Genomic DNA, 113587 nt, shown 5'->3' with positions numbered 1-113587 from the left:
GACATGCTCAGCGAGCTGGAGAGCGTGCAGGGTGGCTATACGTCGCTGGTAGCGTTCTTCCACGTCATGCTGCAGGCGCCCACGCGCGTGTACGAGGTGCTGCCGATTGCCGTGCTGATCAGCGCCATCTACGTGTTCTCGCAGCTGGCCAGCCAGTCCGAATTCACGATCTTCCGCGTGGCCGGCCTGAACACGCGCCAGGCGCTGTTCTCGCTGTTCAAGCTTGCCGTGCCGCTGGCGTTGGTCACCTTTATTTTTGGTGAATTCATCGGCCCGGCGGCCGAGCAGTACGCGCAGAAGATCAAGCTTGAAGCGATCGGCGCCACGGTATCGGCGGGCTTCCGCTCCGGCGTCTGGGTCAAGGACCGCGACCGCGACGCGACCGACGGTGGCGAGATCACGCGTTTCGTCAATGTCCAGGGCCTGAAGCCCGACCAGAGCATCAATGGCATCACGATCTACGAATTCGACCAGAACTACCGCCTGCGCCTGATTCGCGTGGCCAAGGAAGGTCGCTATCAGGGCAGCCAGCAGTGGCAGCTCAACGACGTCAACGAAACGCGCTTCGTCGAGCTACGCCCGGCCGAAGCAGCCGCCGCCGGCCAGCCGGCCCCGGCTCAGGCTCAGGCCCCGACCTCCAAGCGCGACGCGCTGGCCCCGGACTTCCGCGCCGAGCAGGTGCTGTTCCCGAACATGGTGATGCACTCGGAGCTGACGCCGCAGATCCTCTCGGTGCTGCTGGTCACGCCCGAGCGGATGTCGACGCTGGATCTGTTCCGCTATATCCGCCACCTGCGCGACAACAAGCAGGACACGCAGCGCTATGAAATCGCGTTCTGGAAGAAGGTGGTCTATCCGCTGACGCTGTTCGTGATGGTGGCGCTAGCCCTGCCGTTCGCCTACCTGCATGCGCGGGCCGGCGCGGTGGGTGTGAAGGTCTTCGGCGGCATCATGCTGGGCCTGTCGTTCCACCTGGCCAACACGCTGTTCTCGCACGTGGGCCTGCTGCATACGTGGCCGCCGATCGTCTCGGCGCTGGTGCCCGGCACGCTATACCTGACCGTCGCGCTCACATCGCTGCGATGGGTGGACCGGCACTGATGACGGCCACCCGCCAGGCCATCGTCCTGTTCGGCCACGGCGCGCGCGACGCGCGCTGGCGCGAGCCGTTCGACCGGCTCCATGCGCGGTTGGCGGCACTGCGGCCCGATTGCGCGGTGCGGCTGGCCTTCCTGGAACTGATGGCGCCATCGCTGGCAGAGTCCATCGACGGGCTGGCTGGCGAGGGTGTGGCGTCGATTACCGTCGTGCCGGTGTTTTTTGGCCAGGGTGGGCATCTGCGGCGGGATTTTCCGGCGCTGATTGAGGCGTGTCGGGCCAAGTATCCGGCTGTGGAGATTCAGGCGGCTACGGCGGTTGGCGAAGTCGACAGTGTGCTGGATGCGATTGCGGCGTATTGCACGCTGGCCCTCACCCCCAACCCCTCTCCCGTTGCCGGGAGAGGCGAGCAAACCGGAGGCGGTTGAACCGCCCCCGCCCAGAAGCAAAAAAGGCCAGAGTCAACCTCTGGCCTTTTTTATTCGACACCCGACAGCTTCAAGCCGCGCGTTCCGACTCCACAATCTCGGTCGCCCGCGTGCCCAGTGCCTCGCCGATCATCAGCAGGCTCGGCTGCACCGGGTCCATCCAGCGCGATGCCTCGCCGGCCGCCATCTGGCCCAGCGTGAACTGGTGGCTGCGTTGATGAGGTGAGGTGGCCGCTTCCACCACCCAGGCGGGTGTGGATGCCGGCTTGCCGCGCGCGATCAGTTGCGCGGCGATGTTGGCCGCCTGATCGCGTCCCATGTAGTAGACGATGGTATCGGCCTTGACGTCGGCTTCGACGTCGATGGCATCGGCCGCCTTGGCCTGCGTGGCAAACGCCACGCTGCGCGATACCCCGCGCTTGGTCAACGGCCTGGCGATGGCACTGGCGGCCGCCAGTGCTGCGGTGATGCCGGGCACCACCTCGTATTCGATGCCAGCCGCTTCCAGCGCCTGCAATTCCTCGTCCGCACGGCCGAACAGCATCGGATCACCGCCCTTCAGGCGCACCACGCGTTCATGCTTGGTGGCCATGTCGACGATCTGGCGGTTGATGAACAGCTGGGCGGTAGACCGCTGGCCGCAACGCTTGCCCACCTCGATCAACTGGGCCTGGGGACACCAGGCCAGCATCTCGGGCGATACCAGCGCATCGTGCAGCACGACCTGGGCCTCGCCCAACAGCCGTGCACCACGCACCGTAATGAGGTCTGCCGCACCGGGGCCTGCACCAATCAGGTACACCTTGCCGGCCGACTTGCCCTGCTGCCTGTTCATCTCGATCACCGTTGCCTTTGCTGTCCGTTCCGAACGATATCAGGCATACGCACGGATCATGCCCGCCGCCACCGTATGGTTGGTGGCTTCGTCGATCAGCACGAACGCGCCCGTGGCGGGGTTGTCGCCATAGGTGTCGCAGACGATCGGCTTCTGCAGCGAAATCTGCACCGAACCGATATCGTTCAGGTTGATCTCGTGGCGGCCGGTCTCGTGCGACAGTGTGTGCACGTCCAGCACACGATCCACCGTCGACACGCGTGCGAACACGCTGGCCGTAGTGTGCTTGAGCACGTACTTGCGCGACGGGTTCAGCGATTCATCGTCGAACCAGCACAGGTCAGCGGTCAGCTTCTTCGCCGACGCGGCGGTTGCCTCGAAGGCCACGAACATGTCACCACGCGATACATCGACGTCCTCGGCCAGGCGCACGGTCACCGTGTCACCGGCATGGGCGGCATCGGCCGAACCGTTCGGGGTCAGCACTTCGGCCACCACGGCCTCGCGGTTGACCGGCAGCACGCGCAGCTTCTGGCCCACGCGCACGGTGCCCGCTTCCACACGACCGGCATAGCCGCGGAAGTCGTCGGCGGCAGCGCCGTCCTGGCGCACCACCAGTTGCACCGGGAAGCGCAGCGCGGCGTCGCCTTCGGGGGCCGGGTCTTCCACCGGCAGCGCTTCCAGCAGCGGCAGCAGCGGCTCGCCCTGGTACCACGGCATGGCATCGCTCTCGTGCACGATGTTGTCGCCACGCAGCGCCGAGACCGGCACGTAGACCACATCCTTCAGGCCAAGCTGCGCGGCCAGTTCGGTGTAGGCGGTGCGGATCTCGTTGAAGCGCTGCTCGCTGTATTCAACCAGGTCCATCTTGTTCACGGCGACGATCACGTGCTGGATTTCCAGCAGCTTCAGGATCGCCGAATGGCGCTTGGTCTGGGCCAGCAGTTCGGCACGGCCGTTGGTGACGGTGACGCGCGTAGCGTCAACCAGCACGATGGCCGCATGGGCGGTGGACGCACCGGTAACCATGTTGCGCGTGTACTGCTCGTGGCCCGGCGTGTCGGCGATGATGAACTTGCGGCGCGCCGTGGAGAAATAGCGGTACGCCACATCGATCGTGATGCCCTGCTCGCGCTCGGCTTCCAGACCATCGGTCAGTAGCGAGAAGTCGATCTGCTCGCCGGCGGTGCGCTTGTTCTTGGCGTTGGCCAGCGCGGTCAGCTGGTCGGACAGCACGGCCTTGCTGTCGAACAGCAGGCGGCCGATCAGCGTGCTCTTGCCGTCATCGACGGAGCCGGCGGTGATGAAACGCAGCAGGCCCTGGTGTTGAGATTGATGAGACATGTTCGGTTTCCTTGGCTGCGGCGGCTTAGAAGTAGCCTTCTTTCTTGCGACGTTCCATCGAGGCTTCGCTGGTCTGGTCATCCATGCGGGTGGCGCCGCGCTCGGTGATCTCGGTCACCGCGGTTTCCGCGATGATTTCCACCGGCGATGCGGCCACGCTGGCCACGGGGCACGTGCAGCTGATGTCGCCCACGGTACGGAAGCGGACCGACAGTACTTCGCTCACGTCACCGTCCTGCTTGGGCGTGATCGGCGTGACCGGCACCAGCAGGCCGTTCTTACGCACCACTTCGCGCTGGTGCGCGTAGTAGATCGGCGGCAGCGCCAGGTTCTCGCGGGCGATGTACTGCCACACGTCGAGTTCGGTCCAGTTCGAGATCGGAAACACGCGCATCTGCTCGCCCTGCGCCATGCGGGCGTTGTACAGGCTCCACAGTTCCGGACGCTGGGCCTTCGGGTCCCATTGGCCGAACTCGTCGCGGAACGAGAAGATGCGTTCCTTGGCACGCGCCTTCTCTTCGTCGCGGCGGGCGCCGCCCATCAGCGCGTCGTACTTGTGCGCCTCGATGGTTTCCAGCAGCGTCACGGCCTGCGCGGCGTTGCGCGAGTCGGTTTCCTTGCGCAGGCGCACCGTGCCACGCTTGATCGAGTCCTCGACGTGGCCCACCACCAGGCGTGCGCCCAGTTCGGCCACGCGCTGGTCACGGAACGTGATCACTTCCGGATAGTTGTGACCGGTGTCGATGTGCACCAGCGGGAACGGCAGATCGACCTTGCGTTCGCCCAGGCGGAAGGCCTTCAGCGCCAGGTGCAGCATGACGATCGAGTCCTTGCCGCCCGAGAACAGCAGCGCCGGGTTGCGGCACTCGGCCACCACCTCGCGAATGATGTAGATCGACTCGGCTTCGAGCCGGTCGAGGTGGTCGTTCTGGACCTGCAGCAGGTGTTCCACGTTGGCGGTGACGCCTGCTTCTGCGATGTCGTTCATGATGCCCATGTCGTTCTGGCCTCGAATAATTCTGTGTTCAGTGCTTGATGTTCTGCTCGTGGAGACCGCACTCTTTCGAGTCCTTGCTCTCCCACCACCAGCGTCCGGCGCGCACATCCTCGCCCGCCTTCACCGCCCGGGTACACGGCTCGCAGCCGATGCTCGGGTAGCCCTTGGCGTGCAGCGCGTTCACCGGCACGTTGTGGCGCGTCAGGTAGGCCCAGACCTCGGCCTCGCTCCAGTCCGCCAGCGGATTGAACTTGGGGATGCCGCGGGCTTCGTCCAGTTCCTCGAACGGCAGCTCGGCGCGCGTCACGGCCTGCTCGCGGCGCTGGCCCGTCATCCATGCATCGGCGTGCGACAGCGCGCGGTTCAGCGGCTCTACCTTGCGGATGCCGCAGCAGCTCTTGCGCAGGTCCACGCTGTCGTAGAACGCGTTCAGGCCATGGTTGCGCAGGTAGTTGTCCACCGCTTCCTGGTCGGGCGTGAACTGCTCAACCGTGTAGCCGTAGTGCGCCTGCACGTCGTCCAGCACGGCCAGCGTCTCGGCGTGCAGGCGGCCCGTGTTCAGCGTGAACACGCGGATGCCCGTACGCACGGCGTCGCCGCCGCGCAGGATCGCGTCGGTCAGCACCATGTCCTCGGCGGCCAGGCTGGTGGCAAAGCGCGCGCGGAAGAACCGTGCGACGATGCCCGACAGACGCTCGGCCAGCGCGCGCTCCTTGATTTCGAGTGCCTCCAGCGATCCCGTGTACACCGGCTTCGTCCACAGCGCGGGGGGGCGCAGCGACGACACCGATCCGTCGACGACGGGGATCTCGGAAATCACGGTGCTCATGCCGCGCCTTGCGTCGTCACGTCGGCACGTGCGCGGCGGAACAGCGGCAGCGGCTCGTCGACCGATGCCTGGTAAGCCACGGTGAATTCGGTGAAGCCCTTGATCGCGTCGTCGATGTTCTTGTCCGCGCGCACGGCGAACGCATCGAAGCCGCAGCGCTTCATGAAGTTGAGCTGGTCGCGCAGCACATCGCCAATCGCGCGCAGCTGGCCAGCCCAGTTGTAGCGCGTGCGCAGCAGGTAGGCCGACGAGAAGCCGCGGCCATCGCGGAACACCGGGAAGTCCACGGCTACCAGCGACACGCGGTCGAATAGCGCCTCGGCGTCGCCCGGCTCGTCTTCCGGTGCCAGCCACACGCCGGTGATGGCCTTGTCGCGGCCAGCCAGCAGCGCTTCGTTGGCCTTCCACACCGACAGCGGGAACAGCACGGCGTCGCCGCCCTGGGCCACGGTGGCCACATACGCCTCGTCCAGCGGCTGGGCCTCGGTGGCGCGCAGCACGGTCCAGTTGTCGTCGACGATCGCGGGACGGAATTGGCCGGCGTCGTCACGTTGCAGTTGAATGATCTTTGCCATGTTCAATCTCTTTCGTTCGTCAGGCTTCGGCGCGCTCTTCGCGTTGCTTGTCGGCGTAGACGCGTTCCTTGAACGGCGCGATGCCGATGCGGGCAAACGTTTCGATAAAGCGCTCGTCGCCGGCACGGTTGGCCACGAACGTGTCGATGATGCGGGTCACTACCTCGGGCATTTCTTCAGCGCTGAACGACGGGCCGATTACCTTGCCGATGGCCGAGTCATTACCCTGGGCGCCGCCCAGCGTGACCTGGTACCACTCGGAACCGTCCTTGTCGACGCCGAGCACGCCGATGTTGCCAACGTGGTGGTGGCCGCAAGCGTTGATGCAACCGGAGATGTTCAGCGACACCTCGCCCAGGTCAAACACATAGTCCAGGTCTTCAAAGCGTTCCTGGATGGCCAGGGCGATCGGAATCGACTTGGCATTGGCCAGCGAGCAGAAGTCGCCGCCCGGGCAGGCGATGATGTCGGTCAGCAGGCCGATGTTGGCCGTGGCCAGACCCGCCTTGCGGGCGTCTTCCCACAGCGCGAACAGGTCCTTCTTGCGCACGTCGGGCAGCACCAGGTTCTGCTCGTGCGCCACGCGCAGTTCGCCAAAGCCGTAGCGGTCGGCAAAGTCGGCCACGGCTTCCATCTGCTCGGCCGTGGCATCGCCCGGAGGCGACACGGGGCCCGGCTTGGTCGACAGCGTCACCGATGCATAGCCCGGCACCTTGTGTGCGCGGACATTGCGGTTCACCCAGCGTGCGAACGCCTTGTTTTCCAGCAGGTGCTTTTCGAACGACGCGTCGGTGTCGGCCAGCTTTTCATAGGCGGGCGGCGCGAAGTATTGCGCCACGCGGTCGAACTCGGCCTGCGTCAGCGTGCCGGGGCCGTCCTTGCTGTGCTGCCACTCTTCTTCCACTTCGGCGGCGAACTTCTCGGCGCCGATGGCCTTCACCAGGATCTTGATGCGGGCCTTGTACTTGTTGTCGCGACGACCGTAGCGGTTGTACACGCGGATGGCCGACTCCACGTAGGTCAGCATGTGCTGCCACGGCAGGTCGTCCTTGATGATCGTGCCCAGGATCGGCGTACGGCCCAGGCCGCCACCGGCCAGGATGCGCATGCGCGTCTCGCCTTGTGCGTTCTGGTACGCGTAGATGCCGATGTCGTGCATCTGCACCACGGCGCGGTCGTCCTTGGTGGCCGAGATGGCAATCTTGAACTTGCGCGGCAGGAACGCGAATTCCGGCTGGAACGTGCTCCACTGGCGCAGCAGTTCGGCCAGCACGCGCGGGTCCACCGATTCGTCGGGCGTCACGCCCGCGAACTGGTCGGTCGTGATGTTGCGCACGCAGTTGCCCGACGTCTGGATGCCGTGCATTTCCACGCTGGCCAGGTCCGCCAGCACATCGGGTACGCGTTCCAGGTCCATCCAGTTGTACTGGATGTTCTGGCGCGTGGAGAAGTGGCCGTAGCCGCGGTCATACTCGCGGGCGATATGGCCCAGCATGCGCAGCTGCTTCGACGCCAGCAGGCCGTACGGAATGGCCACGCGCAGCATGTACGCATGGCGCTGCATGTACAGGCCGTTCTGCAGGCGCAGCGGCAGGAATTCTTCCTCGGTCAGTTCGTCCGACAGGCGGCGGCGCACCTGGTCGCGGAATTGCGCGACACGTTCGTGGACGATGCGCTGGTCGTATTGATCGTACTGATACATGGTGTGGGTCCGTTCAGTATTCGTTGAATGCTCAGGAAACTAATTTGATGGCGACGAGGGTAAGCGTCGTCGCCAGTGCGGCGCGCACCAGCCGTTCGGGCAGTGCCCGCGACAGTTGCGCACCCAGCCAGATGCCGGGGATCGAGCCCACCAGCAGTGCCAGCAGCAAGTTCCAGTCGACGGTACCGAGCCACACGTGGCCCAGACCAGCCACGGCCGTGAGGGGCACGGCGTAGGCGATATCGGTGCCAGCCACTTCGGCCGGCTTCATATGGGGATAGAGCAGCAGGATCAGCGTGGCACCGACGGCGCCCGCGCCAATCGACGACACGGTGACCAGCACGCCGATCACGGCGCCAACCACCACCGTGGCCACCACCTGCGCGCGGCCTTCGAGCTGGAAGCGCGGGTTGCGTTCCAGCCACGCCAGCATCTGCTTGCGGAACAGCAGCGACAGCACGGTCAGCAGCACGGACACGCCAATCGTCAGGCGGATGGCATGCAGCCACTGGGCATTGAGTTCGCCAGCGCTCTTGAGCACCAGGATGGCGGCCAGCGCGGCGGGCAGGCTGCCAATGCACAGGCGGCGCACAACCTGCCACTGCACGTGGCCATGTGCACGATGCGCGATCGTGCCGAAACCCTTGGTAATGGCTGCGAAGGCCAGGTCGGTACCGACCGCCGTGGCCGGCGAGAAGCCGAACAGCAGCGTCAGCAGCGGTGTCATGAGCGAGCCGCCGCCTACCCCGGTCAAACCAACCAGGATACCTACCAGCAGACCGGAAACGGTGAAGGCTAGGGACATCGGGGACGCTTCTCGACTGCCGCCTTGCCTTCGGTGGTGCCGGCTCCACCTTTTCAGGCTGGGCGCGGACGCAATTCGGGCAGGCGAACGTTTAACAAAGTTCGAGAATCGTAATAAACTCGTCTCATATCTCAAACTAATAAGAAGTTGTTTGTTTATACGAGCGAAGTTATATGAATCTTCACCAGTTTCGCTTCGTGCGCGAGGCCGTACGGCAGAATTTCAACCTGACCGAGGCCGCTAAAGCGCTCTATACATCACAACCAGGCGTTTCCAAGGCGATTATCGAGCTGGAAGAAGAGCTGGGTGTCGATATCTTCACCCGGCATGGCAAGCGTATCCGCAGCCTGACCGAGCCCGGCCGCCGCATCCTGGTGTCGGTGGAAAAGATCCTGCAGGAAGTGGAAAGCCTGAAGCGGGTGGGCAAGGACTACGCCGCCCAGGACCAGGGCAACTTCACCATTGCCACCACCCACACCCAGGCGCGCTATGCGCTGCCGCGCGTGATCGCCGAGTTCACCAAGCGCTACCCCAAGGTGCGGCTGTCGATCCAGCAGGGCACGCCCGCGCAGATCGCGGACATGATCCTGCATGACCAGGCCGACATCGGCATCGCCACCGAGGGCATCTCCAGCGACAAGGCGCTGGTGTCGCTACCCGGCCACCAGTGGCAACATATGTTGATTACGCCACCTGACCACCCGCTGCTGGAAAAGAAGCACCTGACGCTGGAAGACCTGGCCACCTTCCCGCTGATCACGTACGACGTGAACTTCGCGGGACGGCCCAAGATCGACAAGGCGTTTGCGCTGCGCCACCTCGAGGCGGACATCGTGCTCGAAGCCATCGACGCCGACGTGATCAAGACCTACGTGGAAGTGGGCCTGGGCGTCGGCATCGTGGCGGGGCTGGCCTTCGACCCCGAGCGCGACCGCAACCTGCGCGGCATTCCGGCCGGCCACCTGTTCGGCACCAATGTCACCCATCTGGCGGTCAAGCAGGGTGCGTACCTGCGCAGCTTTGTCTATACCTTCATCGAACTGTTCTCGCCCACGCTGAACCGCAAGCTCGTGGAACAGGCCATGTCCGGCGATCACGAAGCCTACGAGCTCTGATCCCGGCAGCAAGCACTCTCTCTATATATATGTCAGTCAACGAATCCATCCCGACCATCCACTGGACCGAGGACGGCGCCGAGCGCAGCGCGCTGTGGCGTTCCGAAGCCGGCCTGCCGCCGCCCCGGCGCGTGGTCATTGCCGACGACCAGACCCCGGCCGATACCGCGTACCGCCTGGCCAGCGAAGGCACCGCCCTGCTCTGGCGCGGAGACTTCCAGAACGCCCGCCAATTGCTGCAGGCCATGGCACGCCGTGTGGACCGCAAGCCGCAGCGCAAAGTGCGCGGCGCGGCCAAGGCCCCACCCAGCCTGACGGAGTCGTTCCACAAGCACCGGCTGGCGCAGTCGCAACGCGCGCGTACGCTGGGCATGCTGCTGCTGCCGTTCGACGCCGGCCACGTGGTGCCGCTGCGCCGCGCGCCGGACGTGCACGAGGCGTGCGAGCAGGTCTACGGCCAGGCCGATGCACCCTATGTGGCGTCGATGCGCGAGCTGCTGGGCCTGATCGGCGCCTACGAATGGCGCCGGAAAGGCGTGGAGATTCCCGTGCTGGGCGAGCGCATCCACCCGTGGTACGGCGTGTTCTCGCCGGTGCGCGGCGAATACATCGAACTGGTGGCCAAGGAAGCCCTGCCCTCCACCGCGCTGGCGTTCGACGTGGGTACCGGTACCGGCGTACTGGCCGCGCTGCTGGCCGAACGCGGCGTCAAGCGCGTGGTCGGCACTGACCAGGACCCGCGCGCGCTGGGCTGCGCACGCGAGAACATGGCCCGGCTGGGCCTGGACAAGCAGGTCGAGATCATTGACGCCGACCTGTTCCCCGAAGGCCGCGCGCCGCTGGTGGTCTGCAATCCGCCCTGGGTGCCGGCACGTCCCAGCTCGCCCATCGAACATGCGGTGTTCGACCCAGACAGCCGCATGCTGCGCGGCTTCCTGAACGGCCTGGCGGCGCATCTGGCGCCAGGCGGCCAGGGCTGGCTGATCCTGTCGGACTTTGCCGAACACCTGGGCCTGCGCTCGCGCGACGAACTGCTGGGCTGGATCGACGCGGCCGGCCTGAAGGTGCTGGGCCGCTCCGACATCCGTCCCCGGCATCCCAAGGCCGCCGATGCCGAGGATCCGCTGTTCGCGGCACGCAAGGCCGAAATCACGTCGCTGTGGCGGCTGGCGGCCAAGTAAGCCACCGCCACTCCATCCGCTGTCCCGTCCGCCGGGAATCCGACCATGCACCTGCGCAAGCTGCTGCTGCCAGTACTGTCGATGTGCCTGACCGGCGTGGCCCACGCCGACATCCGCGTCGGCGTCGACCTGTCGACCACCGGCCCGGCGGCCGCCATCGGCATCCCGTCGCAGAACACGGTGCAGCTATGGCCGCAGACGCTGGGCGGTCAGCGTGCGCAGTACATCGTGCTGGATGACGCCAGCGACCCGTCTGCCGCCGTGCGCAACGTGCGCAAGTTCATCAGCGAGGACAAGGTCGACGTGATCGTCGGCCCGAACATCACGCCCAATGCCATCGCGGCCCTGGACGCCGTGGCCGAGAGCGGCACGCCAATGGTGGCGCTGGCCGCGTCGGCGAGCATCGTCGAGCCGCAGGACGACGGGCGGCGCCGCTGGGCCTTCAAGATGCCGCAGAACGACGCGCTGATGGCGTCGCTGCTCGCGGAGCACATGGCCAGCAACGGCGTGAAGACCGTCGGCTTTATCGGTTTCAACGACGCCTACGGCGAAAGCTGGTGGCGCGAATTTTCTAAGATGGCCGAACTGCGCCACCTGCGCGTGGTGGCGCAGGAGCGCTTCGGCCGCATGGACACGACGGTCACGGGCCAGGTGCTCAAGCTGATGTCGGCCAACCCCGACGCCATCCTGATTGCCGGTTCCGGCACGCCGCCGGCACTGCCGCAGAAGTCGCTCAACGAGCGCGGCTACAAGGGCCAGATCTACCAGACGCACGGCATCGCCACGTGGGAATTCCTGCGCATCGGCGGCAAGGATGTGGAACGCACGCTGTTCCCCACCGGCCCGGTCGTAGTGGCCCGCGAACTGCCAGACAGCCATCCGGCCAAGAAAGTGGCGCTCGATTTCGTGAAGCGCTATGAAACGAAGCACGGCCCGGACACCGTCACGCAATTCGCCGGCGATGCCTGGGGCGCGTGGCAACTGCTCGACGACGCCAGCCGGCGCGCGCTGAAGTCCGGCGCGCAGCCTGGCACGCCGGCGTTCCGCCGCGCCTTGCGCGACGCCATCGAATCGACAAAAAATCTCACCGTGCCCAACGGTGTGCTGAACCTGAGCGCCCAGGACCACCAGGGTTTCGATCAGCGCGCCCGCGTGATGGGCACGATCCGCAATGGCAAGTTCGCCTACGCAGGCGACAAGTAACGCTTTAAGCAAGGAAGCTTTTATGACTACCGTGGCATTTATCGGCCTGGGCGCGATGGGCGCGCCGATGGTCGCTCACCTGATTCGCGCGGGCCACTCTGTGCGCGCGTTCGTGCGTCGGCCTGAAGCGGCTGACGCCGCGCGCGAACTGGGCGCCGAGCCCTGCTTCACGCCCGCCGAGGCGGCACGCGGCGCGGCCGTGGTGTTCACCAACGTCACGTCGTCGAACGACGTGCGCGAAGTGCTGCTGGGAAAAGACGGCGTGATCGAAGGCGCCGCGCCGGGCACGATCTGCGTGGACCACAGCACCATCTCGCCGATCGTCACGCGAGAGATCGCACAGGCGCTGGCCGCCAAGGGCATCGACGCGCTGGACTGCCCGGTATCGGGCGGTACGATCGGCGCGCAGGCCGCCACGCTGACCATCATGGTAGGCGGCAAGGCCAACATCCTGGAGGCCGTCCGGCCGCTTCTGGAATGCCTGGGCAAGACCATCACGCACATTGGCGACAGTGGCGCCGGCCAGGTGGCCAAGCTCTGCAACCAGATCGCACAGGTCGTCAATATCGAAGGCATTGCCGAGGCGATGCGCTTTGCCGGCGCGCAGGGTGTGGATACCGGCAAGGTGTTCCAGGCGCTGTCCACCGGCTATGCCGGCAGTCGCATGCTGGACATGATGGGACCGAAGATGGTGGCGCGCGATTTCGACGCCGGCATCGAATCGCGCCTGCATGCCAAGGATTTCGGGCTGGCCGCCGATATCGCCGAGGAAATCGGGCTGGACCTGCCCGCGATGCGGGCCACCGCCATGCAGCTTGGCGAACTGATGCAGCAGGGCTGGGGCAAGGACGACACGTCGTCGCTGCTGAAGGTACTGGAACTGAAGGGCTGAGGCCGAGGGGCTGAGCGGGCGGGCTACACGCCCGCGATCATCCCCAGCAGCGCGCGCGACAACTGGCTGTCGTCGCGCATCAGGTCGTCCATGGCGTTGAAATGATGGCGACCCGGCAGTGCTACGTCGTCACGCGCGTTACCCGGCCATGCGGCACGGATCAACGCGTGCTGACGGTGGTACTCGCTCGATTCGAACTCGCCGACAGCGGTAATCAACGGCGCATCGGTGGCGGGCACCATGAACGCGGGCGACAGGCGGGCCACGTCGGTCTCGCTCAGTTGCAGGTCCGTCTGCAGAAAATCGGCGCGGCGCAGCGGCTCCAAGTCGTACAGGCCGCTGATCGACAGGCCGCCCTTGATCAGGTCCGCCGGCAAGTCCTTGCCGAACGTCGGCCACAACGCCGCCATCAGCATCGTCACCAGATGCCCACCCACGGAATGTCCGGCCAGGAAGATGCGGTTGCGGTCGTGACCCAGCCGCTCGGCCTCGCGATACAGCCAGGCCACCGACTGCATCACCTGCCAGACGATGGTTTCCACGGTCACGGCCGGGCACAGCGCGTAGTTGACCACCGCCACCGACACGCCACGGCGCGTGGGCACGTTGGCCACGAAGCTGTGGTCGCGCTTGTCCAGCGCGCGGAAGTAGCCGCCATGCAGGAACACCAGCAGCGGCGGAGCATCGTCATCGCGCAGCGACGCCGGGAAGTAGTCCAGCGTCTCGGTCTCGGCGAGTGGCGAATCCGCATCGCCATAGGCCAGGTTCTCGAAATACGTGACCATGCCGGCACGTGCCAATGCCGAATCCGCCGCCCAGCGCGCCATGTGCACGGCATTGTCCGGCACATTGGCACGGTTGTTGTATGCCTGGGCGTAATAGGCGGGGTCCTGCGAGGGCAAGGCAGCCAGCGAGGCTAGGCTGGCGGCGGGCGTGGCATCGAGGGTCGGCTGGGCGGACATGGCTCTCGGCTCCGGTGAGATCGCTGCGCCACGGCAATAAAACCGTGCGCGAGGTTGCGCGCTATCCTACCGCAACTGCCAGGACACCCCCTTTTCAGAGGATTTCGCATGGTCGTCAAACGCCGGCTGCGCGCCGGCCAGGATTCCCAACTCGGTCCGCCCGACACCGACTCACTGCCCGCGCAGGCAAGCTGCCCGCTATGCGGCCGCCCACTGCTCGAAGACGCCAGCACCGACCTGCATCACCCTGTACCCCGCAGCCAGGGCGGGCGCGCGGTCATCGCCATGCATCGCGTCTGCCACCAGAAGATCCACTCGGTCTTCACCGAAACCGAACTAGCCACGATCTACCACGACTGGAACGCGCTACGCGCCCACCCCACCATGGCCGACTTCATCCGCTGGATCGCCCGCAAACCCCCAGGCTTCTACGACCGCAGCCGCACCACCAACGCCCGGCGCGGCCGCTAGGCCGCCGAGTTGTTCCGGGTAAAGAAATGCGGCATAATCCGCGATTCATCATCGCGCGACAGGCATTCGAGCCCATCGCCAGACCCATGCCCGGGTGGTGAAACAGGTAGACGCAGGGGACTCAAAATCCCCCGCCGCAAGGCGTGTCGGTTCGAGTCCGACCCCGGGCACCAGCAATTTCCTTCCCGCATCACTAGCAAAAACTTCTGGATCGCTGATCCCGAATCGTTCCTGCGCATTCTCGGTGCACCCCGTCAAACAACTAGCTGAACCGGAATGAATGCACGTCTTTCCGATGATTTTCCACGTTGCGACAAATTCTGATGCCGCGAGGCACAACGACCATGTCCAACGACGAAATCGCGGCGGTCGGCGTTCTTGCGCCTTGAAATTCCGCTACCTTGCCTCCGGGCAGGTCTCGCCTCAGGACCGCACCAACATTGCGCTTCCACACATACCCGCCAGTCATCCCAACCTTGACCCAAGGCAGTCAGCGGGCCGTGTCAGACACTATCCACTGGCGGCCCGGTCATCGCTTGCCTATCCTGTTTCGTTGCGCCTCCAGAACAACAGATCTACAGGGAACCGAAGATGAATCGCTTTATTGCTACGGCTGCGGCCATGGGTTGCGCGGCGGTGCTCGCGGGTTGCGCGGGTGCGAACATGGACAGCCTGACGCAGGCAGGGGGAAGCCTGTTCTCGGCGGCGTCGCTGACCGATGCCAACGTCAAGCAGTTGTCCGACCAGTCGTGCGCCGAGATGGACAAGAAAAACACCATCGCGGCAGCCGACAGCACCTACGCCAAGCGCCTGGTGAATATCATGGGCGGCCTCCAGAACACGGGGCTGCCGCTCGACGCCAAGGTGTACATGACCAAGGACGTCAACGCCTGGGCCATGGCCAATGGCTGCGTGCGCGTCTACAGCGGCCTTATGGACATGATGACGGACGATGAAGTGCGCGGCGTGCTGGGCCACGAGATTGGCCACGTGGCGCTGGGACACACCAAGCGTGCGATGCAGGTGGCCTACACCACGGCCGCGGCGCGCGGGCTGCTCGGGTCCACCGGCAACGCCACGCTGACGGCGCTGTCGTCGTCGCAGATCGGCGAGCTGGGCGAGACGTTCATCAACGCGCAATTCTCGCAGCGCCAGGAAAGCGAGGCCGACGATTACTCGTTCGACCTGCTGACGAAGAACGGGGCCAACCGGCAGGCGCTGGTGACCGCGTTCCAGAAGCTTGCCAAGCTCGACGGCGGCAAGTCCAGCATCATGAGTTCGCACCCGGGCTCCGAGGCACGGGCTAAGCACATCCAGGATCGCATCAACAGCGGCAAGTAATCCCGCCGCCACTCGCGGCAACCCGGCCTCCTGGCTGACATCCCCGCTGCTTCGTGCAGCCGGCACCCTCCCCCTGTATTCTCTGTGACCGGCATCAGACGTAGCCGTTTGCTTGATTACGTTTAATACGCCGTCAAAAGCTTTCAGTACGCGTCGACGGCGTCTGTGCGGATAATGCCTCACGCCTGCGGGTTCGCCGCAAGCCCTGCCATGTCATGAGTCCAAGGGAGGCGCCGCCGCGTCATGGAAGCCGTTTCCGCCCTGCTTGCCGGACAACCCGAGATTGCGCTTTTCCTGGCGCTGGCCGTGGGCCACGCGGTGGGCGCGATCCGTTTCGGACCGTTCCAGCTTGGCGGCATCTGCGGCACGCTGATCGTCTCCCTGATCATTGGCCAGACCGGTGTCCGGCTCGATGACGACGTCAAGAACGTGGCCTTCGCCGTGTTCATCTTCGCGCTCGGCTTCACGGGCGGCCCCCAGTTCTTTGCCAACGTTGCGCGGGAATGGCGCATCGGCCTGCTGTCTCTGGTGGAGGTCTTCGTCCTGCTGGCCCTGCTGGCAATTGCCGTGCCCCTGCTGCACCTGGACCCCGGCACCGCGTCGGGCCTGCTGGCCGGCGCCGCCACCGAATCGGCGGTGATCGGCACGGCGTCGGAGGCCATCGCGCGGCTCGAACTGTCCGCCGACGCCATCCGCATTTTGCAGACCAACATCGTCACCGCCTACAGCGTGACGTACCTGTTTGGCCTGATATCCATCGTGCTGTTCACCAGCCAGCTCGCCCCCTGGCTGCTGCGCCAGGACCTGCGCGAATCGGCCGCACGCCTGTGGCAAAAGCTCGGCGGACAGAACGACATGGCCGACAACCAGATGACCGCGCTGCCGTTGATCGTGGCGCGCGTGTTGCGCGTCGACCATATGGCCGGCAAGACCGTGATCGAAGCCGAGCAGAACGTGGCGCTGGGCGTCACGATCCGGCGAATTCGCCGCGATGGCGATACCTTCCGCCCCAAGCCCGAGGAAGTGCTGCGCGCCGGCGACGTGCTGCTGGCGGTGGGCCGGCGCGACGCGATGGTGCCGTTCGCCGCCGCCATCGGCCCCGAGATGCCTGAAGAGCCCGGCATGGATGCCGTGGCGCAGGCCGAGCAGTCGGTGCTGCTCACGCGCCGCGAAATCGTCGGCCTGTCGCTGGCGCGGCTGCGCCAGACCGTGGACGTGGGCATGGGGCGCGGCGTGTACGTCTCGCGCATCACGCGCATGCAGCATGCGGTGCCGATCCTGCCCGAAACGGTGCTGCAGCGCGCCGACGTCATCACGCTGTCCGGCCCCGACGAGGCGTTGCGCCGCGTGGTGCCCGAACTGGGCTATCCGGTGGTGCCCACCATTCGTACCGACTTCGTTTTCCTTGGCGCCGGCGTACTGCTCGGCATGGTGATCGGATCGTGGAGCGTCAAGATGGGCCAGGCCGACCTGACGCTCGGCGTGGGCGGCGGCTGCCTGGTGTCCGGGCTGGCGTTCGGCTGGCTGCGCGCGCGGCTGCCCGTGATGGGATCGCTGCCGGCGCCGGCCGCCGCGATCCTCCAAGACTTTGGCCTGGCCACCTTCATCGCCGCCGTGGGCCTCTCCGCCGGCCCCGACGCGCTGCGGCTGATCGAGAAATTCGGCCTGATCCTGCCCATTGCCGGCGTGCTGATATCGATCATTCCGGCCGCCATCTCGCTGTTCATTGGCCATCGCTGGCTCAAGCTCGACATGCCGATCCTGCTGGGTGCCGTGGCTGGCCAGCATTGCAGCACGCCGACGATCATGGCCCTGACCAATGCCGCCGGCAACGGCACACCCGTGATCGGCTACACGATTACCTACGCCATCTCCAATGTCCTGCTGCCATTGCTCGGCCCGATTGCCGTGGTGATGGCCGGCGCGCTTGCCTCGGCGCCAAAGTAGCTGTGCCCGGTATGCCGGGCGCCACGAGTGCCCGCGCATGCGCCCCTGTCACCCGTGTCACGCTTCACAGGAGGTTCCATGGATTGGTTGCACACCATCTTCCAGAAGTCGCCCGAGTCGGCGCTGTTCCTGTCACTGGCGGTCGGCTACGCCATCGGCAAGATCACGTTCGGCAAGTTCCAGCTTGGCGGCGTTGCCGGCTCGCTGCTGGCCGCCGTGGTCATCAGCCAGGTGGGCGTGGAGATCGACAACGGCGTGAAGGCCGTGATGTTCGCGGTCTTCATCTACGCGGTGGGCTATGAAAGCGGCCCGCAGTTCTTCAACTCGCTGAATCGCAGCTCGCTGCGCGAAATCGCCATGGCCGTGTTCATGGCCGTGGCCGGGCTGATCACGGTCGTGGTCCTGGCCAAGATCTTCCACCTGGACAAGGGCATCGCGGCGGGCCTGGCCGCCGGCGGCATGACGCAGTCGGCCATCATCGGTACGGCCGGTGACGCCATCACCAAGCTCGGGCTGCCGCCCGACCAGGTGAAGACGCTGCAGGCCAACGTGGCCATCGGCTACGCGGTGACCTACGTGTTCGGGTCGCTGGGCGCGATCATCGTCTGCGTGAACATCCTGCCGCGCTTCATGGGGTCGGATCTCAAGACCGATTCCAAGAAAGTGGAAGCCGCCATGCAGGGCGGGCTGCCGCAGTTTGGCCCGGGCCAGGCCGGCGCGCTGCCCCGGCTGGTGGGCCGGCTATTCCGTGTGACTGCGGCCGCTGGCAAGAGCGTCAAGGACCTGGAGGTTGGCGGCGAGGACCTGATCACCGTGGAAAAAGTCCAGCGGGGCGGCAAGCCGCTGGAATTCACGCAGGAAACGCTGCTGGAGGCCGGCGACCTGGTGCTGCTGGTGGGCCGGCGCGACGCCATGGTGCCCACCGCGATGGTGATCGGCGAGGAAGTGGCCGACGCCGAAGGCATGGGCATGGTGATGCAGACCCGCCGCGCGGTGTTCACGCTCAAGGGCATGAACAACAAGACGCTGGCCGAGATCGTGGCCAACGTGGGGCGCGAGATGCGCCACGGCGTCTATGTCGAGCGCATCGAGCGTTACGACCACCCGCTGCCGCTGCTGCCGGACCTGAAGCTCCAGCACGGCGACATCGTCACGTTCTACGGCACGCCGGCCGACACCAAGCGCGCCGCGCAGCGCGCGGGCTACGAGCTGGTGCCGAGCGAGAAGACGGACTTCGTCTACTTCGGCGCCGGCGTGCTGGTGGGTCTGCTGATCGGCCTGCTGGTGGTGCGCATCGGCTCCATCCCGCTGACGCTGGGCTCCGGCGGCGGCGCGCTGCTGTCCGGGCTGGTGTTCGGCTGGGCGCGGTCCAAGCACCGCATGATTGGCGCGATGCCCACGGCCGCCTGCCAGCTTCTGAAGGACTTCGGCCTGGCGGCATTCGTGGCCATCGTCGGCATCAACTCCGGCCTGCAGGCCGTGGACACGCTGCGCCAGAGCGGCCTGACCATCTTCCTGCTCGGTGCCGTGGTCACGTTGCTGCCGCTGTTCCTAACGATGCTGTTCGGCCGCTACGTGCTGCGCTACGACAACGCGGCACTGCTGGCCGGCGCGCTGTCCGGCTCGCGCAGCGCCAACCCCGCGTTCGGCGGGATTCTGGACAAGGCGGAAAGCCCGGTGCCCACCGTGCCGTTCGCCATCACCTATGCCCTGGCCAACGTGTTGCTGACACTGCTTGGCCCTCTCGTCGTCGGCTTTGTCTGACGGTTTTTGATGACTGCCCACCGATCGCATTCCTGAAAGGAGCAACGCCATGAGCAAACCGGATCTGTCCACGCTGTCCAGCCTCTCGCCGTTCGAACTCAAGGACGAACTGATCAAGCTGGCCAGCAGCGACGCCAACCGCCTGATGCTGAACGCGGGCCGCGGCAATCCCAACTTCCTGGCCACCGTGCCGCGCCACGGCTTCTGGCAACTCGGCCTCTTCGCGATGCGCGAATCGGAGCGCTCGTTCCAGTACATGCCCGAAGGCGTGGGCGGGTTTCCGCGCCGCGACGGCATCGAGGAACGCTTCGACCTGTTCGCGCGTGAAAACCACCACGTGCCCGGCGTGCAGTTCCTGGCCGGCGCCGTGTCCTACGTGCGCGACCAGCTTGGCCTGAATGCGGGCGACTTCCTCTACGAGATGTGCGAGGGCATCTTGGCCTGCAACTATCCCGTGCCGGACCGCATGCTCAAGTTGAGCGAGGTCATCGTGGGCCAGTTCATCCGCAAGGAGATGATCGGCAGCCATCCGTTCATTGGTGACTTCGACCTGTTTGCCGTCGAAGGCGGCACGGCCGCCATGACGTACCTGTTCAACTCGATGCGCGAGAACCACCTGCTCAAGGCCGGTGACAAGATCGCGCTGGGCATGCCGATCTTCACACCCTATATCGAGATTCCGGAGCTGAACGACTACCAGCTCGTGGAGCTGTCGATCGATGCCGATCCGCAGGCGCGCTGGCAGTATTCGAACCAGGAACTCGACAAGCTGCGCGACCCCGCCGTCAAGGCGTTCTTCCTGGTCAACCCGAGCAATCCGCCGTCGGTGCGCATGAGCGACGAAAGCCTGGAATACCTGGCGTCGATCATCGAGGAACGGCCGGACCTGATCATCCTGACCGACGACGTGTACGGCACCTTCGCCGACAACTTCGTGTCGCTGTTCGCGCTGTGCCCGCGCAACACCATCCTGGTCTACTCGTTCTCGAAGTACTTCGGCGCCACGGGCTGGCGGCTGGGCGTCATCGCCACGCACCACGACAATATCTTCGACGAGAAGCTGGCCAAGCTGCCCGAGGACCAGCGCCAGCAGCTTCACAAGCGCTACAACTCGATCACGACCACGCCCGACGAGCTGAAGTTCATCGACCGCATCGTGGCCGACAGCCGCACGGTGGCGCTGAACCACACGGCTGGGCTGTCAACGCCGCAGCAGGTGCAGATGGTGCTGTTCTCGCTGTTCTCGCTGATGGACACGCCAGACGCGTACAAGCAGGCGATGAAGCGATTGATCCGCAGCCGCAAGGCCGCGCTGTTCCGTGAAATCGGCATCGCGCCCGACGACGCCCACGATCCGAACGTCGTGGACTACTACACGCTGCTCGATATCGAACAGCTGGGCGGCAAGGCCATCGGGCCCGAGTTCGTGAAGTGGGTGTTGTCGTCGGCGGAGCCTACGGAACTGCTGTTCCGGCTGGCCGAGGAAGCCGGCGTGGTGCTGCTGCCCGGCCGCGGCTTCGGCACGCGCCACCCGTCGGGCCGCGTGTCACTGGCCAACCTCAACGAATCGGACTACGCCAAGATCGGCAAGTCGATCCGCAAGCTGTTCGAGGATTACGTGGACCAGTACAACAAGGCTACAGGGAGCAAGGCGAACAAGAATGTGACGAAGAAGTAAGGCGGGTAGGAAGGCCCCTCTCCTGCGCTTGTTTGCTCCCCTCTCCCGCTTTCGGGAGAGGGGTTGGGGTGAGGGTCAGCGGTTCAAATTGCGATCAGTCTCGATTTGAGCTGCAATGCCCTCACCTCCAACCCCTCTCCCACTACGTGGGAGAGGGGAGCTCAGACATGCTGAGAGCAAACGACAAGCTCAACGCGCCTCCACAAACCCCAGCACCGTCTCCAGCATCTTCCGGATTGCCGGCTGGATATTCGCCGCCTTGGCTGCGTCGTAGGCGAACGGATACACCTCTTCCATATACGACGACTGCGTCTGCTCAAGCTGGACGGCGTGGATGCCATCTGCCGGATTGCCATATTGGCGCGTGATATAGCCGCCCTTGAACCGGCCATTCAGCGCCGCCGTATGATTCGGCACGGCCTGCGCGATCTCCAGCAGGTCGCTCGCCAGGCCAGCGTCGCAGCTCTTGCCGTCGGCCGAGCCCAGGTTGAAGTCGGTCAGCTTGCCTTCGAAGAAGCGCGGCAGCACCGAGCGGATCGAATGCGCGTCCCACAGCGCGATGGTGCCGTGCCGCTGGCGCAGGCGCTTCAGTTCCTCCTGCAGCGCGTTGTGATACGGATGCCAGACCGCGTCGCGGCGCTGGGCAATTTCCGCATCGTCAGGGCCGCTGGCGCCGTCGGCGTACACCGGCGTCTTGTCGAACGTGTCCACCGGGCACAGGCCCGTGGTGTCCTGGCCCGGGTACAGGTTCGCGTTGTCGGGCGGGCGGTTCAGGTCGATCACGTAGCGCGAGTGCGTGGCCATCAGGATCGACGCGCCCAGTTCGCGCGCGAACTCATACAGGCGATCCATGTGCCAGTCGGTATCGGGCACGGTGCGTGCCTCGGGCGTCAGGCGCGCGGACATGCCGGCCGGTACGTGGGTGCCAACGTGCGGCATCGATACCAGCAGCGGACGCGTGCCGCGATGCAGCGTGAAGGCGGGAATATCGGTGGTGAAGGAGGAGGACATCTTGTCTCGGGGGCTACTCGTGTCTAGTTGGCGGGTTCGGGACCCTTCAGTCGGCCAGCAGGCAGGCGCGGACTTCGGCGAAGAGCCGGCCCGCATCCGCCTGTTGCGGATGCACGCCGTGCCCTACGCGGCACGTGCCGCCCGTGCGGACTTCCGCTAGTGTCTCATGGCCGTGGCTGGCGAACACATGCGTGGCCAGCGCGTGCGGCCCGTCCAGCCCCGCCAGCGTCGGATGGGCGCCGTCCAGCACCACGAAGTCGGCGCGCTGCCCGGCTGCCAGTCCCGCCACCGGGCGGGCCGCCGCGCGGGCGCCGCCCGCCACTGCTTCCAGCCAGAGACGGTCGGCCACCTGGTGATGCCGGGCCGATGCCAGCACGTTGCGCCGCTGCAGGCCCAGCCGCTGGCCGTACTCGAACGTGCGCAGTTCCTCGGCCACGCTCACGCTGGCGTGGCTGTCCGAGCCGATGCCCCACCAGCCGTGTTGCGCCATGTAGGGCGCGGCCTCGAACACGCCATCGCCAAGATTGGCTTCGGTGGTCGGGCAGATGCCGGCCACGGCGCCGCTATGCGCCAGCCGACGGCGTTCGTCCCAATCCATATGCGTGGCGTGCACCAGGCACCAGCGCTGGTCCACGGCTGCGTGGTCGAGCAGCCATTGCACGGGCCGCACGCCGTTCGTCGCCAGGCAGTCGTCCACTTCCTTCTGCTGCTCGGCGATATGGATGTGCACGGGCGCGGTGGCGTCCATCGCGTGCAGCGCGCCCACCGCGTGAGCCAGGCTCTGCGGCGGCACCGCGCGCAGCGAATGCGGCGCCAGGCCCAGCCGTGCGCCATACGCGGCGCAATGCGGCGCCAGCTTTTCCAGCAGCGCCAGCATCGCGTCGGTGTCGTTCAGAAAGCGGCGCTGATCGTGCTGCGCGGGTTTTTCCCCAAAGCCGGCGGTCTGGTACAGCACGGGCAGCAGCGTCATGCCGATGCCGGCGGCTTGTGCCGCACGCAGCAGCCGCAGCGACATCTCGGCGCGGTCCGCGTAAGGCTTGCCGTCCGGATCGTGATGGACGTAGTGGAATTCGCACACGCTGGTGTAGCCCGCGCGCAGCATCTCGATGTAGAGCTGCGTGGCAATCGCCTCCAGCGCATCGGGCGTCAGGCGCAGCGCAAAGCGGTACATCAGCGTGCGCCAGCTCCAGAACGAATCGCCGCCTGCGGGGTCATCGTCATCGGACACGCTGCGGTATTCGGTCAGCCCCGCAAACCCCCGCTGGAACGCGTGCGAATGCAGGTTCGGCATGCCGGGCAGCACCGGTCCCGCCGCCTGTGGCAGCGCGGCATCCGGTGCAGCGTCCGGCGTGATGGCGGTGAACGTGCCATGGGCATCCCAGGCCAGCAGCACATTGCGCGCCCAGCCGTCCGGCAGCAGCGCGTGGGGTGCGAACAGTTGGCCTGCGCTCATCGGAACACCTTGCCCTGACGCACCACGCCGGCACACGGATTGCGGCCGAACCAGTAGGCCAGTTCGGCCGGCGACGCCACGCGCCAGAGCGCGAAGTCTGCAGCACGGCCCACGGCCAGTTGCCCGTGGCGGTCGGCGGCGCCGAGTGCGCGCGCCGCGTGCGTGGTCACGCCGGCCAGCACCTCGGGCACCGTCATGCGGAACAGCGTGCAGGCCATGTTCATCATCAGCAGCAGCGACGTGGTGGGCGACGTGCCCGGATTGTGGTCGGTGGAAATGGCGATCGGCACGCGATGCTGACGCAGCAGCGCCAGCGGCGGCAGATGCGTGTCACGCAGGAAATAGTAGGCGCCCGGCAGCAATACCGCCACCGTGCCGGCGCGGGCCATGGCCATCACGCCGGCCTCGTCCAGGTGTTCGAGATGATCGGCCGACAGTGCCCCGTGGCGCGCCGCCAGCGCGGCGCCGCCCAGGTTGCTCAGTTGCTCCGCATGGAGCTTGACCGACAGCCCGTGCCGGGCGGCGGCTTCGAACACGCGCTGCGTCTGCGCGGGCGAGAAGCCGATGCCCTCGCAGAACGCATCCACTGCATCGACCAGCTTTTCCTCGGCCAGCGTCGGCAGCATCGTGTCGCAGACCAGGTCGATGTAGTCGTCGGCGCGGCCCGCGTACTCGGGCGGCAACGCGTGCGCGCCCAGGAACGTGGTGTGCACGTTCACGCCGTATGCCTGCCCGAGCTGGCGTGCCACGCGCAACTGCTTGCGTTCGGAGTCGAGTGACAGGCCGTAGCCCGACTTGATTTCGATGGTCGTGACACCTTCGGCCAGCAAGGCTTCCAGCCGCACGGCGGCCTGCGCGAACAGCGTGGCCTCGTCGGCCTCGCGCGTGGCGCGCACCGTCGACACGATGCCGCCGCCCGCGCGGGCAATCTCCTCGTAGCTTGCGCCGGCCAGGCGCATGGCGAATTCGTCGGCGCGCTGGCCGCCGTAGACCAGGTGCGTGTGGCAGTCCACCAGGCCCGGCGTGATCCAGGCTCCGCCGGCATTGTGCCGGTCGAGATGGCGATAGCTGTCCGGCAGTTCGGAGAACGGCCCCAGCCACGCGATGCGGCCATGCTCGACGACCAGCGCGGCATCGCGCACGGCACGATCGGGATTCGCGTCGGGTAGCAGGTGGCAGTGGTGCCAGACGCCGTCGGCGGAAGGCGCGTCGTGGATGTTCATCGATCCCGCTCCATGTGCAGGGTCACGCGCAGACACAGCGCGGACAGTTCGGTATGAAACAGCGTGACAGCGGGCGATCCGGCTGGCAACAGCAAACCTTCGCCGGCATGCAGATGCACGCCGTCGCCGGTGTCCCAGCTCCCGCGCAGCGCCAGCACCAGCACGGTGGCGACGGCCGGCACCGCCGTGAACGGCTGGCGCATCAGCGCGATCTCGGCGCGGCACGTGCCACGGCGCGTCATCACGTTGAAGTCGCGCGTCGGGCCGTCCACCAGCGTGGCATGCACGGCGGTGTCACCGGAAAACGCAAACGGCTCGCCCACGCGCACCAGCCGGTGGCAGAACGTGTCGTCGTGGGCCTGCAGGTGCACGCCCGCGCCATCGATCAGCACTATCTGCCGGTCGATGCCCGGGAACGCCGAGAACGGCCCATCAGCGGCGATGTCCGCCACGCTGATACGCCACGCGAACGTATCCATGCTGGCGCCCGGCGGCCACACGGCGATCTCGCGCGTGGTGCCGCCGCCGTTCTTCCACGGCGTGGGAGAGATCGCGTCGAGCGCGAACTTCGTACCTGTCATCAGCGGCCCACCATCGGCAGGTTCAGGCCCTTTTCCTTGGCGCAGTCGATGGCGATGTCGTAGCCCGCGTCGGCATGACGCATCACGCCCGTGGCCGGATCGTTCCAGAGCACGCGCTCGACGCGCTTGGCCGCCGCGTCGGTGCCATCGCAGACGATGACCACGCCCGCGTGCTGCGAGAAGCCCATGCCCACGCCGCCGCCATGATGCAGGCTCACCCACGTGGCACCGCCGGCCGTGTTCAGCAGCGCGTTGAGCAGCGGCCAGTCGGATACGGCATCCGAGCCATCGCGCATCGCTTCGGTTTCGCGGTTGGGCGACGCCACCGAGCCGCAGTCCAGGTGATCGCGCCCGATTACCACCGGCGCCTTGAGTTCACCGTTCTTCACCATCTCGTTGAAGGCCAGGCCGGCGCGATGGCGTTCATCGAGACCCACCCAGCAGATGCGCGACGGCAGGCCCTGGAACGCGATGCGGTCGCGCGCCATGTCCAGCCAGCGGTGCAGCGGCTTGTCGTCCGGGAACAGTTCCTTCATCTTGGCATCGGTCTTGTAGATATCTTCCGGATCGCCCGACAGCGCCACCCAGCGGAACGGCCCCTTGCCACGGCAGAACAGCGGGCGGATATAGGCCGGCACGAAGCCCGGGAAGTCGAACGCGTTCTTGACGCCTTCCTCGAACGCCACCTGGCGGATGTTGTTGCCGTAGTCCACCGTCGGCACGCCCATCTGCTGGAAGGCCAGCATGGCCTGCACGTGCTTGACGATCGACTGGCGCGCGGCCGCTTCCACGGCCTTCGGATCGCGCACGCGCAGGTCTTCCCACTGCTCGACCGTCCAGCCCTCGGGCAGGTAGCCGTTGATCACGTCGTGCGCCGACGTCTGGTCGGTGACGATGTCCGGACGGATGCTGCCCGCCTGCGCACGGCGCGCGAGTTCGGGCACGATCTCGGCCGCGTTGCCCAGCAGGCCCACCGAGATGGCTTCGCCCTTGCGCGTGGCGTCCTCGATCATCGCCAGCGCCTCGTCGAGCGTGGTGGCCTTCTTGTCGAGATAGCGCGTGCGGATACGGAAGTCGATGCGCGATTCCTGGCATTCGATGGCCAGCACGCAGGCACCGGCCAGCACGCCGGCCAGCGGTTGCGCGCCGCCCATGCCGCCCAGGCCGGCGGTCAGGATCCACTTGCCGGTCAGGTCGCCGTTGTAGTGCTGGTTGCCCGCCTCGACGAACGTTTCGAACGTGCCCTGCACGATGCCCTGCGTGCCGATGTAGATCCACGAGCCCGCCGTCATCTGGCCGAACATCATCAGGCCAGCACGGTCGAGTTCGTTGAACTTATCCCACGTGGCCCAGTGCGGCACCAGGTTCGAGTTGGCGATCAGCACGCGCGGCGCATCGGCGTGGGTGCGGAACACCCCCACCGGCTTGCCCGACTGCACCAGCAGCGATTCGTCTTCACCCAGCCGGCGCAGGCTGTCCAGGATAGCGTCGAAGCACTCCCAGTTACGCGCCGCCTTGCCAATGCCGCCATAGACCACCAGGTCCTGCGGGCGCTCGGCCACGTCGGGATCGAGGTTGTTCTGGATCATGCGGTAAGCGGCTTCGATCAGCCAGTTCTTGCAGTGCAGTTGGCTGCCGCGCGGGGCACGGATTTCGCGCTGGCCGCGCTGGGGGGTGAATTGGTGTTCGTTGGCGTTCATGGTCGGGTCTCTTGGCTGTTGGGTGGCTGCTTGGTGGCTGCTTGCGGTGTTGGCACTTGGGGCGCTCTACCCTCTCCCCCGGCCCCTCTCCCGCTTGCGGGAGAGGGGAGAAGACCGGGCGGGAGGGGGAGCGGCCTCCGTGGATCAAATACTGGCGTTTGTGGGCAGGATTTCCTTGACGGCGGCGGGCCAGCCTGCGCCGGCGTCGCCTTGCACTACCCACTGCTTCATGGCTTCGATATCGGGGGCCAGGTAGCGGTCGGATTCGACGAATGCCACGCGGCTGCGGATGCGGGCCAGTTCCTGCTCCACCAGCGGCGACGACTTCAGCGGACGATGGAACTCGATGCCCTGCGCGGCGGCCATGGCCTCGATGCCGACGATGACGGCGGTGTTGGCCGCCATCTCGCCCAGCCGGCGCGCGCCGTAGGTGGCCATCGACACATGGTCTTCCTGGTTGGCCGACGTGGGCAGGCTGTCGACGCTGGACGGATGCGCGAGCGCCTTGTTTTCGGAGGCCAGCGCGGCGGCGGTGACCTGCGCGATCATGAAGCCCGAGTTCAGGCCGCCATCGCGCACCAGGAACGGCGGCAGGCCCGACAGGCCGGTATCGAGCAGCAGCGCCAGGCGGCGCTCGGAGATCGCGCCGATCTCGGCGATGGCCAGCGCGATGATGTCGGCCGCGAACGCCACCGGTTCGGCGTGGAAATTGCCGCCCGACACCACATCGCCCTGTTCGGAAAACACGAGCGGGTTGTCCGACGCCGCGTTGGCCTCGATACGCAGGATGCGCGCCGCGTGGCTCAGGTTGTCCAGGCATGCGCCCATCACCTGCGGCTGGCAGCGGATCGAATACGGGTCTTGCACACGGCCGCAGGTCTTGTGCGAATCGACGATCTCGCTGCCGTCGAGCATCGCGCGCACGGCGCCGGCCACGGCAATCTGGCCGACCTGGCCGCGTGCGTCGTGGATGCGGGCATCGAATGGCTTGACCGATCCCTTGATGGCCTCCAGCGACAGCGCGCCAGCCACCAGGCCGGCGGCGAATGCGTCCTCGGCGGCGAACAGCCCGGCCAGCGCCAACGCGGTGGACACCTGCGTGCCGTTGAGCAGCGCCAGCCCTTCCTTCGGGCCCAGCGTGAAGGCGTCGAGCCCAGCATGCGCCAGCCCCTGGGCGGCCGGCACGCGCTTGCCATCGATCATCACGTCGCCTACGCCGATCAGCGTGCACGACATATGCGCCAGCGGCGCCAGGTCGCCCGAGGCGCCCACCGAGCCCTTGGCGGGAATGCACGGCGTGACACCGTGGTTGGCCAGCGCCAGCAGCGCCTCGATCAGTTCGGGCCGCACGCCTGAATGGCCGCGCGCCAGACTCACAGCCTTGATGGCCAGCACCAGCCGCACGGTGTCGGGCGCCAGGTCGGCGCCGGTGCCCACGCTGTGCGACAGCACCAGGTTGCGTTGCAGTTCGGCCAGCTTGTCATGCGGGATGCGCGACTGGGCCAGCTTGCCGAAGCCGGTATTGATGCCGTAGACCACGGCGTCGGCGTCGATGATGTCCTGCACCGTGGCTTGCGCCGCGCGCACCGGGCCCCAGGCCGAATCGGCCATCGCCAGCCGCGCTTCGCCGCGATAGATGCGGCGCAGGTCGTCCAGCGACACGTGGCCAGGGTTCAGGGTCAGGAGGGAGCGGGAATCGTTGGTCATCGTCGGTACGTCTTTGTTGTATGGGCCTGTCTATACAGGTTAGTCGAAAAATAAACCCGATGACCAGCTTTTGACTGGCCGCGGGCGAAAGTTCTAGCCGAAGGCGGGATTGCCGTCGGCGCGAAAGCGGCTGCCCAGCCGGTACCGGTTACCCGGGTGCAGGCAGCGTACAAAGGTCACCGGCACGCCGCTGGTCCAGGTGCGGCGGGTCAACAGCAGGCACGGTTGCGTGGCCGGCATCTCAAGCTGCACGGCCTGCTCGGCCGTGGCGGCGATGGCATCGACCACGTGTTCCACCTGGTCATACGGCACATTGCGCAGCAGGTACTCGCCCGGCTGGGTGTCGGCAAAGTCCTGCGTGATGAAATCGGGCGCCACGCGCGGGTTCACGTAGCGGTCTTCCAGTTGCACGGGCACGCCGTCCTCGCGATGGATGCAGATCGAGTGGTACACCGATTCGCCGGTGCGCAGCTCCAGCGCGGCCGCCACCTCGATCGACGCCGATACGCGCTCCACCAGGATCACATCGCACGCGTAGTCGTGGCCGCGCATGCGGATCTCGTCCTGCAGGTTCACCACCGACAGCAGCGTGGACTGCGGCTTGTGCTCCGCCACGAATGTGCCCACGCCGGCCACTCGCACCACCCTGCCCTGCTCCGACAGCTCGCGCAGCGCGCGGTTGACCGTCATGCGCGACACCGAGAACCGGGTCACCAGTTCCTGTTCGGACGGCACGCGGTCGCCGGGCTGCCACGCGCCGCTCTGGATCTGGCGCGCGATGTATTCCTTGACCTGCTGGTACAGCGCGGCCGGAGCGTTGGACGGGGAAGATGCCGGGTTGGCGGACGAATTCATGGCTTGTTGCGCATCGCCCGTTCAGTGCTCGGCCGAAGCCATGGCCTCGGCGCGAATCTCCTCGGTGAGCCGCGCCTTGAGCGCGGAGAACTCGGGCGATGTCTTGATCGTGTAATGGCGCGGATGGGCAAAGTCCACCGCGATCTCGCTCTTGATCCGACCGGGCCGCGCGGAAAACACCGCCACGCGGTTGGCCATGAAGATGGCCTCGTCGATATCGTGCGTGACGAATAATACCGTCTTGCGGTGCGACTCCCAGATCCCGAGCAGCAGTTCCTGCATCAGCACGCGCGTCTGGTTGTCGAGCGCGCCGAACGGTTCGTCCAGCAACAGGATCTTCGGATCGTTGGCCAGCGCCCGCGCAATGGCCGTGCGCTGCTGCATGCCGCCCGACAACTGCTTCGGGTAATGCTGCTCGAAACCGCGCAACCCTACACGGGCGATGAAGAAGTCGCCGCGCTCCTTCTGCTCGGCCGCGCTCATGCCGCGCTCGCGCAGGCCAAAGCGCACGTTCTGCTCGATCGTGAGCCACGGGAACAGCGTGTACGACTGGAACACCATGCCACGATCGGCGCCCGGGCCGGCCACGGGCTGGCCATCGAGCAGTACGCGCCCGCCGCTAGGCGTATCGAGCCCGGCCACGATGCGCAGCAGCGTGGACTTGCCGCAGCCCGACGGGCCCAGGATGGTCACGAAATCGTTGTCGCGCACCTCGAAGTCCACCGGCAACAGCGCCTGGGTGCTACCGCCACGCGGGTTTTCGAAGGTACGGGAGACCTGCTGGATCGACAGCGCGCTCATTTGATCGAACTCCACGGAAACAGGCGCTGGTTGGCCAGCTTGAAGACCAGGTCGGACACCAGCCCGATGCAGCCGATCACGATGATGCCGAAGATGATCTGCCCGGTGTTCAGCAGCGCCTGGCTGTCGGTGATCATGTGGCCAATGCCCGAGGACGATCCGATCAGTTCGGCCACGATCACATACGTCCAGGCCCAGCCCAGCACCAGCCGCAGCGTCTCGGCGATGTCCGGCGCGGCGCCCGGTATCAGCACCCGGCGCACGATGCCGCGCGGCGTGGCGCCCAGCGTGTAGGCCGCTTCCACCAGGTCCTTGCGCGCCCCGCCCACCGTGACCGCCACCATCAGCACGATCTGGAAGAATGAGCCGATGAAGATCACCAGCAGCTTCTGCGTCTCGCCGATGCCGGCCCACAGGATCAGCAGCGGGATAAACGCCGACGCGGGCAGGTAGCGGCAGAACGATACGAACGGCTCGAAGAACGCCTCGGCCGCCTTGTACGCGCCCATGAAGATGCCCAGCGGCACCGCCAGCACGGCGGCCAGCACGAAGCCGCCCACCACGCGCCACACGGTCATGCCGATATCGCCGATGAAGCCGTACTGCGTGAACAGCAGCCAGCCCTCGTGCGCCATCGTCAGCGGATCGGCCAGGAACGTGCGCGGCACGAATCCGCCGAACGTGGCGATGGCCCACACGGCCACGAACGCCACGAAGAACGACAGCCCCAGCACCCAGCGGGCGTGCGACGACACGGGCACCAGCGGCGACGCCCACGGATGGCGCGCACGCGGCGGGCGGCTGTTGGAACTGGTGACGATGGGCGCGGGGGCGCGCGACGTCACTGGTGCGGGCGACACGGACGACATGGCGGCCTCCGGCTTACTTGAGGTATCGGGCGTCATAGATCGCCGTCACGTCGGGCACCTGGCGGATCACGCCGATGTCCTTGAGCACGTCGGCTGCTTCCTTGCTGAAGCTGGCCAGCTCGCCCGCGAAGAATTTCTGGTTGGCCGCCTTGTCCTGCCAGCGCAGGTAGGCCGACGACTTGGCGAACTGCTCGCCGGTCTGCTTGACCGCCGCGCCCATGATCTCGTTCGACTTGGCCGGATCCTTGGCGATCATCTCCAGCGCCTCGAAGTAGCTGTCGACCAGCGCCTGCGCAGCCTTGGGATTGTCCTTGAGCCATTTCGGCGCGCAGCCCAGCGTGTCGGTCACCATCGGATAGTCGAGCGTGGTGGCCAGGATCTTGCCCTTGTCCGGATTGGCGCGCACCGTCGACAGGTACGGCTCGTAGGTCATCGCGCCATCGTTCTGTCCGGCCACGAACGCCTGCGCGGCGGCCTGCGGCGACAGCGTGGTCAGCTTGACGTCCTTGAGCGTCATGCCGTTCTTCTTCAGCATCCAGGCCAGGCCGAAGTACGGCGCGGTGCCCGGTGCATCGACGCCGATCGTCTTGCCCTTGAGGTCGGCAAATCCCTTCACATCGCCGCGCACGGCCAGGCCATCGGCGCCGTAGGACTTGTCGAGCTGCACGATCTGCGTGATCGGCACGCCATTGGCATTCCACGCCACATGGGTCTCGACCGTGGTCGCCGCGCACTGGATCGCGCCCGACGCCAGCGCCAGGTGCCGATCCTTCTGCGGAATCATCTTGATCTCGACGTCGAGCCCGTTCTTCTTGAAGATGCCCGCCTTGTCGGCCAGCGACAGCGGCGCGAAGCCGGTCCAGCCGCTCATGCCAAGCGCCACCGGCGTGTTCTGGGCATGCGCTGGCGTGGCCAGCACGGTGGCGGCAAGGGTGGACGCTACTGCGGCAATACGGAACGGCAGGGGCAGCTTCATGCTGTCGGCTCCATCAGTCGTGGTGTGGGGGCAATCTAGCAATCCTGTATATACAAGTCAAATCGGGGGTTTACCTGAGTCATCAGGCAAGTGCGGCATGCACGACGCCAGTTATGGCGCGCCCTTGCGGTGCATATGGGTGTTGCAATGCACCTAAGGGAATCACCGGACAGCGGGCGGATGCACCGTCTTGTCTATACAGGGGTGGTAGGCGGACTGGGATGCAAGGGGTGTGCCTGGGGCGGGGCTTGCTGGGGAGGGTGCGCCCCCGTCGCGCGTGCTTTTTTGCTCCCCTCTCCCGCGCAGTGGGAGAGGGGAGCTAGCCCAGGGGGAATTTAAGCAGTCCTACCGATCAAAAAACGCCGCCACCGTCGGATACCTGAGCCTCAGCCGCAACTCCCGCTTGAGCCTCCGGTTGTCCAACCGGCGCGATTCGCTCATGAAGCTGAGCAGATTGGCGTCGATGGTTTCGCGTGCCTGCTGGCGGCTGATGCGCGGCGGGCGCGGCAGGCCCTTGCGGTCGGCCACGAGGTCGAAGTAATCGGCCATGCGCAATTCGGTGTCGTCGCTGGCATGCACCACGCGCTGGGGGCGGCCGCGCCAGAGCGCCGCGATCATCGCCCGCGCGAGGTCGTCGGCGTGGATGTGGCTCGTATAGACGTCGTCCTGGGGCGCCAGCGCCGGCGTGCCCTTGTGCAGGCGCGCCACGGGCAGGCGGTCTTCCGCGTAGATGCCGGGAATGCGGACAATGCTGGCGCGCCAGCCGGCGTCGCGGCCAAAGGCGCGTACGTCCGACTCCGCCGCCACACGACGCCGGGCCCGTGCCGTCTGGGGACGCACCGCGTGGAATTCCTGCACGCGGGCGCCGCCACGGTCGCCGTACACGCCCGTGGTGCTGGCGTAGACGAACGTCCCGGCGGACCTCGGCCGCGACCCCGCGTCAAACGCGCGATGCCAGCCCTGCTCGGGTAGAATGGCGGCCTCGCTGGCGCCCAGGCGCCGCGCGCGCGTCTGGCGCCAGTTCGCGCGCCGCAACGCCCCGAGCAACGCCCGTGTGCGCGGATCGCCATCGCCCTGTCCGGGCGGCGGCGCCAGGTCAATGACCCGGTCCGCCAGCCGCGACAGCCGCGCCAGCGTGGCGGGCCGATCCAGATCGGCCACCAGCGGCACCGCGCCGGCGGCGCGCAACTCGGCTTGCCGGGCGGGTTGCGAGGTCACGGCGAACACGCGCATGCGCGTGGCCAGCACGCGCAGGACGCGGGTGCCGACATCGCCGCAACCAACGATCAGCAGGCGCGGACGGCCCAGCCGCCGATGCCGTATGCCCTGTGGGGAAGACAACGCCGCTTGCGGCGACAGAATTTGGTTCATAGACCCGATTATGGCTTATCAAGTTACCGTCATGCCGAGTGGCCACAAGTTCGAAGTGGCCGCCGACGAAACCATCCTGGGCGCCGCGCTGCGCCATAGCATCGGCCTGCCGTACGGCTGCAAGAACGGCGCCTGCGGGTCATGCAAGGGCCGCGTCGTCGAAGGCACGATCCAGCAGGGCGACCATGCCGCGTCGGCCCTGACCGCCCAGGAAAAGACCGAGGGCCGCGCGCTGTTCTGCTGCGCCAACGCCACGTCAGACATCACCATCGAGTGCCGTGAAGTGCACGGCGCCGGCGATATCCCGATCAAGAAGATCCCCTGCCGCGTTGCCACCATGGAACGCCTGGCCGACGACGTGATCGCCATCAAGCTGCAACTGCCCGCCACCGAGCGCATGCAGTTCCTGGCCGGCCAGTACGTGGAATTCCTGCTGCGCGACGGCAAGCGCCGCAGCTATTCGATCGCCACGCCGCCGCACGAGGAAGGCCCGATCGAACTGCACATCCGCCACATGCCCGGCGGCGCGTTCACCGACTACGTGTTCGGCGCCAAGGAAGGCATGCCGGCCATGAAGGACCGCGACATCCTGCGCTTCGAAGGCCCGCTGGGCAGCTTCTTCCTGCGCGAGGAATCGGATGCACCGATCGTGCTGCTGGCTTCGGGCACCGGTTTCGCCCCGATCAAGGCCATCGTCGAACACGCCGCCTACACCGGTATCACGCGCCCGATGACGCTGTACTGGGGTGGCCGCCGTCCGGCCGACCTGTACATGCACGCGCTGTGCGAGCAGTGGGCGCGCGACCTGCCGAACTTCAAGTACGTGCCCGTGGTGTCCAACGCGACGGCCGACGACAACTGGACGGGCCGCACCGGCTTTGTCCACCAGGCCGTGATGGCCGACCACCCGGACCTGTCCGCGCACGAGGTGTATGCCTGCGGCGCGCCGGTGATGGTCAACGCCGCCCGCACCGATTTCACGGCACAGTGCAAGCTGCACGAGGACGCGTTCTTCGCCGATTCGTTCACGTCCGAGGCCGATCTGCACCCCGCCGGGGCTGCCTGATCGCTCGGCCGGCCGTTCCGTCGACACAACAATGCCACCCGGGTCTGCCAAATTTCGCTTTGACACCCGGACGCATGCGTTTTATATTGGCCGCCATGAACACCGCCATGATCCGACGCCGCGCACGTACGTTGCTCCCCACCGGGGTGCCGCGCGGCTGACCGTAGACAGCGTCTGTTCAGGTCAACAAGCCACGGGCAACCCCCGTGGCTTTTTGTTTTTGTCCGTCCATCGTTTCATGCCGACCCCAGGAGTCCGCCATGGCATTTGCTGAGTTTCCCGTCCAATCGCTGATGTACATCACCAACCGCCCCGAACTGGTCTTCACCGAAGGCAAGGGCTCGTGGCTGACGGACCATAACGGCAAGCGCTATCTGGATTTCGTGCAGGGCTGGGCAGTCAACGCACTGGGCCACTCGAACGAGGGCATGATCGAGGCGCTGGAAAAGCAGGCGCGCAAGCTGCTGAACCCGAGCCCGGCGTTCTACAACGAGCCGATGCTGAAGCTGGCCGGCCAGCTGACCGACAACAGCTGCTTCGACAAGGTGTTCTTCGCCAACAGCGGCGCCGAAGCCAACGAAGGCGCGATCAAGCTGGCGCGCAAATGGGGCCGCAAGCACAAGAACGGCGCCTTCGAGATCATCACGATGGACCACAGCTTCCATGGCCGCACGCTGGCGACCATGAGCGCGTCGGGCAAGGCCGGCTGGGACACGATCTTCGCGCCGCAGGTGCCGGGCTTCCCGAAGGCCGAGCTCAACGACCTGGCATCGGTGGAAAAGCTGATCACCGACAAGACGGTCGGCATCATGCTGGAGCCGGTGCAGGGCGAAGGCGGCGTGATCCCCGCCAGCCGCGAATTCATGCAGGGGCTGCGCGCGCTGGCCGACAAGCACAAGCTGCTGCTGATCGTCGATGAAGTGCAGACCGGCTGCGGCCGCTGCGGCACGTTGTTCGCGTACGAACTGTCGGGCGTTGAGCCGGACATCATGACGCTGGGCAAGGGCATCGGCGGTGGCGTGCCCCTCTCCGCGCTGCTGTGCAAGGCCGATGTGGCCAGCTTCGAGGCCGGCGACCAGGGCGGTACCTACAACGGCAACCCGCTGATGACGGCGGTGGGCAGCTCGGTGATCTCGCAACTGACCGCGCCGGGCTTCCTGGATGACGTGAAGGCCAAGGGCCAGTACCTGCGCGAGCAACTGCTGGCGCTGTCCGCCGAGTTCGGCCTGGGTGGCGAACGCGGTGAAGGCCTGCTGCGCGCACTGGTGCTGGGCAAGGACATCGGCCCGCAGATCGTGGAAGAAGCCCGCGAGATGAATCCGACTGGCCTGCTGCTGAACGCACCGCGCCCGAACCTGCTGCGCTTCATGCCGGCCCTGAACGTGACGCGCGAAGAGATCGACCAGATGATCGGCATGCTGCGCGATCTGCTGAAGAAGCTGGCGTAAGTAAGCTGGTGCAAAGAAAAAAGCCTCGCGGTTGCGAGGCTTTTTTTCGGTTGCTGCTTGCTGTTTTTGCTCCCCTTTCCCACTTCGCGGGAGAGGGGAGCACGCCTGACGGTGGGTTACTCCCCCAGATACGCCGCCCGCACCTTCGGGTCGTCCAGCATCTGCTTGGCGTCGCCGCTCATGGTGATCAGGCCGGACTCCATCACGTAGCCGCGGTGCGCGGCCTGCAGCGCCAGGCGGGCGTTCTGCTCCACCAGCAGCACGGTCACGCCCTGTGACGACACGGTACGCACCACCTCGAAGATCTTCTCGACCATGATCGGCGAGAGACCCATCGACGGTTCGTCCAGCAGCAGCAGCTTGGGCTGGCTCATCAGCGCACGCGCCATGGCCAGCATCTGCTGCTCGCCGCCCGACATCGTGCCGGCCAGCTGGTTGGCACGCTCCTTCAGGCGCGGGAACGTCTCGAACATGCGGTCGATGTCGGACTTGATACCGGCCTCGTCGTCACGCGTGTACGCCCCCATCTGCAGGTTCTCGGTGATGGTCATGCGCGCGAACACGCCGCGGCCTTCCGGCACCATCGCCAGGCCCTGCTTGAGCAGCTTGTAGCTGGGCACGCCCTTGATGGACTTGCCCATGTACTCCACATCGCCGCCGGCCCAGCCCTGCAGCCCGGTGATGGCCTTCATGGTCGTGGTCTTGCCGGCACCGTTGGCGCCGATCAGCGTCACCAGTTCACCGTCCTGGATCTCCAGGTCCACGCCCTTGACGGCCTGAATGCCGCCGTAGGACACCTTCAGGCCGGAAATCTTCAGAATCGTCTGTGTCATGTTGCTTGCCTCCCGCCTTAGTGCGCCGACGCGCCGAGGTAGGCCTCGATCACGGCAGGATTGTTCTGGACATCATGCGGCAGGCCCTGCGCGATGACCTTGCCGTAGTCCAGCACGGTCAGGCGGTTGCACAGGCCCATCACCAGCTTCACGTCGTGCTCGATCAGCAGGATGGTCTTGCCATCGTTCTTGATCTTTTCCAGCAGCCCGCGCAGCTCCACCTTCTCGGTGGCGTTCATGCCGGCGGCCGGTTCGTCCAGCGCCAGCAGCTTGGGTTCCGTGGCCAGCGCACGGGCGATCTCCAGGCGGCGCTGGTGGCCGTACGACAGGTTCTTCGACGTGAAATTGGCGTACTTGCCAATGCCGACGTAGTCCAGCAGGTCGTGGGCCATGTCCTCGATGCCCTCTTCCTCGCGGCGCACCGCGGGCGGACGGAACACGGCGCCAAAGATACCGGCCTTGGTGCGCACGTGGCGGCCCACCATCACGTTTTCCAGTGCGGTCATGTCGCCAAACAGGCGGATGTTCTGGAACGTGCGGGCGATGCCGGTCTTGGCCACTTCATGCACGGCCGTCGGCTGATACGGCTTGCCGCCCAGCACGAAGTCGCCGGAGTCCGGCGTGTACAGGCCCGTGATCACGTTGAAGAACGTGGTCTTGCCGGCGCCGTTCGGGCCGATCAGGCCATAGATCTCACCGGGCTTGATCTGCAGGCCCACATCGGACAGTGCCTGCAGGCCGCCGAAACGCTTGTTGACCCCCTGTACGGACAGGAGGAATTCGGAATTGCTCATAGTGTCCTCCTGCTCAGAAACGGCCAACGCTGCCCGCGCGGCGCACCACCGGACGGTCTTCCTTGCGCGGCGACGGCCAGATGCCTGCCGGGCGATACAGCATCACCCCCACCAGGGCCAGGCCGAACAGCAACTGGCGCAGCACTTCGGCATCGACGATCACGTGGCCGAACAGGCCGGTCTGCATCGGTTCCGCCACCACGCGCAGCAGTTCCTGGAAACCCACCAGCAGGATGCCGCCCAGGATCACGCCCGGGATATGGCCCATGCCGCCCAGCACCACGATGGCCAGGACGTAGATCGATTCCCACAGCGTGAACGATTCCGGCGACACAAAACCCTGGAACGCGCCGAACACCGCGCCCGAGGCGCCGCCGAACGATGCGCCCATGGCAAACGCCAGCAGCTTCATGTTGCGGGTGTTGATACCCATCGCCTTGGCCGCGATCTCGTCTTCACGGATGGCCACCCAGGCGCGTCCGATACGGGAGTTCTGCAGGCGCAGGCAGATGAACACGATCACGATGACCAGGAACACCAGCAGGTAGTAGTACATGAACACCGGCGTGAACTTCATGCCGAAGATCTCGTGCGACTTCGAGAAATCGAAGCCGAAGATATGTACCGGGTCTACCGCCGTGATGCCCTTGGGGCCGTTGGTGATGTTCACCGGACGGTCCAGGTTGTTCATGAAGATCCGGATGATCTCGCCGAAGCCCAGCGTCACGATGGCCAGGTAGTCGCCGCGCAGCTTCAGCGTCGGCGCCCCCAGCAGCACACCAAAGGTGGCCGCGATGAGCAACGCGCATGGCAGCACCAGCCACATCGTCAGGTGAATACCGTTCGGGAAAAGCTGGTGGATCCACTCGAACTGGTTGGACAGGTGCGGCGACCCGAGCAGCGCCATGCTGTAGGCGCCCACCGCGTAGAACGCGATATAGCCCAGGTCGAGCAGGCCGGCAAAGCCGACCACGATGTTCAGGCCCAGCGCCAGCATGATGTACAGCAGCGCGAAGTCGAGCACGCGCACCCAGTAGTTGCCGCCAAAGGTCTGGACGAAGAACGGGGCGCACAGCGCCACCGCCAGGAAGACCAGCAGCGCGGCCAGGGTCTTGGCCGGCACGCGCGACGGCGCGGCCACGGCCGTGGATGGAATCGGAGTATTCATGGATTCTCTCTCCTCAGGCGCGATCGGCCACGCGTTCGCCCATGATGCCGGACGGACGGAACACGAGTACGGTAATCAGCACGATGAACGCAAACACGTCCTGGTAGTTCGAGCCGAACACCCCGTTGGTCAGGTCGCCGATGTAGCCGGCGCCCAGTGCCTCGATCAGGCCCAGCAGCATGCCGCCCACCATGGCGCCCGCCAGGTTGCCGATGCCGCCCAGCACGGCTGCCGTGAACGCCTTCAGGCCGGGAATGAAGCCCATGTAGAAGTGCGCGTTGCCGTAGTTGGTGGCCATCATCACGCCCGCCAGCGCCGCCAGCGTGGCGCCGATCATGAACGTGGCCGAAATCACGAAGTTGGGGTTCACGCCCATCAGGCCCGCCACCTTCTGGTTCTCGGCGGTGGCGCGCATGGCGCGGCCGAGCTTGGTGCGGTTCACCAGGGCCAGCAGGCCAGCCATGACCATCACGGCCAGGCCAATGATGACCATTTCCTTGCCGGTGATGGTGGCGCCGGTGGATCCGATGTCGATCGGTTCCGAAGGAAGCAGCTGCGGGAACGTCAGCGGGTTGCGCGACCAGATCAGCATCCCCATGGTCTGGAGGATGATCGAGACACCGATCGCGGTAATCAGCGGGGCCAGGCGCGGCGCATTGCGCAACGGCCGGTAAGCCACGCGTTCAATCGTATAGGCAAGCACTGCACAGACGGGCATGGCGATCAGCGTGGCGATCACCAGCGTCAGCCATTCGGGCAGGCCGGGCGCGAATTTCTGCAGCCCCAAGATTGCCGACAAAGCGGTCAGCGCGCCAATCATCAGTACGTCGCCGTGAGCGAAGTTGATGATGCCCAGAATGCCGTAGACCATGGTGTAGCCCAGTGCGATCAGCGCATAGATGCTGCCGAGCACCAGACCGTTCACGATCTGCTGGATAAAGATATCCATGAAAACTCCTGCTTCAGCCCCGCTCCGGCCGGCATGGTGTGGATGCCTCGGAAGGGACGGTAATGTTGGATAGGTCGGGTAGGTTGGTATTCAGTTTGCTGGTGTGCCGCCCGCCCTGTTCCACCCATGGTAAGGATGCTGATAACACGTTGGCGAGACTAAAAAGAACGGCACCGCAAAGTACTTACGGTGCCGTTCGATGGGGCCGGTAAGCCCGGATTACATCTTCACGACGTCGAGGACGGACTTCTTCTTGTCCTTGTACTCGTACAGCGTGATGGTGCCTTCCTTCATGTCGCCCTTTTCGTCAAAGGCGATGTTGCCGATCACGCCCTTGTAGTTCGTCTTGGGCATTTCGGCCAGGATGGCAGCCGGTTCGGCCGAGTTGGCGCGCTTCATCGCATCCACGACCACCATCACGGCGTCATAGGTGAACGGTGCGTAGATCTGCACCGGCGAGTTGAAACGTGCCTGGTAGCGCTTCTCGAAATCGGCGCCCGTTTCCATCTTCGAGAGGGCCAGGCCAGCTTCCGAGCAGATCAGGTTCGACACTGCGTCGCCAGCCAGTTCGGCCACCTTGTCGGTACAGACGCCGTCACCGCCGACGATCTTCGACGAGATGCCCAGTTCCTTGGCTTGCTTGGCGAACGGACCGCCGGTGGCATCCATGCCGCCGTACATGATCACGTCCGGCTTCTTGCCCTTGATCTTGGTCAGAATGGCCTTGAAGTCCGTGGCCTTGTCGTTGGTGGCTTCACGTGCCACCACGTTCACGCCTGCGGCCTTGGCGGTCTTCTCGAACTCGTCGGCCAGGCCCTTGCCGTAGGCGGTGGCGTCGTCAACGATCGCCACGCTCTTGGCGTGCAGGCTCTTGGCTGCGTAGTTGGCCAGTGCCGGGCCCTGCTGGGCGTCGGTAGCCACCACGCGGTACGTGGTCTTGAAGCCTTGCTTCGTGTAGTCGGGGTTGGTCGACGACGGCGAGATCTGGACGATGCCAGCATCGCTGTAGATCTTCGAAGCCGGGATCGACACGCCCGAGTTCAGGTGACCGACCACGGCCACGACCTTGGCGTCCACCAGCTTCTGGGCCACGGCGGTGCCGGTCTTCGGATCGGCGGCGTCGTCTTCGCCCACCAGTTCCAGCTTGATCTTCTTGCCGCCGATCTCCAGACCGGTCTTGTTGACTTCCTCGACGGCCAGGCGGGCGCCGTTTTCGTTGTCCTTGCCAAGGTGGGCAATGCCGCCGGTCAGCGGAGCGGCGTGGCCAATCTTGACCACGGTTTCACCACCACCTGCTGCAGCAGGCGCGGCGGCGGCTGCCGGTGCAGATGCTGCCGCATCAGCCGGCTTTTCTTCCTTCTTGCCACATGCAGCGACCAGCGCCACAGCGGCCGCGATCGGCAGAATCTTGGCAAACGTGAATTGCATGAGTGATCTCCTAGGATTCACAAAAACAGGGAAATAACTACGCCTCCCGGACGTATTCCCTGGACCGCCTTTGTTTAGTTTCAATTTGAAACGCGCGCATTGTATCCCCTTTCTTTGCGGATGCAATACGCGACGCAACAACCTGAACCATTTACCCGTCAAATGAGCTAGGGAATTTCCCCAATGCACAGATTGGGGCAATCTCCGCCCACTTGGCAGGCCCGTCTCCTTCCCTTTCAAGAATCATGCCTGCAGCGCCTGGAGAGACGCACAGGCCACGATTTAAGCCATGTTGGCGCCACCTATAATGCCACTTTATTAATTAGGCATTTCATTCCATTAAACCGGCACCTGCTCTAATGTGCAGAATGTCACGCCGCACCATAATAGGGAAAACCCCATTCTCCGGGATTACCCTGATATTGTCTGCGTGTCCGTACAGCCATGAATCGGATAATCGGCCTAATGCGGCATTACGTGGGGTGGCGCACCGATTAAATGTATGGGGAGAGGTACTACCGGGCGCACCGGGGCGGTGCAACTGAGTGGATGCAGTGGGACGGGAGTGGGATGGGTGCTTCAAACGCGAACGCCGCGGGCGGCAGGCCAGCGGCGTTCGGGGGGACTAGCGGGGAGGCCGGGCGCAACCGCCCGGGTGCATCAGGACTGCACCGACACGCTGGCCAGGCCGCGCGGCAGCGGGAACGACATGTTCTCTTCCACGCCTTCCAGCGCGCGCACGCTCTTGACGCCAAACGAGCGCAGGCGCTCGACGATGGCCTGCGCCAGCGCCTCGGGCGCCGAGGCGCCGGCGGTCAGGCCGATGCGGCGCTTGCCGGCTACCCATTCGGGCTTGAGCTGCTCGGGATCGTCGACCATGTAGGCCGGCACGCCCAGGCGGTCGGCCAGTTCGCGCAGACGATTCGAGTTCGAGCTGTTCGGGCTGCCCACCACGATCACCACTTCCACCTGCGGCACCATGAACTTCACGGCGTCCTGGCGATTCTGCGTGGCGTAGCAGATGTCCTGCTTCTTGGGCTCGCGGATGCTCGGGAAACGCGCCTTCAGCGCAGTCACGATCTCGGCGGTCTCGTCCACGGACAGCGTGGTCTGCGTGACGTAGGCAAGCTGGGTCGGGTCGCTGACCACCAGCCGGTTCACGTCGTCGACCGATTCCACCAGCAGCATGCCCTGTTCGGACTGGCCCATCGTGCCTTCCACCTCGGGGTGCCCCTTGTGGCCGATCATGATGATCTCGCAGCCTTCGGCGCGCATCTTGCCAACTTCCACGTGAACCTTGGTCACCAGCGGGCAGGTGGCGTCGAACACGGTCAGGCCGCGCTGCGTGGCGTCGGCGCGCACTTCCTTCGAAACGCCGTGCGCACTGAAGATGACCGTCGAGCCGGCCGGCACTTCCTCGAGCTCGTCGATGAAGACCGCACCCTTCTTGCGCAGGTCGGCCACCACGTAGGCGTTGTGCACGATTTCGTGCCGCACGTAGATCGGCGCACCAAACAGCGACAGCGCGCGTTCGACGATTTCGATCGCACGGTCCACGCCGGCGCAGAAGCCGCGCGGCTGCGCCATCAGGATTTCGGCGTCGGCCGAGGTAGTCAGTTCGGTCATGCTGCGTTCCATCGCCACGGCAGACATCAGAGAATTCCGATCAGCTGGACGTCGAACAGGATCACCTGTCCGGCCAGCGGGTGGTTGAAGTCGAAGAGTGCCGCGGTGTCGCCGTATTCCTTCAGCACCCCGGCGTACTTGCCGCCGCCAGGCGCATTGAATTCGACGAGATCGCCGGGGGTGTATTCCTCTTCGAACGAGCTGTTCTCGCGCAGCGTGGCCAACGAGACCCACTGCAGCAATTCAGGGTTGCGCGGACCGAACGCGTGTTCCGCGTCCAGGCGGTACGTCATGCGCTGGCCTTCGGGCATGCCCAGCAAGGCTTGCTCCAGCGTCGGAGCCATCTGGCCCTGGCCCAGCAGCAGCGTGGCCGGCTTTTCCTCGAACGTGCTCACCACTTCGGTGCCGTTTTCGAGGGCGATACTGTAATGGAGCGTCAGGAAGGAATCGGCCTGGACGGTCTTGGACGCCGTGGCGGCGCCGTGGCCCGCCTCTGGCGAAGTCGTTTGCAAAGTCATGGGAATCAACCGGTCAACAGCCGCCATTGTATTCGACTGGACGGTTCACCGCCCGGGCGCCTGCGGCATTGTGTGGGAATGCGCCTGCGGCGGCGCCCCGGCGCGCCGCGCTGGACAACGCCAACCCGTCCTATTAGAGTGTGGCCCGCATCGCGTCTCGCGCGATGCCCTGAACATGACCGGGCGTCCCTGACGTGGCTTTTTCACGTGACGCAGGCGGCACGGCGCAACAGCCCGCTTCCGAATCTGTCGGAAGGCATTGATTCGTCGCTCGTTTCCGGTCTATAATGTTCGTTTCGCTGAAGTACCAACCAATCCGCTGCAGTCCGGGCCGCGCGCCTTTTGTTGATCTGTTGCGAACATTGTCCACGAATAAGATTTAGGAGTGCTTCATGGCACGCGTCTGTCAAGTGACCGGGAAAGCGCCGATGGTCGGCAACAACGTTTCCCACGCAAACAACAAGACCAAGCGCCGTTTTCTGCCCAACCTGCAGAACCGCCGCTTCTTCGTTGAATCGGAAAACCGCTGGGTGAGCCTGCGCGTCTCGAACGCCGGTCTGCGCCTGATCGACAAGAAAGGCATCGACGCCGTGCTCGCAGACCTGCGCGCACGCGGCGAAGTCTAATAGGAGTACACCATGGCCAGCAAAGGCGGACGCGACAAGATCAAGCTGGAATCGACCGCAGGTACGGGTCATTTCTACACGACCACCAAGAACAAGCGCACCATGCCGGAAAAGATGGAGATCTCGAAGTTCGATCCCATCGCCCGCAAGCACGTGCCTTACAAGGAAACCAAGATCAAGTAATTGATCGTTGGTCTTCAGCCGAAAGCCCCGCCCTCGCGGGGCTTTTTGCTTTGGGGCGCCGACCCTTGTCCGACAAGGGAATGATGTCAGTATTGTGGCAAGCCGGTGTAGACTTCCCAGCTTTCCCCCATCACGCTTTCGCCCCAAAAGCGATCCCCCTGCACCATGAACTACGATGTCGCGATAGTCGGCAGCGGTTTGGCCGGCCTTACCGTCGCGCTGCAGCTGGCCGATACACACCGGGTTGTCATCCTCAGCAAACGCGCCATGACAACGGGAGCCAGCGACTGGGCACAGGGCGGCATCGCAGCGGTGCTCGACTCCGGTGACAGCCACGACGAGCACACGCAGGACACGCTCGTTGCCGGTGCGGGACTCTGCGACGAGGAAGCGACGCGCTTCATCGTGGAGCATGGGCGCGAAGCCATCCAGTGGCTGATCGACCGCGGCGTGCCGTTCACGCGCGACGAGCAGGCAGAACTGGGCTTCCACCTGACACGCGAAGGCGGCCACAGCCGTCGCCGCATCATCCACGCGGCCGACGCCACGGGTCACGCCGTGGTCTCCACGCTGGTGGAACAGGCGCGCAAGCATCCGAACATCACCATCCTGGAAGACCAGTTCGCGATCGACCTGATCACATCGGACAAGCTGGGGCTGCCGGGCAACCGCTGCTACGGGCTTTACGTGCTCGATGTGGCCACCGACGAAGTCCGCACCATCACGGCAACGCACACCGTGCTGGCGGCCGGCGGCGCCGGCAAGGTCTACCTGTACACGACCAACCCCGACACGGCGACCGGCGACGGCATCGCCATGGCCTGGCGGGCAGGCTGCCGTGTGTCGAACATGGAATTCATCCAGTTCCACCCGACCTGCCTCTACCACCCGTACGCGAAGTCGTTCCTGATCTCGGAAGCGGTGCGCGGCGAAGGTGGCCTGCTGAAGCTGCCGGACGGCACGCGATTCATGCCCGAGCACGACGAGCGCGCCGAACTGGCGCCGCGCGACGTGGTGGCCCGCGCCATCGACTTCGAAATGAAGAAGCGCGGCCTGGACTGCGTCTATCTCGATATCACGCACCAGCCCGAATCGTTCCTGAAGGAACACTTCCCGACGATCTACGCACGCTGCCTGGAACTGGGTATCGACATCACGCGCCAACCGATCCCCGTGGTGCCCGCCGCGCACTACACGTGTGGCGGCGTTGTCACGGACACCGCTGGCCGCACCGACATCAACAACCTCTACGCCGTGGGCGAAACCGGCTCGACGGGCCTGCACGGCGCCAACCGCCTTGCGTCGAATTCACTGCTCGAATGCATGGTGATCGGCCAGGCCGCGGCCACCGACATTGCCTCGCAGGGCAAATCCGGAGCGCCCGATATCGCGCTGCCGGCCTGGGATGAGAGCCAGGTGTCGGATGCCGATGAGGAAGTGGTGGTATCGCACAACTGGGACGAGTTGCGCCGCATGATGTGGAACTACGTGGGCATTGTCCGCACGGACAAGCGACTGGAGCGCGCGCAGCATCGCATTGGCCTGCTGCGCGAGGAGATCGCCGAGTACTACGCGAACTTCCGCGTCACGCGCGACCTGCTGGAACTGCGCAACCTCGTGGAAGTGGCGTCGCTGATCGTCGACAGCGCGTACTCGCGTCACGAGAGCCGTGGCTTGCATTACAGCCGCGACTATCCGGAGACGCTGCCCAAGGCATTGCCGACGGTGCTGCAGCCGCTGACGAGCCGAGCGACCCGCCATCGGCAGCACCGTCGTTGAACGTCAGCCAATGATGCGCAGCGAGTAGTCGGTCGCGCGCACATCCTTGGTCAGCGCGCCAACCGAGATACGGTCGACACCGGTCTCGGCGAACCTGCGGATCGTTTCGTAGTTCACGCCGCCGGAGACTTCCAGCAGTGCACGGTCGTGGTTCAGTGCCACGGCCTCGCGCATCATTTCCAGCGTGAAGTTATCGATCAGCACCGATTTGGCGCCTGCCGCCAGTGCCTCTTCGAGTTCGGCGATCGACTCCACCTCGATCTGGATCGAGGCATCGGTGCCCAACGCCAGCGCGGCCTGCATGGCCGCCGTGATGCTGCCGGCCGCGGCGATGTGGTTTTCCTTGATCAGGATGCCGTCGTACAGCGCCAGGCGCTGGTTCTCACCCCCGCCCACCTTCACCGCGTACTTCTGCGCGAGCCGCAGCCCCGGCAGCGTCTTGCGTGTATCGAGCACGCGGGCGCGGGTGTCCGCGATCAGGTCGGCATAGCGGCGCGTGGCCGTGGCCACGCCAGAGAGCAGTTGCAGGAAATTCAGCGACGGACGCTCGGCCGTCAGCAACGCGCGCGCAGGGCCCGTGATCTCGCAGACCACGTCGTCGGGCGCCATCCGCGCGCCCTCTTCCTTGAGCCACGTGACCTGCAGCCGTTCGTCGACAGCCTTCATGCAGGCCTCGAACCACGGGCGGCCACACAGCACCGCCGCCTCGCGCACGATGACGCGTGCCTGCACGGGCTTGTCGGCCGGCACCAGCAGGCCGGTCAGGTCACCAGTGCCCACATCCTCGGCGATGGCGGCCTGCACGTTGGCGTTCAGCGCGGCAACCAGCGCCGGGCCGTAGCGATCGAAAACCGGATTGACGCTCATGCCGGACCTACTCCCTGGAACAACGCGGCCTCTTTGGCAAGGTCGGCGGCGGGTCGCACATTGGCCTTCTGCTGCGCGGCGAAATCGAGCATGCGGTCGATGCACGTCACGGCACGGCGGCCGATGGCGGCGTCGACGTGGATCTCGTTGCGGCCAGTCTCCAGCACTTCGGCCAGGTTGGTCAGCGCATTCATGGCCATCCACGGGCAGTGCGCGCAGCTCTTGCAGGTGGCGCTGTTGCCGGCCGTGGGTGCCTCGATGAACATCTTGCCCGGCGCGGCCATGCGCATCTTGTGCAGGATGCCGTTATCGGTGGCCACGATGAATTCGTTGGCATCGAGCTGCTGGGCAGCTGCGATGAGCTGGCTCGTTGAGCCCACCACATCGGCCTGCTCCACCACGTTGGCCGGCGACTCCGGGTGCACCAGGATCTTGGCCTTCGGATGCTCGCGGCGCAGCAGGTCGAGCTCGATGCCCTTGAACTCGTCATGCACCAGGCAGGAGCCCTGCCACAACAGCATGTCGGCGCCGGTCTGCTTCTGGATATAGCCGCCCAGGTGCTTGTCCGGTGCCCAGAGAATCTTCTCGCCGCGCGCGTGCAGGTGTTCCACGATCTTCAGGCCGATGCTGGACGTCACCATCCAGTCGGCGCGTGCCTTCACGGCCGCGCTGGTGTTGGCGTAGACCACGACCGTGCGGTCGGGATGCGCATCGCAGAATGCGGTGAATTCGTCGGCCGGGCAGCCCAGGTCCAGCGAGCACGTGGCATCGAGGTCCGGCATCAGGATGGTCTTTTCCGGGCTCAGGATCTTGGCCGTCTCGCCCATGAAGCGCACACCGGCCACGACCAGCGTCTGTGCAGCGTGGTCACGGCCAAAGCGTGCCATTTCGAGCGAATCGGACACGCAGCCGCCGGTTTCCTCGGCCAGGTCCTGCAGGTCGGCGTCAACGTAGTAGTGCGCCACCAGCACCGCGTTGCGCTCCTTGAGCAGCTTGCGGATACGGTCTTTCAGCGCGCCGCGCTCATCGGGCGTCAGCGCCGGGGGCACCTTGGCCCACGCGTGGGCCACGCAACTGCCGCCGGCAGCATTTTCGGCATCCGCGAGGTTCGGTTTTTCGAACTCGACGGTCTTGATCGATTGTGGGGTCATCTGTGCAGTACTCCTCGGGGCACCCGTGGCCGCCGCGCTCGAGCGCGCGATCTATGCCGGAAACATGGGGGAGTGTAGCCAAAAGAAAAGCCCCGCCTTGGGGCGGGGCTTTTAGCCATGACGGGCGCGTCGGCGATTGTATCAGGCGTATCGGCGCAGGCGCAGCGAAAACTCCTGCAGTGCCTGAATGCCGCTAGCCTCGGCGCGATGGCACCACGCTTGCAGTTGGCTCAGCAGTTGCTCGCGCGTCATGTTCGAGCGGCCCCAGATCACGGCCAGCTCGCGGCGCATTTCCACATAGGTGTGGAGCATCTTGTTCTGCTCGGTAATGCTGGCCAGTTGCAGACGTTGTGGCGCGGCCAGTTTCATTTCCTCGCGGTGAATCCACTTGCGGGCCGGCTTGTAGCTCTTGTACTCGGGCGAATTGCCTTCCTTGTGCTTGCGCAGTTCGGCCTTGTACGCGCTCTTCAGCGCCTTGGCATAGCGGGCCATCACGTCGTAACGGTTGGCGATGATCGCTTCCAGCGTGTTGTGGTCCACCGGACGCGCTTCCACCAGGCGTGCCTTGGGCGGGGTCTTCTTGACCTTGGCCAGGCCCACCGACTGCATCGCGCGGATGTACCACCAGCCCACGTCGATCTCGTACCACTTGATCGAGAACTTGGCCGACGTCGGATACGTGTGGTGGTTGTTGTGCAGCTCTTCGCCACCAATGATGAAGCCCCACGGCGACACGTTGGTCGATGCGTCCTCGCAATCGTAGTTGCGATAGCCCCACCAGTGGCCCAGGCCATTGATGATGCCGGCGGCATGGATCGGGATCCACAGCATCTGCACGGCCCACACGGTCATGCCGATCACGCCGAACAGCGCCAGGTCGATGATCAGCATCAGGCCAACGCCCTGCCAGCCGAAGCGCGAGTACACGTTGCGCTCGACCCAGTCATTGGGCGTGCCATGGCCGAACTTGGCGATGGTTTCCTTGTTCTTGGACTCGGCGCGATACAGCTCCGCGCCTTCCAGCAGCACCTTGCGGATGCCACGGGTCTGCGGGCTGTGCGGATCGTCCTCGGTCTCGCACTTGGCGTGGTGCTTGCGGTGGATGGCGGTCCATTCCTTGGTCACCATGCCCGTGGTCATCCAGAGCCAGAAGCGGAAGAAGTGCTGGGCGATCGGATGGAGGTCCAGCGACCGGTGCGCCATGCAGCGGTGCAGGAAGATGGTCACGCCGGCGATGGTGATGTGAGTCACCACGAGCGTGTAGATCACGATCTCCCACCAGGACCAGTTGGCAAGGCCGTTGGCGGCCCAGTCAAGAATAGTGTCGAACAAACTATGTTCTCCGTCGTAATACGAGTGTTTGCAGCGCGGCACCACCGTGCGGCGCACCTGTCGCGCAGAAAAAAGACTGCAAATTCAACGATTGCGATAGCTTTCTGGCGTGGGCGTTACCCTGAGGGCGCCGGCCGAGGCACGAACCGCTGCAATCTGGCGGTTGTCTGGAGTGGGGCTGCGGATATCCGTATACCCGCGACAACCCAGCATTCTACCGGATCGCGGCGAGGGGGACATCCGCTATTTCCCCGACTTTGATACACGCTGGTGACATTCGTTCCGCAGGTGACGCAGGAACGACTCAATCCTGGCTGGCAGCGGCGAATGGAGCGGCACCCGGTGCCGGATTGAGCACCCGCAGTTCTCGCTGCGGATAGGGAATCGATACACCGTGTTCCTGGAACGTGCGCCAAATGGCACGATTCATCGCGGATTGCACCCCGAGCTTGCCGTTCTGCGGATCGGCGATGTTGACGGCAATTTCGTACTCGATGCCGCTATCGGAAAAGGCCACGAGGAAGGCGCTCGGCACCGGCTCGGGCAGCACACGTGGAATATTGCGCACACAGTCCTGCAGCAGCGTGATCACCGTTTCGGGGTCGGTCTGGTAATCGGCCTGGACTCTCACCGCCACGCGTACGTTGGTGCCCGAGAACGAATGGTTCTGCACCGACTGCGCCACGAGCTGTTCATTCGGCACCAGCGTCTCGCCGTCGCCGTTGCGTACGACGGTGTAACGCGTGCGGATCTGCGACACGATGCCCGTGTACTTGTCCACGGTGATCTGGTCGCCCAGCTTGACCGAGCGGTCCAGCAGGATGATGAAGCCCGAGATGTAGTTGCTGGCGATCTTCTGCAGGCCCAGCCCCAGGCCAACGCCCAACGCGCCGCCAAAGACCGACAGCACCGTCAGGTCGATGCCCACCAGGGACAGGCTCAGCAGCAGCGACACCAGCAGCAGCAGCGCCTTGGCGATGCGCGACAGCACCACCTTCAGGTTCGCGTCCAGCGTATGGGCGCGCATCAGCCGCTCTTCGAGCCAGGATCCGAACCACATCGCCGCCAGCACGGTCAGCAGGATCCAGACGACCCCCATCAGCGCATCGGCAATACTGATCGGATGCTTGCCGCCCACCGGGAACCGCACGGCCTCCATCCACTGCACCACGTCGGGCAGCAGCCCCACCACGTACAGCGCCATGCCGACCCAGACCAGCGTCGTCAGCACCTTCTCCACCAGCACCAGCATGCCGTGCAGCTGGCCATTGGCCGACATCACCCGGCGCAGGATGTAGAACGTGAAATACAGCGACGTGATGCCGAACAGCGGCACCAGCGCCAGCCGCAGCACGCTGACGGACGCAAACGGCGCCAACGCATACCGGGACACCAGGACCAGCAGCCAGGCGATCAGCGGAAACATCGCGCGCTCGAGGCTGACGGCCGCAAGGCGCAGCGCGAAGCTTGACGATGCGTACCGCGCCTCGAGCCGCTTGACCACGTATCGGGCCAACGGCCACGCCACCAGCAGGCAGCCGGCCAGGATGCCGATCTGCCAGAAGAACCCCTGCCCGCCCGCGTCGTTGATCAGATCGTCAAGGATCTTGCCCATCACCGAGTGCGAGCGTGTCAGGGCCGCGAGTGTGTCGGAGTTCATCAGCCTGCTCGTTCCCTGCCCGCTTTAGCGCGTACGTTCCAGCACGGCGGCAAAGAAGCCATCCGTCTGGTGCACCTGCGGATAAAGCGCCAACATGCCGCTTTCTGCCGGCAAGTCCGGAACCGTGATCTTCTGTTCGGCAAACACCTCGGCAACCGGCACCAGGCGGAAATTGTCGTTTTTCGCGAGGAAATCGCGGACGATCGCTTCGTTTTCGGCTTCCAGCACGCTGCAAGTGGCGTACACGACGCGTCCGCCACCCTTCACCAGCTTGGCGGCGGCTTCCAGGATGGCCGCCTGCTTGGCCGTCAGTTCCACCACCGATTCCGGCGTCTGGCGCCACTTCAGGTCGGGGTTGCGACGCAGGGTGCCAAGACCACTGCAAGGCGCGTCGACGAGCACGCGATCGATCTTGCCGGCCAGGCGCTTGACCTTGGTATCGCGCTCCGAGTCGATCAGCACCGGATGCACATTGGACAGCCCGCTGCGCGCCAGGCGCGGCTTCAGGTTGGCCAGGCGCTTCTCCGAGACATCGAACGCATAGAGGCGGCCGGTGGAACGCATCGCTACGCCCAGCGCCAGCGTCTTGCCGCCCGCGCCCGCGCAGAAGTCCACCACCATTTCGCCACGACGCGGTGCCAGCAAGTGGCACAGCAACTGGCTGCCCTCGTCCTGCACTTCCACGCCACCGTTGATGAACAGCGGCAGCTGGTTCAGCGCGGGCTTGCCCTTGAGGCGGATGCCGTCCGGCGCCATCGGCGCGGGTTCGGCCGCGATACCGGCGGTCTCCAGTTCGGCCAGTGCCTCTTCACGCGACACCTTGGCGGTATTGACGCGCAGGTCCAGCGGCGCCGGGCGCAGCCAGGCGTCGCCCATGGCCGCCGTGAACGCTTCGCCGTGATGCGCGACCAGGTCGTCATACAGCCACTCGGGCAGATTGGCGCGCACACGCGGCGCCAGGCTCGACCGCTCGATCGTCGTCAGGCGATCCAGCCATTCGGCTTCATCGGGATACAGGAACGGCGTCAGGGTGTCGCGGCCCAGCGTCGCGGCCAGACCCAGCAAACCCAGGCGGCGCGTGGCGGCGCCGGTACCGCTTTCCGCAAATTGACCAAATTCGACGCGTCGACGCAACACTGCGAAAACTGCTTCAGCGATGATTCCGCGGTCACGATGGCCAAGTTTGCTATTTTCACGGAAGTAGTGACTCACCACGGCGTCAGCCGGACGCGCGAACAGCAGCACCTTGCCGATCAGGCGATCGATGTGTTGCAGGTGGAATGCCTGCAGTGCACCCGGCGTGCGCGGTGCGTTGCCCTGCGCGCTCTGCGGACGGCGGATCGGGCTGGTCTTGCCCTTGGCGGCACGCGGACGCTGGCGGTTATCGCGGGAAGGTGCGGATTCTTGTTGACGACTCATGGCTGTTTTCCTGCCGCTTCGGGCGAGATGGCCATGAACCATTGGGGTTCGGCCGGTTGAACTTGAACAACACCGTCCTGCACATGCAGACGGTCTTCGACATACCAGCGCACCGCGCGTGGATAAATGACATGTTCGCTATCGAGCAAACGATCGGCCAGCGACTCAGGACTGTCGCCTGGCAGAACATCGAGCGCAGCTTGTACCACAATCGGGCCGTGATCGAGCTCGGGCGTGACAAAGTGCACGGTCGCGCCATGCAGCTTGACGCCGGCTTCCAGCGCCTGCCGATGGGTATGCATGCCCGGAAAACTCGGCAGCAGCGACGGGTGGATATTGAGCATGCGGCCCGCGTAATGCCCGACGAACTCGTCGGTCAGAATGCGCATGAAGCCGGCCAGCACGACGAGATCGGGCTGGTACGCGTCGATCGCATCGCGCATCGCCGCGTCGAAACTGGAACGATCGGGAAACTGCTTGTGGTCCACCACACCGGTGGCAATGCCGTGCTCGGCGGCGAACTGCAGGCCCGTGGCATCGGGCCGGTTCGACAACACCGCGGCCACGCGCGCCGGCCATCGCTCGGCCGCGCAGGCCCGGACGATCGCTTCCATATTGGAGCCACGTCCAGAAATCAATATGACAATATTTTTCATCGCCGCGATTCTACCAAGCTGTGGTCCAAACGCTTGCAATCCGTGCTCAATAGGTACTTAATTACCGCCAAACGCGCCTCCCACAACGCTTTCCGGCCGGACCACAAAACGAAATACCCCAAAGTGACGGATTGTGACGCGCACCCCGCTCTGTTAGAGTGGGTCCTACGTCCACGCGCCGGATCCACGGATAACGGTGACAACAAGGACGAAACGGGAAATTAGACGGGAATACGCATGTCGAACGCTGCACCGACTTTGTTGGTGGTCGATGATCATCCTATGGCTCTTTCCGGCACCACCGCCTTTCTGGCGGAGGTGATGCCCGACGTCGCCGTCCATGCTGCCGGAAGCGCCAAAGAAGCTCTCCACTCGCTGAACCAGGGCCTGCGTCCGGATATCGTGCTGCTCGATATCTGGCTGAACGATGGTACCGGCTTCGATGCCATGCAGGCATTCAAGACCGTGATTCCTGGCGCACGCTTTATTTTCATGTCTGCCGAAGCCACGCCCGAGATCGTGGGGCGTGCGCGTGCGCTCTCCGCATGCGGTTTCGTCGGCAAGCATCTCGATGCCAACGCTTTCACCGCTGCCGTACGCAAGGTGCTGGCGGGCGATACCAGCTTTCCGTCGGACGAAGCCTTGTCGGGCCGCTCGCAGTCGTTCGGGCCCGCGCACGGCATTCCGGTCACACCGGCCGAACTGGGCCTGACGCCGCGCCAAGGTTCGGTGCTGGCACTAGTGCTGGAAGGACTGCCGAACAAGGTCATCGCGCGCAAGCTGGGACTGACGGAGAACACCGTGAAGGAACACGTCTCCGCGATTCTGCAGCGCCTGGGCGTGCGCACGCGCATGCAGGTGATGTCGCGCATGGAGCGGTTCCGCCTGCGCCAGTAAGCGCGCCCCTATCAGGATCAGAAAAACGCCGCCTTGTTGCCAGGGCGGCGTTTTTGTTTTGGGCTTCGGATCGTCTGTGCTCAGCCGATCAGGCGATCAGCCGGTAGGAAGCCAGCGCCTCAGCAACATGCGCAGATTGGCGGGGTCAACTGGCTTGGGCAGCACGAAGTAACCGGCATCCTCGGCCGCCAGCAACGCCGCCGACTTGAGGTCACCAGTCAGCAAGGCGCTGCGCGCCTGCGGCTGCGTGGTCTGCCACCGCTCCAGCAGGTCCAGGCCGTTCTCGTTGCCCGGCAGGCGCAGGTCACAGAAGATGATGTCCGGCTTCAGGCCGCGGGCGAACAGCGCGTCCGCTTCTTGCCCATGGGCGGCGCAGGCCACGCGGATGCCCCACGCTTCCATCAGCGCAATCCACGCCTTGCGGATCTGGCTGTCGTCGTCCACCACCAGCACGGTGCCGCGCAGGCGGTCCTGCCGCGCTTCCTCTGCCTGGGCGTTGGCGCGCATCGCGCGGACATTTTCGACGGTTTCCGCCGGCACGGGCGCCAGCGCGAACCAGAACACGGAGCCCTTGCCGGGCACCGAGCGCACGCCGTACGTCCCGCGCATCAGCCGCACGCATTCCTTGAAGATCGCGAGCCCCAGCCCCAGCCCCTGCGACGGATCGCGCTGCGGGTTGTGCACCTGGTAGTACGGCGAAAAGATCTCGGGCAGGTGTTCGGGCGTGATACCGGCGCCGGTGTCCCAGACTTCCACGCGCACATGCTTGCGGCGCTGACGCGCGGTGACCAGGATGCCGCCTCGCTTCGTGTAGCGCAGCGCGTTCTGCACAAGGTTGAACAGCGCCCGACGCAGCAGCACGGGCTCGGCCATCGCATACAGTTCGTCGGGCACGCGCGGCGTCAGCGTCAGGCCGCTTTCGCGCGCATCGGCGGCGAACTGGCTCATGACGTCGTGGATCAGCGTATGGAGCTCGCTCGGCTCCAGCGTCGGCAGCACCTTGCGGCCCTCGAGCTTGGACAGGTCCAGCAACGAGCGGAACAACAGGTCGATGGTCTGCGTGCCGGCGGCCACCTGCTCCACCAGCGGATGCAGCGCGGTCGACTGGTTGCGCGCGCGCAACGCCTCCACCAGCATCACCAGCGCATGCACCGGCTGGCGCAGGTCGTGGCTGGCGGCGGCCAGGAAGCGCGATTTTTCCTCGCTGGCGTGTAGCGCCCGTTCCTTCTCTTCCTGGAACTGCTTGGCCAGCCGCCGGCTTTCCGATTCCAGCTGGATGGCACGCGCCAGTGTCTGCTGCAGGTTCAGGGAATGGCGCGCCAGCATCAGCGCATAGACCGCCAGCAGGATCTGCACGTAGCCGCCGTGCCCCGGAAAGGCCAGTTCGGCCAGCATGATGTTGGGCACCAGGATCGGCACGCCCGCGAACACCAGGTTCGACGGGATCGGCGATTGCGACGTCGCGCCGCCAGCCAGCACCCCGAGCGTGAGCAGGTACAGCACGCTGGAGAACACCACCGACGTCGTATAGAGGTGCAGCAGCGCAGAGCTTCCCCAGGTCAGCCCGGTCAGGAAGGCGATGGCGCGCATGTTGTTCCACCACCGGCGCGTGTGCGCTGAACGGCTCATCTTGCCGCTGTCGCGCTGGTAGCCGAAGTAGAACCAGCTACCGCCCGCCGCGAGCAGCAGCATGATCGCGCACCAGACCATCAGCGCGACGTGGTTTGCCTCGTTCCAGAAGGCCCAGGTCGTGAGCCACGGCAACAGGATGGACGATGCAATCGCCGTGGGCGACACCCGATGGACCGTGGCCAGCAGCTTGGCCCGCGTCTCGGTATCCAGTTGCGGCCCCGGGGGCGGCAATATCTTGTTAAGCAGCGCGTTCAAGTGTGGCCTGGCATGTGAGGCGACGACATTCCGCTGCAACGGCCGCAATGGCGACTGTTGCAGAAATCGCGCGGTTCTTGTTCTGAATGGCGCATATCATGCCGCCTTTTGCGGCACCGCGCCATCGAACGGTGGGCCTGGCGCGCACAAATTCGCCATTTGTGGGCAGCATGCATACATAGCACCAGCCCGGTGCCGCCAAAACAGGCAATCGGGCGGCACAAGGGGCCATTCGCCTTATAATGCTCCCTTTCCCTGAAAAGCTCGTCCGCCGTCCTCGTGAAAGTCTTCCGCGGCCTGCCCAACGCCGAAAGCCGGGCGCCCTGCGCGCTCACCATCGGCAATTTCGACGGTGTGCATCGCGGCCACCAGTCGCTGCTCGCGCGCGCCCGTGCCGCTGCCGACGCACGCGGCCTGCCGCTCTGCGTCATGACGTTCGAGCCCCATCCGCGTGAATTCTTCGCGCCCGAGCACGCTCCCACCCGCATCGCGCTGCTGCGCGACAAGCTCGACGCACTGCGCCGGAACGGCGTGGACCGCGTGGTCGTGGAACACTTCAACGCCCATTTTGCCGCCCAGTCGCCGCAGCAGTTCGTCGAAAACGTGCTCTGGCATGGCCTGCACGCGCGCTGGGTGCTGGTGGGCGACGACTTCCGCTTCGGCGCCAAGCGCGCCGGCGACTATGCCTACCTGCAGGAAGCCGGCCGCAAGTTCGGTTTCGATGTGGAGCAGATGGGCTCCGTTTCCGAAGGCGGCATCCGCATTTCCAGTTCAGCGGTGCGGCAGGCTCTGGCCGGCGGCGACCTGGAACACGCGCGCCGCCTGCTGGGCCACGGCTACGCGATCAGCGGGCACGTGATCCACGGCCGCAAGCTGGGCCGCAACCTCGGCTTTCCCACGCTGAACCTGCGGATCACGCACAAGCGTCCGGCCGTGAACGGCATTTTCGTGGTGCAGGTGCATGGCATTGCCGACCACCCGCTGCCGGGCGTGGCCAGCATCGGCGTGCGCCCGACCGTGGAAGACGCCGGCCGCGTGCTGCTGGAAGTGCATCTGTTCGACGTCAACGCGAACCTGTACGGCAAGCTGGTGCGTGTGGAATTCATGAAGAAGCTGCGCGACGAGGAGCGCTTCCACAACCTCAATGCGCTGACCGCGGCCATTGCCAAGGATGCCGAGGACGCCCGCGCGTTCTTCGGACTGGGCCCGGCCGGCAGCGACACCGTCGGGGCGGGCGACCGCCGCGACTTCGCCACCTCCGCCACCGATCGAATTAGCTAGCGGCCGGCAGCGCGCCCATGAGAGGCGCGCCGCCGGGACCCGCCCTGCCTTGCCCCGATATGACCCGCGCGCGGCGGTCATCCACCGGTCCGCGCCCAAACGAATTGCCCCGAGAATCAACCATGTCCGACGACAAACGCGCCAAGCCCGAAAAAAGCAAGTATCCGGTCAACCTGCTGGACACCCCGTTCCCGATGCGTGGCGACCTACCCAAGCGCGAGCCGCAATGGGTGAAGCAGTGGCAGGACAAGCAGCTCTACAAGAAGATCCGCGCCGCGCGCAAGGGCGCGAAGAAGTTCGTGCTGCATGACGGCCCCCCGTATGCCAACGGCGACATCCACATCGGCCACGCGGTGAACAAGGTCCTGAAGGACATGATCATCAAGGCGCGCGGCCTGACCGGGCTTGACGCCGTCTACGTGCCGGGCTGGGACTGCCATGGCATGCCGATCGAGATCCAGATCGAAAAGCAGTTTGGCAAGGGCCTGCCCGTGCAGGAAGTCCAGGCCAAGGCACGCGCCTACGCCACCGAGCAGATCGCCCGCCAGAAGAAGGATTTCGAGCGCCTGGGCGTGCTGGGCGACTGGGACAATCCGTACCTGACCATGAACTTCAGCAACGAAGCCGATGAGCTGCGCGCGCTGGGCAAGATCATGGAGCGCGGCTACGTGTTCCGGGGCCTGAAGCCGGTGAACTGGTGCTTCGACTGCGGCTCGGCACTGGCCGAGGCGGAAGTCGAGTACAAGGACAAGGTTGACCTGTCGATCGACGTCGGTTTCCCGTTTGCCGAGACGGACAAGATTGCCCACGCGTTCCACGTGCCCGTGGCGCAACTGGAAGGCAAGCCGGGCTGGATCGTGATCTGGACCACCACGCCGTGGACCATCCCGTCGAACCAGGCGCTGAACATGCACCCGGAAGTGGAATACGCGCTGGTCGACACGCCGCGCGGCTTCCTGATCCTGGCGCGCGACCGCGTCGAGGAACAATTGAAGACCTACGCGCTGGAAGGCCAGATCGTGGCCACCGCGCGCGGCGATGCGCTGACCGAGGTGCGCTTCCACCATCCGCTGGCCAAGATGGACGCGGGCTATGCGCGTACGTCGCCGGTGTACCTGGGCGACTACGTCACCACCGACACCGGCACCGGCATCGTCCACTCGGCGCCGGCCTATGGCGTGGAAGACTTCCAGTCGTGCAAGGCGCACGGCATGCCCGACGCCGACATCATCAGCCCCGTGATGGGCGATGGCGTCTACGCCAGCACGCTGCCGCTGTTCGGTGGCCTGTCGATCTGGGATGCCAACCCCAAGATCGTGGAAGTGCTGCGCGAATCGGGCAACCTGTTCAACTCGCACAAGTACGAGCACAGCTACATGCACTGCTGGCGTCACAAGACGCCGATCATCTACCGCGCCACCTCGCAGTGGTTCGCAGGCATGGATGTGGACCCGGTCGACAACGGCCCGACGCTGCGCGAAACCGCGCTGGCCGGCATCGAGGCGACCGAGTTTTACCCGGCCTGGGGCAAGCAGCGCCTGCACAACATGATCGCCAACCGTCCTGACTGGACGCTGTCGCGCCAGCGCCAGTGGGGCGTGCCGATGGCCTTCTTCGTGCACAAGGAAACCGGCGCGCTGCATCCGCGCACGCCGGAACTACTGGAGGAAGTGGCACGCCGCGTGGAAAAGCAGGGCATCGAGGCCTGGCAGTCGCTGGACCCGGTCGAGCTGCTGGGCGACGAAGCCGCGCTGTACGAGAAGAACCGCGACACGCTCGACGTGTGGTTCGATTCCGGCACCACGCACTGGACCGTCATCCGCAGCTCGCATCGTGACGAACTGTACGACGCATCCGCCGACACGCCCGAAGGCCGCCTGGCGGACCTGTACCTGGAAGGCTCCGACCAGCATCGCGGCTGGTTCCACTCGTCGCTGTTGACGGCGTCGATGCTGTACGGCAAGCCGCCTTACAAGGCGCTGCTGACGCACGGCTTCACGGTGGACGGCGAAGGCCGCAAGATGTCGAAGTCGGTGGGCAACACGGTGGCGCCGCAGGACATCTCGAACAAGATGGGCGCGGAAATCATCCGCCTGTGGGTGGCGTCGACCGACTACTCGGGCGAACTGTCGATCTCCGAAGAGATCCTCAAGCGCGTGGTGGAAGGCTATCGCCGCATCCGCAACACGCTGCGCTTCCTGCTGGCCAACCTGACCGACTACGACCACGCCAAGCACGCGCTGCCGGCATCGGAATGGCTGGAGATCGACCGCTACGCCGTGGCACTGACCGACCGCCTGCAGAAGGAAGTGCTGTCGCACTACCAGGCGTACGAGTTCCACCCGGTGGTGGCCAAGCTGCAGACGTTCTGCTCGGAAGACCTGGGCGGCTTCTACCTGGACGTGCTGAAGGACCGCCTGTACACCACCGCTGCCGACTCGAAGGCACGCCGCGGTGCGCAGAACGCGCTGTATCACATCACCCAGGCGATGCTGCACTGGATGGCGCCGTTCCTGTCGTTCACGGCCGAGGAAGCGTGGCAGATCTTTGCCCATGGCACCGACCACACGGACACGATCTTCACGAGCACGTACTACGATGTACCGGCCGTGGACGATGCCGACGACCTGCTGCAGAAGTGGCACGAGATCCGCGCCGTGCGCGCCGAAGTCACGCGCCAGCTTGAAGCCGTGCGCGTGGAAGGCGATATCGGTTCGTCGCTGCAGGCCGAGGTCACGATCGCGGCCGGCGGCCCGGTTCTGGCGGCGCTGCAAAGCCTGCATGACGACCTGCGCTTCGTGCTGCTGACATCGGCGGCCAAGGTCACGCCGGCTCCCGAGGGCGGCGACCTGCTGGTGACGGTCACGCCGTCGCAGCATGCCAAGTGCGAGCGCTGCTGGCACTACCGCGCCGACGTGGGCCACAACCCGGCCCATCCGACCATTTGCGGCCGCTGCGACAGCAACCTGTTCGGCGCCGGTGAGCACAGGAGCCACGCCTGATGGCATCGTCCTCGACCCGTTCCTCGCGCCCGGCGGCGCGCGGCAAGAGCAAGGCCAGCGCCAACGTCACGCCGTGGCTGTGGATGGCCTTTGCGCTGCTGGTGGTCATGATCGACCAGTTCTTCAAGATCGTGATCTCGCGTGCGTTCACGTATGGGGAATCGCGCCCGGTCACCAGCTTCTTCAACCTGGTGCTGGTGTACAACAAGGGCGCGGCGTTCAGCTTCCTGGCTGATGCGGGCGGCTGGCAGCGCTGGTTCTTCACGCTGCTGGGCGTGGTGGTGGGCGGCTTCATCGTCTGGCTGCTGTATCGCCATACCGGCCAGAAGCTGTTCTGCCTGGCCGTGTCGCTGATCCTGGGCGGCGCCGTGGGCAACGTGGTGGACCGCGTCCTCTACGGCCACGTGATCGACTTCCTGGACTTTCACTGGCGCAACACGCACTTCCCGGCCTTTAACGTGGCGGACTGCGCCATCACGGTTGGCGCGGTGCTGCTGATCGTGGATGAGCTGAGGCGCGTGCGGCGTCACTGAGGCATTGCCGTTGCATTCTCCCCTCTCCCGCGTGCGGGAGAGGGGAGCACCCACCAACCAGTCAGCGCATCCTGCCTCCCGGCGGTATCATGCGGAACTCCAGTTCATTCCCAAGAGCTTCCCCATGGATTTGCGCGGCAAGCACATCGTCCTTGGCCTGACCGGCGGCATTGCCTGCTACAAGTCGGCCGAGCTGGTCCGGCTGCTGACCAAGGCCGGCGCCACCGTCCAGGTGGCCATGACCGAGGCAGCCACCCACTTCATCACACCGGTCACGATGCAGGCGCTGTCCGGGCGCCCCGTGTTCCTGTCGCAGTGGGATGCCCGCGTCGACAACAACATGGCCCATATCGACCTCTCGCGCGAGGCCGATGCCATCCTGATCGCTCCCGCTTCCACAGATTTCCTGGCCAAGGTGGCCAACGGCCTCTGTGACGACCTGCTGACCACGCTGTGCATCGCGCGCGAATGCCCGCTGCTGGTGGCACCGGCCATGAATCGCCAGATGTGGGCCGCCGCGCCCACGCAACGCAATGCCGCGCAGCTTCGCGCCGACGGCGTGACGATCCTGGGTCCGGGCACCGGTGACCAGGCGTGCGGCGAGATCGGCGATGGCCGGATGCTGGAGCCCGAGGAGCTGGTGGAAGACCTGATCGCTTTCTTCCAGCCCAAGCCGCTGCAGGGCAAGCGCCTGCTGATCACCGCCGGGCCGACCTTCGAGGCCATCGACCCGGTGCGCGGCATCACCAACCTGTCGTCAGGCAAGATGGGCTTTTCGATTGCCCGTGCCGCCCGCGAGGCCGGCGCCGACGTGCTGCTGGTGGCCGGTCCCACCGCGCTGCCCACGCCGCGCGGCGTGGCGCGTACCGACGTGCGCAGTGCGCAGCAGATGCACGATGCGGTGATGGCGCAGCTACGCGATGTCGACGTCTTCATCGCCGTGGCCGCCGTGGCCGACTGGCGCCCCGCCGAAGTCGCCCAGCAGAAGCTCAAGAAGGCCAACGATACCGATACGCCGACGCTGCAGTTCGTGCAGAACCCAGACATCCTGGCGGCCGTGGCGGCGCGCGCCGATGCCCCCTACTGCGTCGGCTTCGCGGCGGAAAGCGAGAACCTGGAGCAATACGGCGAGCAGAAGCGCCAGCGCAAGGGTGTGCCGCTGCTGGTGGGCAATATCGGCCACCATACCTTCGGCCTCGACGACAACGAGATCGTGCTGTTCGATGCCAATGGCATGACGCGCCTGCCCCGCGCCGACAAGCTGTCGCTGGCGCGCGAGCTGGTTGGCGCCATCGGCCAGCGCCTGCCGCGCAAATCCGTGTAACGCCTTTCGCCCCGAATCATGAACACCCCTCGCCCCAAGCTGCGCCTGTCGGTACTGGACCAGAGCCCGGTCATCCACGGCCACACGGCCCGCGACGCCCTGGCTGCCACGGTGGACCTGGCCCAGATGGCCGATGCCCTCGGCTACACCCGCTACTGGTGCGCCGAGCACCACGGCCTGCACGGCGTGTGCAATCCCGCGCCCGAAGTCATGCTGGCGCGGCTGGGCAGCGTGACGAGCCGTATCCGCCTGGGTTCGGGCGGCGTGATGCTGCCCTACTACAGCCCGTTCAAGGTGGCCGAGCAGTTCCGGATGCTTGAGGCACTGTTCCCGAACCGGATCGACCTGGGCGTCGGGCGTGCCCCGGGCGGCGACATGCGTACCGCGCAGGCCGTGGCCATGGGCCAGTACAACCGTGGCGACCAGTTCCCGCAGCAGGTACAGGACCTGTCGTTCCTGCTGCGCGGCGAAGTACCGCCCGACCACCTCGCCGAAGGCGTGCTGCTGCAGCCCGCCATCGATACCCTGCCCGAGCTTTGGGTGCTGGGATCGAGCGATTTTGGCGGCGCCCTGGCAGCGCGGCTGGGCCTGCGATTCGCATTCGCCCACTTCATCAGCGCGCACGGCGGCGACCGGGTCGCGCAGCAGTATCGCGAGGATTTCGAAGCCGGGTATGGCGACAAGCCGTACAGCGCGGCGGCCGTGTTCGTGATTTGCGCCGATACCGAGGCCGAGGCGGCGACGCTGGAGAGCGCGGTCGATATCCGCCGGCTGCAGATGGCCTATGGCGTCAACGCGCCGATCCCGTCGCTGGCGCAGGCGGCCGATTTCACGCCGACCGAGCGCGACCGCCTGATCATCGAGCGGGAACGTCCCCGCACGATCTGCGGCACGCCCGCGCAGGTGGCCGAGCGCATGCTGGCCCTGAAGGATCGCTTCGCGGCCGATGAGCTGGTGGTGCTGAGCGTGACGGCCTCGTACCGGGCGCGCATGCGCACCTACGAGCTGCTGGCCGAGGTGTTCGACCTGCAGGGTTGAAGCGGCCCGCGGTTGCATGGAAGTGGAGGATCGGCACGGGCGGCGCGGTATCATGCCGCCTTTGTCATTCTAGGAATCCGGATCCATGACCGTAGCCGCCAACCCGACCGTCGAGATCAAGGTGCTCGACGCCCGCCTGAACGACTGGGGCCTGCCCGCCTACCAGAGCGACATGGCCGCCGCCATCGACCTGCACGCCTGCGTGGACGGTCCGGTGAGCATTGCCCCCGGTACGCCGGCGCAACTGGTGCCGGCCGGCATCGCGGTGCATATGGGCAACCCGTACATGTGCGCGACGATCGTGCCGCGCTCGGGCCTGGGTCACAAGAAGGGCCTGGTGCTGGGCAATTCCATCGGCGTGATCGATGCCGACTACCAGGGCCAGATCATGGTCAGCGTCTGGAACCGCAACGCGCCCGGCACCGAGCCGATCGTGATCCAGCCCGGCGAGCGCATCGCCCAGATGATGTTCGTGCCGGTGCTGCGCCCGGTGTTCACGACCGTGGACGAGTTCTCGGAAGATTCGGCACGCGGCGCGGGGGGTTTTGGGTCGACCGGTGTGGCCCACGTGAAGGCGGGCTGAGGGGGGGTGTTTTCTCCCCTCTCCCGCCTTGCGGGAGAGGGGAGAAAATCAAAAGCAAAAGCAAAAACCCTAGCGCTGCTCGAACACCAGCGCCACGCCATTGGCCTGTTCGGCCGGAATCAGCGACACCAGCGGCGACAGATCCACCGCCTGCACGCCATGCGCGCGCCAGTGAGCGCGTGCGCCTTCCAGATCATCGGTGGCGATGCGAATCGCGGCATAGCCGGTCGATGCGTGCCGGAGCTGCGGCACATCGGCGGCATCCGCCAATGCCTGCGGCGCCGTCACGACGAACGACGCGCCAGCCACATCCAGAACAGCCATCTCACCGGTCGCCTGCGTGATCGGGGCATCGGTCAGCGTGGCATAGGCTTCGGCCGTCGCCGCCACCTCGGCGGCATCCACCACCAGGTACGTCGCGGCAATCGCCTGGGCGCCATTTGCATGCGCCAGCCATTCCGGCCGCCAGAGCAGGTCCGGGGTACGGTGCTCGCACACGAAGTAGCGGGCGCCGGGCGCGTGGTCGAGCGCGGTCACGCGGAACGTGGCCGGATGCTCGCTGCCATCGTCGAGCCGCACCGGGCGCGAGAACTCGATCGGATCAGAGGGCTGGAAACCAGCCGCACGCAGACGGTCGGCCGTGGCAAACGCGTCGCGGCTCTTGCACGACATGGCGGCAAACCCGCCGCCGCGCTGCTGGGCGTCCCAGTAATACTGGCGGCTCGGGCTGGGCGCCGTCACGTGCAGCAATTCCAGGTAGTCGTGCGCCAGCATGATGCAATGGTTCTGCGACCCCAGCGTGTGATAGCCGCGCGGTGTCAGCGTGAAGCCGAGTGCGCGCCACTGGTTGGCGGCAGCGTCCAGGTCACCGCAGACGATGACCGCATGATCAAAGGGTTCAGGCTGCATCGGCTCAGTCGAACTGGATATTGGCCTTGCGGGCCACGGCCTGCCACTTGTCGTGCTCGTGACGCACCAGGTTGCCGAGGTCGGCCGGCGTTCCCACCGCGATCTCGAAACCCTGTGCCGTCAATGCTTCCACCACCTTGGGTTGCTTGATCGCTACCGCCAGTGCGTCATGCAGGCGCATCACTGCGTCGGGCTGCATATGCGCGGGACCGAAAACGCCAATCCACGAATACGCCTCGAAACCCTTGAACCCCTGTTCCGCCACGGTCGGCACCTGGGGCATCTGCTTGATGCGATTGGTGCCGGTCACGCCCAGCACCTTGATCGTCTTGGCCGCGACGTGCGCCTGGACGGCTGCGTAGCTGCTGAAGAACAGGTCGACCTCGCCCGCCAGTACGGCCTGCACGGCCGGGCCGCCGCCCTTGTATGGCACGTGCAGGAAATGCACGCCCGCTTCAGTGGCCAGCGATTCGGCGGCCAGCTGGTTCAGGCTGCCGATCCCCGACGATGCAAAGCGCACCGCATTGGGATTCGACTTGGCCAGCTCGATCAATTCCCGCACGTTTGATGCTGATAGCGCCGGGTTGGCGGCAATAACCAGCGGGAAGCGCACCAGCTGCGTGATTGGCGTGAAGTCCTTGAACGTGTCGTAGGGCAGGTTCTTGTAGGCGAACGGGTTGATGGCGTGTGTATCGAAGGCCATCAACAACGTATTGCCATCGGGCTTGGCGCGCGCCACGGTGCTGCTGGCAATCAGGCCACCGGCGCCGGGCTTGTTGTCCACCACCACGGTCTGGCCGAGGCTCGTCTTCAATCCCGGCTGCAGTTGCCTGGCCACGATATCGACGCTCCCGCCCGGCGGAAACGGCAACACCATCGAAATCGGCCGGCTGCTCGATGCAGGCTCGGCGGCGTGGGCAATCTGGGCAAGACCGGCCAGCGATGCCACGGGCATGGCACTCATCGGCAGGGATTTGAGCAGCAGGCGGCGTAGCCGCATGCGGTCGGGAGAGGACATCAGAGACTCGGGCTGGGCGGCCATGCGGCCGCGGAATCAGGAAAAGGCGGCATGCCGCCGGTGCGTATTTTGCCCGATGATCGCCCAACTTGCAGGGGTTGACCTCCGCTGATCGCCCATAAGTGGAACAATCGCGGCCCAATTGCCCAAAAAAACGGCCGGGACAGGCCCGGCCATTCTTGTCGCGAAGCGCGAACGACGCTCAGACTTCGGCGCGCTGTTCGCTCTCCGGCGCCTCTGGCGGCTCCGGATCGGCTTCCGAGAACGTCAGCTTGATCTGGTTCTCGTCGTCCAGGTCCACCGCCACCTTGCCGCCCGTCACGAGCTTGCCGAACAGCAGCTCGTCGGCCAGCGCCTTGCGGATCATGTCCTGGATCAGGCGCTGCATCGGGCGTGCGCCCATCAGCGGATCGAAGCCCTTGTGCGCCAGGTACTTGCGCAGCTTTTCCGAGAAGCTGGCTTCCACCTTCTTCTCGTGCAACTGCTCTTCCAGCTGCATCAGGAACTTGTCCACCACGCGCAGGATGATTTCCTCGTCCAGCGCACGGAAGCTGATGGTGGCGTCCAGCCGGTTACGGAACTCCGGCGTGAACATCCGCTTGATGTCGGCCATCTCGTCGCCCTGCTCGCGCGCCGTGGTAAAGCCGATGGTGTTACGGTTCATCGTCTCGGCGCCCGCATTGGTGGTCATGATGATGATCACGTTGCGGAAGTCGGCACGGCGACCGTTGTTATCGGTCAGCGAACCGTGGTCCATCACCTGCAGCAGGATATTGAAGATATCCGGATGCGCCTTTTCGATCTCATCGAGCAGCAGCACGCAGTGCGGCTTCTTGGTCACGGCCTCGGTCAGCAGGCCGCCCTGGTCAAACCCGACGTATCCCGGCGGCGCGCCGATCAGGCGGCTCACCGCATGGCGCTCCATGTATTCGGACATGTCGAAGCGCAGCAACTCGATGCCCATGATGAAGGCGAGCTGCTTGGCCACTTCGGTCTTGCCCACACCCGTGGGACCCGAGAACAGGAACGAGCCGATCGGCTTGTCGGTCTTGCCCAGGCCGGCACGCGACATCTTGATGGCCGATGCCAGCGCGTCGATGGCCGGGTCCTGGCCGAACACCACGGACTTCAGGTCGCGCTCCAGGGTCTGCAGCTTGCTGCGGTCGTCCTGGTTCACGCTCTGCGGCGGGATGCGGGCAATGCGCGAGACGATGTCCTCGATCTCGCCCTTGCCGATCGTCTTCTTCTGCTTCGACTTCGGCAGGATACGTTGTGCCGCACCAGCCTCATCGATCACATCGATGGCCTTGTCCGGCAGGTGCCGGTCCGTGATGAAGCGGGCCGACAGCTCGGCTGCCGCCGTCAACGCGGACGCCGCGTACTTCACGCCATGGTGCTCCTCGAAGCGCGACTTCAATCCGCGCAGGATCTGCACGGTCTGGTCCACGGTCGGCTCGACCACGTCGATTTTCTGGAAACGACGCGAAAGCGCGGCATCCTTTTCGAAAATGCCCCGATATTCGGTGAACGTGGTGGCACCCACGCACTTGAGCTGGCCCGACGACAGTGCCGGCTTGAGCAGGTTGCTGGCGTCCAGCGTGCCGCCCGAAGCGGCGCCCGCGCCGATCAGCGTGTGGATTTCGTCGATGAACAGAATGGCGTGCGGATTGTCCTTGAGGGACTTCAGCACACCCTTCAGGCGTTGCTCGAAGTCACCGCGATACTTGGTACCGGCCAGCAGCGCGCCCATGTCGAGCGAGTACACAGTGGCCTTTTCCAGGATATCGGGCACTTCGTTCTTGGTGATGCGCCAGGCCAGGCCTTCCGCAATCGCGGTCTTGCCCACGCCCGCCTCGCCCACCAGCAACGGGTTGTTCTTGCGCCGACGGCACAGCACCTGCACCACGCGCTCGACTTCGCTGTCGCGCCCGATCAGCGGATCGATCTTGCCGGCCTTGGCCAGCGCGTTCAGGTTCTGCGTGTACTGTTCGAGCGGGCTTTCCTTGCCGTCACCGCCCTCGCCCTCGGGGTTGCCTTCGCCGTGCTTGGCCGGCTCGGCCTGGTCCTTGCGGATGCCGTGGCTGATGAAATTGACCACGTCCAGGCGCGTCACGCCCTGCTGTTGCAGGTAGTACACCGCGTGGGAATCCTTCTCGCCGAAGATGGCGACCAGCACGTTCGCGCCGGTGACCTCCTTCTTGCCATTCGACGTCGACTGCACGTGCATGATGGCGCGCTGGATCACACGCTGGAAGCCCAGGGTGGGCTGCGTGTCCACTTCGTCGGTACCAGGCACCACGGGCGTGTTGTCTGCGATGAAATTCTTCAGACTCGTGCGCAAGTCCTCGATATTTGCCGCGCAGGCGCGCAGCACTTCAGCTGCCGTGGGGTTGTCCAGTAGCGCTTGCAACAGGTGTTCCACGGTTATGAACTCGTGGCGTGCCTGGCGAGCCTCGACAAAGGCCATGTGCAGACTTACTTCCAATTCTTGCGCAATCATGCTTCCTCCATCACGCACTGCAGGGGGTGGCCCGCCTGCCGCGCATGGGTTGATACAAGCTCGACCTTGGTCGCCGCAATATCCCGCGTATAGATACCACAAACGCCTTTACCTTCCCGGTGGACGGTGAGCATGATCTGCGTCGCCGTTTCCCGGTCCCTGCTGAAATACTGCTGCAGGATCATCACGACAAACTCCATCGGAGTGTAGTCGTCATTGAGCAGGAGCACCTTGTACATCGCCGGCGGCTTGAGCTGCTGCTCTTTCCGCTCGATGACTGTGCCTGCTTCGCGTTGGGGGGTGTTCGCCAGCCGTGTAGCCATGGCTTTTATTCTAACCCTTACTCACAAGTCTGCAATTTGGGGAAGTGGCCAGGTATTCAAGGCCCGCTCCCAGGAAAATTCCCAGCGTTGGCTACCGCACCGAAGGGCGCTCCGCGCACGTTAAAGGTGCATGGTACGCGCCCGAAGGCTCCCGCCGGGGTGCCGCCGCCCTCATCGGGGGGCGTTTCGAAAATCCGGTGCACCACGGTGATAAAGGTACCATCCGCAGCCGTTTCAATCCTGCCACACCCCACGCCGAGTGGGGAATCTGCCAGCTTGACAGCATGTGGGTTTGACAGAAAAATCGTTTGCACATCGCGGCCTGGTCAGCGAGCCAAGCATAAGGTCCAGTCGAGATGTTTCCGTGAGCAGGGAGGCCCACGACCAGCGTTGGCCGGCCTATTGTGGCCCGTTTTCCGAACGGGCGCAGGCGGCTGGCCGCGCGAATTTCATTTGTGCCATGCCTTGGTATCCGATCCGTCAGGACCGGCATGCCCGGGCGCGCCCAAGGTGGTTTTCAGCTGGCCATTGGTTTCCCCGCTTGATATCTGTTTTTTCGTTGGGGGAGTTTATGGCAAGCGGTATCGTCAAATGGTTCAATGACGCCAAGGGTTTCGGCTTTATCAAGCCGGACGATGGCGAGGAAGAACTGTTTGCGCACTTTTCGGCAATCCAGATGGCAGGCTTCAAGACCCTGAAGGAAGGCCAGCGCGTTTCGTTCGAGGTCGTGCAAGGCCCGAAGGGCAAGCAAGCCACGAACATTCAGGACGCCGCCCAGTAAAGTGCGCCGCGGCCGAACGCGCCACAGAGCGTGTCGGCCAATGCGGATGTGAAGGGGATCGACTCCCCTTCGGAACGGGATCCTGTGCCACGGCTGGCAATGCCTGCCCGGGGCACGCGCCTAGCGCGTACGCCAAGCATCCGGCAAGACGCCCGGCCCATGTGAACCATGTGCCGGGCGTTTCTGTTTTTGATTTCCGATCCGGCTTCCGATTGCGGGCCAACCGCGGGGCGCCGGAGTTGTCGCCCACGTCAAGAAATCAGTCCAGGCGCCCCCGAATTCGTGGGACCACGATTTCTGTCCCGATATGTGTTCCGTAGACTCGCGCACGCCTTCGCCGTTACCTGCGGCGCAATCGTGTCGACCCATCGGAACCTTCCCATGAAGCATCCCCTATCGGTGGCAACAATCGCTGGCATGCTGGCCCTTGCATCGGCCGGTCCCATTCACGCCGCCACGCCGGCACCTGACGAGTCGCCATGGTCCTATGAAGGGGCCACGGACCCGTCGCACTGGGGCGAGCTCTCGCCCGAATTCACTCCTTGCGCCACGGGCGCGATGCAATCGCCGATCGACGTCCAGGGCGCCACGCCGGGCAACCTGCCGGCGCTGGCCTTCCACTACCGCCCTGCCCGCGCCAAGATCGTGAATACCGGGCACACCATCGAGCTACGGCCGCTTGGCGACCACACCCTGACCACGCCAACCGGCACCTATCGCCTGGCGCAGATCCATTTCCATACCCCAAGCGAGACCCGGTTCGCGGGCAAGGCCTATCCGCTGGCAGCGCATTTCGTCCACGAGGACCACCGGGGGCGCGTGGCCGCCGTCGTCGCGGTGATGTACCGGCTGGGCAAACCCAACCCGCAGCTGGCCACCCTGTTCCGCACCATGCCCCGCGACGGCGGCCAGCCGGTACCGATGCCGGGAAAGGTCAATATCGGGGGATTGCTGCCGAAGTCGCTGGAGTGCTACACGTTCTCGGGCAGCCTGACGACGCCGCCGTGCACGGAGGGTGTGCAGTGGTACGTCATGAAACGGCCGCTGACGGTGTCGGGACAGCAGTTGGCGGCGTTCCGCACCCGCTATCCGATGAACGCCCGCCCAGTGCAGCCAATGGACGGGCGCGAGGTACGCTCAGGGGATTGAGCCCAAGGCCCCGGACCGGGCCTTGCCTCACATGTTGTCGATCATCACCTGGCCGAAGCCCGAGCACGACACCTGCGTGGCGCCTTCCAGCAGGCGGGCGAAGTCATAGGTGACCTTCTTCGACAGGATCGACTTTTCCATCGATTCGATGATCAGGTCGGCGGCCTCGGTCCAGCCCATGTGCCGCAGCATCATTTCGGCGGACAGGATTTCCGAGCCCGGATTCACGTAGTCCTTGCCGGCGTACTTGGGCGCGGTGCCGTGCGTGGCTTCGAACATGGCAACCGAGTCCGACATGTTCGCACCAGGGGCAATGCCAATGCCGCCGACCTGCGCAGCCAACGCATCGGAGATGTAGTCGCCGTTCAGGTTCAACGTGGCGATGACCGAGTACTCGGCCGGCCGCAGCAGCACCTGCTGCAGGAACGCATCGGCAATGACATCCTTGACGACGATGTCGCGGCCGGTCTTCGGGTTCTTGAGCTTGCACCACGGGCCACCGTCGACCAGTTGCGCGCCGAATTCCTCCAGCGCCAGCTCGTAGCCCCAGTCACGGAAGCCACCCTCGGTGAACTTCATGATGTTGCCCTTGTGCACCAGCGTCACCGACGGCTTGTCGTTGTCGATCGCATACTGGATCGCCTTGCGCACCAGGCGTTGCGTGCCCTGTTTCGACACCGGCTTCACACCGACCGCCGACGTATCCGGGAAACGGATCTTCTTCACGCCCATCTCGTCCTGCAGGAACGCGATCAGCTTGCGGGCACCTTCGCTGCCGGCTTCCCACTCGATACCGGCGTAGATGTCTTCCGAGTTCTCGCGGAAGATCACCATGTTGGTCTTCTCGGGCTCGCGCACCGGGGACGGCACGCCCTTGAAATAGCGCACCGGGCGCAGGCACACGTAGAGATCGAGCTGCTGGCGCAGCGCCACGTTCAGCGAACGGATGCCGCCGCCCACGGGCGTGGTCAGCGGGCCCTTGATCGACACCACGTAATCCTTGACCACCTCGAGCGTCTCTTCGGGCAGCCAGACGTCCGGGCCGTAGATGCGCGTCGACTTCTCGCCTGCGAACACTTCCATCCAGGCAATCTTGCGACGGCCGTCGTAGGCCTTGGCCACGGCGGCATCCACCACCTTCAGCATCACCGGCGTGATATCGACACCCGTGCCGTCGCCTTCGATATACGGAATGATGGGGTGGTCCGGCACGTTCAGCGAGAAATCGGCATTGACCGTGATCTTCTCGCCTGCCGGCACCTTGATGTGCTGATACATGTTCGTCTCCAACTACGGATGGGGGTGATGCCTTGGCCAGGCCTGGGGGCCTGGCGGCGCGATTGTGTTGTGCGAGGCATTGTAACGGGCGCCGCGACACTGGTGGATAATGCGCGGCCATGACCCTGATCGCCCTCAACAAGCCCTTCCAGATGATGAGCCAGTTCTCCGCGCACCCGTCGCGGGCGACGCTGGCCGATTGCGTCGACGTGCCCGGCGTGTACCCGGCCGGCCGACTCGACGCCGACAGCGAGGGCCTGCTGCTGCTGACCGACGACGGCGCCTTGCAGACACGCATCGCCGATCCGAAGCACAAGCTCGCCAAGACCTATCTGGCGCAAGTGGAAGGCGTGCCCGACGAAGCGGCCCTGGGACAGTTGCGTGCAGGCGTCGATCTGGGCGATTTCAAGACGCTGCCGGCCGCTGTCCGGCTGGTCGGGGAACCCGCCTGGCTGTGGCACCGCGACCCGCCGATCCGGTATCGCGCAGCCATTCCCACCACATGGGTCGAGTTGCAGATTCGCGAAGGCAAGAACCGTCAGGTGCGACGCATGACAGCGGCCGTCGGGTATCCGACGCTACGCCTGATCCGGGTGGCCATCGGTGGGATATCGCTGCCGGAACTGGGGCTGCTGCCGGGCCAATGGGGCGAGGTGGATGTCCGGATGCTCGGACTTTCACAGAAGACTTCAGATGTCCGAAGCGCAATACATGTGCGCAATCGGCAGTAAAACGTGGTTACAAATACTGCGAAGGGGTACGTCAACGCCAGAAGATGGCGTGCCGTTTTTGCGAGTGACACGTCTGACACGCGTCGAATCTCTCAAATACCGGATACTTTCTGAGGTACTCGCAATGAAAAAACTGATCGCTGCCCTGGTTGTTGGCCTGTTCGCTACCGGCGCTTTCGCGCAGGCTTCGGCTCCCGCCATGGACGCCGCACCGGCCGCCAAGGAAGCCGCGAAGCCCGCGAAGACCAGCTCCAAGAAACACTCGAAGAAGCACACCAAGAAGGCTGCTGTTTCGGCACCGGCTGCCTAATAGGGCAGTGCATGCGCGGACCCCAACGTCCGCGCGTGTGTTTGAGAGGCAGGCACCCCCGGGTGTCCTGCCTTTTTTCATGTTCGGCGCGTCCTCGCAGCCGGCATGGCCGCCATGGCTGCGCTATGCTCTCGCCTGCAGTTGACCTCCAACGACAAGAATCGCCATGCACCCCGTGTTCAAGTATCTGATTGCAGTGGGCGCCACCGCGCTGACGACCCTGGCCCAGGCGCAATCGGCGCTGCCCGTGGTCCCGTTGACCGCCGGCATGTATGCCATCCAGGCCGAGGTGGCCGCGTCGCCCGAGGCGCGCGAGCGTGGCCTGATGTTCCGCAAGTCGATGCCCGCCAACGCCGGCATGCTGTTCGTGTTCGACGAAAAGGCCGGGCACTGCTTCTGGATGCGCAATACCGACCTGCCGCTGTCGATTGCCTTCCTGGCCGACGACGGCAGCATCGTGAACATCGAGGACATGAAGCCCCAGACCGAGGACAACCACTGCCCGCGCGCGGCCGTGCGCTATGCGCTGGAGATGAACAAGGGATGGTTTGCGCAGAAGGGCATCAAGCCCGGCGCGAAGATTGGCGGCCTGCCGCAGCCGCGGCAGGCGCAGTAACTTCCTGGGAAAGTCGGATTTCCCTTAGTCGCGGAAGTTGTTGAAGTCCAGGGGCGCCTCGTCGACGTCCTTGCGCAGCAGCGCGATCACCGACTGCAGGTCGTCGCGCTTGGTGCCCGAAACGCGCACGGCATCGCCCTGGATGCTGGCCTGCACCTTGATCTTGCTGTCCTTGATCATACGCACGATCTTCTTGGACAGGTCGCCGGTCACGCCCTTCTTGATCGTGATGACCTGCTTGACCTTGTCGCCGCCGATCTTGTCGACCTTGCCATGGTCCAGGAAGCGCGTGTCCACGTTGCGCTTGGCCATCTTGTTGATCAGTACGTCCTTGACCTGGTCGAGCTTGAAGTTGTCATCGGCAAACAGGGTCAGTTCGCCTTCCTTCTGCTCGACGCGCGAGTCGGACCCCTTGAAGTCGAAGCGCGTGGAGATTTCCTTGTTGGCCTGCTCCACGGCGTTCTTCACTTCCACCATATTGGCTTCACACACTACGTCAAACGACGGCATATCGATTCTCCTGGTCTTGCGCGGCGCGCCGCTGGCGGCGGCCGGTGCTTGCGGTTACGTATAATCCTTGGCTGCCCCGGTCCGGGGTGCTTTCCCCGTCCTTCATGGCAGATTTCCACGAATTTTATCCCCTGCGCACCCACAATACATTCGGGTTCGATGCACGCGCGCGTCTGGCTATGCATATTCGCAGCGAATCGGACCTGGTTTCAGCCCTGTCCGACCCGCGCACGGCGGACTTGCCGGTCGTGGTACTCGGGGGTGGCAGCAACGTCGTGCTGACGGGCGATCTCGACGCCTGCGTGCTGCTGATGGAGATTCCGGGCCATGACATTGCCGAGGACGATGAAAACTGGCTCGTCACCGCCGGCGCCGGTGAAAACTGGCATGGCGTGGTCAGCCGTACCGTGGCCGAGGGCATGCCCGGCCTGGAAAACCTGGCGCTGATCCCGGGTACCGCGGGCGCCGCGCCGATCCAGAACATCGGCGCATACGGCGTGGAACTGCGCGAACGCTTTGCGCGGCTGCGTGCCTACGACCGCCAGGCGCGCGAATTCGTCACGCTGGATCTCGACGCCTGCGCATTCGGCTACCGCGACAGCCTGTTCAAGCACGCAGGCCACGATCGCTACATCATCACGGCCGTGACCCTGCGCTTGCCCAAGACCTGGCAGCCGGTGCTGAACTATGGCGAGCTGGCGCGAGAGCTGGACGGTGTGGCGTCGCCCACGGCCGCGCAGGTCCGCGAGGCGGTGATTGCCATCCGCTCGCGCAAGCTGCCCGACCCGGCCCAGATCGGCAATGCGGGGTCGTTCTTCAAGAATCCGGTGGTCGAAGCCGCGCAACGCGACGCGCTACTGGCGCAGAATCCGGCGCTGGTCAGCTATCCGCAGCCCGATGGCCGCTACAAACTGGCCGCCGGCTGGCTGATCGACCAGTGCGGCTTCAAGGGCATGGATGACGGCGCGGTGGGGGTGTACGGCAAGCAGGCGCTGGTGCTGGTGCACCACGGCGGCGGCACTGGCGCCGCGCTGCTGAAGCTGGCTGACCGCATAGCGGATACGGTGGAATCACGCTTCGGGGTCAGGATCGAGCCGGAGCCGGTGATTCTATAGGAGAGGTTTTCTCCCCTCCTGCAAGTCTTGCTCCCCTCTCCCGCATGCGGGAGAGGGGAAAAACAATCACTGCGGCAAGCTCAACCGAAGTGGCAAACGTAATCGAGCGTTTCGGTCACTTCGATATCGAAGCTGCTGTTGCCCGGCACGTCGAACTGCTGGCCCGCACCGTAGGTCTTCCACTCTTCCGAGCCAGCCAGGCGCACGCGGCAGCTACCTGCGTTGACTTCCATGATTTCCGGGGCGCCGGTGTTGAACGTCAGCGCAGCCGGGAAGATCACGCCCAGCGTCTTGCGCGTGCCGTCGGCAAACACCACCGTGTGGCTCACGCACTTGCCATCGAAATACAGGTTGGCCTTCTTGACGACGGATACGTTGTCGAACTGGCTCATCTCACTCTCCTCGGATCTTTCGGTTTCTCAAAGACGTAAAAAAGGGAGCCCTCGCGGCCCCCTTTTGTTGACTCCGACGGCTGCCTAGTAGCGGCCGCAGAGCAGGTATTCCATCAGCGCTTTCTGCACGTGCAGGCGGTTCTCGGCTTCTTCCCAGACCACGCTGCGCGGACCGTCGATCACGGCGGCCTCCACTTCCTCGCCACGGTGCGCGGGCAGGCAGTGCATGAACAACGCATCGTCGGCGGCACGGTCCATCATGGCCGTGGTCACCATCCAGTCCTTGAACGCACGCTTGCGCGCTTCGTTCTCGGCCTCGAAGCCCATGCTGGTCCAGACGTCAGTGGTGACCAGGTGCGCGCCCTGGCAGGCGTCCAGCGGATTCTCGAAGACCTTTACGCGCGAGACCGCCGAGGCCGGCACCATGGCCGGATCGAGCTGGTAGCCCGGGGGCGCCGAGAACGTGAACGTGAAGTCGAGGCGCTCGGCGGCCTGGATCCAGGTGTACGCCATGTTGTTGGCATCGCCAATCCACGCCACGGTCTTGCCGGCGATGCTGCCGCGCTGCTCGATGTACGTGAAGATGTCGGCCAGCACCTGGCAGGGATGGTATTCGTTGGTCAGCCCGTTGATCACCGGCACGCGCGAATGGGCGGCGAATCGCTCGATGATCTCCTGCCCGTAGGTGCGGATCATGATGATGTCCACCATGCGCGAGATCACCTGCGCGGCGTCCTCGATCGGCTCACCGCGGCCGAGCTGCGAATCGCGCGTGTTCAGGAACACGGCGTGGCCGCCCAACTGATGCACACCAGCCTCGAACGACAGGCGCGTACGCGTGGAATTCTTTTCGAAGATCATGGCCAGCGTGCGGTCGTGCAGCGGGTGCCATGTCTCGTAGTTCTTGAACTTCGCCTTCAGGATCCTCGCGCGGTCCAGCAGGTACGCATATTCGTCGGCACCTAGGTCGCTGAACTGGAGGTAATGCTTGATCGGGGTTGGGCTCATAAAACAAAGAAGGCGACTCGCTTTGGACACGCGACCCGATTGCGCGGGATGGCAATCCGTCAGGGTCGGAGCGTGTCGCGGAGCCGCCTTTCGCGTCGCTTACGCAATGTAATTGCAAAGATCATAAGGGATTATTCCAGCTTTGGCGAGCCCGCGCCGTTAACCTCCTGATGGCGGTCAGACGCCGTACAGGGCCGCCGTTGACAGGTTCCCGACAGGATTTCGTCTTATGCGCAAGTCTTATATAAGATATAATACTCGCTGATTCACGCGGGGCCCGGCATACCCATGCCACTGCCCGCCGCCGGCATCAAAAGTGCCCCCGTCGACACCACCGCCCCGCTGGCCCCATCCCGGATATGTGCGAACCAATCGCCTGCCGGATGCGTCAAACGGGCGCCCCGTTGAAACGGGTTTACCGTCGAGTCACAAAGCAGATCCCCGCAGTCCCATGACCACCCCCCAAGTTCGCGAATATTTCATCCAAGGCGTTACGAAGGAAGGCAAGACCTTCCGCCCCAGCGACTGGGCCGAACGGCTGTGTGGCGTGATGGCGCAATTTCGCCCCGAGGGCGATACCGGGGATCCTCGCCTGACCTACTCGCCGTACGTGCGGCCGGTGATCGTGGCGGGTGTGAAGAACGTGGTGGTGGACACGCGGCTGCGCGACATCGAACCGAAGGCGCTGGATTTCGTGCTGAACTTCGCGCGCGACAACAACCTCCAGGTCGTCGAGGCCTGCTCGTTCGACCGCTGAAGCCACCTGCGCACCCAAGACAAACCCGGCCTGAGCCGGGTTTTTTGTTGCCCGGATTGCCAGCCAGGCTAACCGGGACGCAGAAAACAAAAAAGCCCGTCCGGAGACGAGCTTCTTGTCCTGCTGGCCACCGAGGTGGCCGGGCAGTTATCAGACAGCCATCGACTTGATGGCAGCCGACAGGCGCGACTTGTGACGTGCAGCCTTGTTCTTGTGCACGATCTTCTTGTCAGCGATGCTGTCGATGATCGTTTGCGACTGCTTGAAAATCTCGGCAGCGGCGGCCTTGTCACCAGCGTCGATGGCCTTGCGAACTGCCTTGACGGCGGTGCGCAGACGCGAGCGCAGGCTGGAGTTGTGGGCGTTCGCGGCGACGGCTTGGCGCGCGCGCTTGCGAGCTTGTGCGGAATTTGCCATGTATCTCTTCCTGAATTCAGAATGCGCGCCCGGGGCGACGCAATAAATTGGGACGCAACAATTAAGTCACATCTTGCGACCCGGGATGTTTCGACAAACGAATCCTGGACGCGACTGTCCTTGCGAATCGGCGATTATACACACATGCCGGCGGCGCAGGCAAGGGCGTTTCGTATACCCCTGACAACGGTCGCCCTGCGACGGCCGATCCGTATAATAAGCGCCACATCCGGCGCCGCCTAGCCGAACCATCGTGGCGCCGCGGCAACTTTTGGGGCCAAACGGACGTCTGAACGCCGTATCCGCCCTGGCTGCACAGCCAGCCGGCCCAAAGCTTTCCCCGAATACCACCTTGAACCTGCTCAAAGCGCTTGCCACCATCAGCAGCCTGACGATGCTTTCGCGCATCACCGGCCTGGTGCGCGAAATCCTGATTGCCCGGGCGTTTGGCGCCTCGGACATGACCGACGCCTTCAACGTGGCGTTCCGCATCCCCAACCTGCTGCGCCGCATCTTTGGCGAAGGCGCGTTCTCGCAGGCTTTCGTGCCGATCCTGAACGAATACCACGGCAAGCGCGGCGACGAGGAAACCCACCGTCTGATCGACGCCGTGGCCACGGTCATGGCCTGGGTGCTGGCGGCGGTGTCGCTGCTGGGCGTGATTGCAGCGCCGATCGTCATGACGGTGGTGGCCACGGGCTTCCGCGGCGATGCCGAGACCTACGACTCGGCGGTCTTCATGACGCGCGTGATGTTTCCGTACATCGGCCTGATCTCGATGGTGGCGCTGGCGTCGGGCATCCTGAACACGTGGCGCAACTTCGCGGTGCCGGCGTTCACGCCCGTGCTGCTCAACGTCTGCCTGATCGTGGCCGCGCTCTGGGTGGGCCCGCACATGCAGCAGCCAATCTACGCGCAGGCGTGGGGGGTGCTGGTGGGCGGCGTGCTGCAACTGGCGATCCAGATACCTGCGATGCGCAAGCTGGGCGTGCTGCCGCGCGTGTCGCTGAACCTGCGCGCGGCCTGGGCCAACCAGGGCGTGCGCCGCGTGGTCAAGCAGATGGCACCGGCCCTGCTGGCCGTTTCCGTGGCGCAGATCAGCCTGATCATCAATACCAATATCGCCTCGCGGCTGGGCGCGGGCGCGGTGTCGTACATCACCTATGCCGACCGGCTGATGGAATTCCCGACGGCGCTGCTGGCCGTGGCGCTGAGCACCATCCTGCTGCCAAGCCTGTCGCGCGCCAATGCCAACGACAACCGCGAAGAATACTCGGGCCTGCTCGACTGGGGCCTGCGCCTGACCTTCCTGCTGGCCCTGCCCTGCGCGGCCGGCCTGATGCTGTTCGGCACCCCGCTCACTTCGGTCCTGTTCAACTACGGGCGCTTTGACGCGCATGCCGTGGAAATGACCCGCCAGGCGCTGGCCACCTATGGCCTGGGCCTGCTGGCGCTCTGCCTGATCAAGATCCTGACGCCGGGCTTCTACGCGCGCCAGGACATCCGCACGCCGGTGAAGATCGCGATCCTGGTGCTGATCATCACGCAACTCTCGAACCTGGTGTTCGTGCCGATGCTCGGCCATGCGGGCCTGCCGCTGTCGATCAGTTTCGGCGCCACTGTCAACGCGCTGCTGCTGTTCTTTGGCCTGCGCCGGCGTGGCTTCTATCATCCGGCGCCGGGCTGGGGCATGTTCCTGCTGCGGCTGGTGGCCGCCATGCTGATCCTGTCGGGCATGCTGCTGTGGTTTGCGCGGAATTTCGACTGGGTGGGGATGGGTGCCACGCCGTGGCTGCGCATCGCGCTGATGGCCGCCTGCATGGTACTTGCGGCAACGGTCTACTTCGGTACACTGTGGCTCATGGGCCTGCGCTACGCGGCCTTCCGGCGCCGCGCCGGCTAGTCAGGAATACCGCCCCATGACCTCCACGAAAGTCCTGGATTACTTCGCCAGTCTCGTGGCCGACGACGATGCGATCCCGCTGACCGAGACCGCACTCGCAATCGCCCAGGACGCCTATCCGGACCTGGACCTGCAGGCGGAACTGGCCGCGCTCGATGTGCTGGCGGTGCGCCTCAAGCGGCGGATCGCCGAAGGCACGCCGGCCATCCAGCGGCTGCGCCTGCTGAACCATTTCTTCTTTCGCGACCTGGGCTTCGGGCCCAACGCGAACGACTACTACGACCCCGAAAACTCGTACCTGAACGTGGTGCTCAAGCAGCGCCGCGGCATTCCCATTTCGCTGGCCGTGCTCTACATGGAACTTGGCCAGCAGATCGGGTTGCCGCTGAAGGGCGTATCGTTTCCGAACCACTTTCTGGTGCGCATGACGATACCTGCCGGCGAGGTCGTGCTCGACCCCCTGACCGGCGAGACGCTGTCGCGGGAACAACTTCAGGAAATGCTCGACCCCTGGCTGGAGCACGAGGGCATCACGGATTCGAACGAGGTGCCGCTAGGGCTGTTCCTGCAGGTGGCCGGCCATCGCGAGATCGTCGCGCGCATGCTGCGCAACCTGAAGGCGATCTATCTGCAGGAATCGCGCTGGCAGCGGCTGCTGGCGGTACAGAACCGCCTGGTGATCCTGCTGCCCGATTCCATCGAGGAAGTGCGCGACCGGGGCCTGGCCTATGCCAACCTGGAATGCTTCCGGCCGGCACTGGAAGACCTGGAAGCCTATGTCCAGGCCCGCCCCGATGCCGCCGACACCACGCAGATCCGAGATCGCATGCCGGCGTTGAGGATGATGAGCCGCAGCCTCAGCTAACGGCTCGCCTGGGGCGCGTCGCGCCTCAGGGCTTGCGGTCAGCCGGACGGTTGCGCGTGCCGCGCACCAGCTTCCACAGCCCGCCCAGCACCAGCGGCACCACGGCCGCGCCAATGCCAGCCAGCACGATCAGGTTCAGGTACTGCTTGATGAACGGCAGGTTGCCGAAGAAGTAGCCGGCGAACACCAGGCCGAACACCCACGTGGCGGCACCGATCACATTGAACAGCTGGAAGCGCGCAAACGTCATCTGCGACACACCCGCCACAAACGGCGCGAACGTGCGCACGATCGGGATGAAACGAGCCATCACCAGCGTCTTGCCGCCGTGGCGCTCGTAGAAATCATGCGTCTTGCGCAGCGCCTGCTGGTCCAGGAAGCGCCAGTGATGGTCGAACACCTTGGGCCCGACCCAGCTGCCGACAAAGTAGTTCACGGTATTGCCCACCACGGCCGCCACGAACAGCAGGCCCGACAGCATCCATTCGTTCATTGCGCCAGCCGCGCACATGGCGCCGGCAATGAACAGCAGCGAATCGCCGGGCAGGAACGGCAGCACCACCAGCCCGGTTTCGGCGAACACGATGGCAAACAGGATGCCGTAGACCCAGACGCCATAGTCGAGGACGAACTGCCCCAGGAATTTGTCGACGTGGAGCACCATGTCGATCAGATGCAATACGGTATCCAAGTTAGTCCTCTCTCAATGAAGGCCCACATCATACAAGAGCCATTGCGCCAATCCGTCACTCACGGGCCGGACTTGTGCCTGAAAGGTGTCCACCCGCACGTATAATCGCCCGCATGCCCGCCGACGCCATCCAGCCCGATACCGCATCCACTGCGGCCAGTCTTCGCACCACCCAGCCTGGCCGTCCCATCCGTCCGTTGCCCGATCAACTGATCAGCCAGATCGCCGCCGGCGAGGTGGTGGAACGGCCCGCGTCGGTGGTCAAGGAACTGCTTGAAAACGCCCTGGATGCCGGCGCCACCCAGCTTGGCATCCGGCTTGAGGAAGGCGGCGTGCGGCGCATCGTCATCACGGACAACGGCTGCGGCATTCCCGCCGACGAACTGCCCGTTGCGCTGATGCGCCACGCCACCAGCAAGATCGCCTCTCTCGACGAACTCGAATCGGTGCTGACGCTCGGCTTCCGTGGCGAGGCACTGGCCTCGATCGCCTCGGTGTCCCACCTGGTGCTGACCAGCCGCACCGCCAACGCCCAGCATGCCACGCAGATCAGCGCCGACAGCGGCCAGTTGCAGCCTGCCTCGGGCGGCGTCGGCACGATGATCGATGTGCAGCACCTGTACTTCAACACGCCAGCGCGCCGAAAGTTCCTCAAATCGGAACAAACCGAGCTGGGGCACTGCCTGGAGATGATCCGGCGCGCCGCACTGGCGCGGCCCGACGTCACGATCTCGGTCCACCATAACGGCAAGCCGCTGGAACACTGGAATGCCGGCGATGTGTCCACGCGCACGGCGCAGGTGCTGGGCGGCGACTTTGCGCGTGCGCGGCTGCCGCTGGACGAGGACGCCGACGCGCTGCACCTGTACGGCTTTGCCGGCCTGCCCACCGCCTCGCGCGGACGGCCCGACCAGCAGTATTTCTTCGTCAACGGCCGCTTTGTGCGCGACAAGCTGCTGAACCACGCCGTGCGCAGCGCCTATCAGGACGTGCTGCATGGCGACCGCTTCCCGTCGTACGTGATCTGCCTGGACCTGCCGCCCGAACTGGTCGATGTGAACGTGCACCCGTCGAAGATCGAGGTGCGATTCCGCGAATCGCGCGCGGTGCACCAGTTCGTCTATCACGCAGTGCAGCGATGCCTGGCGCGCCAGGCCGGCGAACAGGGCGACAGCCTGCATTCCGATACTGGCGATGGTGCCGGCCTGGTGCCGATGCCGTCGGCCCGTCCGGGTACGCCCGGTCCGGGCGTACCGGGTGCCGCGCCGCAATGGATCAACTATTCGGCCGCGCGCCAGACCGAACTCGGCATCGCCCAGCCGCGCCAGGCTTACTTGGGCATGGTGCGCGAGGCCACGTCGGGCGACGCGTCCAATCCCGCGCGGCCATGGCAGCCGTCGGGACAACTGTCGGGACAACCGCCGGCATGGCTGGCCGACGCCCAGGCCGCCCGTGCCGACGAACCGCCCAGCCTGCTCGACCGCCTGCCGGCAGGCACCTCGGCATTCCCGGCCGCGGACTCGGGCGATGCCGATGCCGAACATCCGCTCGGCTACGCGATTGCCCAGTTGCACGGCATCTACGTGCTGGCGCAGAACGCACGCGGCCTGGTGCTGGTGGACATGCACGCCGCCCACGAGCGCATCCTGTACGAGCAGATCAAGACCGGTCTCGATGCCCGCGAGCTGGCCGTACAGCCGCTTCTGATTCCGGTCACGCTGCCGGCCAATCCGGTGGAAATCGGCGCGGCCGAGGAACACCGGGAAACGCTGCAACTGCTGGGATTCGACATCGCACCGGTGTCGCCCACCACGCTGGCCGTGCGCGCGATTCCCGCGCTGCTCAGGCAAGCCGATGCCGAGGCATTGGCGCGCGACGTGCTGCGCGATCTCCAGTCCTACGGCGGGTCGCGCGTGCTGGCCGAGCGGCAGAACGAACTGCTGGCCACGCTGGCCTGCCACAGCGCCGTGCGCGCCAACCGCAAGCTGACCGTCGAAGAGATGAACGCGCTGCTGCGCCAGATGGAGCAGACCGAGCGCGCCGACCAGTGCAATCACGGCCGCCCCACATGGGTGCAGCTCACCGTGACCGAACTCGACCGCCTGTTCCTGCGCGGCCAGTAAGCCCGCTCTTCCCTTCACGATGTCGATGTCCGCACCGCCCTCCGATCCCGTCGTCTGCCTGCTTGGCCCTACCGCCTCGGGCAAGACCGCGGCCGCGCTGGAACTGGCCAAGCGCCGCGCGGTGGAAATCATCAGCCTGGACTCCGCGCTGGTCTATCGCGACATGGATATCGGCACGGCCAAGCCCACCCCGGCGGAACTGGCCAGCGTGCCGCATCACCTGATCGACATCATCGATCCGCTCGACAGCTATTCGGCCGCGCAATTCGTGACCGACGCCGAGCGCCTGATCGGCGAGATCCGCGCACGCGGGCACACGCCACTGATCGTGGGCGGCACGATGCTCTACTACAAGGCGCTGACGCAGGGCCTGAACGATCTGCCGCAAGCCGATCCGGAGGTGCGCGCCGAGCTCGATGCGCTGGCCGCCGAACGCGGCTGGCCGGCGCTGCACGCGATGTTGGCCGAGGTGGATCCGGTAACGGCCGCGCGCCTGGCGCCCAACGATGCGCAACGCATCCAGCGTGCACTGGAAATCCATCGCCTGAGCGGCGAACCGATGTCGGCGCTGCTGACGCGCCAGGCCGACGCCCGCACGTTCACCGGCGCGGCCGACGCGCGCTTTCGGGTGATCGCGCTGGAGCCCTCGGACCGCGCGGCGCTGCATGCCCGCATCGCACATCGCTTCGACGTCATGCTCGCGGGCGGCTTCATCGACGAGGTCAAGCGCCTGCGCGCGCGCGGCGACCTGCACCTGGGGCTGCCGTCGATGCGCTGCGTGGGGTATCGGCAGATGTGGGAATACCTGGACGGCGACTGCGACACCGCCACCATGCGCGAGCGCGGCATCGCCGCCACGCGGCAGCTCTGCAAGCGGCAACTGACCTGGCTGCGCAGCACGCCGGAGCGCGTCAGCGTCGATTGCCTGGCATCCGACTACGTCATGCAGGTGGCCAACGCTGCGGGGTGGTGATCGCTTGCGGCGTGAACGATAATCGTCGTTCACTTTATCTAAACGATTTGCGATGACTGCCTTCTCGATCCGCCCCGCCACACCCGCCGACAGCGACACGCTGTTCCGCCTGATTTCGAATCTGGCCGAGTACGAAAAGCTCACGCACCTGGTGGAAGCCACGCCGCAGAAGATTGGTGACGCGCTGTTCGGCGCCAAGCCGCATGCCGAGGCCGTGATCGTCGAAGTCGACCAGGACGGCACCAAACGCGCCGTGGGCTTTGCGCTGTTCTTCCACAATTTCTCGACCTTCCTGGCCAAGCCGGGGCTGTACCTGGAAGACCTGTTCGTGGAACCGGCCTGGCGCGGCCACGGACTGGGCAAGGCGCTGCTGCGCCATCTGGCGGCACTGGCCATCGAACGCGACTGCGGCCGCTTTGAATGGTCGGTACTCGACTGGAACCAGCCGTCGATCGATTTCTACCGGGCGATGGGTGCGGACGTGATGCCCGACTGGCGCATCTGCCGCGTGACCGGCGATGCATTGAAAGCGCTGGGGGCTTGAGAGGGAGAGTTGTTGCTGCTCGGGGCGTTGCTCCCCTCTCCCATGAATGGGAGAGGGGTTGGGGGAGAGGGCCGGCGGTGCAAATTGCCGCAATCGGCAAGCAGAACCTCGTTGGCCCCACCCCCCCCCCCCGGCGGTTCAAATTGCGAACTGTCGGCAAGCAGAGCCTCTAGCCCTCACCCCCAACCCCTCTCCCACGTCGTGGGAGAGGGGAGCTGTTCATTGCAGGAGACCAGAATTCCCATGTCGTGGCTTTCGTCCGGCCCATTGCATACGCTTCAGGCTGGACCGCACACCTTGACCGTCGCCCCGTCGCTGGGCGGCCGCATGGCCTCGCTGCGCACCCAACGCGCCGATGCCACTTGCATCGACTGGCTGGCTCCGCTGAGCGCCGACCACGGTTTCGATGCCTATCAATGGCCCAAGACTGGCAGCTATCCGTTGCTGCCGTTTTCCAACCGTATTCGCGAAGGGCGCTTCCGCTGGCAGGGCCGTACCGTCGAGCTGCCCGCGCATCCGGGGCAAGCCCATGCAATGCACGGCTTCGGCCATGTGCGGCCGTGGACTGCAACCGAAGCCGACGATCACCTCGTGCTCACGCTTTCGCACATGCCCGAAGGCGGCGACTGGCCGTGGCCCATATCCGCGCTGCAGACGTTCCGCCTGACCGACAACGGCCTCGAAGCCGAGCTGATGCTGCGCAACGATGGCGACACGCCGATGCCGGTGGGCGGTGGCTTCCATCCATTCTTTGCGCGTGTCCCTGGCATGCGTATCCAGTTCGACGCGGCCCACATGTGGCCGGCAGATGCAGGCGGCGTGGCGACGGCCCGCACCGTGGTCGGCAACCGCGAGCGCTTCCTGCGCGAGCGCAACCTGCCCGAAGCCGATTTCAGCGTCTACTACAGCGGCTGGAAGCGCTCGGCCACGCTGAAGCACCCCGATGGCGCCATGCTGACGATACGCGCGAGCGAAGGGCTCGATCATCTGGTGCTGTACGCGCCGGCTGGCTGCGATTTCGTTTGCCTGGAGCCGGTATCCCACGTGGCCGATGCGGTGAACCTGGCCGCGCGCGGCTGGGAAGGCACCGGCCTGCGTACGCTGCAGCCCGGCGATGCGGTGACATGGCGCATGCAGTGGCAGATCACCGTCTGAAGTCTGAAAAGCAGAACAGGGCGCCGAGGCGCCCTGTTCCGTATCACGTTCCGCAGAACTGATCGTCGATCAGATCGATCAGTTCTTCGCGGCCGCTTCCTGGTGGTAGCGCGTCACGCGATCCACTTCGTTCTTCGAACCCAGGACGACCGACACGCGCTGGTGCAGCTTGGTCGGCGTCACGTCCAGAATGCGCTGATTGCCGTCGGTGGCCGCGCCGCCGGCCTGTTCGACCAGGAATGCCATCGGGTTGGCTTCGTACATCAGGCGCAGCTTGCCTGGTTTCTCCGGCTCGCGCTTGTCCCACGGATACATGAAGATGCCGCCGCGCGTGAGGATGCGGTGCACATCGGCCACCATCGACGCAATCCAGCGCATGTTGAAGTTCATGCCGCGCGGACCATCTTCACCGGCCAGGCATTCGTCGATGTACTGGCGCACCGGGGGTGCCCAGTGGCGCATGTTGGACATGTTGATCGCGAATTCCTTGGTGTCTTCCGGAATCTTCACGTCCGATTGCGTCAGCACGAAGCTGCCGGCCTCGCGGTCCAGCGTGAACATGTGCACGCCATTGCCGACGGTCAGCACCAGCGTGGTCTGCGGGCCGTACACCGCGTAGCCGGCGGCCACCTGGTGGGTGCCCGGCTGCATGAAATCGGCCTCGGTCACGGTCTCGCCCGGCTTGTGCATGTGCAGCACCGAGAAGATCGTGCCGATCGACACGTTCACGTCGATGTTCGACGAGCCGTCGAGCGGATCGAACAGCAGCAGGTATTCGCCCTTCGGGTAGCGGTTCGGGATCTCGTAGAACGAGTCCATTTCCTCGGAAGCCATGGCAGCAAGGTGACCGCCCCATTCGTTGGCATCCAGCAGCACTTCGTTGGCGATCACGTCCAGCTTCTGCTGGGTTTCGCCCTGGACGTTGCCGGTGCCGGCCGAGCCGAGTACGCCGGCGAGGGCGCCCTTGCTGACGGCGTTGGAAATGGCCTTGCAGGAGCGCGCGACAACCTCGATCAGCAACCGGAGTTCCGGCTGGATCGTGTTGTGCTTACGCTGCTCCTCGACCAGATAGCGGGTGAGGCTGATGCGTGTCATGGTGGGGGTTCTCCTTGGATGGCCGCCATTCTACAGGGCTGCCGCTATGGACAGCCCATTTTCGGGTCCTCGCGCCGCCAGCGCCGCCGTCAGCTTGCCAGCGCCTTGCTGACGATCTCGCGCACGTCGCGCGACAGCGTCGACGCCGCCGCCACGCGCTGCAGCGCCGCGCGCATGCGGTCGCGCAGCGGGATTTCGTACTTCTGCCAGCGGTCCATGACGCGCGCCAGCCGCGCCGCCACCTGCGGGTTGATCGCGTCCAGAGCCAGCACCTGGTCGGCCCAGAATTCGTAGCCGGAACCGTCCTCGGCATGGAACTGGGCCGGGTTGCCCGAGCAGAAGCTGAAGATCAGCGAGCGGGCGCGGTTCGGGTTGCGCAGAGTGAAGGCGGGGTGCTCCATCAGCGCGCGCACCGTGTCGATCGTGCGCTTGCCGGCGTGCGGCCCCACCTCGCCACGCTGCATGCCCTGCAGCGAGAACCACTTGTCGATCACCAGCGCGTCGTTCTCGAAGCGCTCGTAGAAGTCGGTCAGCGCATGCTCGCGGCCCGGCGCGAAGCTGTTGACCAGCGCCGACAGCGCGGCAAAGCGGTCGGTCATGTTGTCGCTCTGGCCGTAGTGCTGGTCGGCCAGTGCCTGCATGTCGGCGTCGCCGGTGTCGGCCAGGTAGCCGAGCGCCAGGTTGCGCAGCGCGCGCTTGGCCATCGAGTCCGCATCGGGGCTGTAGTCGCCCGGCGTGGCGTTGGACTGGTAGGCGGCCAGCCATTCGGCCTTGAGCGCCTGGGCCAGCCCTTCGCGCAGGAACAGGCGGGCGCGGTGGATCGCGGCCGGGTCGGCCACGCCCATGCGTTCGGCCAGGTAGGCTTCGGCCGGCAGCATCAGCGCCTGCTCGCGGAACGCCGGGTTCAGCGAGCCATCGGTCAGCACGGTACGGAAGGCCGAGACCAGCGCCGGGTCGAGCTTCAACTCGCGCTGCGCCTGCACGTCGCCAACCAGTTGCAGCAGCGCGCGCGTGGCCAGCCGCTGGCCAGCTTCCCAGCGGTTGAACGCGTCGCTGTCGTGGGCCAGCAGGAACGTCAGTGCCGCGTCGGTGTATTCGTAGTCGACGATGACCGGCGCCGAGAAATTGCGCAGCAGCGATGGCAGCGGCGCCTGATCGCCACGCGGCAGCCCGACGAAGCGGAACACCTGCTCGGCCTGCGTGAAATCGAGCACGCGCGTGGTGCCCTGCGGCTGTGCCTCGCCGTCGAGCTGCAGCGGCAGGTCGTTGCCCTGGGCATCGATCAGGCCCAGCGCGAACGGGATATGGAACGGTTGCTTTTCCGGCGAGCCGGCACGCGTCTCGATGCCCACCTTGGGGCAGCGCTGCGCCAGCGTCAGTGTGAGCGCGCCGGCGTTGCCGTCCCATTGCGTGCGGGCGGTGACCACCGGCGTGCCGGCCTGGCTGTACCAGAGTCCGAACTGCTTCAGGTCGCGGCCGTTGGCATCGGCCATCGCGGCGCGGAAATCGTCGCAGGTCACGGCCTGGCCGTCATGACGCTTGAAGTACAGGTCCATCCCCTTGCGGAAGCCGTCGCGGCCCAGCAGGGTCTGGTACATGCGCACGACCTCGGCGCCTTTCTCGTAGACCGTGACCGTGTAGAAGTTGTTGATCTCTTCGTAGCTGTCGGGGCGCACCGGATGGGCCATCGGGCCGGCATCTTCCGGAAACTGCACCTGGCGCAGCACGCGCACGTCCTCGATGCGCTTGACCGCGCGGCCCGACTCCGAGCCCATCATGTCGGCCGAGAACTCCTGGTCGCGGAATACCGTCAACCCTTCCTTGAGCGACAGCTGGAACCAGTCGCGGCAGGTCACGCGGTTGCCGGTCCAGTTGTGGAAGTACTCGTGCGCCACCACCGATTCGATGTTGGCGAAGTCCACGTCGGTGGCGGTCTGCGCATTGGCAAGCACGTACTTCGTGTTGAAGATGTTCAGGCCCTTGTTTTCCATCGCGCCCATGTTGAAGTCGCCCACGGCGACGATCATGAAGCGATCGAGGTCCAGCTCCAGGCCAAAGCGCCTTTCGTCCCAGCGGATCGAGTGGATCAGCGAATCCATCGCATGGCGGGTCTTGTCCAGATCCTGCGGCTCCACCCACACCTGCAGCAGCTTTTCCTTGCCCGAGGCCGAGACGATCTTTTCCTCGATGCATTCGAGCTTGCCTGCCACCAGCGCGAACAGGTACGACGGCTTGCGGAACGGGTCTTCCCAGACGGCTTCATGACGGCCGTCCGGCAGCTCGCGCTGCGAGAGCAGGTTGCCGTTGGACAGCAGCACCGGATACGCGGCGCGCTCGGCCCGCAGCGTGACCTGGTAGGTGGTCATCACATCGGGGCGATCCAGGAAGTACGTGATGCGGCGGAAGCCCTCGGCCTCGCACTGCGTGAAGAAGTTGCCGTTGGAGACGTAGAGGCCCGACAGCGTGGTGTTGGCCGCGGGATTGCAGGCTACGGTGATTTCCAGCGTGCCCTGCGCGGGCAGGCCGTTCAGCGTGAGCGTGTCTTCGTCGGCGCCATAGGTGGTGAACGGCTTGCCGTCGAGCTTGATGCCGACCAGTTCCAGCGCCTCGCCAACGAGCACCAGCGGGGCGTCGGCGGGGCCGGTACGCTGCAGCTTCAGGGTGCTGGTGACGATGGTGCGCTGCGGGTCGAGGTCGAGCACGAGGTCGACGTGGTCGATGGCAAACGCGGGCGGAGTATAGTCCTTGCGATAGACGGTAACGGGCGTGTCGGTACGCGGCATGGGGAGATCCTGTCTTCGGGTGACCGGGGGCGGCGGGCCGCGAAACGGCCCTGAAGCCCCCATTGTAGCCAAGGGGGTTCCGGCTTGCGCCGTGTCAGGGTCGGCTTGGGAATTTGCCGCGTCCGATCCTGTCTGAGGAAACGTGACCGAACCAATAACAAGAGGTGTTGCGATGTGGCAAGGCGTGGTGAAGATGGGAAGACGGGGCGGGCTGTGGGGGCTCGTGGCGCTGGGCGCGTTGTGGCTGTCGGGCTGTGCCAGCACCGTCACCACCGAGGTGACGGCGTTCCGCGACGCCGGCTGGAACAACGACCCGCCGCACACCTATGCCTTCGAGCACACGCCGCAGCAGGAGACGCAGCTCGACCGCCAGACCTACGAGGGCTGGCTGGCGCAGACGCTGGGCGGCGTCGGCTTTGAACAGGTGCCGGCCAAGCAGGCGCGATACCTGGTGACGATGGACTACGACGCAGCGCCGGGCTTCGTGCGCGTGGCCGAGACCGTCTATCCCGATCCGTGGTACGGCCCGTGGGGTCCTTACTGGGGGCCGTACGGCTATTACCGTCCGTGGGGTCCGTATGGCTGGGGCCCGGGATACTGGCCGCCGCAGACCGTGGTGCGCGACGTGCCGGTGACGTTCTCGAACCTGCGCGTGTTCTTCAAGGACGCGGCCAGCGGCAAGCGGGTCTATCAGGTGACCGCGCGCAATACCACCGAGAACGGCAACCTGACCGCCGTGATGCCGTACATGATCCGCAGCGCCTTCACGGGATTCCCCGGAGAAAGCGGCCGACCCCGGCGCGTGACGCTGGAGGTGGAGAAGGATACGAAGCCCTAAGTTGCTCCTGACGTTTTGCTCCCCTCTCCCACCGGGAGAGGGGCCGGGGGAGAGGGTAGGGCGGTTCAAATTGCAGCCGGATCGGCAAGCAGATACGCCTTTCCCTCACCCCCAACCCCTCTCCCGCACTGCGGAAGAGGGGAGCGAAAGCAGGGCGCTTTTCCGCATGCATTCGTCGACATTCGTCCACCGGTTCTGTTCATCGGTGAGACAGGCGCACTGCGTACCCGGCGGTAGCCGAAGTTTTTGAACACCACCCCCCAAAAACACTGTTTCCACCGTTGCAAAGGACCGCCAGCGCGAGGTGGCTGGGCTAGAATGGCTGCTCGATTTTTTTCGCCTTCTCTTTCCGGACAAGCAGAATGAGCAGCAAGACCAGCGGTGATGCACCGCAACACGCCCCGAACAGCCCTGAAGCGCAACTGCGTCTGGCCGCACTTGAGTATCACCGCAGCCCGACCAAGGGCAAGATCCAGGTAACGGCCACCAAGGCGCTGTCGAACCAGCGCGATCTGTCGCTGGCCTATTCGCCGGGCGTGGCGTACGCCTGCGAGGAGATCCACAAGGATCCGTCCATGGCCGCCGAGTACACCTCGCGCGCCAACCTGGTGGCGGTGATCACCAACGGCACGGCCGTGCTGGGCCTGGGCGACATCGGTCCGCTGGCGGGCAAGCCGGTGATGGAAGGCAAGGGCTGCCTGTTCAAGAAGTTTGCCGGCATCGACGTGTTCGACATCGAACTCGATGCGCGCGATCCGGACAAGATCGTGGAAATCGTCGCCGCGCTGGAACCCACGCTGGGCGGCGTGAACCTGGAAGACATCAAGGCGCCCGAGTGCTTCTACATCGAGAAGCAACTGCGCGAGCGCATGAACATCCCCGTCTTCCACGACGATCAGCACGGCACGGCCATCATCTCGGCCGCGGCATTGCTGAACGGCCTGAAGGTCGTGGGCAAGGAAATCGGCAAGGTCAAGCTGGCCGTGTCGGGCGCTGGCGCTGCCGCGATTGCCTGCCTGGACACGATGGTGAGCCTGGGCGTCAACCGTGAAAACGTGTTCGTGGTCGACTCGAAGGGCGTGATCTTCCAGGGCCGCGACGCGAACATGGAAGCCAACAAGGCTCGCTACGCGCAAGACACGTCGGCCCGCACGCTGGCCGACATCGTCAAGGATGCCGACGTCTTCCTGGGCTGCTCCACGGCAGGCGTGCTGACCGGCGACATGGTCAAGACCATGGCCGACAAGCCGATCATTCTGGCATTGGCCAACCCGGAACCGGAAATCCGCCCGGAAGTGGCCAAGGCCGCGCGTCCGGACTGCATCATCGCCACCGGCCGTTCGGACTATCCGAACCAGGTGAACAACGTGCTGTGCTTCCCGTATATCTTTCGCGGCGCGCTCGATTGCGGCGCCACGAAGATCACGGAAGAAATGAAGCTGGCCTGCGTGAAGGCCATCGCCGAGCTGGCCGAGGCCGAGCTGAACGATGCCGTGGCCGCAGCCTACGGTGGCCGCGAATTGAAGTTCGGCCCCGACTACATCATCCCGACGCCGTTCGACCAGCGCCTGATCGAGAAGATCGCGCCGGCCGTGGCCAAGGCTGCCGAAGAATCGGGCGTGGCGACGCGTCCGATCAAGGACCTGGAAGCCTATCGTCAGCAACTGACGAGCTACGTCTACCATACCGGCCTGATCATGAAGCCGGTGTTCTCGGCCGCCAAGGCTGCGCCGAAGCGCGTGGCCTACGCCGAGGGTGAAGAAGAGCGCGTGCTGCGCGCGGTTCAGGGCGTGGTGGATGAAGGTCTGGCACGTCCGATCCTGATCGGCCGTCCGCACGTGATCCAGATGCGCATCGAGAAGGCTGGCCTGCGCCTGCGTCCGGGCGTGGACTTCGAACTGATCAATCCGGAAGACGATCCGCGCTACCGCGCCTATCACGAGGCATATCATGCGCTGCGTGGCCGCGATGGCGTGACGCCGGACATGGCCAAGGTGGCTCTGCGCCGTTCCAACACGCTGATCGGCACGATGCTGATGCACATGGGCGATGCCGATGCGCTGCTGTGCGGTACGGTCGGCCGCTTCGAGGCTCACCTGGAACACGTGCGCGATGTGATCGGCCTGGCCCCGGATGCCAAGGTGTTCGCCGCCATGAATGCGCTGATGCTGGAAAAGCACACGCTGTTCATCACCGACACGTTCGTGAACGACGACCCGAGCGCGGAGGAACTGGCTGCGATCACGCAACTGGCGGCCAAGGAAATCGCACGCTTCGGCCTGCATCCGAAGGTGGCCATGATGTCGCACTCGATGTTCGGCTCGTCCACGCGTCCGTCGGCACGCAAGATGCGTGAAGCGGCCGCCATTCTGGCGCGCGTGGCGCCGGAACTGGAAGTGGAAGGCGAAATGCAGGGCGACGCCGCGCTGGACGAGGACGTGCGCCGCCACTTCCTGCCGAACACCAAGCTGGCTGGCAGCGCCAACCTGCTGGTGATGCCGACGCTGGACGCCGCCAACATCGCGTTCAACCTGCTCAAGATGACGGGCGGCCAGGGCGTGACCGTGGGCCCGATCCTGCTAGGCGCGGCCAAGCCGGTTCACATCCTAAACCCGCAGGCCACCACCCGCCGCATCGTCAACATGACGGCCGTGGCCGTGGCGGAAGCCGGCGCGATCCGCTAGTCACTGCACGGCGATCTGCGAGTTTTGCAGATCTGATCGTCCCAAAAAGAAACCGGGCCGCGAATCTGATTCGCGGCCCGGTTTTTTTGTCGGTGCGCTGGCACGTCTGCCGGGGTGTCAGCGCGTCGGCGGGTCAGTACGCACGGGTTCGTGCCTCCAGCCGGTTGCCTGTTGCTTCCAGTCTTCCAGCTATTGCAGCACGTTGTACTGCTCCCGCATCACCACGATGATCGAACGGGCCGCGGCCATCTGCTGTGCCAGATCGTTGAAGGTGTCCTGACGAAAGTCGACCTCAGCGCTCCAGTTGCAACCCGTGTGGTCCGGTTGATGCACGCGCATCGCATGCAATTCCACCTCGCCGCATTCAGGATTGTTGTCCAGGCACTGGCTCAGGATAGCCATCAGTTCCGGTCGGGACTTCACATAGCGCCGCATGCGTCACCTCACTCGTCCTGTTTTACGTGGTCCGGCACACAGTCCGGAAAACCAATCTAGGTAGAAGAGGGGGGCGCCGCCAATTGAATCGGCCTATGAAGCGTTGGCTTCCGATCCTGCTGCAACTGCAAGAATGCGCGTTGCGACGCAGCATTGTGGCGCATCAGAGACTGTTGCGCGCAAGAAAAAGCCTGCCACAAGGGCAGGCTTCAGTACTGCGGTGAGCGGATCGAGACGCTCAGAACTTGTGGCGGACACCCACGCCGAAGCTGTCGCCGTGCTCGATGCCCGTGACCTTGTCGTAGTAGTACGCGGCGTACACGTCGGTACGCTTCGACAGGTTGTAGTCGTAGGCCAGGGCGAACGTGTTGCGCTTGAAGCTGTTCACCTCGTTCAGCACGCGGCCGTACGTGTACGACGCCAGCACGTTGCCGGCACCCACCGGCACCGAGACGCCGCCCTGGCCGTCGATGTGCTTGATGTCGCCATTGACGTTGGCGTTCACGTTGGTCTTGATGTACTGGCCTTGCAGGAAGACCTTGAGCAGCTTGAAGTCGTACGAGGCGCCGGCCTGCACGGCCGTCTGCTTGTCGAAACCGACGATGTACGGCGTGTTGGCGTTCGGCGTGGTCGGCGGGTTGGTCAGGTCGAACGGCGTGTTGTCGAACTTGACCTGCTGGAAGGCCAGCGTGGCGGCCAGGGGGCCCGAGAAGTAGGTCACGTTGCCGCCCCACTTGTTCTTGCCCGTGTTGCCGGCCGATTCGCCGAAGCTGTAAATGAAGTTGGCGGTCAGGCCACCGAAGTTCGGCGTCGAGTAGACGACCGAGTTGTTCCAGCCCGAATCGCCGATGATGCCCGGGTCGTACACGCGGCCGTTGTTGGCGCCGAAGTACGTGTGGAAAATCATCGGGCTGAAGACGTACGAGTCGATCAGTGGGTTGAACAGAATCGTCGACACGAAGTACGGCGTGGTGTTGCGACCCAGCTTGACCGCACCATAGCGGTTGTTCTCCAGGCCCACGTACGCATTGCGGCTGAACATGGAGTCGCCATTGAAGCGGCCCATGCTGCCGCTATCGGTGCGGAAGAAGCCGTTCAGGTCGAAGATGGCCTTGGTGCCCAGGCCCAGGTCCTCGGTACCCTTGATACCCCAGTACGAGGTTTGCATGCCACCCGAATTGGCAACGTAGGCGCGGTCGCCGCTGCCAATGTTCTTGATGCCGCCGACGAACATATCGGCCTGGCCGTACAGCGTGACGCTGGACTGGGCCATGGCCGCGCCGGAAAAAAGAGTGGCCGCGATTGCCGCCAGCTTGAGAGCCGGCTTGTTGTACTGCTTCGTCATGTAAGACCTCCGTGGTTGTGAAGCTGCTCAGAACGTTTCTTGTGTGCTGGAACCCTGGCGGGTTCTCCTGCTTTGTCCCTCGGCCGCGCACGGAAGTCTGACGGTGCAGTGGGGACCGGCGCGGCCGGGGACTTTCTTGACAGCGATGTTGCTTCGCTGAACGTTCCTGAATTTCTCTCTCTCTTTACTGCCGTGGATTATTTTTTCAGGCGGATACTAAGTCGTTCAGGCGGAACTGCGCAATGCGGTGGATCTGATTGATGCAAGTTTGCAACTCCACCGACGGCTCGTTTTCGAGGCGTCTCGCGAACGCGTCGATGATTCCGTGGCGGTCATAGCCGCGTACGGCCAGGATGAAAGGGAACCCGAACTTGCGGTTGTAGGCCGCGTTCATGTCCTGCAGGCGCTGGAATTCCGCCGGCGTGCATTGGTCCAGCCCGGCGCCGGCCTGCTCGCGCGTGGATTCCGCGGTCAGTTCGCCACGCACGGCTGCCTTGCCCGCCAGCTCCGGGTGGGCCCGCACGAGCTTGACCTGGGCTTCTACGCCGGCCGCATCCACCGCGGCGCGCAGCGCGGCGGCCAGCTCGGCGGCGTTGGCGAACGGGCGCTGCTGCGCGGCCGTTTCGGCAAACCACGGCGAATGCTCATAGATGCCGCCAAGTACCTTGACAAATTCGGCCTCGGGCATCGCGTTCAGTTGCGCGATCGCAAAGGTGTTCTGGCTCATGCCTGGCTCCGGTACGGGTGGGTTTCGATCCAGTGGCGCGCCACATCGACGCGTCGGCAGATCCATACCTTGTCGTGCGATTGCACGTAGTCCAGGAACCGCTGCAGCGCGCGCATGCGCCCCGGGCGACCCAGCAGGCGGCAGTGCATGCCCACCGACAGCATCTTCGGCTTGTCCAGCCCGCTCGGGTCTCCTTCGGCGTACAGCACGTCGAAGGCGTCCTTCAGGTACTGGTAGAACTGCTCGCCGGTGTTGAAGCCTTGCGGCGTGGCAAAACGCATGTCGTTGGTGTCGAGCGTGTACGGCACCACCAGGTGCGGCTTCTTCTCGCCGCCCGTGACTTCCACTTCGGTCCAGAAGGGCAGGTCGTCGCCGTAGTAGTCGGCGTCGTACAGCAGGCCGCCGTGTTCCACCACGAGCTTGCGCGTGTTGGGGCTGTCGCGGCCCGTGTACCAGCCCAGCGGCATGTTGCCGGTCAGGTCCTTGATGATCTGCATGCCGATGCGCATATGCTCGCGCTCGGTCGCTTCGTCCATTCCCTGGTAGTGAATCCAGCGCCAACCGTGGCAGGCGATTTCGTGGCCGAGTTCGACGAACGCACGCGTCAGCTCCGGATGGCGCTGCAGCGCCATCGATACGCCGAACACCGTCAGCGGGAGCTTGCGCTGCTCGAACTCGCGCAGGATGCGCCAGACGCCGGCGCGCGAACCGTATTCGTAAATGCCTTCCATGCTCATGTGCCGCGCGGGGTAGGCCGCGGCACCGACGATCTCGGACAGGAACTGCTCGGAGGCGGCATCGCCGTGCAGCACGCAGTTCTCGCCGCCTTCCTCGTAATTGAGCACGAACTGCAGCGCGATGCGTGCGCCGCCCGGCCAACGGGCGTGCGGAGGCTGTGCGCCGTAGCCGATGAGATCGCGTGGATAGTTATCGTGTGTCATCTCGTTGTGTCTGCTTCAGGAGAGAAATCCAACCTACTGCCCCCAATCATGGTGAGGGCTGTCGCCGGAACCTGGAGCGCACTCGCTTACGCAAAGCGCGTGCCAGAGTTCCGCCGGCGGACCTGGCAACAGTAAGCGAAGCGGCACCGATTGTCCGCCTGCAATTGTCGAGTCCGATTGTTGAGCATCAATTGTTGCTGCTTTGTCGCGTGGCTTTACTCGGTGCCGTGCGTATTTGCGGCAGCGTTGCGCATGGCCTCTTCGGCCGACTGGATACCGTTGAAGAACAGGTTCAACACCACGGCCACAATCGTGCCCAGAACGATGCCGCTGTGCGTGAACGGGTCAGTCCACTTGGGCAGGTACTGGAACAGCGTGGGCGACAGCGTCGGGATCATGCCGAAGCCAATCGCGATCGCCACGATGAACAGGTTGTGGCGGTTGCGGTTGAAATCGCACGCGCCAAGGATGCGGATGCCGGTGGCAGCCACCATGCCGAACATCACGATGCCCGCGCCGCCTAGCACGAACTGCGGCACCGATGCCACCACGTGCGCCATCTTCGGGAACAGGCCGAATGCGATCAGGATCAGGCCACCGGCTGCCGCCACGTAGCGCGAGCGCACGCCGGTCACCGTGACCAGGCCCACGTTCTGCGAGAACGACGTGTACGGGAACGTGTTGAACACGCCGCCGATCACCGTGCCCAGACCATCGGCGCGCAGGCCGGCGGTCAGTTCCTTGGTGCTCAGCTTGCGGCCGGTGATATCGGACAGCGCCAGGAACATGCCCGTGGATTCCACCAGCGTGATCAGCATGACGATGCACATCGACAGCACGGCCGTGAGCTGGAACGTCGGCATGCCGAAGTGCAGCGGCGTGATGACCGCGACGAAGCTGGCATCATGCAGGCCGTCGAACGACACCTTGCCGAAGGCCATGGCGACGAACGTGCCGACGATGATGCCCAGCAGCACCGCGCAGTTGGCCACCAGGCCGCGTCCGTACCGGGTGAGCAGCAGGATCACCAGCAGCGTCAGTCCCGCGATGGCCAGGTTGCCCAGGTCACCGTAGGCGAGGTTCGGTACTTCCTTGACCACGCCGTCGATCACGGCGCGCGTGGTGGGCTGGCCACCGCCCGCCCAGTTGATGCCTACCCGCATCAGTGACACGCCAATCAGCGTAATCACCGTGCCGGTCACCACCGGTGGAAAGAGCCCGAGCATGCGGCCCATCATCGGCGCAATCAGTATCCCGAACACCCCGGACGCGATCACCGCGCCATAGATGCCGAGCAGCCCGACGTTGGGGTCATTGCCGATGGCGATCATCGGCGCCACCGACGCGAACGTGACGCCCATCATCACGGGCATGCGGATGCCGAATTTCCAGAAACCAATGGCCTGGATGATCGTGGCCAGGCCGGCCGCGAAGAGGTCGGCATTGATGAGGAAGGCCAGCTGATCCTTGGGGAGCTTGAGCGCGCCCCCAACGATCAGCGGAACCGCAACGGTGCCGGCGTACATCACCAGCACGTGCTGCAGGCCCAGCGCCAGCAATCGCCCGGAGGGCAACCGCTCGTTTGTCAGATCCGTGGGGACCGTGGTGCTTGCGGAATTCATGGGTGTGTCTCCTCTCCTTTGGTTTCGATGGGAACGCGCGCCGGGTTTTACCCATGACCGCTTTTTGTTGGCGCCTCTTGTCGTGGGCGTTTGTTGGCGGTTCTTGTCCGGTTTTCCGCCGCGCCTCTGGCGGGTCTGATATGCGTCGGAAACCGGTGGGCCTGCATCGGCAACAGGGGATGACTGTTGCCCGGCGGCGGGAACAAAGTGCTAGGTGGAGCGGCCCAGCACACTGCGAAGATCGAAGTTGCCGGGTTCATCCGGCTGTACGCGGTCCGCGCAGGCGCCAAGGTGGTGCGCCATGCGCGACTGGGCCAGTGCGGCATCGCCCTGTTCTAGTGCGTCGAGAATGTCGTCGTGCTCGTCGAACGAGCATGCGTTGTGGCCCGGGGCTTCCACGCTGGCAATCATCAGCGTGGTGCGCGACACCAGCCGGCGCATCATCGTCACCAGCAGCTCGTTGCCGGACAGATCGGCCAGCGCGGTGTGGAATTCGGCCGACAGGCGGATCCAGGTGGGACGCTCGTGCGTCAGGAACGCCTGGCGTTCATCGGCCACCATCTTGCGCAGCGGGGCGATCACGGCGCGCACGTCTGGCATGTTGGCCAGCTTTTCCAGTACCGCGTGTTCCAGCATCTGGCGCAGCTCGAACATGTCGTGGGCCTCGTCGGTCGACGGGCTGGCGATGAACGCGCCACGATTCGGTTCCAGGTCGACCATGCCGTCGGCGGCCAGGCGGGACAGCACCTTGCGCACGGTGTGACGCGCGGTGGCATAGATCTCGCAAAGCGAATGCTCGGTCAGCTTGGTACGCGGCGGAAGCCGGTGCTCCATGATGGCGTCGTAGATCTCGTGATACATGCGCTCTTCCACCGACCCCTTGCGGGCGGGCTTGTTGTCTGTGAGCGCGGGCAGCGCATCGGCGGCGGCAATCAGCTTGAGATTCTTGGACATCTGGGCACTCGTGGAAGCAGGGAGAGGCGATGGTCAGCGATCGTAACGACCCCTTCACAAACCAACATCAAGGGTCTTGATATCGATCATTCGGGTTCGTGGATCTAAAAATTGTTGACAATTATTTGGATATGCAAGCACCATTGTCAACAAAACCGACCCAGGTTTTCGACAACTACGGGTATTTACCGAGTTGTCATCGGGTTGGTGCAGGCGCATTGTCGCCACGCACCAACCCAGCGCCGGGATGCGTTGAAACACGTACCGAGCGGGCACCATTACCCACAAATGGTGCTAGTGAAGGCAGCGGCGCCCCTCACAACCCACATTCCAAAGGAAGAACAGGATGGGACGCTTGACCACTCACGTTCTCGACACTGCCGCGGGTACTCCCGGTGCCGGCATGTCGGTTACCCTGCATAAAATTGTCGACAATCGTCGCGAGACCCTGAAGTCGATCCAGACCAACCACGATGGCCGTGCCGACCAGCCGCTGCTGGAAGGCGACAGCCTGCAGCCGGGCGTCTACGAACTCGACTTCGGCGCCGGTGCCTACTTCCGTGCCCAGGGCCTCAAGTTGCCCGAGCCGGCATTCCTTGACGTGGTGACGCTGCGCTTCGGCATTGCCGACACGGCCGCGCACTACCACGTGCCGTTGCTGGTGTCGCCGTGGTCGTACTCGACCTACCGCGGCAGTTGAGTACAGGCGGACGGGAACAAGGAGACAAGTCATGGAAGGCTACATTCTCGACTGGGCCAATCTGCTTTTGCGCTGGCTGCACGTCATCACGGCGATCGCCTGGATCGGTTCGTCGTTCTACTTCGTCTGGCTGGACAACAGCCTGACGCGCCCCGAAGCCGAGGACCTGAAGGAGAAGGGTGTCGGCGGCGAACTCTGGGCCGTGCACGGTGGCGGGTTCTACAACCCGCAGAAGTACCTGACCGCACCCAAGGCGCTGCCCGAGAACCTGCACTGGTTCTACTGGGAGTCGTATTCCACCTGGATGAGCGGCTTCGCGCTGCTGGTTGTGCTGTACCTGTTCAATGCCAGCACGTTCCTGATCGACAAGAACGTCTTCGACATGTCGCCCGGCGCCGCCGTGGGCTTTGCCGTGACGTACCTGATCGTGGGCTGGGTCGCTTATGACGCGATCTGCCGCATCTTCGGCAAGAGCGACAAGACCGTGGGGATTCTGGTGGCGGTGTATGTGGCTGTGGCTGCGTATGTGGCCTGCCACATCTTCTCGGGCCGCGCGGCATTCCTGCTGACCGGCGCGATGATCGCCACGATCATGAGCGCCAACGTGCTGTTCTGGATCATCCCGGGCCAGCGCAAGGTGGTGGCTGCTCTGCGGGCTGGCGAGCCGGTGAATCCGATTCACGGCAAGCACGCCAAGCAGCGCAGCGTACATAACACCTACTTCACGCTGCCGGTGCTGTTCGCGATGCTGTCGAACCACTACAGCATGACGTACGCAGCCAAGAACAACTGGGCAGTGCTGATCGCGGTCATGCTTGCTGGTGTGTTCATTCGCCAGTTCTTCATCCTGAAGCACAAGGGCAAGATCAACATCGCCTGGCCGGCCGCTGGTGTGGCATGCCTCGGTGCCGTGGCGTTCATGATTGCTCCGCAACCGCGTCCGCAAGTGGCCAGCAATGCCGGCGGCGATGCGGCTGCCAATGCAGTGAGCTTCGTGAAGGTGCAGGAGATCATGAACACGCGCTGCGTGCAGTGCCACGCCGAGCAGCCGAAGATGATGCCAACGGCCGCCAAGGGCATCAAGCTCGATAGCGTGGACGGCATCAAGTCGCACGCACAGCTTATTTACCAGCAGGCCGTGCAGCAGAAGGCCATGCCGCTGGGCAACGTCACGCAGATCACGGACGACGAGCGCGCGCTGCTGGGCCAATGGTTCGAGGGCGGCGCCAAGACGACCAACTGATTAGACCGGGCATCGGTGATCGACGGTCCGGAGGCTGCGCAGTCAGCAGCCGGCTGTACCGGACCGGCGAGGGTTTGTACGGGGCTTCGGCCCCGTTTTTTTATTTGGGCTTTGGATTCTCTCTCTCCTTGGTTTTCTCCCCTCTCCCGCATGCGGGAGAGGGGCGGGGGAGAGGGCCGGCGGTTCAAATTGCCACATGTCGGCAAGCAGAACCTCGCACCCTCTCCCCCAACCCCTCTCCCACGTTGCGGGAGAGGGGAGCAAGGCAGCAGGGGAGTAAGACGTATCAACGCCCCACGTTGAACAACGCCAGCAAGCCCAGCACCAGGAAGATCGCCGCGGCAATCTTGTGCACCAGTGCAATCGGCATCTTGTTGGCAAAGCGGTCGCCCAGCAGCACGGCCGGTGCATTGGCCAGCATCATGCCGAACGTGGTGCCGGCCACCACAGCCAGCACTTCGCCGTGGAAGCGCGCGGCCAGGGCCACCGTTGCGATCTGCGTCTTGTCGCCCATTTCGGCAAAGAAGAACGCCACGATCGTGGTGCCCAGGATGCCCAGCGCGCCCTTGACCGGCTTGGCTTCCTCGGCGTCGTCGAGCTTGTCGGGAATCAGCATCCAGGCGGCCATGGCGATAAAGCCCAGGCCAAGGATCCAGCGCAGCAGGTTGGCGCCGAGAATGCCGGTGATCCAGCCGCCTAGCGCGCCAGCAAAGCCATGGTTGACCAGGGTGGCGATCAGGATGCCAAGGATGATGGGGACGGGTTTGCGATACCGTGCAGCCAGCACGAGCGACAGCAACTGCGTCTTGTCGCCCATTTCGGCGAGCGCGACGATACCTGTGGAGACGAGGAACGATTCCATTCTTATAGGTGCAATAACCGGGCCGCATACGCATCTTGCGAGATGCCAATGACACATACCTTTCCCGGCCCGGCCAGAAAGGAATGGTCATCGGTCTCGCCAGGCGCTGGACACAAGGTCCTGGGCTGCGCACGCCATAACCGCTGTCGCGGTCAAGTCTGTTGACGTACGCCCCTGTCTTCCGGATGCCGCATTGCGCGGCGCGGTGAGATCAGGGCGGCTACTCCCCAATGGAAGTGGGCATTGTAGCCAGACGGCGGCATAAAGTCCACCAATCTGGCGATGTTACGATGGTTTTGCGAATGATTCTCAGGCAGGCACCGGGCTATTTTCGCTCGTCTGTCGGCCGCGGAAATCGGTCCAGCACAGCGCCTTGAAGTCGTACAGCTTGCAGCGACGTGCGGTCCGGAAATACCAGCGCCACGAGAAGTTCTCGATGATGATGCGACCCGGCAGCGCGTGTTCCAGCAGGGCCTGCGCGCGTTTGAGCTGGTACAGCGGCACGCTCATGTCCACGTGGTGCGCCGTGTGTTCCATGATGTGATGGAGCGCTGCGCCAATGCCCATGCCGAAGCGCAGGTGCACGGTGGTCGAGACAAACGGCTGGGCGCGCGACCAAGTCGGCTTGGTGTCGTACCAGGCCACGCTCGTATGCGTGTGGTGCACGTAGAGGACGAAGCCGACCGTCGTATTCCAGACCAGGAACGGCAGCACGAAGCCCGTGCCGACCATCAGCAGCACCGACTGGTCCGTGACCAGGGCCAGCGCTGCCAGCGCGCCGATCCACAGCGCGCCGAAGGCTGCCACCAGCGCGCAGTCCCACATGAAGATTGCACGGCGCGTGGCCATCTGGCGCTTGCTGGGGAAGAACAGCTTGAACCACCAGATCTCGATCAGGTAGTACAGGCCCGCGCCAAAGCCGTTGCGGTAGATGCGTTCCATCACGCGGCGGCGGCGCGGCAGCGCGCGGAATTCTTCGAGCGAGTAGGGCGCCCAGACGAAATCGAAGCCCTTGAGGTTGGTGTAGCCGTGGTGCACGACGTTATGGCCCACTTCCCACAGGCTATAGGGCGTCAGCGACGGCAAGAAGGTCAGCCGCCCGAGCCACTTGTTCAGGCCGCGATGGTCAGTCAGGCTCTGATGGCACGCATCGTGGCCGATGATGAACAGCCGCGCGATGATCAGGCCGGCCAGTACGCCCAGCGCCACCTTGGCCCACCATGCCGACACCAGCACCACGCCGGCCAGCACGGCCGCGAACAGCGCGTAGTCGAACGCGAACAGCATCAGCGCGCGCGGCGTGCTGCGGTTGCCCAGCGGAATCAGCCAGCTGCGGATGGTCTTGCGATTGGGGAAGGGAGCCTCGAAGGCGATGGGTTCCGGAAGCGGTACGTTGCCGGAACGGCGGGTCGGCTGAGGTTGGCCGGGAGGGGGTGCCGTGCCGAGGGCATCGGCATCGGCAGCGGAAAGCGTGTCGGATCGGGCGGTCATCGATGGTCCAGCGAGTCGGAATACGGTGGCGCCCATCTTGTGAGGGCGCACGAAGGCGACAGGCTAGAAGGGTTTGATGACGTTTGTGTTGATTCCAATCAATACATGTCGCCTAAAAGGGACTTTTCGACTGCATGCGTCGAAAAAGCCCCTTTATCCGGACAAAACGTGATCAGGCAGCCAGCGATTCGGCTGCCGCCGTCTGCTCGCCCATGATGTACACGCTGTCGATCACACGATCGTCGCCCAGCATCGCGAACGCAAACAGTTGTTCCTCCAGCGTCTCCGACCGGCCGCTGCGGCGCGCGATCAGCGGCGTGGCTTGCGGGTCCAGCACGACGAAGTCGGCCTCGCAGCCCGTCTCGAAGCTGCCAATGCGGTCCTGCCAGCCCATGGCTTCGGCGGCGGCGCGCGTGGCCAGGTAGAACATGCGCAGCGCGGTCAGGTGGTAGCCGCCCATGCGCGCCACCTTGTGGGCCGCGTTCATGGTGCGGAACATCGAGAACGACGTGCCGCCGCCCACGTCGGTGGCCAGCGTCACGTTCAGGCGGTTGGCATCGGACTGGTGGAAGTCATAGAAACCGCTGCCCAGGAACAGGTTCGACGTGGGGCAGTGCGCCACGGCCGCGCCGCTGTCGGCCAGCCGGCGGCGATCCTCGGGGTCCAGGTAGATCGCATGGCCGTAGAACGCACCCGGGCGCAGCAGGTTGTAGCGGTCATAGACGTCCAGGTAGCTGCGCGCGTCGGGGAACAGGTCGGCCACCCATTTCACTTCGTCGCGGTTCTCGGCCACGTGCGTCTGGATGAAGACGTCGTCGTGGGCGCGTGCCAGCTCGCCACAGGCGGCCAGTTGGGCTTCGGTGGACGTGGGGGCGAAGCGCGGCGTGATGGCATAGGCCAGACGGTCCTTGCCGTGCCACTTCGAGATCAGGTCGGCCGATTCGCGGGCGCCGCTCTCGGCGGTGTCCTGCAGGAAGTCGGGGCAGTTGCGGTCCATCAGCACCTTGCCTGTGACCATGCGCATATTGCGAGCCTGGCTGGCGGCAAACAGGCCGTCGGCCGATGCCGCGTGCACCGTGCTCCAGACCATCGCCGTGGTGGTGCCGTTGCGCAGCAGTTCGTCAGTGAAGAACTCGGCCACGCCGCGCGCATAGGCGGCGTCGCTGAAGCGGCGTTCCTCGGGGAACGTGTAGGTATCCAGCCAGTGCAGCAGGCCCGGCGACGGCGACGCGATGATGTCCGTCTGCGGGTAGTGGATGTGCGTGTCGATGAAGCCCGGCACGATCAGCTTGCCGCGATGGTCGATGACCTCGGCGCCGGCCGGAATCTCGTGCGCCAGCGCGTCGTACGCGCCCACGGCGGCCACGCGTCCGGCCGTGACGATCAGCACGCCGTCTTCCCAATACTGATAGGCATCCTCATGGAACTGCGGGTCGCGCAGGAAATGCAGGATACGGCCACGGATGGCGCGGGTGACGGCACCGTTGGTGCGGGAAGCTGGGGAAGTCGTCGTCATCGTCTTGTCTCGGGGCGGCCGGTGCCCCGCCCGTGCCTGGCGGCAGCGGGCGTGGCATCCGGCGTTCTGGGTATGCGCCCGCTCAGGTCGTGGAATTCACGTTGGCCGTGGCGGGCGGGGACTCGGGCGAGGCCGACCAGAAATGGTCGACTTCGGCCAGGTATTCGGCCTTCTGCATGGCAGGCAGGAAGGCCGCTTCAAAACTGTTGCGGGCCAGCTTGTGGGCATCCGCGGCGTCCAGGGGCAGCGCTTCGAACGTTGCCTCCCAGTTGGCGTTCATGTAGCCGCCGAAATAGGCCGGGTCGTCCGAGTGGAGCGTCACGGCCACGCCGGCATCGAGCAGCTTCTTCAGCGAGTGGTCGCGCAGATCCGGATACACCTTCAGCTTCTGGTTCGACAGCGGGCACACGGTCAGCGCGATGCGGTCGCGGGCCAGACGCTGCACGAGCGCGTCGTCGTCAATCGCGCGCACGCCGTGGTCGATGCGCTCCACCTTCAGGATGTCCAGTGCGTCGATCACGTACTGCGCGGGGCCTTCCTCGCCGGCATGGGCCACCAGATGCAGGCCCAGTTCACGGGCCTTGGCGAAGACGCGCGCGAACTTCTCGGGCGGATTGCCGCGCTCGGACGAATCCAGTCCCACGCCGACAAAGCGGTCGCGATAGGGCAGCGCGGCTTCGAGCGTGGTGAAGGCATCGGCTTCGGGCAGATGGCGCAGGAAGCAGAGGATCAGGCTGCTCGAAAAATCGTATTCGGTGCGGGCCTGGGCCAGCGCATCGGAAATCCCGTCGATCACGGTGCCGATGGGCACGCCGCGCTCGGTGTGGGTTTGCGGGTCGAAGAAAATCTCGGCATGGCGGACGTTGTCGGCGACGGCGCGCTTAACGTAGTCCATCGTCATGTCGAAGAAATCTTCCTCGGTCAGCAGCACGCTGGCGCCGGCGTAGTAGATGTCCAGGAACGACTGCAGGTCGGTGAACGCGTAAGCGGCGCGTAGCGCCTCCACGTCGGCGTAGGCCAGCTTGACGCTGTTGCGCTGGGCCAGGCGGAAGATCAGCTCGGGTTCGAGCGTGCCTTCGATATGCACGTGCAATTCGGCCTTGGGGGTACGGCGGATCTTGTCCGCCAGCGCGGCATCGATGGTCATGGGGCCTCTTTTCTATGCTGACAGCCGGATCACGGCTGTTCTGTTACGGAAGCACCGCCTCCAGCCGGTTGGCACGCAGCGCCGCAATGCGCTGCTCGCGAACCTGCAAAAGCTGGGCGACGATGGCAACCGCAATCATAGCCGGTGCCTTGTCGGTGATGCCCGCCACACCCATCGGGCAAGTCATTTCGGGGAAGCGCGCCGGGTCGATGCCGTGCTCCGCCATGCGGTGCTCGAACTTGGCGCGCTTGGTCTTCGAACCGATCAGGCCGAAATAGGCGAAATCGGTACGGCGCAGGATCTGCTCGCAAAGTTGCTGATCCAGCGCATGGCTGTGCGTCATGACGATGAAGTACGCCCCGGGCGGCGCCTGGTCGACCACCGCTTCGGGCGTGTCGGTGGCTTCGGGCTCGATGTTGCCGGGCAGGCCGGCGGGAAAGAGCGTGTCGCGCTCGTCCACCCAATGCACGCGGCACGGCAGCGTCGACAGCACCTTCACCAGCGCATGGCCCACGTGCCCGGCGCCGAACAGCACCACATGCATTTCGTCGGGCACCAGCGTATCGGTCCAGCTATCGTCGGCCTGCAGCGCCGCCGTCGGTAGCATGGCCCGGCTCGGTTCCACGCCGATGGCGCCGGCCAGCGGCACCGTGCGCTGCAGTGCGCGCCCGGCCTTGAATGCCGATTCCACGGCGTCGAGCCAGGCCAGGTCGGCCTCACCCAGCACCTCGAACGCCAGCTTCACCACGCCGCCGCAGCATTGGCCCAACGCCGGGCCCAGCGGAATGCGCTCGATACGGCGATGCGGATTGCCGCGCACATGGCGGTTGGCCAGCATGGCCCGGGCGACGTCCATCCCGCGCCATTCCAGATGCCCGCCGCCGATGGTGCCCACCAGGTCGTCCGCCGTCACCAGCATGCGGATGCCCGGCTCGCGCGGCGCGGAGCCCTTGACGTCGACGATGGTGACCATCGCCACGGGCACGCCGGCGCGCACCCAGCGGGTGGCATCGGCGAAATGGAACGGTTTGAGCGGGGCGTCCTGCATGGTGATTCTCTCGCTGGCTTTGTTGCGGTCAGGCGGGTACTGCGTCGGTGCCAACGGTGGCTTGCGCGGCCTGTACGGCTTGCACGGCTTCCACGGCATCGAGGATGGCTTCGCTGGTGGCCGGCGCGCGCAGCGGCGGGTTGACCTGGTAGTCAGCCACGGCCGCAATCGCATCGCGGATCGCGAAGAACACCGAGAACGGCAGCAGCAGCGGCGGCTCGCCAACGGCCTTCGACCGATGGATGCTGTCCTCCACATTGTTGTTCTGGAACAGCCGCACGTTGAAGGCATCCGGACAATCGTTGATGGTCGGGATCTTGTACGTCGACGGGGCGTGCGTCATCAGCTTGCCGTTCTGGTTCCACCACAGTTCCTCGGTGGTGAGCCAGCCCATGCCCTGGATGAACGCGCCTTCCACTTGGCCGATGTCGATGGCCGGGTTCAGCGACTTGCCCGCGTCGTGCAGCGCGTCGGCGCGCAGCAGCTTCCATTCGCCGGTCAGCGTGTCGACGATCACCTCCGAGCATGCCGCGCCGTAGGCGAAGTAGTAGAACGGCCGGCCCTGCAGCGCCTTCTGGTCCCAGTGGAGCTTGGGCGTGGTGTAGAAGCCGTCGGACCAGAGCTGCACGCGTGCCACGTAGGCTTCGCGGGCCAGGTCGCCAAACGACAGGCGCAGCTCGCCGGCGATGACCAGATCGTCGCCAAAGCGCACGGTGTCGGGCTCCACGCCAGCCTTGCGGGCCGCAAACGCGGTCAGGCGCTCGCGGATCTGGCGCGCGGCGTCCTGCGCGGCCTTGCCGTTCAGGTCGGCACCGGTCGATGCGGCCGTGGCCGACGTGTTGGCCACCTTGCTGGTGTCGGTCGCGGTCACGCGCACGCGCTCCAGGCGGATGCCCAGCTCGTGCGCCACCACCATCGCCACCTTGGTGTTCAGGCCCTGGCCCATTTCGGTGCCGCCGTGGTTCACCAGCACGGAGCCGTCGTTGTACACATGCACCAGCGCGCCGGCCTGGTTGTAGTGGGCCACGTTGAACGAGATGCCGAACTTCACCGGCGTGATCGCGATGCCCTTCTTCAGGATCGGGCTCTTCGCGTTGAACTCGCGCGTTGCCGCGCGGCGGGCCTGGTATTCGCTCGATGCCACCAGTTCGTCGATCAGCTCGTGGATGACGTTGTCTTCCACGGTCTGGCCGTACGGCGTGACGTTGCGCTCGCCCTTGCCATAGAAGTTGGCACGGCGCACTTCCAGCGAATCCTTGCCCACGTTACGCGCCACGTTGTCGAGGATGTACTCGATCGCGAACGCGCCCTGCGGGCCACCGAAGCCGCGGAAGGCGGTATTGCTCTGCGTGTTGGTCTTGCCACAGTAGCCGTCGATCTGCACGTTCGGCAGCCAGTAGGCGTTGTCGAAGTGGCAGATGGCACGCGTCATCACCGGGCCGGAGAGGTCGGCCGAGAAGCCCGCGCGCGACAGCATTTCCACGCGCACGCCTTCCAGGCGGCCGTCGTCGTCGTGGCCCACGTCGAAGTCGAACGTGAAGTCATGGCGCTTGCCGGTGATCATCATGTCGTCGTCGCGGTCCGGACGCAGCTTGACCGGGCACAGCAGCTTCCAGGCGGCCAGTGCCGCGCAGCACGCGAACATGGCCGATTGCGATTCCTTGCCGCCAAAGCCGCCACCCATGCGGCGGCATTCCACCAGCACCTGGTGCACTTGCCAGCCCAGCATGTGGGCCACGGCGTGCTGCATTTCGGTGGGGTGCTGCGTCGAGCACCAGACGTGCATGCCGTCGTTCTCGCGCGGCGCGGCGTAGGCGATCTGGCCTTCCAGGTAGAACTGTTCCTGCCCGCCCAGCTGGATCTTGCCGCTGTCGCGATGCGCGGCGGCGTCCAGGTGCTGGGTTGGCTCGCCGCGCGTCAGGTGCATCGGCGGCAGCACATAGCTGCCCGCGGCGTGCGCGGCCTCTGGCGTCAGCATGGGCGGCAGGTCTTCGTAGTCGATGTCAGCCAGGCGCGCGGCGCGGCGCGCGGCGTCATGCGACGACGCCACCACCACGAAGATCGGCTGGCCGATGAACTGGACCACATCGCGGACCAGGATCGGATCGTCATGGATGATCGGGCCACAGTCGTTGACGCCGGGAATGTCGTCCACGGTCAGCACGGTCACCACGCCGGGCGCCTTGCGCACGCGGTCCAGGTTGATCGACTTCAGCCGGGCGTGTGCCTTGGTGCTCATGCCCAGCGCGGCGTGCAGCGTGCCGGCCAGCTCGGGGATGTCGTCAGTATAGGTGGCGGTGCCGGCCACGTGCAGGTGGGCCGACTCGTGCGGACGCGAGATGCCCACCTGGGGCGACGATTCGGCGGCCACGCTGGCGTCGAGCAGGAAGGGTTCGGTTTGCTTGTTCATGGCGTTGCTTTCCTCAGGCGCCCACGGTTTCACCGGCGCCAATGGCGCGGACGTTGACCATGGCGGCCGGCAGCGCGTCGCCGCGCGTCTCCAGCCAGAAGCGGTAGAGCAGGTTGGCGGCACCGCGGCTGCGGTAGGCGGCGGTGGCGCGCATATCGGTCAGCGGCGTGTAGTCCTGGCCCAGCGCGGCCATGCCGGCACGGGCGGTGGCCTCGGTCCACGGCTGGCCAATCAGCGCGGCCTCGGCTAGCGCGGCCCGCTTGGGCGTGGCCGCCATGCCGCCAAACGCGATGCGTGCGTCGGTGACGATGCCGTTTTCCACGGTAATGCCGAAGGCGGCGCACACGGCGGAAATGTCCTCGTCAAACCGTTTGGACAGCTTGTACGTGCGGAAATGCCCCGGGCCGCGTACCGGCACACGCAGTCCGGCCACGAACTCGCCCTCGGTCATGGCGGTCTTCTGGTAGGCCAGGTACAGGTCTTCCAGCGGCATCGTGCGGCGCACTTCGCCGCGCTGCAGCACCACCTCGGTGCCCAGGGCGATCAGCGCCGGCATCGAATCGCCGATGGGCGAGCCGTTGGCCACGTTGCCGCCCAGCGTGCCCGCGTTGCGGATCGGCAGCGAGGCAAAGCGCTTCCACATTTCCTGCAGTTCGGGATGGGCGTCGGTCAGCGCCGCGTAGGCCTTTTCCAGCGTCACGGCGGCGCCGATCTCGACAAAGCCGTCGCGCTCGGCAACCGTGTTCAGGTCTTCCACCTGGCCCACGTAGAGCAGGTTGCCCAGCTCGCGGAACTGTTTCGTGACCCACAGGCCCACGTCGGTGCTGCCGGCCAGGATGCGGATACCGGGCTCGGCGGCCTTGATCGCGCCGAACTCGGCGGCCGTGCGCGGGGCGTAGAAATGCTGGCCGCGCACGTTGTAGTGGAAGGTCTCGCCGCGCTTCAGGTTGCGCAGCGTGTCGGCGATCTGCTTCGGATTCAGGCGGCCGGCCGTCGGTGCGGGCAGGGCCATCATGCGCTGGCCGGCATCGACGATCGGGCGGTAGCCGGTGCAGCGGCACAGGTTGCCGGTCAGGGCGTCGCAGATGTCCTGGCGCGGGGGCGCGTCGCCGCCGGGCGTGTGCTGCTGGTACAGCGCCCACAGCGACATCACGAAGCCGGGCGTGCAGAAGCCGCATTGGGAGCCATGGCACTCGACCATCGCTTCCTGCACCGGGTGCAGCACGCCGTCGGCCTGGCGCAGGTCTTCCACCGTGATCAGGGCCTTGCCGTCGAGCGTGGGCAGGAACTGGATGCAGGCGTTGACGGCCTTGAATTCGACGTCGCCGTCGGCCTTGAGGTCGCCGATGACCACGGTGCACGCACCGCAGTCGCCTTCGGCGCAGCCTTCCTTGGTGCCCGTGCAGCGGACGTCTTCACGCAGGTACTGCAGCACGGTACGGGTCACGGGGGCGTCGGACACTTCCTGGACCTGGCCGCGGTGGTAAAAGCGGATGGTTTGCGTCTCCATGGTCTTCTCTCTTTCGGGGATGGCGGAAACATAGCACCGGCGCTTTTCCTGCAATATTTGGCCCAGGTGATATGCCCCATCAAGGCGCGCGCCGGTGCTGGCCGGGCGGGCGTCTTTCCCTTGCCCTGCATGGTCTGGCGGGGGTACTCCGGGTCTTCCCGTAGTACATCCGGACGAACCGCCGAATTTGACCGTATCAGGGGTGGCTGTCTTACACTATGCGCCGTTCCCTTCCCCCATGCCACCCAGGCCAGTCAAAAGAGCCGGGCGGCTCCTGCCATGCACGGACGCGACCATCTCGATACTTATTTGCTGCGGGTTCTTCACACCCTGCTGACCGAGCAGAGCGTGACCCGTACCGCCGTGCGCCTGGGCCAGTCGCAGCCAGCCATCAGCAATACGCTCAAGCGGCTGCGCGAAATCACCGGCGACGCCATTCTGGTGCGCGGAAAGAGCGGCATGGTGCCAACCGAGCGCGGCCGCGAGCTGCTGGCGCTGGCCGAACAGAGCCTGGCGGCCATGGACCGCATCGCCCGTCCGCCCCAGCAGTTCGACCCCGCCACCACCACCCGCACGTTCCACCTGGGCGCGCCCGACTACCTGGACGCGTTCTTCCTGCCCAATATCGTCGAGCGCGTGCGCCGGCTGGCGCCGGGCGCCAAGCTGTTCGTGCATCCGATGACGCAGTCCACGGACTTCCTGGACGCGCTGGAGCAGGGCCATCTCGATATCGTGGTGGGCAACTGGCTGTCGCCGCCCGAGCACCTGCACATCTCGCCCCTGTTCGACGACGAGGTGGTGTGCATGCTGGGCGCGCAGCATCCGCTGGCGCGCCACGGGCTGACGCTGCGCCACTACCTGGAAATGCCGCACCTGGCGCCCGCCCCGTATGCGTCGATGCAGCGCAGCATGATCGACCAGGCGTTGGCCGAGCAGGGCTACAAGCGCAATATCCAGGTCACGCTGCCGTACTTCGGGCTGGTGCCGTACGTGCTGATGAAGACCGACATGGTGTTCACCACGGGCCGCCAGTTTGCCGCGCACTACGCGCAGTACCTGCCGATCCGCATGGTCCCGTCGCCGGTGACGTTCCCGCGCATGCGCTTCTACCAGCTCTGGCACGAGCGCTGCCACGCCGCGCCCGACGTCATGTGGCTGCGCCGCATGATTGCCGAGGTGGCGTCCGATCTTCCGCAACTGCCGCGCCTGGAGCCTGCCCCGGCAAGCTGAGCCGGGCACCGGGCTGGCCGAAAACCCAGTCCGCGATTCCAGTTACACTTCTCGTCAGGTTGATCTGCCTGCCGCGAAGGAGCATTCATGCTGGAAACCGCCGCGCTGGCCGCGGGCATGTCCTGGGCCAGCGGCCTGCGACTGTACCTGGCCGTGCTGACGGCGGGCGTGCTGGCCCGCCTGGGCTGGCTCGACCTGCCATCCGGCCTGCAGGTGCTGTCGTCGTGGTGGGTGATCGGCGTGGCGGCGGCGCTGACCGTGGCCGAGTTCGTGGCCGACAAGGTGCCCGGCTTCGATACGGCCTGGGACGGCGTGCAGACCTTTATACGCATTCCGGCCGGCGCCATCCTGGCCGCCGCCGCGTTTGGCCACATGGACCCGCAATGGACGGTGGCCGCCGGGCTGATCGGTGGCACGCTGGCCGGTACCGCGCATGCGACCAAGGCCGGCACCCGGGCGCTGATCAACGTATCGCCCGAACCTTTCTCGAACTGGGTGGCCTCATTCACCGAGGACGTGGGCACGGTGGGCGGGCTGCTGCTGGCGTTCTTCCTGCCCGTGGTGTTCCTGGTCCTGCTGGTCCTGTTCCTGATCATCGCGGCCTGGCTGATACCCCGGCTGTGGCGCGGCGTGCGCCGGCTGCATGCCAGCCTGCGCGGCAAGGCCGACAACCCGCCGCATCGTCCCTGAATTTCCGAATTTCCGAATTTCCGAGTCCTTGAATCCGTCAGCCGAACATGTCGACTGCATTCCATCCCGATGATCGTGAAGTGAAGTTTTCCCCGTGGCGCCAGGCGCTGCGCATGGCCCGCCGCGACTGGCTGGCCGGCGAGTTGACGCTGCTGCTGTTTGCGCTGGTGCTGGCCGTGGCGGCGCTGACCAGCGTGGGCTTCCTGGCGGACCGCATGCGGCTGGGGCTGGAGCGCGACGCCCGGCAGATGATCGCGGCCGATGTGCTGCTGATCGCCGACCAGCCGTTCGATCCCGCCTTTGCCGAGCGCGCCGCGCGCGACGGCCTGCAGGTGGCGCAGACCGTGACGTTCCCGAGCATGGCCACGGCGCGGGCCAGCGGCGCGCCCGCCCAGGGCGAGGCGCCCAGCCAGTTGGCGGCGCTGAAGGCGGTCACCGACGGCTATCCGCTGCGCGGCCGGCTCAAGGTGATACCGGCGCCCGGCG

Annotated in this window: 101 protein-coding genes, 1 tRNA gene and 1 riboswitch (2 of these 103 running past the window's edge); of the genes, 44 read left to right on the top strand and 58 right to left on the bottom strand. The window is 65.2% G+C overall.

The genetic code is table 11. From position 1 onward, the window contains the following. Nucleotides 1–1101: the 3' portion of an LPS export ABC transporter permease LptG gene (gene lptG / locus MFF62_RS03035; RefSeq protein WP_238259728.1), read on the top strand. 99 nt of this gene lie to the left of the window's left edge; 1101 of the gene's 1200 nt are visible here — the last part of the coding sequence; the start codon falls outside the window, past its left edge; it ends in the stop codon at nucleotides 1099–1101. After that, a complete protein-coding gene (locus tag MFF62_RS03030) occupies nucleotides 1101–1526 on the top strand; it encodes a sirohydrochlorin chelatase (protein ID WP_238259725.1) in 426 nt (141 codons plus the stop codon). Before lptG ends, MFF62_RS03030 begins: the two co-directional genes overlap by 1 nt. A gap of 70 nt (nucleotides 1527–1596) precedes the next feature. On the opposite strand, the gene cobA is transcribed toward MFF62_RS03030, so the two are convergent. Genes cobA through MFF62_RS02995 form a run of 7 tightly spaced genes read right to left on the bottom strand, consistent with a single transcriptional unit; the run spans nucleotide 1597 to nucleotide 8613 of the window. Further along, a complete protein-coding gene (gene cobA, locus MFF62_RS03025; RefSeq protein WP_238259723.1) occupies nucleotides 1597–2361 on the bottom strand; it encodes a uroporphyrinogen-III C-methyltransferase in 765 nt (254 codons plus the stop codon). Nucleotides 2362–2400: 39 nt separating this feature from the next. Beyond that, on the bottom strand, nucleotides 2401–3705 hold the full coding sequence (locus MFF62_RS03020; protein ID WP_238259714.1) for a sulfate adenylyltransferase subunit 1: 1305 nt from the start codon (nucleotides 3703–3705) through the stop codon (nucleotides 2401–2403). Between the two features lie 25 nt (nucleotides 3706–3730). Next, nucleotides 3731–4702 (bottom strand): sulfate adenylyltransferase subunit CysD, encoded by a 972-nt coding sequence (cysD, locus tag MFF62_RS03015; RefSeq protein ID WP_238259712.1) that lies wholly within the window; start codon nucleotides 4700–4702, stop codon nucleotides 3731–3733. A 28-nt stretch (nucleotides 4703–4730) separates the two neighbouring features. Beyond that, nucleotides 4731–5531, bottom strand: a complete 801-nt coding sequence (locus MFF62_RS03010) for a phosphoadenylyl-sulfate reductase (protein ID WP_238259710.1) — start codon at nucleotides 5529–5531, stop codon at nucleotides 4731–4733. Beyond that, nucleotides 5528–6106 carry a DUF934 domain-containing protein gene (locus tag MFF62_RS03005; RefSeq protein WP_238259708.1) on the bottom strand — a complete coding sequence of 193 codons (579 nt, stop codon included), beginning with the start codon at nucleotides 6104–6106 and terminating at the stop codon, nucleotides 5528–5530. The genes MFF62_RS03010 and MFF62_RS03005 overlap by 4 nt, the downstream gene beginning before the upstream one ends. A gap of 19 nt (nucleotides 6107–6125) precedes the next feature. Then, nucleotides 6126–7808, bottom strand: coding sequence for a nitrite/sulfite reductase (locus MFF62_RS03000; RefSeq protein WP_238259707.1), 1683 nt, complete (start codon nucleotides 7806–7808; stop codon nucleotides 6126–6128). A 31-nt stretch (nucleotides 7809–7839) separates the two neighbouring features. Further along, nucleotides 7840–8613 carry a sulfite exporter TauE/SafE family protein gene (locus tag MFF62_RS02995; protein ID WP_238259705.1) on the bottom strand — a complete coding sequence of 258 codons (774 nt, stop codon included), beginning with the start codon at nucleotides 8611–8613 and terminating at the stop codon, nucleotides 7840–7842. 173 nt (nucleotides 8614–8786) lie between these two features. Between MFF62_RS02995 and MFF62_RS02990 the strand changes: the two genes are divergently transcribed. From MFF62_RS02990 to MFF62_RS02975, 4 genes are read left to right on the top strand one after another with little or no spacing between them, the layout of a single operon-like run. Next, nucleotides 8787–9728 (top strand): CysB family HTH-type transcriptional regulator, encoded by a 942-nt coding sequence (locus MFF62_RS02990; RefSeq protein ID WP_238259703.1) that lies wholly within the window; start codon nucleotides 8787–8789, stop codon nucleotides 9726–9728. Nucleotides 9729–9757: 29 nt separating this feature from the next. Then, entirely contained in the window at nucleotides 9758–10909 is a 1152-nt protein-coding gene (locus MFF62_RS02985) for a methyltransferase (RefSeq protein ID WP_238259701.1), read from the top strand. Between the two features lie 45 nt (nucleotides 10910–10954). Then, the gene (locus MFF62_RS02980) at nucleotides 10955–12112 is read left to right on the top strand and encodes an ABC transporter substrate-binding protein (RefSeq protein WP_238259699.1); all 1158 of its coding nucleotides are present in this window, start codon (nucleotides 10955–10957) and stop codon (nucleotides 12110–12112) included. Between the two features lie 22 nt (nucleotides 12113–12134). After that, on the top strand, nucleotides 12135–13004 hold the full coding sequence (locus MFF62_RS02975) for an NAD(P)-dependent oxidoreductase (RefSeq protein WP_238259698.1): 870 nt from the start codon (nucleotides 12135–12137) through the stop codon (nucleotides 13002–13004). A gap of 23 nt (nucleotides 13005–13027) precedes the next feature. Here MFF62_RS02975 and MFF62_RS02970 read toward each other — a convergent pair whose 3' ends face one another. Beyond that, a complete protein-coding gene (locus MFF62_RS02970) occupies nucleotides 13028–13966 on the bottom strand; it encodes an alpha/beta hydrolase (protein ID WP_238259696.1) in 939 nt (312 codons plus the stop codon). A 108-nt stretch (nucleotides 13967–14074) separates the two neighbouring features. Here MFF62_RS02970 and MFF62_RS02965 point away from each other — a divergent pair, with 108 nt between their 5' ends. The 6 genes from MFF62_RS02965 to MFF62_RS02940 all read left to right on the top strand — a co-directional run bounded on the left by MFF62_RS02965 (nucleotide 14075) and on the right by MFF62_RS02940 (nucleotide 21167). Further along, the gene (locus tag MFF62_RS02965; RefSeq protein WP_238259694.1) at nucleotides 14075–14437 is read left to right on the top strand and encodes an HNH endonuclease; all 363 of its coding nucleotides are present in this window, start codon (nucleotides 14075–14077) and stop codon (nucleotides 14435–14437) included. An 88-nt stretch (nucleotides 14438–14525) separates the two neighbouring features. Beyond that, a tRNA-Leu gene (locus tag MFF62_RS02960) sits at nucleotides 14526–14610 on the top strand. Between the two features lie 418 nt (nucleotides 14611–15028). Next, nucleotides 15029–15778 carry a metalloprotease LoiP gene (gene loiP, locus MFF62_RS02955; RefSeq protein WP_238259692.1) on the top strand — a complete coding sequence of 250 codons (750 nt, stop codon included), beginning with the start codon at nucleotides 15029–15031 and terminating at the stop codon, nucleotides 15776–15778. Between the two features lie 243 nt (nucleotides 15779–16021). Next, nucleotides 16022–17725, top strand: a complete 1704-nt coding sequence (aspT, locus tag MFF62_RS02950; protein WP_238259690.1) for an aspartate-alanine antiporter — start codon at nucleotides 16022–16024, stop codon at nucleotides 17723–17725. Nucleotides 17726–17803: 78 nt separating this feature from the next. Then, entirely contained in the window at nucleotides 17804–19489 is a 1686-nt protein-coding gene (aspT, locus tag MFF62_RS02945; protein WP_238259688.1) for an aspartate-alanine antiporter, read from the top strand. 49 nt (nucleotides 19490–19538) lie between these two features. Then, nucleotides 19539–21167, top strand: a complete 1629-nt coding sequence (locus MFF62_RS02940) for a bifunctional aspartate transaminase/aspartate 4-decarboxylase (RefSeq protein WP_238259686.1) — start codon at nucleotides 19539–19541, stop codon at nucleotides 21165–21167. Nucleotides 21168–21356: 189 nt separating this feature from the next. On the opposite strand, the gene hutG is transcribed toward MFF62_RS02940, so the two are convergent. From hutG to MFF62_RS02885, 11 genes are all read right to left on the bottom strand, one after another. After that, nucleotides 21357–22178 carry an N-formylglutamate deformylase gene (gene hutG / locus MFF62_RS02935; RefSeq protein ID WP_238259684.1) on the bottom strand — a complete coding sequence of 274 codons (822 nt, stop codon included), beginning with the start codon at nucleotides 22176–22178 and terminating at the stop codon, nucleotides 21357–21359. A 46-nt stretch (nucleotides 22179–22224) separates the two neighbouring features. After that, on the bottom strand, nucleotides 22225–23631 hold the full coding sequence (locus MFF62_RS02930; protein WP_238259675.1) for a formimidoylglutamate deiminase: 1407 nt from the start codon (nucleotides 23629–23631) through the stop codon (nucleotides 22225–22227). Continuing rightward, nucleotides 23628–24854: an imidazolonepropionase gene (hutI, locus tag MFF62_RS02925; RefSeq protein ID WP_238259673.1), complete on the bottom strand. Its 1227-nt coding sequence runs from the start codon at nucleotides 24852–24854 to the stop codon at nucleotides 23628–23630. Before hutI ends, MFF62_RS02930 begins: the two co-directional genes overlap by 4 nt. Continuing rightward, nucleotides 24851–25435, bottom strand: coding sequence for a HutD/Ves family protein (locus MFF62_RS02920; protein ID WP_238259670.1), 585 nt, complete (start codon nucleotides 25433–25435; stop codon nucleotides 24851–24853). Before MFF62_RS02920 ends, hutI begins: the two co-directional genes overlap by 4 nt. Next, a complete protein-coding gene (hutU, locus tag MFF62_RS02915) occupies nucleotides 25435–27135 on the bottom strand; it encodes a urocanate hydratase (protein WP_238259668.1) in 1701 nt (566 codons plus the stop codon). Before hutU ends, MFF62_RS02920 begins: the two co-directional genes overlap by 1 nt. Before the next feature lie 144 nt (nucleotides 27136–27279). Continuing rightward, nucleotides 27280–28842, bottom strand: coding sequence for a histidine ammonia-lyase (gene hutH / locus MFF62_RS02910; RefSeq protein WP_238259667.1), 1563 nt, complete (start codon nucleotides 28840–28842; stop codon nucleotides 27280–27282). Nucleotides 28843–28935: 93 nt separating this feature from the next. Next, a complete protein-coding gene (gene hutC / locus MFF62_RS02905; RefSeq protein ID WP_238259660.1) occupies nucleotides 28936–29697 on the bottom strand; it encodes a histidine utilization repressor in 762 nt (253 codons plus the stop codon). Nucleotides 29698–29718: 21 nt separating this feature from the next. Next, nucleotides 29719–30498 carry an ABC transporter ATP-binding protein gene (locus MFF62_RS02900; RefSeq protein ID WP_238259658.1) on the bottom strand — a complete coding sequence of 260 codons (780 nt, stop codon included), beginning with the start codon at nucleotides 30496–30498 and terminating at the stop codon, nucleotides 29719–29721. Further along, the gene (locus MFF62_RS02895; RefSeq protein ID WP_238259656.1) at nucleotides 30495–31367 is read right to left on the bottom strand and encodes an ABC transporter permease; all 873 of its coding nucleotides are present in this window, start codon (nucleotides 31365–31367) and stop codon (nucleotides 30495–30497) included. Before MFF62_RS02895 ends, MFF62_RS02900 begins: the two co-directional genes overlap by 4 nt. A 13-nt stretch (nucleotides 31368–31380) precedes the next feature. After that, nucleotides 31381–32343: an ABC transporter substrate-binding protein gene (locus MFF62_RS02890; RefSeq protein ID WP_238259654.1), complete on the bottom strand. Its 963-nt coding sequence runs from the start codon at nucleotides 32341–32343 to the stop codon at nucleotides 31381–31383. Nucleotides 32344–32688: 345 nt separating this feature from the next. Beyond that, nucleotides 32689–33714, bottom strand: a complete 1026-nt coding sequence (locus MFF62_RS02885; RefSeq protein WP_238259652.1) for an NAD-dependent epimerase/dehydratase family protein — start codon at nucleotides 33712–33714, stop codon at nucleotides 32689–32691. 10 nt (nucleotides 33715–33724) lie between these two features. On the opposite strand from MFF62_RS02885, the gene MFF62_RS02880 reads away from it, so the two are divergent. Together MFF62_RS02880 and MFF62_RS02875 are read left to right on the top strand one after the other, a co-directional pair. Next, complete coding sequence (locus MFF62_RS02880; protein ID WP_238259642.1) at nucleotides 33725–34780, top strand: CDP-6-deoxy-delta-3,4-glucoseen reductase; 1056 nt, start codon at nucleotides 33725–33727, stop codon at nucleotides 34778–34780. Nucleotides 34781–35040: 260 nt separating this feature from the next. Beyond that, nucleotides 35041–36228: an acetylornithine transaminase gene (locus tag MFF62_RS02875; RefSeq protein ID WP_238259641.1), complete on the top strand. Its 1188-nt coding sequence runs from the start codon at nucleotides 35041–35043 to the stop codon at nucleotides 36226–36228. 116 nt (nucleotides 36229–36344) lie between these two features. Here MFF62_RS02875 and MFF62_RS02870 read toward each other — a convergent pair whose 3' ends face one another. The 7 genes from MFF62_RS02870 to MFF62_RS02840 form a co-directional block, all read right to left on the bottom strand. Next, nucleotides 36345–37061, bottom strand: a complete 717-nt coding sequence (locus tag MFF62_RS02870) for an ABC transporter ATP-binding protein (RefSeq protein WP_238259640.1) — start codon at nucleotides 37059–37061, stop codon at nucleotides 36345–36347. Nucleotides 37062–37078: 17 nt separating this feature from the next. Further along, complete coding sequence (locus tag MFF62_RS02865; protein ID WP_238259639.1) at nucleotides 37079–37855, bottom strand: ABC transporter ATP-binding protein; 777 nt, start codon at nucleotides 37853–37855, stop codon at nucleotides 37079–37081. A 13-nt stretch (nucleotides 37856–37868) separates the two neighbouring features. Continuing rightward, nucleotides 37869–39023, bottom strand: a complete 1155-nt coding sequence (locus tag MFF62_RS02860) for an ABC transporter permease subunit (protein WP_238259638.1) — start codon at nucleotides 39021–39023, stop codon at nucleotides 37869–37871. A gap of 13 nt (nucleotides 39024–39036) precedes the next feature. Beyond that, entirely contained in the window at nucleotides 39037–39972 is a 936-nt protein-coding gene (locus MFF62_RS02855) for a branched-chain amino acid ABC transporter permease (RefSeq protein WP_092135156.1), read from the bottom strand. Nucleotides 39973–40191: 219 nt separating this feature from the next. Further along, a complete protein-coding gene (locus MFF62_RS02850; RefSeq protein ID WP_238259637.1) occupies nucleotides 40192–41400 on the bottom strand; it encodes a branched-chain amino acid ABC transporter substrate-binding protein in 1209 nt (402 codons plus the stop codon). 660 nt (nucleotides 41401–42060) lie between these two features. Continuing rightward, nucleotides 42061–43053: a 4-hydroxy-3-methylbut-2-enyl diphosphate reductase gene (gene ispH / locus MFF62_RS02845; protein ID WP_404990579.1), complete on the bottom strand. Its 993-nt coding sequence runs from the start codon at nucleotides 43051–43053 to the stop codon at nucleotides 42061–42063. Next, complete coding sequence (locus tag MFF62_RS02840; RefSeq protein WP_238259635.1) at nucleotides 43053–43544, bottom strand: FKBP-type peptidyl-prolyl cis-trans isomerase; 492 nt, start codon at nucleotides 43542–43544, stop codon at nucleotides 43053–43055. Before MFF62_RS02840 ends, ispH begins: the two co-directional genes overlap by 1 nt. 392 nt (nucleotides 43545–43936) lie before the next feature. On the opposite strand from MFF62_RS02840, the gene rpmB reads away from it, so the two are divergent. From rpmB to nadB, 3 genes are all read left to right on the top strand, one after another. Then, complete coding sequence (rpmB, locus tag MFF62_RS02835) at nucleotides 43937–44170, top strand: 50S ribosomal protein L28 (RefSeq protein ID WP_008644908.1); 234 nt, start codon at nucleotides 43937–43939, stop codon at nucleotides 44168–44170. Between the two features lie 12 nt (nucleotides 44171–44182). Beyond that, nucleotides 44183–44353 (top strand): 50S ribosomal protein L33, encoded by a 171-nt coding sequence (gene rpmG / locus MFF62_RS02830; RefSeq protein ID WP_029051226.1) that lies wholly within the window; start codon nucleotides 44183–44185, stop codon nucleotides 44351–44353. Nucleotides 44354–44518: 165 nt separating this feature from the next. Next, the gene (gene nadB / locus MFF62_RS02825) at nucleotides 44519–46132 is read left to right on the top strand and encodes an L-aspartate oxidase (protein WP_238259634.1); all 1614 of its coding nucleotides are present in this window, start codon (nucleotides 44519–44521) and stop codon (nucleotides 46130–46132) included. Nucleotides 46133–46135: 3 nt separating this feature from the next. Here the strand turns inward: nadB and nadC are convergent, their stop codons facing one another. The 6 genes from nadC to purN form a co-directional block, all read right to left on the bottom strand. Further along, a complete protein-coding gene (gene nadC / locus MFF62_RS02820; protein WP_238259633.1) occupies nucleotides 46136–46999 on the bottom strand; it encodes a carboxylating nicotinate-nucleotide diphosphorylase in 864 nt (287 codons plus the stop codon). Then, nucleotides 46996–48150 carry a quinolinate synthase NadA gene (gene nadA / locus MFF62_RS02815; protein ID WP_238259632.1) on the bottom strand — a complete coding sequence of 385 codons (1155 nt, stop codon included), beginning with the start codon at nucleotides 48148–48150 and terminating at the stop codon, nucleotides 46996–46998. Before nadA ends, nadC begins: the two co-directional genes overlap by 4 nt. 141 nt (nucleotides 48151–48291) lie before the next feature. After that, nucleotides 48292–49482 (bottom strand): DesA family fatty acid desaturase, encoded by a 1191-nt coding sequence (locus MFF62_RS02810; RefSeq protein WP_238259631.1) that lies wholly within the window; start codon nucleotides 49480–49482, stop codon nucleotides 48292–48294. Nucleotides 49483–49786: 304 nt separating this feature from the next. Beyond that, nucleotides 49787–51142, bottom strand: coding sequence for a mechanosensitive ion channel family protein (locus MFF62_RS02805; protein ID WP_238259623.1), 1356 nt, complete (start codon nucleotides 51140–51142; stop codon nucleotides 49787–49789). Between the two features lie 24 nt (nucleotides 51143–51166). Continuing rightward, nucleotides 51167–52561: an RsmB/NOP family class I SAM-dependent RNA methyltransferase gene (locus MFF62_RS02800; RefSeq protein WP_238259621.1), complete on the bottom strand. Its 1395-nt coding sequence runs from the start codon at nucleotides 52559–52561 to the stop codon at nucleotides 51167–51169. Continuing rightward, the gene (purN, locus tag MFF62_RS02795; protein ID WP_238259619.1) at nucleotides 52558–53217 is read right to left on the bottom strand and encodes a phosphoribosylglycinamide formyltransferase; all 660 of its coding nucleotides are present in this window, start codon (nucleotides 53215–53217) and stop codon (nucleotides 52558–52560) included. Before purN ends, MFF62_RS02800 begins: the two co-directional genes overlap by 4 nt. Nucleotides 53218–53454: 237 nt before the next feature. Here purN and MFF62_RS02790 point away from each other — a divergent pair, with 237 nt between their 5' ends. Continuing rightward, nucleotides 53455–54114: a response regulator gene (locus MFF62_RS02790; RefSeq protein ID WP_029051234.1), complete on the top strand. Its 660-nt coding sequence runs from the start codon at nucleotides 53455–53457 to the stop codon at nucleotides 54112–54114. A gap of 96 nt (nucleotides 54115–54210) precedes the next feature. Here MFF62_RS02790 and MFF62_RS02785 read toward each other — a convergent pair whose 3' ends face one another. Continuing rightward, a complete protein-coding gene (locus tag MFF62_RS02785) occupies nucleotides 54211–56001 on the bottom strand; it encodes an ATP-binding response regulator (RefSeq protein ID WP_238259617.1) in 1791 nt (596 codons plus the stop codon). A gap of 279 nt (nucleotides 56002–56280) precedes the next feature. Here MFF62_RS02785 and MFF62_RS02780 point away from each other — a divergent pair, with 279 nt between their 5' ends. The 6 genes from MFF62_RS02780 to dut all read left to right on the top strand — a co-directional run bounded on the left by MFF62_RS02780 (nucleotide 56281) and on the right by dut (nucleotide 63762). After that, nucleotides 56281–57282, top strand: coding sequence for a bifunctional riboflavin kinase/FAD synthetase (locus MFF62_RS02780; RefSeq protein ID WP_238259615.1), 1002 nt, complete (start codon nucleotides 56281–56283; stop codon nucleotides 57280–57282). A gap of 122 nt (nucleotides 57283–57404) precedes the next feature. Continuing rightward, the gene (gene ileS / locus MFF62_RS02775; protein ID WP_238259613.1) at nucleotides 57405–60284 is read left to right on the top strand and encodes an isoleucine--tRNA ligase; all 2880 of its coding nucleotides are present in this window, start codon (nucleotides 57405–57407) and stop codon (nucleotides 60282–60284) included. Next, on the top strand, nucleotides 60284–60817 hold the full coding sequence (gene lspA / locus MFF62_RS02770) for a signal peptidase II (RefSeq protein WP_238259611.1): 534 nt from the start codon (nucleotides 60284–60286) through the stop codon (nucleotides 60815–60817). Before ileS ends, lspA begins: the two co-directional genes overlap by 1 nt. 124 nt (nucleotides 60818–60941) lie before the next feature. Continuing rightward, a complete protein-coding gene (gene coaBC, locus MFF62_RS02765) occupies nucleotides 60942–62141 on the top strand; it encodes a bifunctional phosphopantothenoylcysteine decarboxylase/phosphopantothenate--cysteine ligase CoaBC (protein ID WP_238259609.1) in 1200 nt (399 codons plus the stop codon). Between the two features lie 18 nt (nucleotides 62142–62159). After that, nucleotides 62160–63179, top strand: coding sequence for an LLM class flavin-dependent oxidoreductase (locus MFF62_RS02760; protein ID WP_238259601.1), 1020 nt, complete (start codon nucleotides 62160–62162; stop codon nucleotides 63177–63179). A gap of 85 nt (nucleotides 63180–63264) precedes the next feature. After that, nucleotides 63265–63762, top strand: coding sequence for a dUTP diphosphatase (gene dut / locus MFF62_RS02755; RefSeq protein WP_238259599.1), 498 nt, complete (start codon nucleotides 63265–63267; stop codon nucleotides 63760–63762). A 69-nt stretch (nucleotides 63763–63831) separates the two neighbouring features. Here dut and MFF62_RS02750 read toward each other — a convergent pair whose 3' ends face one another. The 4 genes from MFF62_RS02750 to clpS all read right to left on the bottom strand — a co-directional run bounded on the left by MFF62_RS02750 (nucleotide 63832) and on the right by clpS (nucleotide 68512). Further along, the gene (locus MFF62_RS02750) at nucleotides 63832–64671 is read right to left on the bottom strand and encodes a VOC family protein (protein WP_238259597.1); all 840 of its coding nucleotides are present in this window, start codon (nucleotides 64669–64671) and stop codon (nucleotides 63832–63834) included. 4 nt (nucleotides 64672–64675) lie between these two features. Continuing rightward, the gene (locus MFF62_RS02745; RefSeq protein ID WP_238259593.1) at nucleotides 64676–65689 is read right to left on the bottom strand and encodes a Bug family tripartite tricarboxylate transporter substrate binding protein; all 1014 of its coding nucleotides are present in this window, start codon (nucleotides 65687–65689) and stop codon (nucleotides 64676–64678) included. 202 nt (nucleotides 65690–65891) lie between these two features. Then, entirely contained in the window at nucleotides 65892–68189 is a 2298-nt protein-coding gene (clpA, locus tag MFF62_RS02740; protein ID WP_238259592.1) for an ATP-dependent Clp protease ATP-binding subunit ClpA, read from the bottom strand. Continuing rightward, complete coding sequence (gene clpS / locus MFF62_RS02735) at nucleotides 68186–68512, bottom strand: ATP-dependent Clp protease adapter ClpS (RefSeq protein ID WP_049815983.1); 327 nt, start codon at nucleotides 68510–68512, stop codon at nucleotides 68186–68188. Before clpS ends, clpA begins: the two co-directional genes overlap by 4 nt. A 571-nt stretch (nucleotides 68513–69083) precedes the next feature. Here clpS and MFF62_RS02730 point away from each other — a divergent pair. Together MFF62_RS02730 and MFF62_RS02725 are read left to right on the top strand one after the other, a co-directional pair. Further along, nucleotides 69084–69293: a cold-shock protein gene (locus tag MFF62_RS02730; RefSeq protein WP_029051623.1), complete on the top strand. Its 210-nt coding sequence runs from the start codon at nucleotides 69084–69086 to the stop codon at nucleotides 69291–69293. 381 nt (nucleotides 69294–69674) lie between these two features. Then, nucleotides 69675–70442: a carbonic anhydrase gene (locus MFF62_RS02725; RefSeq protein ID WP_238259591.1), complete on the top strand. Its 768-nt coding sequence runs from the start codon at nucleotides 69675–69677 to the stop codon at nucleotides 70440–70442. A gap of 27 nt (nucleotides 70443–70469) precedes the next feature. On the opposite strand, the gene icd is transcribed toward MFF62_RS02725, so the two are convergent. Next, nucleotides 70470–71720 (bottom strand): NADP-dependent isocitrate dehydrogenase, encoded by a 1251-nt coding sequence (icd, locus tag MFF62_RS02720; protein ID WP_238259581.1) that lies wholly within the window; start codon nucleotides 71718–71720, stop codon nucleotides 70470–70472. A gap of 119 nt (nucleotides 71721–71839) precedes the next feature. Between icd and MFF62_RS02715 the strand changes: the two genes are divergently transcribed. From MFF62_RS02715 to MFF62_RS02705, 3 genes are all read left to right on the top strand, one after another. Then, complete coding sequence (locus MFF62_RS02715) at nucleotides 71840–72451, top strand: pseudouridine synthase (RefSeq protein WP_238259578.1); 612 nt, start codon at nucleotides 71840–71842, stop codon at nucleotides 72449–72451. Nucleotides 72452–72575: 124 nt separating this feature from the next. Then, nucleotides 72576–72761 carry a hypothetical protein gene (locus MFF62_RS02710; RefSeq protein ID WP_238260131.1) on the top strand — a complete coding sequence of 62 codons (186 nt, stop codon included), beginning with the start codon at nucleotides 72576–72578 and terminating at the stop codon, nucleotides 72759–72761. 166 nt (nucleotides 72762–72927) lie between these two features. After that, a complete protein-coding gene (locus tag MFF62_RS02705; protein WP_238259577.1) occupies nucleotides 72928–73377 on the top strand; it encodes a DUF192 domain-containing protein in 450 nt (149 codons plus the stop codon). Nucleotides 73378–73401: 24 nt separating this feature from the next. Here the strand turns inward: MFF62_RS02705 and MFF62_RS02700 are convergent, their stop codons facing one another. After that, nucleotides 73402–73887 (bottom strand): YajQ family cyclic di-GMP-binding protein, encoded by a 486-nt coding sequence (locus tag MFF62_RS02700; protein WP_238259575.1) that lies wholly within the window; start codon nucleotides 73885–73887, stop codon nucleotides 73402–73404. A gap of 104 nt (nucleotides 73888–73991) precedes the next feature. Between MFF62_RS02700 and murB the strand changes: the two genes are divergently transcribed. Next, complete coding sequence (gene murB / locus MFF62_RS02695) at nucleotides 73992–75002, top strand: UDP-N-acetylmuramate dehydrogenase (RefSeq protein ID WP_238259574.1); 1011 nt, start codon at nucleotides 73992–73994, stop codon at nucleotides 75000–75002. An 80-nt stretch (nucleotides 75003–75082) separates the two neighbouring features. On the opposite strand, the gene ppnP is transcribed toward murB, so the two are convergent. Together ppnP and argF are read right to left on the bottom strand one after the other, a co-directional pair. Next, nucleotides 75083–75394 (bottom strand): pyrimidine/purine nucleoside phosphorylase, encoded by a 312-nt coding sequence (gene ppnP / locus MFF62_RS02690; RefSeq protein WP_238259558.1) that lies wholly within the window; start codon nucleotides 75392–75394, stop codon nucleotides 75083–75085. Between the two features lie 84 nt (nucleotides 75395–75478). Then, the gene (gene argF / locus MFF62_RS02685; RefSeq protein ID WP_238259555.1) at nucleotides 75479–76402 is read right to left on the bottom strand and encodes an ornithine carbamoyltransferase; all 924 of its coding nucleotides are present in this window, start codon (nucleotides 76400–76402) and stop codon (nucleotides 75479–75481) included. A gap of 451 nt (nucleotides 76403–76853) precedes the next feature. On the opposite strand from argF, the gene MFF62_RS02680 reads away from it, so the two are divergent. Beyond that, nucleotides 76854–77159 (top strand): DUF3579 domain-containing protein, encoded by a 306-nt coding sequence (locus MFF62_RS02680; RefSeq protein ID WP_238259552.1) that lies wholly within the window; start codon nucleotides 76854–76856, stop codon nucleotides 77157–77159. Nucleotides 77160–77309: 150 nt separating this feature from the next. Here MFF62_RS02680 and rpsT read toward each other — a convergent pair whose 3' ends face one another. Next, the gene (gene rpsT, locus MFF62_RS02675) at nucleotides 77310–77576 is read right to left on the bottom strand and encodes a 30S ribosomal protein S20 (RefSeq protein ID WP_238259550.1); all 267 of its coding nucleotides are present in this window, start codon (nucleotides 77574–77576) and stop codon (nucleotides 77310–77312) included. A gap of 352 nt (nucleotides 77577–77928) precedes the next feature. Here rpsT and murJ point away from each other — a divergent pair, with 352 nt between their 5' ends. Together murJ and MFF62_RS02665 are read left to right on the top strand one after the other, a co-directional pair. Continuing rightward, complete coding sequence (murJ, locus tag MFF62_RS02670) at nucleotides 77929–79479, top strand: murein biosynthesis integral membrane protein MurJ (RefSeq protein WP_238259549.1); 1551 nt, start codon at nucleotides 77929–77931, stop codon at nucleotides 79477–79479. A gap of 16 nt (nucleotides 79480–79495) precedes the next feature. Next, nucleotides 79496–80344 carry a SirB1 family protein gene (locus MFF62_RS02665; RefSeq protein ID WP_238259547.1) on the top strand — a complete coding sequence of 283 codons (849 nt, stop codon included), beginning with the start codon at nucleotides 79496–79498 and terminating at the stop codon, nucleotides 80342–80344. A 25-nt stretch (nucleotides 80345–80369) separates the two neighbouring features. Here MFF62_RS02665 and MFF62_RS02660 read toward each other — a convergent pair whose 3' ends face one another. Continuing rightward, nucleotides 80370–81008: a VTT domain-containing protein gene (locus MFF62_RS02660; protein ID WP_238260129.1), complete on the bottom strand. Its 639-nt coding sequence runs from the start codon at nucleotides 81006–81008 to the stop codon at nucleotides 80370–80372. A gap of 140 nt (nucleotides 81009–81148) precedes the next feature. Between MFF62_RS02660 and mutL the strand changes: the two genes are divergently transcribed. The 4 genes from mutL to MFF62_RS02640 all read left to right on the top strand — a co-directional run bounded on the left by mutL (nucleotide 81149) and on the right by MFF62_RS02640 (nucleotide 85830). After that, complete coding sequence (gene mutL / locus MFF62_RS02655; protein ID WP_238259545.1) at nucleotides 81149–83158, top strand: DNA mismatch repair endonuclease MutL; 2010 nt, start codon at nucleotides 81149–81151, stop codon at nucleotides 83156–83158. Between the two features lie 25 nt (nucleotides 83159–83183). Then, complete coding sequence (gene miaA, locus MFF62_RS02650) at nucleotides 83184–84131, top strand: tRNA (adenosine(37)-N6)-dimethylallyltransferase MiaA (protein ID WP_238259543.1); 948 nt, start codon at nucleotides 83184–83186, stop codon at nucleotides 84129–84131. Nucleotides 84132–84183: 52 nt separating this feature from the next. Then, nucleotides 84184–84675 (top strand): GNAT family N-acetyltransferase, encoded by a 492-nt coding sequence (locus MFF62_RS02645; protein ID WP_238259541.1) that lies wholly within the window; start codon nucleotides 84184–84186, stop codon nucleotides 84673–84675. A 243-nt stretch (nucleotides 84676–84918) separates the two neighbouring features. Further along, nucleotides 84919–85830 (top strand): aldose 1-epimerase, encoded by a 912-nt coding sequence (locus MFF62_RS02640; RefSeq protein WP_238259539.1) that lies wholly within the window; start codon nucleotides 84919–84921, stop codon nucleotides 85828–85830. 78 nt (nucleotides 85831–85908) lie between these two features. On the opposite strand, the gene MFF62_RS02635 is transcribed toward MFF62_RS02640, so the two are convergent. Further along, complete coding sequence (locus MFF62_RS02635; protein ID WP_238259537.1) at nucleotides 85909–86925, bottom strand: class 1 fructose-bisphosphatase; 1017 nt, start codon at nucleotides 86923–86925, stop codon at nucleotides 85909–85911. Nucleotides 86926–87014: 89 nt separating this feature from the next. Further along, complete coding sequence (gene pepN / locus MFF62_RS02630; RefSeq protein WP_238259535.1) at nucleotides 87015–89708, bottom strand: aminopeptidase N; 2694 nt, start codon at nucleotides 89706–89708, stop codon at nucleotides 87015–87017. Nucleotides 89709–89901: 193 nt separating this feature from the next. On the opposite strand from pepN, the gene MFF62_RS02625 reads away from it, so the two are divergent. After that, nucleotides 89902–90546, top strand: a complete 645-nt coding sequence (locus tag MFF62_RS02625; protein ID WP_238259533.1) for a DUF4136 domain-containing protein — start codon at nucleotides 89902–89904, stop codon at nucleotides 90544–90546. Nucleotides 90547–90908: 362 nt separating this feature from the next. After that, nucleotides 90909–93230 carry an NADP-dependent malic enzyme gene (locus tag MFF62_RS02620; protein WP_238259531.1) on the top strand — a complete coding sequence of 774 codons (2322 nt, stop codon included), beginning with the start codon at nucleotides 90909–90911 and terminating at the stop codon, nucleotides 93228–93230. A 189-nt stretch (nucleotides 93231–93419) separates the two neighbouring features. On the opposite strand, the gene MFF62_RS02615 is transcribed toward MFF62_RS02620, so the two are convergent. The 6 genes from MFF62_RS02615 to MFF62_RS02590 all read right to left on the bottom strand — a co-directional run bounded on the left by MFF62_RS02615 (nucleotide 93420) and on the right by MFF62_RS02590 (nucleotide 99254). Beyond that, a complete protein-coding gene (locus MFF62_RS02615) occupies nucleotides 93420–93665 on the bottom strand; it encodes a hypothetical protein (protein ID WP_238259530.1) in 246 nt (81 codons plus the stop codon). 238 nt (nucleotides 93666–93903) lie between these two features. Further along, nucleotides 93904–95010: a porin gene (locus MFF62_RS02610; protein ID WP_238259527.1), complete on the bottom strand. Its 1107-nt coding sequence runs from the start codon at nucleotides 95008–95010 to the stop codon at nucleotides 93904–93906. Between the two features lie 205 nt (nucleotides 95011–95215). Continuing rightward, nucleotides 95216–95737: a 2-oxo-4-hydroxy-4-carboxy-5-ureidoimidazoline decarboxylase gene (gene uraD / locus MFF62_RS02605; RefSeq protein ID WP_238259525.1), complete on the bottom strand. Its 522-nt coding sequence runs from the start codon at nucleotides 95735–95737 to the stop codon at nucleotides 95216–95218. Beyond that, entirely contained in the window at nucleotides 95734–96678 is a 945-nt protein-coding gene (puuE, locus tag MFF62_RS02600) for an allantoinase PuuE (RefSeq protein WP_238259523.1), read from the bottom strand. The genes uraD and puuE overlap by 4 nt, the downstream gene beginning before the upstream one ends. Nucleotides 96679–96893: 215 nt before the next feature. Continuing rightward, on the bottom strand, nucleotides 96894–98300 hold the full coding sequence (locus tag MFF62_RS02595; protein ID WP_238259514.1) for a nucleobase:cation symporter-2 family protein: 1407 nt from the start codon (nucleotides 98298–98300) through the stop codon (nucleotides 96894–96896). 210 nt (nucleotides 98301–98510) lie between these two features. Then, nucleotides 98511–99254 carry a GntR family transcriptional regulator gene (locus tag MFF62_RS02590; protein ID WP_238259511.1) on the bottom strand — a complete coding sequence of 248 codons (744 nt, stop codon included), beginning with the start codon at nucleotides 99252–99254 and terminating at the stop codon, nucleotides 98511–98513. A gap of 346 nt (nucleotides 99255–99600) precedes the next feature. Here MFF62_RS02590 and uraH point away from each other — a divergent pair, with 346 nt between their 5' ends. Next, nucleotides 99601–99954, top strand: coding sequence for a hydroxyisourate hydrolase (uraH, locus tag MFF62_RS02585; RefSeq protein ID WP_238259508.1), 354 nt, complete (start codon nucleotides 99601–99603; stop codon nucleotides 99952–99954). 31 nt (nucleotides 99955–99985) lie between these two features. Further along, nucleotides 99986–101197: a urate hydroxylase PuuD gene (locus MFF62_RS02580; RefSeq protein WP_238259499.1), complete on the top strand. Its 1212-nt coding sequence runs from the start codon at nucleotides 99986–99988 to the stop codon at nucleotides 101195–101197. A gap of 286 nt (nucleotides 101198–101483) precedes the next feature. Here the strand turns inward: MFF62_RS02580 and MFF62_RS02575 are convergent, their stop codons facing one another. The 7 genes from MFF62_RS02575 to xdhA form a co-directional block, all read right to left on the bottom strand. Beyond that, nucleotides 101484–102059 carry a TMEM165/GDT1 family protein gene (locus MFF62_RS02575; RefSeq protein ID WP_238259497.1) on the bottom strand — a complete coding sequence of 192 codons (576 nt, stop codon included), beginning with the start codon at nucleotides 102057–102059 and terminating at the stop codon, nucleotides 101484–101486. 30 nt (nucleotides 102060–102089) lie between these two features. Further along, a riboswitch (yybP-ykoY riboswitch) is annotated at nucleotides 102090–102300 on the bottom strand. A 68-nt stretch (nucleotides 102301–102368) separates the two neighbouring features. Next, the gene (locus tag MFF62_RS02570; protein WP_238259495.1) at nucleotides 102369–103550 is read right to left on the bottom strand and encodes a fatty acid desaturase; all 1182 of its coding nucleotides are present in this window, start codon (nucleotides 103548–103550) and stop codon (nucleotides 102369–102371) included. Between the two features lie 172 nt (nucleotides 103551–103722). After that, on the bottom strand, nucleotides 103723–105066 hold the full coding sequence (gene guaD / locus MFF62_RS02565; RefSeq protein ID WP_238259492.1) for a guanine deaminase: 1344 nt from the start codon (nucleotides 105064–105066) through the stop codon (nucleotides 103723–103725). Between the two features lie 82 nt (nucleotides 105067–105148). Next, nucleotides 105149–106213, bottom strand: coding sequence for an adenosine deaminase (locus MFF62_RS02560; RefSeq protein ID WP_238259491.1), 1065 nt, complete (start codon nucleotides 106211–106213; stop codon nucleotides 105149–105151). Nucleotides 106214–106256: 43 nt separating this feature from the next. Then, nucleotides 106257–107261: a xanthine dehydrogenase accessory protein XdhC gene (gene xdhC, locus MFF62_RS02555; protein ID WP_238259489.1), complete on the bottom strand. Its 1005-nt coding sequence runs from the start codon at nucleotides 107259–107261 to the stop codon at nucleotides 106257–106259. A gap of 28 nt (nucleotides 107262–107289) precedes the next feature. Next, entirely contained in the window at nucleotides 107290–109671 is a 2382-nt protein-coding gene (gene xdhB / locus MFF62_RS02550; RefSeq protein ID WP_238259479.1) for a xanthine dehydrogenase molybdopterin binding subunit, read from the bottom strand. Nucleotides 109672–109684: 13 nt separating this feature from the next. Continuing rightward, nucleotides 109685–111181 (bottom strand): xanthine dehydrogenase small subunit, encoded by a 1497-nt coding sequence (xdhA, locus tag MFF62_RS02545; protein WP_238259477.1) that lies wholly within the window; start codon nucleotides 111179–111181, stop codon nucleotides 109685–109687. Nucleotides 111182–111460: 279 nt separating this feature from the next. Between xdhA and MFF62_RS02540 the strand changes: the two genes are divergently transcribed. From MFF62_RS02540 to MFF62_RS02530, 3 genes are all read left to right on the top strand, one after another. Then, nucleotides 111461–112411 (top strand): LysR substrate-binding domain-containing protein, encoded by a 951-nt coding sequence (locus MFF62_RS02540; protein WP_238259475.1) that lies wholly within the window; start codon nucleotides 111461–111463, stop codon nucleotides 112409–112411. Nucleotides 112412–112498: 87 nt separating this feature from the next. Further along, entirely contained in the window at nucleotides 112499–113101 is a 603-nt protein-coding gene (locus tag MFF62_RS02535; RefSeq protein WP_238259452.1) for a DUF4126 domain-containing protein, read from the top strand. Between the two features lie 47 nt (nucleotides 113102–113148). Further along, nucleotides 113149–113587: the 5' portion of an ABC transporter permease gene (locus tag MFF62_RS02530; RefSeq protein ID WP_404990560.1), read on the top strand. Its footprint extends 2117 nt past the window's final position; only the first 439 of its 2556 coding nucleotides appear in the window; its start codon is at nucleotides 113149–113151; its stop codon lies off the right edge, out of view.

It is taken from the genome of Cupriavidus pauculus (genome assembly GCF_022179805.1).
GTDB lineage: Bacteria > Pseudomonadota > Gammaproteobacteria > Burkholderiales > Burkholderiaceae > Cupriavidus > Cupriavidus pauculus_E.
This window is presented reverse-complemented; position numbering and strand designations above follow the sequence as displayed.

What these genes read in the sequence shown, in the direction of transcription:
- MFF62_RS02705 (WP_238259577.1), top strand. Translation starts at nt 72,928, where the DNA reads ATGCACCCCGTGTTCAAGTATCTGATTGCAGTGGGCGCCACCGCGCTG.
- MFF62_RS02940 (WP_238259686.1), top strand. Translation starts at nt 19,539, where the DNA reads ATGAGCAAACCGGATCTGTCCACGCTGTCCAGCCTCTCGCCGTTCGAA.
- MFF62_RS03020 (WP_238259714.1), bottom strand. Translation starts at nt 3,705, where the DNA reads ATGTCTCATCAATCTCAACACCAGGGCCTGCTGCGTTTCATCACCGCC.
- MFF62_RS02560 (WP_238259491.1), bottom strand. Translation starts at nt 106,213, where the DNA reads ATGACCATCGATGCCGCGCTGGCGGACAAGATCCGCCGTACCCCCAAG.
- MFF62_RS02865 (WP_238259639.1), bottom strand. Translation starts at nt 37,855, where the DNA reads ATGAGCAATTCCGAATTCCTCCTGTCCGTACAGGGGGTCAACAAGCGT.
- MFF62_RS02745 (WP_238259593.1), bottom strand. Translation starts at nt 65,689, where the DNA reads ATGTCCTCTCCCGACCGCATGCGGCTACGCCGCCTGCTGCTCAAATCC.
- MFF62_RS02895 (WP_238259656.1), bottom strand. Translation starts at nt 31,367, where the DNA reads ATGTCGTCCGTGTCGCCCGCACCAGTGACGTCGCGCGCCCCCGCGCCC.
- guaD (WP_238259492.1), bottom strand. Translation starts at nt 105,066, where the DNA reads ATGACGACGACTTCCCCAGCTTCCCGCACCAACGGTGCCGTCACCCGC.
- MFF62_RS02995 (WP_238259705.1), bottom strand. Translation starts at nt 8,613, where the DNA reads ATGTCCCTAGCCTTCACCGTTTCCGGTCTGCTGGTAGGTATCCTGGTT.
- MFF62_RS02640 (WP_238259539.1), top strand. Translation starts at nt 84,919, where the DNA reads ATGTCGTGGCTTTCGTCCGGCCCATTGCATACGCTTCAGGCTGGACCG.
- MFF62_RS02635 (WP_238259537.1), bottom strand. Translation starts at nt 86,925, where the DNA reads ATGACACGCATCAGCCTCACCCGCTATCTGGTCGAGGAGCAGCGTAAG.
- cobA (WP_238259723.1), bottom strand. Translation starts at nt 2,361, where the DNA reads ATGAACAGGCAGCAGGGCAAGTCGGCCGGCAAGGTGTACCTGATTGGT.
- dut (WP_238259599.1), top strand. Translation starts at nt 63,265, where the DNA reads ATGACCGTAGCCGCCAACCCGACCGTCGAGATCAAGGTGCTCGACGCC.
- MFF62_RS02535 (WP_238259452.1), top strand. Translation starts at nt 112,499, where the DNA reads ATGCTGGAAACCGCCGCGCTGGCCGCGGGCATGTCCTGGGCCAGCGGC.
- MFF62_RS02610 (WP_238259527.1), bottom strand. Translation starts at nt 95,010, where the DNA reads ATGACGAAGCAGTACAACAAGCCGGCTCTCAAGCTGGCGGCAATCGCG.
- hutH (WP_238259667.1), bottom strand. Translation starts at nt 28,842, where the DNA reads ATGACCAACGATTCCCGCTCCCTCCTGACCCTGAACCCTGGCCACGTG.
- MFF62_RS02875 (WP_238259641.1), top strand. Translation starts at nt 35,041, where the DNA reads ATGGCATTTGCTGAGTTTCCCGTCCAATCGCTGATGTACATCACCAAC.
- aspT (WP_238259690.1), top strand. Translation starts at nt 16,022, where the DNA reads ATGGAAGCCGTTTCCGCCCTGCTTGCCGGACAACCCGAGATTGCGCTT.
- MFF62_RS03005 (WP_238259708.1), bottom strand. Translation starts at nt 6,106, where the DNA reads ATGGCAAAGATCATTCAACTGCAACGTGACGACGCCGGCCAATTCCGT.
- MFF62_RS02800 (WP_238259621.1), bottom strand. Translation starts at nt 52,561, where the DNA reads ATGAGTCGTCAACAAGAATCCGCACCTTCCCGCGATAACCGCCAGCGT.
- MFF62_RS02975 (WP_238259698.1), top strand. Translation starts at nt 12,135, where the DNA reads ATGACTACCGTGGCATTTATCGGCCTGGGCGCGATGGGCGCGCCGATG.
- MFF62_RS02570 (WP_238259495.1), bottom strand. Translation starts at nt 103,550, where the DNA reads ATGACCGCCCGATCCGACACGCTTTCCGCTGCCGATGCCGATGCCCTC.
- MFF62_RS02855 (WP_092135156.1), bottom strand. Translation starts at nt 39,972, where the DNA reads ATGGATATCTTTATCCAGCAGATCGTGAACGGTCTGGTGCTCGGCAGC.
- uraD (WP_238259525.1), bottom strand. Translation starts at nt 95,737, where the DNA reads ATGAGCCAGAACACCTTTGCGATCGCGCAACTGAACGCGATGCCCGAG.
- MFF62_RS02885 (WP_238259652.1), bottom strand. Translation starts at nt 33,714, where the DNA reads ATGAACCAAATTCTGTCGCCGCAAGCGGCGTTGTCTTCCCCACAGGGC.
- icd (WP_238259581.1), bottom strand. Translation starts at nt 71,720, where the DNA reads ATGTATCAGCACATCAAGGTGCCGGCAGGCGAGAAGATCACGGTCAAT.
- murB (WP_238259574.1), top strand. Translation starts at nt 73,992, where the DNA reads ATGGCAGATTTCCACGAATTTTATCCCCTGCGCACCCACAATACATTC.
- MFF62_RS02700 (WP_238259575.1), bottom strand. Translation starts at nt 73,887, where the DNA reads ATGCCGTCGTTTGACGTAGTGTGTGAAGCCAATATGGTGGAAGTGAAG.
- clpS (WP_049815983.1), bottom strand. Translation starts at nt 68,512, where the DNA reads ATGGCTACACGGCTGGCGAACACCCCCCAACGCGAAGCAGGCACAGTC.
- MFF62_RS02860 (WP_238259638.1), bottom strand. Translation starts at nt 39,023, where the DNA reads ATGAATACTCCGATTCCATCCACGGCCGTGGCCGCGCCGTCGCGCGTG.
- nadB (WP_238259634.1), top strand. Translation starts at nt 44,519, where the DNA reads ATGAACTACGATGTCGCGATAGTCGGCAGCGGTTTGGCCGGCCTTACC.
- mutL (WP_238259545.1), top strand. Translation starts at nt 81,149, where the DNA reads ATGCCCGCCGACGCCATCCAGCCCGATACCGCATCCACTGCGGCCAGT.
- MFF62_RS02730 (WP_029051623.1), top strand. Translation starts at nt 69,084, where the DNA reads ATGGCAAGCGGTATCGTCAAATGGTTCAATGACGCCAAGGGTTTCGGC.
- hutU (WP_238259668.1), bottom strand. Translation starts at nt 27,135, where the DNA reads ATGAACGCCAACGAACACCAATTCACCCCCCAGCGCGGCCAGCGCGAA.
- MFF62_RS02645 (WP_238259541.1), top strand. Translation starts at nt 84,184, where the DNA reads ATGACTGCCTTCTCGATCCGCCCCGCCACACCCGCCGACAGCGACACG.
- MFF62_RS02620 (WP_238259531.1), top strand. Translation starts at nt 90,909, where the DNA reads ATGAGCAGCAAGACCAGCGGTGATGCACCGCAACACGCCCCGAACAGC.
- MFF62_RS02870 (WP_238259640.1), bottom strand. Translation starts at nt 37,061, where the DNA reads ATGACACAGACGATTCTGAAGATTTCCGGCCTGAAGGTGTCCTACGGC.
- MFF62_RS02750 (WP_238259597.1), bottom strand. Translation starts at nt 64,671, where the DNA reads ATGCAGCCTGAACCCTTTGATCATGCGGTCATCGTCTGCGGTGACCTG.
- MFF62_RS02980 (WP_238259699.1), top strand. Translation starts at nt 10,955, where the DNA reads ATGCACCTGCGCAAGCTGCTGCTGCCAGTACTGTCGATGTGCCTGACC.
- xdhB (WP_238259479.1), bottom strand. Translation starts at nt 109,671, where the DNA reads ATGAACAAGCAAACCGAACCCTTCCTGCTCGACGCCAGCGTGGCCGCC.
- MFF62_RS02790 (WP_029051234.1), top strand. Translation starts at nt 53,455, where the DNA reads ATGTCGAACGCTGCACCGACTTTGTTGGTGGTCGATGATCATCCTATG.
- hutC (WP_238259660.1), bottom strand. Translation starts at nt 29,697, where the DNA reads ATGAATTCGTCCGCCAACCCGGCATCTTCCCCGTCCAACGCTCCGGCC.
- MFF62_RS02625 (WP_238259533.1), top strand. Translation starts at nt 89,902, where the DNA reads ATGGGAAGACGGGGCGGGCTGTGGGGGCTCGTGGCGCTGGGCGCGTTG.
- nadA (WP_238259632.1), bottom strand. Translation starts at nt 48,150, where the DNA reads ATGACCCCACAATCGATCAAGACCGTCGAGTTCGAAAAACCGAACCTC.
- rpmG (WP_029051226.1), top strand. Translation starts at nt 44,183, where the DNA reads ATGGCCAGCAAAGGCGGACGCGACAAGATCAAGCTGGAATCGACCGCA.
- xdhC (WP_238259489.1), bottom strand. Translation starts at nt 107,261, where the DNA reads ATGCAGGACGCCCCGCTCAAACCGTTCCATTTCGCCGATGCCACCCGC.
- nadC (WP_238259633.1), bottom strand. Translation starts at nt 46,999, where the DNA reads ATGAGCGTCAATCCGGTTTTCGATCGCTACGGCCCGGCGCTGGTTGCC.
- MFF62_RS02660 (WP_238260129.1), bottom strand. Translation starts at nt 81,008, where the DNA reads ATGGTGCTCCACGTCGACAAATTCCTGGGGCAGTTCGTCCTCGACTAT.
- rpsT (WP_238259550.1), bottom strand. Translation starts at nt 77,576, where the DNA reads ATGGCAAATTCCGCACAAGCTCGCAAGCGCGCGCGCCAAGCCGTCGCC.
- MFF62_RS02540 (WP_238259475.1), top strand. Translation starts at nt 111,461, where the DNA reads ATGCACGGACGCGACCATCTCGATACTTATTTGCTGCGGGTTCTTCAC.
- MFF62_RS02880 (WP_238259642.1), top strand. Translation starts at nt 33,725, where the DNA reads ATGGCTTATCAAGTTACCGTCATGCCGAGTGGCCACAAGTTCGAAGTG.
- ileS (WP_238259613.1), top strand. Translation starts at nt 57,405, where the DNA reads ATGTCCGACGACAAACGCGCCAAGCCCGAAAAAAGCAAGTATCCGGTC.
- argF (WP_238259555.1), bottom strand. Translation starts at nt 76,402, where the DNA reads ATGAGCCCAACCCCGATCAAGCATTACCTCCAGTTCAGCGACCTAGGT.
- MFF62_RS02680 (WP_238259552.1), top strand. Translation starts at nt 76,854, where the DNA reads ATGACCACCCCCCAAGTTCGCGAATATTTCATCCAAGGCGTTACGAAG.
- MFF62_RS02665 (WP_238259547.1), top strand. Translation starts at nt 79,496, where the DNA reads ATGACCTCCACGAAAGTCCTGGATTACTTCGCCAGTCTCGTGGCCGAC.
- MFF62_RS02965 (WP_238259694.1), top strand. Translation starts at nt 14,075, where the DNA reads ATGGTCGTCAAACGCCGGCTGCGCGCCGGCCAGGATTCCCAACTCGGT.
- MFF62_RS03000 (WP_238259707.1), bottom strand. Translation starts at nt 7,808, where the DNA reads ATGTATCAGTACGATCAATACGACCAGCGCATCGTCCACGAACGTGTC.
- MFF62_RS02850 (WP_238259637.1), bottom strand. Translation starts at nt 41,400, where the DNA reads ATGCAATTCACGTTTGCCAAGATTCTGCCGATCGCGGCCGCTGTGGCG.
- MFF62_RS02575 (WP_238259497.1), bottom strand. Translation starts at nt 102,059, where the DNA reads ATGGAATCGTTCCTCGTCTCCACAGGTATCGTCGCGCTCGCCGAAATG.
- MFF62_RS02985 (WP_238259701.1), top strand. Translation starts at nt 9,758, where the DNA reads ATGTCAGTCAACGAATCCATCCCGACCATCCACTGGACCGAGGACGGC.
- MFF62_RS02615 (WP_238259530.1), bottom strand. Translation starts at nt 93,665, where the DNA reads ATGCGGCGCTATGTGAAGTCCCGACCGGAACTGATGGCTATCCTGAGC.
- lspA (WP_238259611.1), top strand. Translation starts at nt 60,284, where the DNA reads ATGGCATCGTCCTCGACCCGTTCCTCGCGCCCGGCGGCGCGCGGCAAG.
- MFF62_RS02900 (WP_238259658.1), bottom strand. Translation starts at nt 30,498, where the DNA reads ATGAGCGCGCTGTCGATCCAGCAGGTCTCCCGTACCTTCGAAAACCCG.
- MFF62_RS02890 (WP_238259654.1), bottom strand. Translation starts at nt 32,343, where the DNA reads ATGAAGCTGCCCCTGCCGTTCCGTATTGCCGCAGTAGCGTCCACCCTT.
- purN (WP_238259619.1), bottom strand. Translation starts at nt 53,217, where the DNA reads ATGAAAAATATTGTCATATTGATTTCTGGACGTGGCTCCAATATGGAA.
- MFF62_RS02725 (WP_238259591.1), top strand. Translation starts at nt 69,675, where the DNA reads ATGAAGCATCCCCTATCGGTGGCAACAATCGCTGGCATGCTGGCCCTT.
- MFF62_RS02805 (WP_238259623.1), bottom strand. Translation starts at nt 51,142, where the DNA reads ATGAACTCCGACACACTCGCGGCCCTGACACGCTCGCACTCGGTGATG.
- MFF62_RS02970 (WP_238259696.1), bottom strand. Translation starts at nt 13,966, where the DNA reads ATGTCCGCCCAGCCGACCCTCGATGCCACGCCCGCCGCCAGCCTAGCC.
- hutG (WP_238259684.1), bottom strand. Translation starts at nt 22,178, where the DNA reads ATGTCCTCCTCCTTCACCACCGATATTCCCGCCTTCACGCTGCATCGC.
- MFF62_RS02990 (WP_238259703.1), top strand. Translation starts at nt 8,787, where the DNA reads ATGAATCTTCACCAGTTTCGCTTCGTGCGCGAGGCCGTACGGCAGAAT.
- MFF62_RS02920 (WP_238259670.1), bottom strand. Translation starts at nt 25,435, where the DNA reads ATGACAGGTACGAAGTTCGCGCTCGACGCGATCTCTCCCACGCCGTGG.
- xdhA (WP_238259477.1), bottom strand. Translation starts at nt 111,181, where the DNA reads ATGGAGACGCAAACCATCCGCTTTTACCACCGCGGCCAGGTCCAGGAA.
- hutI (WP_238259673.1), bottom strand. Translation starts at nt 24,854, where the DNA reads ATGAACATCCACGACGCGCCTTCCGCCGACGGCGTCTGGCACCACTGC.
- MFF62_RS03010 (WP_238259710.1), bottom strand. Translation starts at nt 5,531, where the DNA reads ATGAGCACCGTGATTTCCGAGATCCCCGTCGTCGACGGATCGGTGTCG.
- MFF62_RS02580 (WP_238259499.1), top strand. Translation starts at nt 99,986, where the DNA reads ATGGAAGGCTACATTCTCGACTGGGCCAATCTGCTTTTGCGCTGGCTG.
- MFF62_RS02715 (WP_238259578.1), top strand. Translation starts at nt 71,840, where the DNA reads ATGACCCTGATCGCCCTCAACAAGCCCTTCCAGATGATGAGCCAGTTC.
- MFF62_RS02590 (WP_238259511.1), bottom strand. Translation starts at nt 99,254, where the DNA reads ATGTCCAAGAATCTCAAGCTGATTGCCGCCGCCGATGCGCTGCCCGCG.
- aspT (WP_238259688.1), top strand. Translation starts at nt 17,804, where the DNA reads ATGGATTGGTTGCACACCATCTTCCAGAAGTCGCCCGAGTCGGCGCTG.
- ispH (WP_404990579.1), bottom strand. Translation starts at nt 43,053, where the DNA reads ATGTCTGCCGTGGCGATGGAACGCAGCATGACCGAACTGACTACCTCG.
- MFF62_RS02760 (WP_238259601.1), top strand. Translation starts at nt 62,160, where the DNA reads ATGAACACCCCTCGCCCCAAGCTGCGCCTGTCGGTACTGGACCAGAGC.
- MFF62_RS02930 (WP_238259675.1), bottom strand. Translation starts at nt 23,631, where the DNA reads ATGAGCGCAGGCCAACTGTTCGCACCCCACGCGCTGCTGCCGGACGGC.
- coaBC (WP_238259609.1), top strand. Translation starts at nt 60,942, where the DNA reads ATGGATTTGCGCGGCAAGCACATCGTCCTTGGCCTGACCGGCGGCATT.
- rpmB (WP_008644908.1), top strand. Translation starts at nt 43,937, where the DNA reads ATGGCACGCGTCTGTCAAGTGACCGGGAAAGCGCCGATGGTCGGCAAC.
- cysD (WP_238259712.1), bottom strand. Translation starts at nt 4,702, where the DNA reads ATGGGCATCATGAACGACATCGCAGAAGCAGGCGTCACCGCCAACGTG.
- uraH (WP_238259508.1), top strand. Translation starts at nt 99,601, where the DNA reads ATGGGACGCTTGACCACTCACGTTCTCGACACTGCCGCGGGTACTCCC.
- MFF62_RS03030 (WP_238259725.1), top strand. Translation starts at nt 1,101, where the DNA reads ATGACGGCCACCCGCCAGGCCATCGTCCTGTTCGGCCACGGCGCGCGC.
- ppnP (WP_238259558.1), bottom strand. Translation starts at nt 75,394, where the DNA reads ATGAGCCAGTTCGACAACGTATCCGTCGTCAAGAAGGCCAACCTGTAT.
- clpA (WP_238259592.1), bottom strand. Translation starts at nt 68,189, where the DNA reads ATGATTGCGCAAGAATTGGAAGTAAGTCTGCACATGGCCTTTGTCGAG.
- MFF62_RS02710 (WP_238260131.1), top strand. Translation starts at nt 72,576, where the DNA reads ATGAAAAAACTGATCGCTGCCCTGGTTGTTGGCCTGTTCGCTACCGGC.
- miaA (WP_238259543.1), top strand. Translation starts at nt 83,184, where the DNA reads ATGTCCGCACCGCCCTCCGATCCCGTCGTCTGCCTGCTTGGCCCTACC.
- loiP (WP_238259692.1), top strand. Translation starts at nt 15,029, where the DNA reads ATGAATCGCTTTATTGCTACGGCTGCGGCCATGGGTTGCGCGGCGGTG.
- MFF62_RS02840 (WP_238259635.1), bottom strand. Translation starts at nt 43,544, where the DNA reads ATGACTTTGCAAACGACTTCGCCAGAGGCGGGCCACGGCGCCGCCACG.
- pepN (WP_238259535.1), bottom strand. Translation starts at nt 89,708, where the DNA reads ATGCCGCGTACCGACACGCCCGTTACCGTCTATCGCAAGGACTATACT.
- MFF62_RS02595 (WP_238259514.1), bottom strand. Translation starts at nt 98,300, where the DNA reads ATGAATTCCGCAAGCACCACGGTCCCCACGGATCTGACAAACGAGCGG.
- puuE (WP_238259523.1), bottom strand. Translation starts at nt 96,678, where the DNA reads ATGACACACGATAACTATCCACGCGATCTCATCGGCTACGGCGCACAG.